The sequence below is a fragment of the Cognatiyoonia sp. IB215446 genome, from assembly GCF_033963825.1.
Classification (GTDB): domain Bacteria; phylum Pseudomonadota; class Alphaproteobacteria; order Rhodobacterales; family Rhodobacteraceae; genus Yoonia.
In genome coordinates this window covers 674,259-785,448 of sequence record NZ_JAXBMD010000002.1, presented here as the reverse complement: position 1 = coordinate 785,448, position 111,190 = coordinate 674,259, and the positions used below count along the sequence as shown (strand labels likewise).

Sequence of the window (111,190 nt, the reverse complement as noted above, 5' to 3'; positions counted from 1 at the left end):
TGACCTCAAATCCTTCACAGCGATGGGAGTCTACGGAGCATCAGTGGTCACCGCGATTACAGCGCAGAATACTCAAGCTGTGACTGCCATCCATTCGATCCCTGATGACATCGTGACCGCGCAGATAGATGCGGTTCTCGATGACATCGAAATTCACGCAATCAAGATAGGTGTGCTGGGGACGCCAAGTCTTATCGAAGCCGTGGCCAAAGCCTTGCATCGCTTTGAGGGGCCGGTGGTTTTGGATCCTGTGATGGTCGCCAAATCCGGAGATGCTTTGCTGGCGGACAACGCAATTGAAGCACTAAGGTCGCAGCTATTTGGCCGCGCAACGCTGGTGACCCCCAATTTGCCCGAGGCTGAAAAACTGGTTGGCAAAGGAACGACAAGTCAGCAGGCGTCGCGCTTGATGGATCTGGGTGCTGGAGCGGTTTTGATGAAGGGCGGGCACGCTGAAGGCGCCACTTGCATCGATGAACTGGTGGCACGCGATGGCACGCAGACATTTTCTGCCCCTCGCGTGGAAACGCGCAACACCCATGGGACTGGTTGCTCATTGTCATCTGCTATTGCGGCCTGCATGGCGCAAGGGCTTGCCTTGGATCAGTCGGTTGGTCGCGCGCATGCATGGTTGCAGGGGGCAATTCTGGCAGCCGACGCATTGGAGGTCGGACAAGGCCATGGCCCGGTCCACCACTTTCATGCGCTTTGGAGATGAGCGGCATATTCACCATATTGGGCGGTGGCGTCTGTGGCTTGGCTATCGCGGCAGAATTGACAAGGCGGGGCGCACGCGTGACCGTTATGGATTCACACGGCGCTCCGGGGGAGCATGCGTGTTCGTGGTGGGCTGGGGGCATGCTGGCACCTGATTGTGAGGGTGTCAGTGCAGGGCAAGTGGTCGTTCGCAAGGGCCGCATCGCCGCGGATTGGTGGGAAACGAACGGCGTAAATGTGATCCGGCAAGGCACCCTTGTTGTAGCCCTCGGGCGCGACCAAAGTGAGTTGGCCACCTTTGCAAAGCGTGTGTCAAAAGCCCAAATGCTCGATCGTAAATCGCTGAGCGCCCTTGAGCCGCATTTGGCCGAGCATTTTTCAAAAGCACTATTCATCGAAGATGAAGCGCATCTTGATCCTCGCATCGCATTGATGACCCTTCACGCTCAACTGTCTCAACATGTCGCGCGCTTCAACGGCGAGGGACAGGGACAGGGACAGGGACAGGGACAGGTGATTGATTGCCGTGGTCTTGCCGCAAGTGACAAATTGCCTGACCTTCGTGGTGTGAAAGGCGAGATGTTGATGGTCCGATCCAGGGATGTAACCTTGGCCCGCCCTGTGCGCCTGCTCCATCCTCGATTTCCTCTATATATCGTCCCACGTGGGGACGGTGTTTTCATGCTGGGAGCCACCCAGATCGAAAGCACTGATCGGCACCACGCCAAACTGCGTTCTGTCATGGAATTGATGAGTGCAGCATATGCGCTGCACCCCGCTTTTGGCGACGCCGAACTTTTGCAGATCGGCGTAGATGCGCGCCCTGCCTTCCCAGACAATCAACCGCGTATAAGGAAGTTTGAGGGACGCATCTATGCAAATGGGCTGTTTCGGCATGGTTTTCTGCTGGCGCCCGCACTGGCGCAGATGACAGCAGATTTAGTGCTGACAGGCAAAATACCGGAGGTTTGGTATGAAGATCATCGTGAACGGTGAAGCGATGGAGATCGCATCATCGACATTGGCCGGTTTGTTAATGGAGCTGGGCAAAGGCGATGCCAAGGTTGCCACATCTCTCAACGAAGCTTTTGTGCCCAAGGCGCTGCGCCAAACCCAGCCTTTAAAGAACGGCGATCGGGTGGAAATTGTTGCACCGAGACAAGGGGGTTGAGATGCCGGAATTCTACGGCAAAGTCATTGCATCCCGTTTGATGCTTGGAAGCGCGCAATACCCCTCGCCCGCCATTCTTGCCGAGGCCTTTCGCAGATCAGAGGCAGGGACAGTGACCGTGTCTGTACGGCGCGAGGCCGATAGCGAACAGGCGGGCCAAGACTTCTGGGCGCTCATTCAAGAGCTCGGCGTTGCGGTATTGCCCAATACGGCTGGCTGCCACTCCGTCCGCGAGGCAGTGACCACCGCACAAATGGCGCGCGAGTTGTTTGACACGAATTGGATCAAGCTTGAGGTCATCGGCAACGCTGATACGCTACAACCGGACCCCTTTGGATTGGTTGAAGCTGCAGCAACGCTGGCAGAAGACGGCTTTGAGGTATTTCCCTATTGCACCGAAGATCTAGTCCTATGTGAACGACTGGTCGAGGTCGGCTGCAAGGTTCTGATGCCCTGGGGTTCGCCCATCGGGACCGGACTGGGGCTGAACAATATCTACGGTCTGCGCAGCTTGCGCGCGAATTTCCCGGATATCTCATTGGTGGTGGATGCGGGCCTTGGTCTTCCGTCACAGGCGGCCCATGCGATTGAGCTTGGATATGACGCGGTTCTGTTGAACACAGCCGTGGCGAAGGCGGGCGACCCGGCTACAATGGCCGAGGGCTTTGCGCGCGCGGTCGAAGCTGGCGCGCTGGCCGCACAGGCAGACCCAATGGAGCCCAGAGACATGGCGGCACCGTCTACTCCGGTGCTGGGAAAAGCATTCCTATGACCTTGGCTCGCTTCTACCCCATCTTTGATGATGTGGCTTGGTTACGTCGCATGCTGCCGTTGGGTGTGAGACTTGTTCAGCTCAGGATCAAAGACCAGCCCCAAGAGGTACTGCGAGCACAACTGACCGAAGCGCGCGACCTTTGCCGCCATCATGATGCTGTGCTGGTTGTAAACGACTATTGGCAACTGGCCATCGAATTGTCCTGCGACTGGGTACATTTGGGTCAGGAAGATTTGGATTCCGCAGATCTCAGTGCCATCCGTCGGAAAGGTTTGAAACTGGGAGTATCAACGCATGATGACGACGAACTTTCCCGTGCCCTGACCCTCGCGCCTGACTACGTGGCACTTGGTCCGGTCTATCCAACCATTCTCAAGAAGATGAAATGGCACCAACAAGGGATCGAAAAACTGACAATCTGGAAAGAACGGATCGGAGAGACCCCTCTTGTTGCCATTGGCGGAATGAGCGTGGAACGGGCTGCGGGCGCCTTTGATGCCGGTGCCAATATCGTGTCGGCCGTCACCGATATCACGCTGCACACCGATCCAGAAGCGCGGGTACGAACTTGGCTGGATGTTTGCAAATGAAGCGCTATGCCCGCCAAACTGCGATCTTAGGAAACCAAACGCAGTCCCGACTGGCAAACAGCATCGTTCTGGTGATTGGTGCGGGTGGTTTGGCCGTACCCGTCTTGCAATACCTCGTCGGCGCTGGCGTCGGGTACATCCGTCTTGTCGATGAGGATGTTGTCGACATCACCAATCTACACCGTCAAACACTGTTTCGTGAGACACATATCGGCCAACCCAAAGCGGAAGTGGCCGCCTGCAGCCTAGCTGCATTGAATTGCGAAACACGTGTAGACCCAGTCACGGTGCGTCTCGACCCGTCGAACATTGAGGGTCTTTGCGACGGCGTGACTCTGCTTCTCGATTGCGCTGACAGTTTTGCAGTCAGCTACATGGCTTCGGACTATTGCATTCGGACAGGCCAGCCCCTGATCAGCGCCAGCGTGGTTGGGACGCAAGGATATGTGGGCGGCTTTTGTGGCGGCAAGCCCGGCTTACGAGCCGTTTTCCCTGATCTGCCAGATCAGCTTGGATCCTGTGACACCGACGGCGTTCTGGGTCCAAGTGTCGGGGTGGTCGGCAGTCTGCAGGCACAAATGGCGATGATGCTTCTTAGCGGGAATATCGCGCCACTGGGGCAACTCATAACTTGTGATGCGCATACGCTACGCTTTGGCGGGTTTCGTTTTGACAACGCGCCCGATCCAGAGTGCAAACATTCCTTTATCGCTCCATCCCAGATCCGCACGGACGATTTCCTGATCGATCTGCGCGGCAAAGAAGAACAAGGCCCAACACTTTCAAATGCGACGCGTTACAGCGTTGCAGATTTTGGGCCGGACGGCCCCGTCCCCCTGCGCCACCAACGCGCCGTTTTCGCCTGCCGAAGCGGCCTTCGGGCGTGGCAAGCAGCTGAACGACTTTCGCAACACTGGCACGGAGAGATCAAACTCCTTGCCTTGGGAGACTGAGGAGACACCGATGAAACTACTCTTGACCAGCGCCGCAGCCATACTGATCGCGGCCCCGGCCTATGCGCAGGACAAGATGACCCTACTTTTGGATTGGTTCATCAACCCCGATCATGGTCCGATCATCGTCGCGGAAGAGCTTGGCTATTTCGCTGATCAGGGTCTTGAGGTGGAAATCATCCCGCCGGCGGATCCTTCGGCGCCACCCAAACTGGTCGCCGCCGGCCAAGGCGACATTGCCGTCAGCTACCAGCCCAGCCTGCACTTGCAGATAGCCGAAGGTTTGCCTCTGATCCGTGTAGGTACACTTATCGCCACACCGCTGAATTGCCTTCTCGTCCTCAAGGACGGCCCTATCCAGCACATTAGCCAGTTAAAAGGCGGCAAGATCGGGTTCTCCGTCGCAGGCGTTGAAGAAGCCGTATTGACTGCGATGTTGAGCAAGCACGGTGTCGGTTTGGATGAGGTTGAGATGGTGAACGTCAACTTCTCGCTCAGCCCATCATTGATGTCGCAACAGGTCGACGCGGTGATCGGGGCTTACCGGAATTTTGAGTTGAACCAGATGGAAATCGAAGGCGTCGAGGGCAAATGCTTCTACGTCGAGGAAGAGGGCGTTCCCACCTATGATGAACTGATCTATGTCACTAACCCAGAACTGATGGACCAAGATCAAGTGCGTCGCTTTTTGCGCGCAACGGAATTGGCGACGCAATACATCGTGAATAACCCAGAGGAATCCTGGAACCTGTTCAAAGGCTATGCACCGGAACTGGACGACCAGTTGAATGCCAAAGCCTGGATCGATACGCTGCCGCGCTTTGCTCTGCGCCCAGAGGCCCTGGATGAAGGGCGGTATACCCGGTTCGAACAATTTCTTGCCGATAGTGGCCTAGTCGAAGGTACAAGGCCAGTTTCGGCGTTAGCTGTCGATTTGGGTGCAGAATGAACTATGGTAGCGTTTTCCAGACTTGGCGGGATGCAACCCCCATCTGGTCTGCTTACACAAACCACGCCTTTGTCAAAGGGCTAGGAGATGGCACTCTACCGACCGCAATGTTTTTGCACTACCTCAAGCAGGATTACGTCTTTCTTATTCATTTTGCGCGGGCATGGGCGCTGGCAATCACCAAGGCTGACACGGTCGCGGAAATGCGGCTAGCCGCCAGCACAGTGAATGGGTTGATCAACGAGGAAATTGCCCTGCACATTAAAACCTGCGCAGACGCAGGGATCGATGAAGTCGCACTTTTCGCGACCCAAGAGCGCGCCGCGAACCTGGCTTATACGCGCTATGTACTGGATGCAGGCCATTCAGGTGACCTTCTGGATCTGCTTGCCGCACTTGCGCCATGCGTGATGGGATATGGAGAGATCGGCACGTCGTTGGAAACGTCCAAGACGTCCGAAAAATACACCGATTGGATCAAGGTCTATGCGGGAGACGACTATCAACAAGTGTGTCGTGATGTGGGCGCGTTAGTCGATGCGGCAGTGACGCGCAGGTTGGGCAATCATCCGCAATCAAGCCCGCGTTGGGCCACGCTTTTAGCGCGCTTCGAAATGGCAACCAAGCTTGAGATTGGGTTTTGGGACATGGGACTGACCCCATGAACGGGTCTTTGCGCATAAGCGGGGCGGCCGCCATCGGCGAGGTACCTGTTTTTTCACATCTTGATTTGGTTCTAGAACCAGAAAAATGGACCTGTTTGTTGGGTGCAAGCGGTGTAGGCAAATCAACGGTTCTAAAGCTACTTGCCGGTATAGCCCAGGAAATAGATTTTGCAGGCCAGATCAGTAATCCCAGTCGCGTCGCCCTGATGGCCCAGCAAGATCTTCTGCTGCCTTGGTTAAGTGCGATGGATAACGTGATGATCGGAGCACGCCTGCGCGGCGACAAACCTGATGCCAGCAGAGCGATGGATATGCTGCAACAGGTTGGGCTAGCTCACCATGCCAAAAAGAAGCCGGGCGGTTTGTCAGGTGGTCAACGGCAAAGGGTGGCGTTGGCCAGAACGTTGATGGAGGATTGCCCCACTGTTTTGTTGGACGAACCCTTCTCAGCCCTTGACGCGCTGACCCGCATGCAGATGCAAGATCTGACTGCAAAGCTTTTGACGGGCCGTACCGTCCTACTGGTTACCCACGATCCCGCAGAAGCTGCTCGGTTGGGCCAGTATATCAAGATAATGACACCGACCGGCCTGATCGACTTAACCGAACCAAGCGGCACAATCCCGCGACCGGTCGACTCGGCGGATGTTCTCGAAACTCAAGCTAGGCTGTTTCGCCAGCTCAGGAGCCACCAGTGAGCGCCACCCAAGACCTTCAACTAAGTGTAGCCGAGGATTGGCGGGCCGCCACAAGGCATCCCTTTACCAATGCGCTTGCTGAAGGAACGCTGAGCCCCGACAAGATGGCGGGTTACCTGCAGCAGGATTATCTGTTTGTCGAAAGGTTTGTGCGCCTTCTCGCGTCTGCCGTAGCTCTTGCACCGAGTCTGGCAGACGCGGCGCCAGGCGCGCAGTTTCTGGGACTGATCTGTGGACAAGAGAACACCTACTTCCTGCGCGCAATGGATGCTCTGGGCGTGCCCGAAGCCAATCAGATCGCACCCGAAACACGAGCCTTTCAGAACCACATGGACGATGCGCGCCATTCAGGCCGGTACGAGATCATACTGTCGGTGCTGGTCGTGGCGGAGTGGGTTTATCTTGATTGGGCGACACCTTTCGAAGACCGAGCGGCGGACCTGCCGTTTTGGTTTGGAGAGTGGATCACACTGCATTCAGGAACGGGATTCTCTGACGTTGTCGCTTACCTGCGCGAACAACTCGATGCAGTCTGGCTGGAGCTCGATGAGACTGCGCGCGCCGATGTAACGGAAGTATTTACGCAGACCCTGGCATTGGAGCGCGCGTTTTTTGACGCGTCATGGGCAGGGTTCACTGTGGCCAGATGAGTAGCTTGCGCAATGGGATCCTGGCGGCCGTGTTATTGATCATGCTTTGGCAGGGTATCGCCTGGAGCAGCGGCGTTCCGCGTTTTATTCTTCCGCCACCCATGCTTGTTGCTGAAACGATTTGGAACAGTCGGGCATTGCTGGCGGAGCATGCGATGATCACCATGGCCGAAGTTTTGATTGGGCTCGTTCTGGGCGCAGTATTCGGCTTCGTGACGGCCATTTCGCTGGTTGCTTCACCGGCAGCGCGCGCCGTCATGCAGCCTATGCTTGTATTCAGTCAAACAGTACCTGTCTTTGCACTCGCTCCGATTTTGACGCTATGGCTGGGTTTTGGGCTTTGGTCCAAAATTATGATTGCACTTATTATCATCTACTTTCCTGTGACATCATCTTTCTTTGACGCTTTGATGCGCACAAACCGTGATTGGCTGGGTATGGCACGGGTGATGGGTGCAAGCTCCGCGCGCACCATGTTATTTATCCGAATTCCAGCCGCTTTGCCGGGGTTTGCATCTGGTCTAAGGCTTGCCGCTGTCTATGCCCCAATCGGGGCAATTGTCGGTGAATGGGTCGGTGCCTCACAAGGGCTAGGCTACCTGATGCTACTGGCCAATGGCCGTGCCAAGACAGATCTGATGTTCGCAGCACTTATTGTATTTGCCGTGCTCACAATCCTCTTACATGCAGCAGTCAACAGATTGTGCGAGAAAAAGCTCGACCATCCAGAGAGCATGTGAAGCATATCGGCGTGAGGCGATACGCCTCAATGTAACCCAAGAACATGAGCTTAAGACCCCGATACTCGATACAATGGATAAGAGCTTATGATGAATGGACGACCCATTTCAGCAACGTTGCCAATCCTCCCATCAAAGCAGCCCTTCGAGACAACTTGATGATCGCAAAGTATTGGGCATCGCATACGCCATATGGTTCACTGGAGTGTTCTTCCTATGCCTTTGGGTTGCACGAAACATCAACATCTGCGGCCCCGTGCTCACGATACTAGCCACTCTAATGGCTTTGGCAGGGGCTTCGAGATTCTACACGATGATCGAAGTCGGCGAATTTCCGACCTCAACCTTGATTGCGGGGATCGTTAAGATTGCAGTCTTTCTATTCATCCCATGGCACCGATATTTGCTAAAGCATGTTTAAATCTTCAGCATTCGACGCGTGTCCAGCAAGCGCGGGATGTCATCTGCTGTAGCCCATGAGCGCTTCGTCAACGCCCGCTAAATCCTCCGGCCGGGTCAAGGTTTTCCCGTTCCAAACATCCTTCCAGTTTCCGACGCCATACTTGCCCTTGAGATCACCACCAAAGAAAGGTGCCAGCAGTTCTTGGCTTGCCAAGACGTTTGACCCCGCACGCGCACCGGGCGATGCGGCGAGAATGACCATTGGTTTGTCCTGCCAGACTTTGGCATCTATCCGGCTCATCCAATCAAAGATATTCTTCCAGGCCGCCGTCACAAAACCGTTGTATTCCGCAAACGATACCAATAGCGCATCCGCAGCCCCGATCTTGTCATAGAAGACTTGCGCCAAGGGATGGACGCCGTCGGCCTTTTCCCGTTCCGGGGAATAGATTGGCATTTCGTATTCGTTCAGGTCCAAAAATTCGATCTCTACGATTGGAACTAGAGACGTCAGTCGGCGCTCCGCATACTCTAAAAGCTGACGATTGATTGAGGTAGTGCTGTTTGTGGCGGCAAAGGCAAGAATTCTCACAGCGTTCCTTTCCCACGTTCAACTGACCCATTGAACTCTCGCATTGCAAGCTTCTCGTTGAACGCTCTGGCCGCAACTGCCCTATATTGCCCATTAAGCTTCGGATTCCAAAATGTGCACAAGGCCCCCCAGCGCGCATTCAGTGCGCGCCAATGCGTCATATGGTACCACCAGTTTTCATGGATTTTTGACGGCATTCCATGGAATCGTTCACCTTATATGAAGACTTGGACCGAAATACACTCAGCCTATTGTGTGGCCAAGGAAGGCACCGTCAGCAAGGCCGCAGAAGTTTTGGGTGTTCACCGCGCAACGGTTAATCGCCATATCGAAACTCTCGAAAAGCAGTTGGGGGTCCGTCTCTTTATTCGGCATCGACGCGGATATCATTTGACCGAAGCCGGTCAGGAGTTCTTCAGCGTTGCGGGTCGCGCGCATGACATTCTGGACGATTTTGCCGGTCGGGTCAGGGTACAGAGTTCCGAGCTGTCGGGCGAAGTGATTGTGACCACCTTGTTCCCCATCTCCAACGTTCTTATGCCGGCATTCCGCTCGTTTCGACATGCGCATCCGAAAACAAGAGTGTCCCTGCTCGCAGATGTCGCGCTTCTGAAACTTGAACATGCCGAAGCTCACATTGCGCTTCGGGCTGGCCGCAAGCCAGAGAATGAAGACTACGTGGTGCAACCTTACTGCCAACTGAGGTTTGGGCTCTTCGCTCATACTTCGTATCTGGAGAAGCAAGGAACGCCTCGCGACCTGGATGATCTCGCGCATCATGATTTTGTAGGGAATCCACGTAAAAGATCGTCTGCCCCATTCGAGGCCTGGCTAGCGGACAATGTTCAAAGCGACCGGGTGGTCTTTCGAACCGCTGATGCACTTGTACTAGAACAAGCGATCAAAGGTGGGCTGGGACTCGGCTTTCTACCTGTAGCGGGATCAGAAGCGCAAACCGATCTTTATCAGATCGGTCCTTCCTTGGATGAATGGACCGTGCATGTCTGGCTCGTCACCCATGTTGACCTACATCGCACTGAGAAGGTGCAAGCGATGTTGTCTTGCCTAAAAGCACTCGAATTCTAACCGTCGTCCTTGGTTGGTAAAAATGATAAATGGCTCTGCCACTCGGTTGGCTCAGCCGAAACCGGTCGGTCAAACAGGACACCTGGTCGGTTACCTGCAAGGTCTTCCAGTCTTTCATCCACTACTAAATTATACGTCACTTCGGCCCAGGGTTCGCGCGGTACAAAGTGCCAGCTTTTCTCTTCTGGACCCAGCTCGATAGCCCCGGGCACGATTTCAGACTTATCATCCACTACGCGCAAACGATATGCCATTGAAAGATGATCATGCGTGCTTCCTAAATCAACTTTGACCGGCTCCGAGCTGTTGACGCGAGGTGAACCAATGGACCAAGCTACGGGGTTAGGTGTATCGTAATCCGGTCCCACAACTGAAAAGTTGTGCACTACGTCCGCTCCGAGCGGGCAACCCCGCGCATCGATTGCTGCTCCTGAGATGACCAGAGTATAGCTTTGGCCGGGAACGAGCGCGCGGCCCAAGACCTCATGGGCCGCAAGACCGGACTTTACGCGTCCGGGGTCAAGAAGCAGTGTTAGTCGGTCCCTGTCTGGAGACCAAAGCTCCTGATTTGTCGCCAGAAATGCACCATTGACGCGGGCGCCTTTGTCATCCAGCAAGGCAACGTGCCGCGACCCTTCCTCCGCAGTCATCGCGCGGGGGAAGTAGATATATAGCCGAAGCAGGTTCGCCGGCAGCTCTTTTGCAGTCGGATAGATGTCCACGCGGTTTTCCGCGACGGTCGGACAGGCAGCAGCTATCGTACTCGCGACTACAAGAACAGAGAGCGACAGCGGCAAGGCAAGCGTGATCATTGCACAATCTGGTCGGGAAAGCCTTCATCAGCCTTCAGCATGTTCTGGAACATACGAACGCCCTGGGCTTCTTCCGAATACGCGTAATCGGGGAAGTTATACTCGCTGATAAAGTCGCTGAGCCGAAAGAACGCACCCTTGCGGAAAGACACAAGTTCCATGGCACCGGTATCGAGATCACGACGCATTGTCAGAATGAACTGGTTATCCTGATCAGCGGCATGCACCACACCAGACAATGGCAAGGGCGTTGTCTGCACGCCGACGGTTGCGCCCAGATAAGGTATTGGCTCGGACAAACCCGGTGAAGCAACCGCATCCCTAAGCGCATCCATTGAAATCAGATCGGCATCCATTTCACGATTGACCACCAACACATAGCTTTCAATATCACCTTCCATATTGGCGGTTGAGAACGGGATCACATCGAGCGGTCGGTTACCGTATCCCAGCTCCGCGATAGTCTTGCCAATAACATGAGCGCCGTCCTGCAAATCTTCTACTGGAATCGTGACAAGTGGGGTGCAGGTATAGGCGGCCACGACGGTGGGCACTCCGTCAACGTCGATTACAGACATCGCGCGGATCGGCGCACGTGTTTCGTTCTGGCCGTGGGCTGCGTGGAACATTTCGATGCTGCTCGAAACCTGCGGCCCATCAAACGGAAAAGCGATACGACGAAGGGTCGATGCGAATTCACCTGTCGAAATGCCCGAAACAAACAGCTCGCCGTTGACGAAATCGAGGTCAGTAATGGTCAAACTGGGTGCCGGTATGTCACGCCAGAAAGTCACATCCTCATCGGCTGTATTCTCAAGTACGAAACTTGCAGACGGGATCGCAGCCAAATCTACAACGCTGACACTACCATCCTGCGTGATAGCGACAACAGCACTTTTGGGGTGATCGTCAATAGTCGCGTTAAGCGAAACATAAGCTGCCCTGGTCACCGGGTGCACCGCAAGGTCATTGTAGATGATACGCCCTTCTGCCCCAACGGCTGCCGTAACCAGCGCATCAACGTCAAGCAGATTGAAAGCCCTATCTTCCGCTGGCGGAGTGCCTTCGTTCGGCAAGTCATACGCAGTGATCGTGCCAGCTGATGAATCCGATACAAACAATGTGTCTTCGAGCCCGAATTCAAGAACACCAAAACTCGGCTGTGTGTCGGCATGGGCTAGTCCTGCCGACAATGCAAAGGCGCAAACTGTGGACGTCAGTCTAGGAAGGGTCATCAAGGGCTCCTGTTGAGGTCAGCGAACGCTGTGTTTTTGTATCTTGGGGTCTCCAACATAGTGCTGGCCCACAGCCAGCCGAACAACAGATTGAAACGCGCAGTTGATGCGCATTTTCGTGTCTTCCCAGCCTAGTTGGATTGCCGCAATTTGATAGTGACCCTACGTAAACCGATCGTCCCGTTTGCTGCTCATGCGGTCTTCACTGGCAGCAAAACAACACTCAGCTCGGAGAAACCGATGCCCAAACTCATCGCCAAACTGCTCGCCAGTGCTTGTCTTTCAATCTCAACCGCAAACGCTCAAGACATCCCCGCAGCCGACGAAGCTATGCCTTACTATGATCGGCATCTGATCGACATCAGCAACCTCCGTTACTTTACCGAAGGTTCGATGATTGGCGACATGATGATACATGCGAACGCTATGTTCGACGCCGAATCCAAATGGAAAATGACACTCTATCAGATGATTCAAGCGGGCAGCGGGCATCATCAGGCACGCAGCGCGTTTCAACTCTCGCATCTCGGTGTGCCGATGGAGGACATTCTTGCGGTCTGGCAACCCAACTACATTGAAACGATTGAAGATCAGCGTCTGAAAGCGGCTTTCACTTTTGTCGACCAGCTATCACAGCTGCCAGGAGATGTGACGGCCAACTCACACGCCATGCTACGTCGACATTTTGTAGACCGCCAGATCGCCGAACTCATCGAAATGATCGCGTTCAATGCGGCAAATGCAGCGCATGACAACATCCTTCCCATCCCGACAGATCAAGCGACTGTGAGCTGGGCCAACGCAAACCTTTACAGCGTTGGCTGGACGGTGGGAAAGAACGTCAGCGCCAGTGCGGAAGAACAGCGAGCCGCCCTCTTTGCTGGGGAGTTGATGGAGAACGCTCGGCAGGAAATCTTGAAGAACTGGAAGCGCGAAGATCTGTCCGCGCCGCCCGCCGAGTTTGACAGCGACTGGCTCAATGCCGTCACTGGATATAACGTGTCTCGCGTCACAATGGACAGTGACCAGGATGGTGTTGAGGACCCTTTCGACTACTATCCCATAGATCATGATCGATGGGCACAACCGGGCATCGCTGACCTCAATTTACCCGATGAGAAAACGCCGGCCTTCGACGTGTCTGCGTACGACTTCACATACTATCGCCCGCCAATGTCGACCGATACAGAGGTGGCTTTCAGCGACCGGATCAACTTTGACACGCAGTGGATGCGCCAGTCCGGGATGGGCACATCGCGGATAGAAGATTACTTTGCTGCCGGAGATCGCGCGCTGCCGATGAAGTTCCTTTGGCAGGTCTTCGTGACTTTTCAGTTGTCCTCTGGCTGCACGCATTGCCAGGTGCACGGCACGCGTTGGCTCTATGAGTTTCTGCAAGACGAAGCCCCAGACGGCATCGTCGATGAAGCAGCCCTGAGTTCGATTTATGACCTCTTCGACATTGAAAGATCACAGCAGTTCTCGCCAGCAGAAATGGCCGCCTTGCGTTTCGCCCGTGATGCTGGACCATTGCCGGCGCGCACCACTGCGGCGCATATCGAAGAGTTGCGGCGCCACTACTCGAACCGAGAAATCCAGGAATTGATGATGGTGATCATTTCCGGTGCCCGTCTTTCGGCAGGTCAGCAGGGCAATGTCACGGTAACCGATCGCACCAGTATGGCCTGGGCCTTGCGTGCATTGCCCAAAGTGGGGTGGCGCCCTGGCGATCATTTGGGCTTACCGCAAGAGCAACGCCGGCTTTTCATGTCGGAGATTGAGCCGACAGTGATGGCCATATTGATGTCCGGTGACTCATTGGATTTTGCCTCAGAATGGATTGGTAAACCTGTGCCGATCGCAGTGGATGCCGACGGTGATGGGGTTAAGGACGCCTTTGACGGTTTCCCGAACGATCCAACCCGTTGGGAAGATACAGACCGTGACGGGATTGAGGACATTGCGGATGCCGACATCGATGGAGATGGCCTGTCGAATGAGTTCGAAGCGCAAACCATGACGTTTCCTTACAAAGCCGATTCCGACGGCGACGGAGTTATTGATCCAGAAGAGCTAAGAGTTGGCACGGACCCGCTGGACCCAAGTAGCTTGCAATTAGGGCGCCACTTCCAGATGATTTGCAAAGACCTAAACCTCCAAATGGCGTCGGCGGAAACCGTTCCCACGATATCGATACCCCTAGATCAGATCGGCGCAATCACTGTTGACGCCGCTGACAACAAAGGGATGGGCGTGCTGTTACACCACCTCCATGAACAGACCGTCCGACGGCGGCATTCTTACTAAGGCCGGATTTTCAAGCAAAGTGGACAACACCTAGCGAAGAAACACCGCAATCGAAACCGGGTGCCGCGCATGGACGGTTCCAGCAAAGCACGAGTTTTCTTATCCTGCTATGGTCCGCACGTAAGGCTATGTTCACACGTTGCTCGGCGGGCAATGTTTAGGGAAAACACCATCAACTTAGACCGCATAACAATCATATTTATGATCGGGCATTAGGGCAGAAGCGCAGTGCCTTTATGGGACATCGTGGGCCAAATCGAGGCCGCCGCCTTTGAGTCATTGGGAAATTATCATCTTGCAGACAACGACAGCAGCACTTTGGGGGGTCGGCGCAAGTCGAGGGGACACCATTCGACTAATCCTTAATGAGCTCAAACGACGAAAACTTGTCGTAATCGGTCGCGCAGCACACTGTGCAGAGCCTTACGGATACAGTCGGGAAGACCCTTGCAAGGGCCAGACGCGACGCTCATATTGCAAATTCACGATGACTTCGGTCGGTCGTGCTTCAAAATCTAGAATAGGATAACATTGCTCATTCGGCCTTTGTTGTCTGGCTTTTCGGTTGGGTTCTGCGGAGCAATTTCAACTTGCGACCGTGTCTGAATCACTCGCGCCTGACCAGTCACGGGGTGAAAATTAACTCGCCTAGCTGAAGTCCCGCCGGTGTCCTGTGCGAGGAGTGTCAGGTTTTCGTCGTTCAAATAGTCAATTGCGAATTGGGCATTGCGCGGTCCGATGTAGTCAAACCGACCACTCATCAAACTACCGCCAAAAACCTTAGCTTTCAGGTTGGCACGCGATGCGCCAAACTTCAACAAGCCGTTCACTAACAGCTCCATTGCGTGGGCGCCGTATTTTAGGTTATTCGATTCCTCGTTGCCACCATCAGCAAGTAAATAGTGGTTCATCCCGCCGATGCCGGTCACACGATCAAAAAGACACACCGAGATACAAGATCCTAGGACCGTTGAAAGAACGACCTCTGCATCAGATGACACCTTGTACTCGCCTTGAATGACAGAAACAGTTCGCGTCGCATAACCGGACGGCCAGTTTTGCATCACCGTCATTGACGAATTTCCATATGGGATGATTTCAAAATGGCGGGCCCAATCGCCGACAGCGGCAAAATCTGCTGAAGCGCACTCAGTTCAGCTGCAGCTCCTGGCATTCCGTAGACCAGTGACGTCGCTTTGTCTTGTCCAATTGTCGCAGCTCCTGCAAGTTTTAGTGCACGCATCCCCTGTGCGCCGTCTTTGCCCATTCCCGTCAGGATAACCGCGGTCGTTCGACCCGCAATGGATAACGCCGATTGAAAGAGGGCATCGACCGATGGCCGGTGGCCGCTCACTTTTTCGCCGTTAGTCAAACGGCATCGCAAGGCGCGTTGACCGTCCAATACCAAATGACGATCCGCACCAGGCGCAATCATCACAACACCTGGCTCCAATGGTTCACCATCACGTGCTTCAACAACTTTGGGTTCGACGCGCGCATCAAGCAAACGCGCGAGGCCGGCACTAAACGCTGCGCCGGTGTGTTGAACGATGAGGGTAGGCGGACAATCGGCAGGAAAACTGCCTAGAACTTCAAGCAAGGCATCGATGCCGCCAGTTGAGGAACCAATGAGGATGATGCGATTTGATTGTACTTGAGAGGTTGACAAAAACAGACCGGCTTTCGCACCACCTTGAGGGGACACCCTGCCCCTCATCAAGGCCCTCAACGCAGACTGCACCGTGCTTGGGTCGGCCGACAGGTCGACATCGTCATGCCGCCGATCAAGAGACGAGGTTCCAAACGTAAAAGTCATCCAGCGAACTGATAAGCAACGGCACAGAGTCTCCATCGCCTCAAACTCTCGCATCTTAGTAAATTCAGTGGCATAAAGAACGAGGTGGGGTGGTCGATGCTCTATGGTGTCAAAGGCATTGGATAAATCCGCGCAAGCCGCCATCAAATTCACGCCTGGCACCGCTTTGAGCCGCTCGGCGGCCCGTGACCGCCTCGCATCATCTGGCTCTGCAATCAAAACACGCATTTTAGCACCCTTCCAAAACGTGCAAACTGATCACTACTAGAAGTCCTTCCAACTACCGCCAAGGGCAACTGTCTCGAGTTCTGGCAGCAAAGCTTCATTTGTGGTTTCGACTGTTCTCTGAGCAATCGACTTTGGGCTCGTCGAACGGAACTGGATCACTTCATTATCGCGCCGAGCCTCTTCCTGGTTATCTTCCAGTTTGAAGCGTGCAACTGTTTGGCTTAGCGCTGCGGCTTCGTTTTTCAGCGTCGTTGCAGCAGCAGTTGCTTCTTCAACCATAGCCGCGTTTTGCTGCGTGACCTGGTCGAGTTGCGATATACCTACATTAATCTCGCCAAGTCCAATAGACTGCTCTCTTGATCCAGTCGCGATGCCAGTTACCAAGCTATCGATATCGCCGACACGAGCAATGATAGAGCTCAACGCATCACCTGTTCGGCCTACAAGGCCGACTCCAGTTTCGACTTGCTCAGAACTGCTGGTAATCAACTCTTTGATCTTCTTTGCGGCTTCGGATGATCTTTGGGCTAGTGCGCGCACTTCTGATGCGACGACTGCGAATCCTCGCCCTGCGTCACCTGCCCTCGCAGCTTCAACGCCAGCATTTAAAGAGAGCAAGTTGGTCTGAAATGCGATGTCATCAATTACGCCAATGATCTGCGAAATCTCGTTGGATGACTTCCTGATCATAGACATTGCCTCCACCGCCTCTGACACAATTTGGCCGCTTTCTTCCGCGTCTTTACGGGCACCGGTTACGACCTCTTCAACTTCCGAGGCGCTGTCAGCCGCTTCGCGAACACTGGACGTTAATTCGTCAAGGGCGGCAGCTGTCTGTTCCAAAGTGGCCGCCTGGCTCTCCGTCCGTTGCGAAAGATCATCCGACGATGTGCTGATTTCTTCGGCACGCGCATGTATCTCCGTCGCGTTCTCGACGATCATCGTCGTAAGATCATTCATGGTATTGATCGTCGCGTTGAAATCGCCGCGTAGCCGGTCATACTCTTCCGGGAACTCAACCTCTAACTGCACTGACAAATCTCCGCTTGCGAGGCCTCTCAGACCCTGGCCAAGAGCGTCAACAACTTCAGCTTGCTCCTTACGTTTTTTTGCGACCATGTCTGACGCATCACGCGACACGATGAGCTTATCTTTAAAGCCTTGTAACGATCGCGACAGTGCGCCAATCTCGTCTGCGCGGTCCAGCCCCGATATTGGGGTCGCGTAGTCATCATCGCTCAACCTCCGCATTTCATCTGCGAAGACACTTAGAGGCCGCGTAATCGAAACCGCAACAAAATAGCCTGCGACAGTGGATGCCACCGCGCCAATAGTTATCACGCCAAGCATGCGCCAGAGAAATTCTTTCAATCCAGAATAAGCATTCTCTCTGTTTAGCTCCACAATGATCGACCAGTTTAGACCAAGCATGTCAAAAGGTTTGATTTGAGCGCTAACAGCTGCACCTCTAATACCTTGCACATCGTCCAAAAAAGTATCCACACCAAGACGCACTGCCTCGAGTTGTTTGGGCACTGCGACAGGCTCTAGCACTGAGAGGACCTCCGGTGAACGCGCAACACTGCGAGCACGTCCATCGGTGCCAATCAGGTAAACTTCATCATCAGCACCAAGTTTTGAGGACTGCCCAAGATGCCGCTGCGTGATTTGAGCAGATAACTGGATAGCAACCACGCCAATCGTCGTCCCGTCCAAATCGACCACTTTTTGGGCCATGAATGACACCGGATCTTGTCCGCTGGGTACATATCTCTCAAAATCAACAAACACCTTGGTGTCCGGATCTGCCTGCATCGCAAGTCGAAACGCCCGGCCCAAACCAGATGACGCGTAGGGGCCATTCTCGACGTTTGTCGCAAAATCTTCACTCTTTTTCACGGAATATGCGACAAGCCCGTTAGGCAAGATCAACATAAGATCATCATAGTCAGCTCGATTGACGATGTTACGAAATTGGAAATGCAGTTGTTCGTGCGCCTGATCATATGGGCGCCTCCTATCAGCAACATCCAACTCCTGCCGTCGATCCGCTGGAAAAGGGTTTTCACTTACATAAGAGCGTCGGATATCGGCGAGCACCAAAGTCGCTTGTTCAGCCCGGAGTGCATCAGCCAAGCGGATAAGTGTTTGGCCAGTCGTACGATCTTTTGCATAGCTGTCCATACTGCGCGCAGCATTGGCCAGCCAAATCTCGAGGCGATCAGCCGCGTTCTCCGCGATGGTTGCACTGAGGTCTTCGGCTCTTTGGGTCTGAATTCTTTTGAATTCGATGAAATAAACGTAACTTGATAAGGCGATACTCGTAAGTAGCGCGCCGACCACAAGTAGCGGAAGCCGAAGGCGAATGGGAACTTGTGCCAGACGATTGATCATTAAGTAGTCCTCGAAAGCCAGCTAGGGGTGCACTATTTAGAAAAGATCGACAGATACATTCTGCGCCGACGATTGATTTGTGCTGTCAGACCCGGCAGACATATCTAGTCGATGTCGACTTCTCTCCAGCGTAAGACCGGATGCATCTAGTGGGCTGGTTGTAACGGCATCTGCAGGCAAATGGGCGGCCAGAACTCTTGACAAGTATTCGAGGTCATTGAGCATCTGCAGTGCTAGATCGAACCCCTGCACTTCTCGATGAGCGACGTTCGATTGCGATACCAAAGGCGTTACTGCACGCTCGTAGCTGAGGAGCATGGCGCCGGCACAAGCCAACTCATCAGCCAGAGCTTCCAGCACCGGTTGGATACGGCTGGTTTCGACTTTGCTCATAGACGTCCCACAACCGTCTCAACAGCTGATTTGAGCGTAGCTGTTGTGAAGGGTTTCTTGACGATATTGTTTAGACCCAACTTTCGTCCGCGAGCAATTATCTCCGGCGTAGGAGAACCCGTAACCAAGATAAACCCAATACCCTTGGTCGTTTGATTCACGCGTAGGTTTTCGAGGAGGTCAAGGCCATTCATGCCGGGCATATTGAAATCGCTGATAACCAAGTGCACCGGGTTTGCGGCAAGCAACGGCATCGCGGCGTCACCGGATTTATGGTGATCTACATGAACCAGCCCCATATCTTCCAACGACTGAACAAGTAGTCCGCGGCTGACCGTCATGTCGTCAACCACCATTACCCTAAGTTTATTTTTTAGCGACATACGTCGTCTCTCCTCAAATACCCGATGATGATTTCGTCATTGGACGCAGACGGTAGGTGGTGGTACCCGCGACACAAAAACCGATTTCTTCGGGATCGGCGATCCGCTCAGAATGGCCTATGAAGAGGTATGCATCTGGTTGTAAACACTGGCTAAAGCGTGACCAAAGCCGAGCTTGCGTCGGTTTGTCAAAGTAAATGGCGACGTTGCGGCACATAATGACGTCGAATTTTCCAGAAATTGGCCAGTGATCGACAAGGTTGAGATGACGAAACGAAATGAGGCTCTGTAAAGCCTCACAGACTTGGCGGTGACTGTCGCCTGCGGGGCGTTTCAGTACGCGGGATTCATGGGAGGGCGATGGGAAGGTGCAATCATCTTGTCCGTAGACCCCTCTCTTTGCTTTATCAAGAACCAAAGCATCAATGTCAGTCGCGAGAATCTTAAGGTCATAGCTGCACGCCTCTTTGTCAAAATTCAAAAGAGAACCAGCCAACGAATATGGTTCTTGCCCCGATGAACACCCAGCTGACCAGAGGCGGACACGTTCGCCGCGCTTTGCGCGCGCCATCAAATCTGGGATAACGGCGTTTTCGAGGTACTCAAAATGGTGGACTTCACGGTAAAAGCTTGTGACGTTTGTTGTTAACGCGGTAATGAAATGACCGATCTCATGTTTGTCATTTGCCTCAATCAATGCACAATATGTTGTAAAGTCAGGCAGCGCCAATGCGCGCAACCTCTTATTGAGCCGCGATTTGATCAGTGGTCTCTTTGATTTATCAAGATTGAGGCCCCAGCCAGATTTTGCAACCTGTGCAATGCGTTCAAAGTCGGCTTGCGAAAGGTCAGATTCGCCAGTCATGCCGTTCGATGGTGCATGCAAGTTCATGCTACTTCCTCCGCATCACGATCAACGATCGTATCAAGCGCCAAAATCTTGAGCATTTCTTCTTCAACGGACACCAGCCCCACAACTTGACCGTCATTGCCATCATGACCCTGAGTGGGGTTTGGTTGGATTTCGTCTGCGACGATCGATAAGATCTCAGATACTGCTTCGACGAGCAGACCGATCACCCGGTTCCCAACAGCAACGACCACGACAACGCTGCGTGGACCAACTTCTGTGATTTGCAATCCGAGGCGGGCAGCAAGATCGATGATGGGGATGACAGCGCCACGTAGGTTCATGACCCCTAGGATGGATTTGTCGGAGTTCGGCAAGGACGTCACGGTACGCCAGCGTCTGATTTCTCGGATGGACGTAATCTCGACACAATAGCCTTGGCCGCCTGCACGCAGAGAGACGAACTCGGTGATCTTTGCTTTTTCCGTCGTTTCGATATCGGTCAAAACTGCAGCTCCAAATGTTCATGGGATTGAGAGAAGCGTCGAGATGCAGCAAGGCCACTAAGAGCCTCCGTATCAACAATTAGGGCAATATTTCCGTCGCCAAGAATTGTCGCGGCAGCGATGCCGGTGATGGCGCCATAATTGCCCTTTAAGCTCTTGATAACGACTTGCCGTTGATCTTGAATCGCATCAACCGATACGGCAATTGTCGCATCATTTGCATCTATCAAAACAAAGACACGGTTGCTGTCGGTATCATTCGGTTGATCAAGGCCCATCAGTGCATTCAGGTTGACTACTGGCACAAATGTACCTCTCACCGACAAAACCCATTCACCGGGTGTAACCTCCTGGATGTCGCTGGCGGCCGGTCGTATGGTTTCGACAATACTGGATAGCGGCAGAACCATGGTTTCGGCACCGACCTCGACAATCATTCCGTCGAGAACGGCAAGGGTTAAGGGCAACGAAATGGTGAAGGTCGAGCCATTTCCCGGACTGCTGGTTATTGCGACCTTACCACCCAAGGAAGTGATTGCAGTCTTAACCACATCCATTCCGACACCGCGGCCCGAGAGGTTCGTCACGCTTTCGGCAGTTGAGAAACCTGGAGCGAAGAGCAGATTGTATATCTCCGGCTCCGAAAGCTTTGCATCGGCTGTGACGATCCCTTTTTCCACTGCCTTGTCAAAAAGCTTCTCGCGATTGAGACCGGCTCCGTCATCAGTGATCTCGATCACAACATGCCCGGAACGATGTGCTGCTGATAGCCGGACAATGCCCTCGACCGCCTTGCCGGCATCCTCGCGTCTCGCAGGGTCTTCGATCCCGTGATCAACGGCATTGCGCAACATATGGGTCAAGGGGTCTGCCAGACGCTCTAGCATTGTCTTGTCGATTTCGGTCGTTTCACCTTCTGTGATGAAAGATACGCTTTTGCCAGTCGCTTCGCCGGCCTCTCGCACCACGCGACCCATCCGTTGGAATAGGGATTTGACGGGTTGAGCGCGAATTGCCATCACACCTTCTTGGATCTCGCGCGCGAGCGTACCGTAGTCGTCAAGCGCCGTAGTGATTTCGGAGTTTGAAACCAGGCCGCTTTCCTTCAGATTTCGATCAATTACAGCATGATTGATGATCAGTTCGCCAACGCTGTTAATAAGACGGTCAACGCGCTCTGGATCCACGCGGAGCGTCGACTGCACGGCTTGTGTCGCTCCGGAGGGCTTTGGTGGCCTCTGCGCTGGCTGAGAAACCGCAACGGGCTTATCATCCGGTATCGACGGTTCAGGCTCGGCCAAGTCCGCTGCAGGGATCTCCGCATGCATTTCAGCCGGTTTGTCTGCAAAAATCGGATCGATCTGAATATCACAATGACCTTCAACAAACTGGAAGATTTCACGCACGGCATCTTCATCGTTGGTCCCCTCTAGCGTCAGTCGCCATGACAGATGACTTTCGTCAAAATTGAAGGTATCAAGATCGGGAACGTCTTCGGTGACGCATTCCACATGAATTTTGCCCAGTTTTTCCAGCCCAGAGATTAGACGCAGCGGATCATTACCGCTTAGGTACAGTGACGCATGCGGCATCAACGCGATTTCGAACCGTTCAATCGGGTCTGCGTCGATATCAATCGACAAGGCCGCCACCGGCGTAAAAACAAACTCTTCTTCGACCGCTCCCTCGTCCGGAGTAGCACCAGACAGCTGGACTAGTTCATCAATCAGCCCATGCGTTGCTTCTGGTACTGGTGTGCCCTCAATGCGTGATCCGTCTACCAGTTCGGCGAGGTTATCCGCCGAGCGAACGATGACACGTAGAACATCACCACTAATGTCGAGCTTGTCCGAGCGGATCAGATCAAGCGTTGTCTCATAATGATGCGCAAAATCAACAAGATCGTTGAAGCCAAATGCCCCGGCTGCGCCTTTGATGGAATGGACGGCCCGAAAGATTGCATTGATGGTTTCCGTGTCCCATTCGTGACTGGCCACAAGCTCCAGATTCTCGGTCAACGATTCAATCAAGTCTTCGCACTCGGCAAAGAACGTCTCTCGGAGGCTGTCCATACTCATGCGGCGTTGGCCCCGGTCACCAAGTTCAGGATCTCGATCAGCTGCTTGTCGTCGAAAGGTTTGACGATCCAGCCAGTGGCCCCAAGCCCGCGCGCCTTGTCCTTGAACTCTTGCGAGCTTTCGGTCGTCAGCACGAGGATCGGCACCTTGCGATTGGACGGACCTGTGCGGATCGCCTCCAAAACACCAAAACCGTCAAGATTTGGCATGTTGATATCTGTGATGACGGCATCAAAACGCTCTTTCTGGAAAGCCTCGACACCCAAGGCGCCATCTTCGGCCGTGACCGACGCAAAACCACCATCAGTAAGCGTTTGCGAAACAAGCCTGCGAATTGTGCGTGAGTCGTCGATGACAAGAACAGTCTTTTCGCTCATGCGTCTTCATCCTGCAAAAGATCAGACAGACCGAGCGTTGCCAGGCTCCGCTTTGCTGCCTCTGAAGGGTTCTGGATTTCAAATGCGCCATCATGCATCAGCGCCGTTTGCTGGGCTGCAATCAGCAATTGGGCCACCTGCGCCGGAATGGCAGGTGCATCGGAGGCGTCGATGATGATCTTGTCGGCCTTTCGCGCCTGCAACACCTCGATGATCGGCTGGGGGGCATCCAACCAACTCTCGACATCAAGCGCGATGCTTTCTGAAATATGTTCAGCCAAAGTGATCCCCTTGCTTTCCCATTTCGTTACAGCCCGGTTTGTCTACCGCGCGAACAATTAAAAACGGGTTAGCAGTTGACTGATCCGCCAAGCAAAGGCGACGTCAAAGCCCAGTGTGGTCATGCGTGCAAGCACAACCCGCTTCGTTCTGCGCCAGAATCATTTGCCGCAAGGTCATCGGCAGTTCCTCGCGCACAGGTCAACAAACGACGCGTAATTCCCGCGCCAATGCGCAAAAATCTTGCAGCACTGGCTGAGTCCGACTAACACGGTGGGCGATGCCGGTGGGGGGCAGGTAGACGACATCAAACGGGACGGAACCACATTGTGAGATCACGGTTTTCTCAGAGAATCCACGCCTTTCTTGAAAGGCGTTTCCCGGAAAGACGCCTATTTCTTCGCTCAGATAATGAGACACGGTTTATTCGGCTGAAGCCTGAAACGCAGCTTGTCGCGTGGACTGGCTGCATTGCCGTTGTCGCGTGGACGATCGTGGCCACTGCCATTTTGCTCATGGATAGCATTGGCGCCGGAAACTTTCGCGCCCAGGCGCAGCGTGATCAATTGACCTATGAACAACGGCTGAATGCACTGTCATCCGAACGCGACGCACGCGCGCTGGAAGCGCTGGCCGCGCAAGAGCGCTTTAACTCCGCGTTGCAGCAAATCTCGATCATGCAATCCGAGCTTCTGGCGACCGAAGAAAAACGCCGAGAACTGGAAACCGGGATGGAAGCGGTGCAGGCCACATTGCGCGACGCGATGCGTGCCCGCGAAGAAGCCCGTGCCCAAGTGGCCGCAATGACCGCGGAAAACGACGATCCCGAGGGTGCAACAATCACGGATGAAGCCGCAGGCACCGTGAATTTGCTTGCCGATGCCCTTGCCGAAACTGCTGCAGAGCGGGATCAGATTGCGGCAGACGCCGAGTTCGCCATCGAACACGCGCAAGAAATGGAACTGGAACTCAGACTCCTCCAAGAGCGCAATGACCAGATCTTTCGTCAGTTGGAAGAGGCGATGCTGGTCTCGGTCGAGCCACTTGATGAGATGTTCCGTGCAGCTGGCATGAACCCTGAAAACCTGATCAATCAGGTACGCCGGGGCTACTCGGGCACTGGAGGGCCGTTGACGCCTCTACAGTTCTCAACTCGCGGCGGCGAACCGGATCCGGACGCATTGCGTGCCAATGCGATCCTCAGTGCGATGGATCGTATCAACCTTTACCGGATCGCTGCCGAGAAGGCGCCGTTCTCAATCCCCGTGAAGTCGAACTTCCGCTACACATCCGGTTTTGGCCCACGCTGGGGGCGGATGCATAATGGCACCGACTTTGCCGCGCCGATCGGCACGCCTACCTATGCCACTGCCGATGGTGTTGTTACCCATGCAGGCTGGTCATCCGGCTATGGACGGCTGATCAAGATCCGCCATGACTTTGGCATTGAGACAAGATACGCACACTTGAACTCTATGGATGTCCAAGTTGGCCAAAGGGTCTCGCGCGGTGAGAAAATTGGTGCTATTGGGAATTCCGGTCGCTCGACGGGCCCCCATCTGCACTATGAAGTCCGCATCAACGGCAATCCTGTAAACCCCATGATCTACATAAGAGCTGGACAGAATGTTTTCTAAATCAAAAATCAACGAACCAGGCCCGAAATCGGGCGATACTGAAAACGCCAAGGGCGCAGATGCTGCAAAAGCCGGTGGCGACTACAAATCCAGCGCCCCAAAGGCAAAACCCGCGGCCTCGGCGCTGTCTTCGGACCTGCTGATCACCGGCAACATCAAGACTTCCGGTGACATACAGGTCGAAGGCCAGGTCGAAGGCGACATCCGCGCCCATCTGCTGACTGTTGGCGAAGGCGCCACGGTGAAGGGTGAAGTCATGGCCGACGACGTTGTGGTCAATGGCCGCATCATTGGTCGCGTGCGCGGCCTAAAGGTCCGCCTGACCTCAACCGCACGTGTCGAGGGTGACATTATCCACAAGACTATCGCTATCGAAAGCGGTGCGCATTTCGAAGGCAGCGTGCAGCGTCAGGACGATCCGCTGGCGACAGGCGCCAAGAAAATGCCGACAACTGCACCTGCAGCGGCTCCGGCAGAGAAAGCCAAGACCTGACACTCGGTTCAGACGATTTTGAGGGCGCCCACGGGCGCCCTTTCTTATGTCCGGCTGACCAATAGCCGCAGACCCAAAGCACCCAACACAGCCGCTGCAGCCCTGTCGATATAGACCTTTGCCCGCAGATACCGTCGGCTGACCGCCGCACTGCTCATCGCAAAGGCAAGGCAGGTGTAAAACAGAACCTCGACCATAAGATGGTTCAACACGACAAGCGCGCTTTGCGCCACTGTCATCTCTGCCGGGAAGATGACGATCAGGACGGCTGCCGCAAAAAGGACGGCCTTGGGGTTGAGGATGTTAATCATCGCCCCTTGCCGGAAGGCATGGCGTCCGGACGTCTCTGCCGCACCAATCGGGGCGCGGGCATGCACCCACATGTTGTAAGCCACATAGATCAGATAAAGCGCACCAATCGTCTTGACCAAGGCGTAGGCCCAAGGAAAGAGGCTGAACACCGCTTCCAGCCCCAACAGCGCCGCCAGTGTCCATAGGCTCGCCACGAGTCCCAGTCCCAGACCAACTGCGATGCCGGCCCTGCGACCGGCACTGAGCGTGGTGCGTATCGCGACCACCAGCGCCGGACCCGGGCTGGCGATGGCCGCGAAAAGGGCAAGGTTGAATGCAATCAGATGCGTGATTTCCATGAAAGGCTCCGTCCTTTTTGGTCAGCATGACCGGACCTCGGACGGTGTCAACCAGCCTATGCCAGCGCTTTGCGATAGAGATGCCAAGTGGCATGGCCCAGGACGGGAAGAACAATCATCAGACCCAAAAACCATGGCAGGAGCGCGAGAAGGGTCAGCACCGCGATGATCCCGGCCCAAACCAGCATGACCGTCAGGTTCTCGCGCACCGTTTGCAGACTTACGAGCATGGCCGTGACGAAATCAATCTCGCGATCCAGGACAAGCGGCAGGCTGACAACGGTCAACGCAAAAAGCAGAAACGCTAGGATTGCGCCGACGACCAGTTCCGCCGCGATCATCATCAGGCCATTGGGGGTCAGAAAGACGTCATAACTCTCGGTGACATTTGTCATGGTCGAAAGCCCCATGAAAAGCGCAAAGATCATATGGGCCAGAAAGGTCCAGAACAGAAAGTAGATGACGATGATCGCGCCAAGCCACGGGAGCTGGCGCGACCGTTCTTGCCAGACGATGCCAAGGATACCACCCCATTCAAGCGCCTGGTCCTTCTCCATCCGGCGGCTCACTTCGTAGAGTCCAGCGGCGGCAAAGGGGGCGATCAGGGGAAAGCCGAGTGATGTTGCAAGCGTCCAGGTCACATGCCCTGCCCCGACCCACAGCATCAGGAAGCCCCCGAACACATAGACGGCGCTGAAGAACAGGCCGAATTGCGGGGCGCGGCGAAAGTCTGTGAAGCCTGCGCGCATGACCTCTCCCAAATCGCCGAGCGACAGGCGCTGCACTGTGGGGCGTGCGGCGCCCCCACTGAGTGTGTCAGTCGCTGCCATGCCATGCCTCCCCCAACTGCAACACACCGATATCATCGCGCGCGGATGCGGCGGTTTGCAACCCTGTAGAGAGGCTGCAACGATCTACTCGACAATCAAAAGCAACAGTTATGACTGATGCCGCTGCAAGAACCCGATGCAGGTCGCACAACCAAAACGGTTGACGAAAATACTTAAATCGCGCGAGGATAGACTAGTAATTGTCGATAAGAGGATGAGCCAATGCCCTCGATCACGATCTACGAACTTGATGAAGACCCGTTTGACACCGAAGACGTCACCGTCATCGCCGAATTCTCTGTGGACATTGTTGATAACGATACATCAATTGAAAATCCTGACTCGGATCTTACGCAGCAGCTAGATGTCAGTAGCATTCCCGGATTCATCGGGAACTCGACCGCTTTTCAAACCTTCGAGACCTATACCGGCACAGTGAACGGCGAAAGCGTCACCTTCACACTCGTGCAGTTTGTGGGCCAGCAGTATATGTTCCTGACCGAGGGTTCGGTAGACGTGAATGACGTCATTGAAGACACAAATAACGGCGCTACAGCGGCGGCGCCGAGTGAATATGATGAGTTACCCGACTTTGTATGCTTCACCAGCGGCTCTTGTGTCGAAACGCCCACGGGCCCACGACCTGTTGAGACGCTGAAAGTCGGTGACATGGTCTTTGTGGCCGAGGGCGTCTCCAAGCCTGTCAGGTGGATTGGGTGTCGGCATTTGAATGCACGCGTTCTGCAACAGTGCCCGCATCTGCGTCCGGTCTTGATCAGGAAAGACGCGATCGCACCGAATGTGCCATCTTGCGACGTGAGGGTCTCGCAGCAACATCGCATTGCACTGACTTCGCCGTTGGGCGAACTTTTGTTCGACGCCAACGACGTGCTGATCCCCGCGCGGTTTCTGGTCAATGATGAGAGTATCGTGATTGATGATGCATGCACTGATGTCGAGTTCATCCATGTGCTTTTTGATCAGCATGAATTGGTGAATGTCGCGGGGCTCTGGTCAGAATCCTTCTTTCTCGGCGATACGGCTACCAATGAAATGGCAGACGATACCCTTTCAGAAATCCTCGAATTGTTCCCTGCGCTTGACGGACGCGTCGGTGCATATGGGCCGACGCGGTTGGGTGTCCTCAAACTCTATGAGGTGAACGCCATCCGGGATGAGCTCTGCGCGTATGGACCAGCATATGAGGTGTATAGTGACAGCAGCACTGCGATCCGCGCATGACGAAGCCACAAGCTGACGGCACGCAAAAACCCCTCTCACATCAGGCAAACTCTGCCACCGAAGCGGATGTCGCCAATCCGACGAACCCGAACAGGCAATATCATTTCCGTATCCGCGAAAACGGGGCGTTGGTGTTTCGCATCAATCCAGCAAACCGACAACGTCGGATTGAGATGCAGCAAATCGCCGTTGCAAACACCAAGCGTGGCGATTTCAAGGCTGTGCAGGATCACGCGCTGACAGATGATGACAGGACGGCCATTCAGAACTGGCTGACTGATCGTCAGGAACACCTGCAAGAGCGGAAGTATCGGGACGCTGAAGACCTCATCGATCGTCTTTCAATGACGGCGCAGTGGGTGCAATCCGAAGCTGTTGCGACACAGCTTGATGCTTTGAGCGACAGGTTGATCTTTGCGATGCATGATCTGCGCACCGTTCTCGTCCGCAAGATGGGGCAAAGAAACAGTCAGGGCGGTGCGTCCAAAGACTGATCGCTGTTACTCGGTATTCGCCGCGTCGCGTCCCTTGCCCGACATATCCAGCGCCAGTGTCGCCGCCATCAGCCCATCCAGATCACCATCCAGCACGCCCTTTGTATCCGAGGTCGTATAGCTCGTGCGCAGATCCTTGACCTGCTGATAAGGCTGCAAAACGTAAGACCGGATCTGGTTGCCCCACCCCGCATCACCGGCGTTTTCATGGACTTCATTGACCATGGCGGAGCGCTTATCCAGCTCAATCTGATAGAGCTGCGATTTCAGCGCCTTCATCGCGATGTCGCGGTTCTGGTGCTGGGACTTTTCCGAACTTGTGACGACAATCCCAGTCGGATGGTGGGTGATCCGCACGGCGGAGTCGGTGGTGTTGACGTGCTGTCCGCCAGCACCGGATGACCGGTAAGTATCGATGCGGATATCGGCGGGGTTCACCTCAATCTCGATATTGTCGTCGACAACCGGATAGACCTTCACAGAGGTAAACGAGGTATGGCGCTTGGCCGCACTATCGAAGGGCGAAATGCGCACCAGCCGGTGCACACCGCTTTCAGATTTCAGCCAGCCATAAGCATTGTGACCGCTGATTTTGTAGGAGGCCGATTTGATCCCCGCTTCATCCCCCGGCTGCTCAGATTGCAGTTCAACCTTGTAACCCTTCTTCTCGGCCCAGCGAACGTACATCCTGGCGAGCATATTGGCCCAGTCGCATGACTCGGTGCCACCGGCGCCCGCATTGATGTCAAGGAAGGTGTCATTGGCATCCGCCTCACCATCGAGGAGCGCCTCAAGCTCTTTCTGCGCGGCCTTCTTTTCCAATGCGGCGATGGCCTCTTCCGCCTCTGCCACCACATCGGCATCGTCTTCCATCTCGCCCAGGGCGATCAGTTCGACATTGTCCGAAAGTTCCTGTCGGATGCTGTCATAGTTCGTCATCGCATCAACAAGCATCTGCCGGTCGCGCATCAGCTTTTGCGCGGCCTCCGGATCATCCCACAGCGTGGGATCCTCGACCCGCGCGTTGAATTCTTCCAACCTATGCGGGGCCGTTTCATGATCCATCCGCTGCGCGAGCAGGTTAAGCGACTTCTCAATCGCGTCCACGATGTTCTGGGTCTCTGCTCGCATGGGGCGGGTACTCTGATCGAAGCTCTGGTGTTGATCGGTCTTAGCGCGGGGCACGCGGGGCGACAAGCGGTGTCAGTAAAGACCGCCTGTCGAAAGCGTCCCGAACGTGGCCTTGGGCCCGACCGTGGCAGTATCGCCCGTCGATGTCGTCACCTCACGCGCGGCGCGCGGTACCTCGTCAAAAAGCGGCAAATCCTGCGCCATCGCAAAGCCACCATCAAACATGATGCCAAAGATCGGCTCCTCCCCCGGGCGGAAGCATTCGCCAATCACATTCTCACCGCTGGCACCATCAGGCAGGCGTGCGCCGCTATAACGGTCGATATTGATGAACTGGCAATCCGCAGGCACTTCAAACGCGCCGGCACCATACTTCTCGATGGCCTCAGACATGAACCGATTGAAGACCGGACCGCAAGTGCCACCACCGGACGCGCCACGCCCCAGCGTGCGCGGTGTATCGTAGCCGATGTAGCAGCCCGCAACGATGTTCGATGAAAAGCCAACGAACCAAACATCCTTGGCGTCGTTGGTCGTGCCGGTCTTGCCCGCAATTGGCACGGGCAAGTTCACGGTACTTGCGGCTGTCCCCCGGTCAACCACGCCCTTCATCATGGACGTCAACTGATAGGCCGTAATCTCGTTCATTACCCGGACACGATTGGACACGACGCGCGGCGCCTCGCCCTCGGCCAGCACATAGCCCTCGCAATTCACGCAATTGCGCTGGTCGTGGCGATAGACCGTGTTGCCGAACCGATCCTGCACGCGGTCGACGAGCGTCGGCTCCACACGCTCACCCCCATTGGCAAACATCGCATAGGCCGCCACCATCTTGAATAGCGTCGTCTCGTCCGAGCCAAGCGAGGCCGCCAAGACGCGGTTCATGTCCTGGTAAACGCCGAACCGCTCGGCATAGAGACCAACGGTGTCAATCGTAATTTCCTGCGCGAGGCGAATGGTCATCAGGTTGCGCGAACGCTCAATCCCGGTGCGCAGCGGCGTAGGTCCATAGAACCGGTTGGAAGAATTGCGCGGACGCCACGTGCCTTGCGGCGTATTGATGGTGATCGGCGCGTCTACGACGATGGTCGCAGGCGAATAGCCACTGTCGAGCGCGGCTGCATAAACAAACGGCTTGAAGGAAGAGCCCGGCTGACGCTGCGCCTGCGTGGCGCGGTTAAAGACCGAATGCTGGTAGCTGAACCCACCCTGCATCGCGATCACGCGGCCCGTATTGACGTCCATCGCCATGAAACCGCCCTGGACCTCAGGTACCTGCCGCAAAGACCAGCGCACGAAGTTGCCGTCATTGTCCAGAAAACGCCTGACGTGAACCACATCGCCGGGCGTGTAATTGTCAAAGAAATTGCCCGCCATCCAGCGGATATCTTCGCGCGGCACGATGGAAGGCTCGGCGTCCGTCGCCACGAAATCTTCTATACCGATCGTCAGCGTGTTTTCAGCAACATCGAGAATAACGGCGGGATACCAGCGCCCATCAAGATCGATATCGCGGGCCACATCGATGGCCGCGAGCGCGGCGCGCCACGCCTCTTCGCTTTGCAGGGCTTCTTCGGGAATGGTCTCGCCGGTGCCACGCCACTCCTGCAATTCGCGATCATAGTCCTCAAGCGCGCGTTGCAGGGAATGCCGTGCGACAACCTGCAATTCGGGATCAACCGTCGCGCGGATCGAGAGGCCGCCTGAAAAGAACTCCTCCTCACCGAAATTCTGGCTGAGCTGACGGCGAATCTCGTCTGTGAAGTAGTCGCGATCCGGCAGGCTGGTGCGGAAGCTTTCATAATCACCGCCCTGCACGGTCAGCAAGTCTGCCTCGCGCTCGGCATTATAGGTGGCGAGATCAAGGTACCCGTTCTCGTACATCTCGCGCAGCGTGTTATTGCGCCAGAAAATCGCCGCCTCGCGGTCACGCACCGGATGCCTGTCGCTCGGCGCTTTCGGCAGCGATGCAAGATAGGCAGCCTCGCCCGGTGACAATGCGGTCAGCGGTTTGTTGAAATAGGTGAGTGCCGCCGCCGTCACGCCATAGCTGTTCTGACCCAGAAAAATTTCGTTGAGGTAAAGCTCAAGGATACGTTCCTTGGGCATCGCGCCTTCAATCCGCGCGGCCAGAATGATCTCTTTGATTTTCCGCTCAGCGGTGCGCGAGCCATCAAGCAGGAAGTTCTTCATCACCTGCTGGGTGATCGTCGAGGCACCGCGCAAATTCTCGCCGCGGGACTCAACCGCATCGATAAACGCAGCAACCATCCCCATCGGATCATAGCCCGCATGTTCGTAGAAGTTCTTGTCTTCGGCCGAGATAAAGGCCTGTTTGACGATATCGGGGATCTCTTCAGCAGGTGTGAAAAGGCGCCGTTCCAGCGCAAATTCATCGATGATCTCACCTTCGTTCGAATAGATTCGGCTGATCGTTTTAGGGGTGTATTGCGACAGCGTCTCGTAACTCGGCAGGTCGCGCCCATACATATAAAGCACGCCGCCAGCCACGAAGGCGCCCATGACCAAGCCAAGGGTCACCAGCGTGAACAAACCGCCAAGGAATGAGAAAAATAAGCGCAACACGAGCCGGTATCCAGTTCTAATCGTTAGCCCGCTTATACGCCTGACCGCGCGAATGGTCAAAAGGCCAAACGTCGCGTTCGGCGGTGCGATGCCGCCGCGTTCTTGCGACCATTTCCGACCGTTGCCACGCATCCGCAAACAGGGCATGCGGGTCAGATGAAGCCCGAAGATGTCATCACGATATACGAAAAACACGGCACCGCCTGGGCACGTGACCGGGCCCGGAGCCTTTTTGAGAAACCGTGGCTCGACCGGATGCTGCACGCGGCACCGCGCGCCAAAGGTGCTGTCAGTGTGCTTGATCTGGGCTGCGGCGCAGGCGAGCCCATCGCAACGTATCTGGCTGATCGCGGCGCGCAGATAACGGGAGTTGATGCGAGCGAACCGCTGACCGCGCTTTTCACGCAGAACCTGCCTGATGCAACGGTCGTGCGGGCGGATATGCGGCAACTGGCTTTGGATCGGGCATTCGATGCGATCCTCGCTTGGGACAGTTTTTTCCATCTGTCAGCGAATGACCAACGTGCCATGTTTGCGGTGTTCAAGGCGCACGCTGCGCCCCGAGCAGCGCTGATGTTTACATCTGGTCACGTCGCGGGTGAAGCGATTGGACAGGTGGCAGGCGCGCCCATATATCACGCGTCGCTTTCAGCCGACGAATATCGCGATCTGCTGCATAACCACGGTTTTCGTGTCCTCCACCATATGGCCGAAGACCCAGACTGCGGCGGACATACAATCTGGCTTGCCCAGTATCAGTCGGCTTGATCCCGAAACGCATCCACAGCAGTAGCAACAGCGCGTGCAATTCGGGCGCGGCCCTCGGCGCTTTGCAACACAGCCCGGTCTTCGGCATTTGACAAAAAGCCAGCCTCAAGCAGCACACCCGGAAAGTCGGCAGCCGAGAGAACCGCAAACCGCCCTTCGCGACGTGGCCGGGAATTGAGATAAACCCCCTCAGCGCGCATCGCGCTCACCAGCGTTTCGGCAAAGCGTGCACCTTCCGGCCCGGTCTCTGCTCGCGCCAAATCCATCAGCGCCGCGGCAACCTGATCCCCCTGTGCCTGCAGGTCGAGGCCTTCCAGCAAGTCATCACGCTCATGACGTTCGACCACCTGCTGCCCGGCGCGTTCTTCGCCAGTCTGGGACAGCGTGTATACGGACGCGCCTCGCGCTTCGTCTTCAACAAGCGCGTCGGCGTGCAGGGAAATGAACAGGTCCGCCCCGGCGGCCCGCGCAATGCTCATCCGGGTAAAGAGTGGCACGAACGTGTTGGCGTCGCGCGTCATCACGACAGAGATGCCGGGGAGTGCGTTAAGCTCAGCCGCAACTTCCTCGGCAAAGGTCAGCATCAATTCCGCTTCGTTCAAACCGCCGCGTTCCGCCCCGGGATCGATGCCGCCATGCCCAGGATCGAGCACCACGACGAAATCATCCGTATCTGTCACAGGCGGGAAGGGCATCCGATCAATTACCGCAAGCGCGACCCGCCCCAGATCAGGAGGTGCCCCCGCCGCCGCAGCGAATTCCTCGCCGGATACCTGCTCAAGGACCACCGTCAAGTCCGCCCCAGCCCCCGTTCCGCGCATGCCTGCTTCAACAATGTTCAGCGGCTCGGCCAGATCGACAACCATCCGCGACCAACCCGAATGCAGCGGATCGATCCGCAGTGCCATTGCCCGGTCACCGCTGCGCAGCTTCTGGCTGTCGACGCCGTCCCAAACCACATCTTCAAAATCAATGAAGAGCCGCCGGGGGTTGTCGAGGGTGAAAACCCGGTATGGGGTCACATCGCTTAGCGCGAGCTCCACACGCAAGCTCCACCATCCGTCGCGGACAACGCTGCGATCCGGGTCGATGGTCACTTGCGCCGTTGCACCGGTTGCAAGGCAAATCCAAAGGACAAGCCACCTGATCACGCGCGACGCTCTTGCATGAAGCACGCGAGACGGTCCAGCCCTTCGCGGATATCATCGGTGCTGCGCGCGTAGGAAAACCGCAGCCAATGCTGCCCGCGTGCCGCGTCGAAATCGACGCCGGGTGTCACGGCCACACCAGCCACATCCAGAATTTCGGCGGCAAAGGCTACCGCGTCATCGGTGTATTCGGACACATCCACATAGACATAGAACGCGCCATCCGGCGGCGCGAAACGGTCGAAACCCGCGGCTTTGAGACCGTCAATCATCAGCGCGCGGTTGGCGGCGTAGACAGCTTTGTTCGCCAACAGCTCTTCGGTGCAATCCATCGCATGCAGCGCGAGCACTTGGGCTGCATGGGGTGCGCAGATGAACATGTTCTGGGCCAGCCGCTCAACCCTGCGCACATGGGTCTCCGGGACGACCATCCAACCGACCCGCCAACCTGTCATCGAGAAGTACTTCGAGAACGAATTGACGACATAGACGTCATCGGTAACCTGCAGGGCGGTCACCGGCGATGTTTCATAATCGATGCCGTGATAAATCTCATCCGAAATCAGTGCCGCATTCTGCGTAGCGCAAGCCTGGGCCAAGGCACGCAACGCTGCTTCGTCGAGCATCGTGCCCGTCGGATTCGCCGGCGAAGCAACGATAAGGCCTGCCAGATCATGGGCTGCGACACCCTCTGGTCGCAGCTGAAACCGCTGCGCCAAGGTCGTGGGAATATCGACGGGCTGCAAACCAACGGCTTTCAGGATTTGGCGATAAGATGGATAGCACGGCGTGCCCAGACCCACCCGCTCGTCGTTGTCGAAAAGCGCCGAAAAGGCGAGCAGGAACGCTCCCGATGCGCCGCTCGTGATCACAACGCGGCCCGGGTCAAGGTCGACGCCATACCATTCTGCATAATGCCGCGCGATACTTGCGCGCAGGTCAGGCAAGCCCAGCCCAACCGTGTAGCCAAGTGGCGTGTCCATCGCCTCAACAAGCGCTGCAAGCGCGGTAGCTGGCGCGCCGGTGCTCGGCTGTCCCACCTCCATATGGATGATATGACGCCCCGTCGCCTCGGCCTTTCGAGCCGCTTCCATGACATCCATCACGATAAACGGATCAACCTCACCTCTGTGGGACTGTCGCATCTGCCTTGCCTCTTTGCTTTTGCGGCCTGTTTGCCTTTCACTGGCATGTAACGTCAATGCACCTTGGCAAATGAGGGCGGATATGGTCTGACACCTGCATCGGTTCTAACCCCGGAGTTGTTCGATGATCTGGCGCCTCGCTCTTCCCCTATCCCTTGGATTGGCCAGCGGCGCGTCCGCGCTGGAGCTCGATGCGATGAGCAGCGCGGAACGTGACGCATTCCGCGCCGAAGTACGCGCCTATATCCTTGAAAACCCGGAAATTATCCGCGAGGCCATCGGCGTCTTGCAGGCCCGCGAGGCTGAGGCGGAGCGGCTGAATGATATCGAACTTGCCCGTGCGAACGCCGATGCATTGTTCAATGACGGGCATTCCTTTGTCGGCGGCAACCCGGATGGCGACATCACGATTGTCGAATTCATGGATTACCGCTGCGGCTTCTGCAAACGCGCCTTTCCAGAGGTGCAGAACGTGCTGAGCGCCGATGGCAATATCCGCTACATCATCAAGGAATTCCCGATCCTGGGCGAGCCATCAGTCCTTGCCGCACGCTATGCCATCGCGACGCAGCTTGTCGCGGGCGATGACACCTACAAAGTCGTGCATGACACCCTGATGGAGTTTCAGGGCGAGATCAGCAACCAGGCGCTCGCCCGGCTGAGTGAGAGCTTCGACCTCGACCATGATGCGATTGCAGCGATGATGGATGATGACAAGGTCGGCGATATTATTACGGAAAACCGTGCGCTCGCACAGCAGCTCCAGATCAGCGGAACACCGACTTTCGTGGTCGAGGACCAGATGCTCCGTGGTTTCTTACCCGCGGATGAGATGCTGGCCGTGGTGGCGGAACTCAGGGCGGAATAGCGTTATTCGGCAGCTTGCACCGCCTGCTCCGCCTCGATCTCAGCAGCCTTCTTTTCCACCTGTTCGACGATATGGTCAATCATGTCGTAGTTCGATTGCTTATGGCTCTGTTTGCCCGCCAGATAGACCATGCCTGACCCGGCACCCCCGCCAGTAAAGCCCACATCGGTCATCAGCGCCTCGCCCGGGCCGTTCACGACACAGCCGATAATCGACAAGGACATTGGTGTCTTGATGTGTTCCAGCCGCTTTTCGAGTTCCTCGACGGTTTTGATCACATCAAAGCCCTGACGCGCGCAGGAGGGACACGAGATGATGTTCACCCCGCGATGGCGCAGGCCCAGCGATTTAAGGATTTCATAGCCGACCTTGACCTCCTCCACCGGATCGGCAGAGAGGCTCACGCGGATCGTATCGCCGATCCCCATCCACAGAAGGTTGCCCAGACCGATGGCCGATTTGATCGTGCCAGAAACCAGCCCACCCGCCTCGGTAATGCCCAGATGGATCGGTGCATCAGTCGCTTCGGCCAATTGCTGATAGGCTGCAGCGGCCATGAAAACGTCTGAGGCTTTGCACGAGATCTTGAATTCGTGGAAATCGTTATCCTGCAGGATCTTGATGTGATCGAGCCCGCTTTCGATCATCGCGTCCGGGCATGGCTCTCCGTATTTGTCGAGGAGGTGTTTTTCGAGTGAGCCGGCATTCACCCCAATCCGGATTGAACAATTGTGGTCACGCGCGGCCTTGATGACCTCGCGCACGCGCGTTTCATCGCCGATATTGCCCGGATTGATCCGCAGACAGGCCGCCCCCGCCTCCGCCGCCTCAATCCCGCGCTTATAGTGGAAATGAATGTCCGCCACGATTGGCACGGACACTTCAGGAATGATCTTCTTCAGCGCCGCACTCGACGCCTCATCCGGCACCGAAATCCTTACGATGTCTGCTCCCGCATCAGCGGCGGCATTAACCTGTTCAATCGTCGCTTTCACATCTGTGGTGAGCGTATTCGTCATGGTCTGCACGCTGATCGGGGCATCGCCCCCGACAGGCACTGACCCCACCATGATCTGACGACATTTCCGGCGATAGATATTGCGCCAGGGGCGAACGTGGTTCAGCGACATGTCAGCAGCTTTCCGAATGGTGCCAGTTTTGCGCATAACCTAAGCACCAACACCACCCGCGGCAAGCAATCAGCGCTGCGATTATTCGTCCGCCTGCACCTCGGCAAAATTGACGATCTCAGCCAGATCATCATCCTGCGTCAGATCAGCAACTGTATAAGTCGATGTCAGGCTGTCAGGCGTGAGTTCGACATTCGATGTCACAACGCCACGCGGCCCAACAGGCCCGTAATGCGTGCCATTCACGGCAAAATACATCGCACCGCTTTCACCCACGCGCAGCGTTGCTGGCTCTTCCGTTGCCGGGACAACAAAGTTCTCACCCGGTTCCATCACACCTTCGAAGATCACTGTGCCATCGGCGGACTGGATGCGCACCCAAGCGGGGCGCACAGCGACCAGTTGCACTTCAGGCACCGGTGTTTCGACCACCTGGATCGGTGGAGGGGACGGCAAATCCGCCGCAACATCCGCCTCTGCCACCGCGACGGGCGGTTCAAAGGATTGATCAGGCAGAAGTGCACCAATGGTATCAGGGCGCAGGGTCGAGATCGGTGCATCACGGGCAACTAGCACCGGCACATCTAACGCTTGCGGACGATACAGCCGGTCGAGCGCATCACTTGTCGGGCCATTAACGATTGCGAGTGGATCGCTGGTGCGCAACGCATTTGACGCACCCGCCAGCGGATCAATGTCTGCAACAACAATAGGAGCCTGTTCCACTGGGGCAAACTGGACCTTCTGCACCTCCTGCAGCACCGTCCAACCGCCATAACCCAGACCACCAATCAAGGCGATCAGCACAGCAATTGATCCGATCGCGCGCGGCTCAACAGCCGACAAAACGGCGTCGCCAACGGGGATAAAAGGCGTTTCGGAAGCTGTGAAAATGTCCTTGCCCAGCGGGCTCAGGACCGGCTCACCAACTTTTGGCTTGATCGAGGAGGCCGCCGCCGACATGCCGTGCGCGGTCTCAAATCCACTTTCTGTGCAGAAGGCGTCAAACGCCTCATCGGGGTCCATATTCAGGTAACGCGCATAGGACCGCACATAGCCTGCAATAAATCCCGGTGTGTCGAAGGCGGACGGGTCAGCATTTTCGATTGCAGCAATATAGGCTGCCTTGATCTTCAACTCGCGCTGAACGTCCAACAGACTTTTGCCCATCGTCGCACGTTCACCGCGCATCAAATCGCCCAAACGCAATTCAAAGTCGTCAAAGCCTTTTGCCTCAACGTCCTCCGATGCGTCGTCACGCTTGAAGGTCTTCCCGATCATCGACTGTCCCGTCGCTTACTGCCCCTAAGCGCCCGCGTCTTTTCGAATCAAAAAGTCGTGTACGCCTTTGAAACGGATAACATATCCACAGGGCACATGCACTTATTGAAAAAGTGTTAACCGGCGAGTTCGGCGCGATTTAGCGCACAATGTGACCAAAGACTGTCCAAAGCGCTGACAAGTGCATCCATTTCGCGCGGGCCGTGAACCGGCGATGGGGTAAAGCGCAACCGCTCGGTCCCGCGCGGGACGGTCGGGAAATTGATCGGTTGCACGTAGATTCCGAAATCCGCCAGCAGCATGTCAGAGAGCTGTTTTGTATGCACCGGATCTCCCACGATCAGCGGCACGATATGGCTTCCGTGATCAATGATGGGCAGGCCCATGCCCTTCAGGCGCAGCTTCAAAATCTTCGACTGGGTCTGGTGTTGGTCGCGCAGAGACTGGTCGGTCTTCAGATGCGCCACTGATGCCGCAGCACCTGCTGCCACGGCGGGCGGCAAGGACGTTGTGAATATGAAGCCCGGCGCATAAGATCTTATCGCGTCACACATTTTCTCTGATGCCGCGATGTAACCACCCATCACGCCATAGGCCTTGGCCAAGGTGCCATTGATGATGTCGATGCGGCCCATCAGGCCGTCACGCTCTGCCACGCCGGCACCGCGAGGGCCGTACATGCCGACCGCATGGACCTCGTCAATATAGGTCAGCGCACCGAATTCATCAGCCAGATCGCAGATCGCTTCAATCGGTCCAAAGTCGCCATCCATCGAATAAATGGACTCAAAGGCGATAACTTTTGGCGCGGCGGGGTCGTCCGCTGCCACCAATTCGCGCAGGTGATCAAGGTCATTGTGGCGGAAAATCCGCTTCGCGCCGCCATTGCGTCGCACGCCTTCAATCATCGAAGCATGGTTCAACGCGTCCGAATAAATGATCAGCCCGGGGAAGAGTTTAGGCAGCGTACTTAACGTTGCGTCATTCGCGATATAGGCGCTGGTGAACAAGAGCGCCGCTTCTTTGCAGTGCAAATCCGCAAGCTCAGCCTCAAGCCGTTTGTGATAGACGGTCGTGCCAGAAATGTTGCGCGTGCCACCGGATCCCGCACCGGTTGCATCTATCGCCTCGTGCATAGCGGCCAGAACGACAGGATGCTGGCCCATACCCAGATAGTCGTTGCCGCACCATACCGTCACCGGTTGTTCGGACCCGTCAGGCTTGCGCCATGTTGCGTGGGGAAACTGGCCGCGCTTGCGCTCAATGTCGATAAATGTGCGATAGCGACCTTCATCGTGCAGCCGGTTAATTGCGCTATCCAGTTGGGCGTCGTAATCCACTGATACGTCCTTATCCTCGTCACAAAGCCCACTTTTCAGGCGGTCTTTGAATCGTTCTAAGCGTCATATAGGGCGGTGCCCGGGTCGGCAACACGCTACATTCTGTCACCCCGTCATGACGGTTTCAGACTAAAGCTTCGTTGATGCAGATCAAAGTCAGGCTTGCCCTACCCCAAATCGCTTTGCGTATGAATTGAGCGGCTTAGCGAAATCCGATTGACGCGCAGGCTGAGCATGGCACCTTGCCCCGGAAGACAGCACAAAGGATTGACCATGTCGCTCGACCCCGTCCTCACCCGTATTGACGCCGACCTGCCGCAAGCCACCGACCGACTTTTGGAGCTTCTGCGGATCCCGTCCATCTCAACCGATCCGGCCTATAAGAAAGAGTGTGACACTGCCGCCGACTGGCTCGTGGCAGACCTGCAATCAATAGGATTTGAGGCATCCAAGCGCCCAACGCCCGGCCACCCGATGGTTGTGGCGCATAGTGGCGGCGATGGTCCACATGTTCTGTTTTATGGACATTATGACGTGCAGCCGGTTGACCCATTGGAGCTTTGGGATCGCGACCCGTTTGATCCCCAGGTGGAAGACACACCAAACGGCAAGGTCATCCGAGGACGCGGGTCATCCGACGACAAGGGGCAGTTGATGACCTTTGTCGAAGCCTGCCGCGCATGGAAGGCGGAGCATGGAACGCTACCGGCAAACATCAGCATTTTCTTCGAAGGGGAAGAGGAATCAGGCTCCCCCTCTCTCACACCCTTCATGGAAGAAAACGCCGAAGAGCTGACCGCCGATATCGCCCTGATCTGCGACACCGGGCTTTACGGCGACAGTACGCCCGCGATCATCACGCAGTTGCGCGGACTGTTGGGCGAAGAGCTGACGATCACAGGCCCCAATAAAGACCTACACTCGGGCATGTATGGCGGGATCGCGATGAACCCTGCCCGCGTGCTGGCCCGTATCGTCGCGGGCCTGCACGACGAAAACGGGCGTATCACGATCCCGGATTTCTACGACGGCGTGCCGGAGCTTTCCAATGAACTCGCCGCCGCGTGGGATGATCTGAAATTCGACGACAAACACTTTCTGGGTGAGGTAGGCCTGTCGGAACCCGCCGGTGAAAAGGGCCGCCGTCCGCTCGAAATGATCTGGTCGCGCCCCACTTGCGAGGTTAACGGAATGTGGTCGGGCTATACCGGCGAAGGCTTCAAGACTGTGCTGCCCAGCAAGGCGAGTGCAAAGATCAGCTTCCGTCTTGTTGGCACGCAAGACCCAATGAAAATCCGCGAAAACTTCCGCAAGATGGTGCAGGACATGCTGCCCCCCGATTGCAGTGTGGAATTTGCGGATCACGGCGCCGGTCCCGCCGGGCAGATGACCACAACGCACCCCGCCTTTGATCAGGCGCGCAAGGCGCTGTCTGACGAATGGCCAAATGCGGCGGCCTATGTGGGCTGTGGCGGATCGATCCCCATTGCCGGGTATTTCAAGGAAATCCTGAACATGGACGCGATGCTGATCGGCTTCGGCAAAGATGACGATCAGATCCATTCGCCCAATGAAAAGTACGACCTCTCGTCCTTCCACAAGGGCATCCGGTCATGGGCACGGATCTTACATGAAATGACGAAGTAGTGGCCCGCGCCCGATATCTGAGCCATCCACAAGTGGTGCAGGACCCCGATGTGCCCGTGCCCGAATGGAAGCTGAGCGCGACCGGTGCGGCCCGTATCGAAGCCTTGGCAGGATCCGGTGCTTTGGCTGACACCGACGTCATCTATTCGAGCTCCGAAGTGAAAGCCGTCGAGACTGCCGCGATTTTAGCGGCAACGCTCGGCTGCCCACATCACGCCGTCCCGGAAATGGGCGAGAATGATCGTAGCAGCACGGGCTACCTGCCCGGCCCCGCCTTCGAAGCCGCCGCAGATGCTTTCTTTGCAAAGCCAGATGAAAGCTATCAGGGCTGGGAGACTGCGCGCGCGGCGCAGGCGCGTATCGTCGATGCTGTGGACAATGCACTACGAAGGCACGCCGCGCAAAACATCCTGTTTGTCGGACATGGTGCCGTTGGCACGCTGCTTTACTGCGCGCTTATCGGCCTGCCTATCGACAGACAGCACGATCAGCCCGGAGGCGGCGGCAACTTCTACGCATTCGACACGATCAGCCGCAAACCAACCGGCCCTTGGCGGCCACTTGAGACCTTACTGGTCTAAGCGTCTATTGCGCCGATTTCTCAGCTTGAGGGAGTTCGACCACGAGCGGTTCGGTAGGCGACTGATAGACGGTGTCGACGAAATAGAGCGGCCGGTTCTTTGTTTCATTGAAGATGCGGCCCAGATATTCGCCGATCACGCCCAGACCAATCAACTGAATGCCACCAAGGAAAGCGATTGATACAAAAAGGGTCGGAAAGCCTGCAACGGGATCATCAAAGAAGAGCGCCTTGGTCATGATGAACATGCCGTAGGCGAAGGATAGCAGCGCCACGACAAATCCGACATAACCAAAAAGGCGCAGCGGCAAGGTGGTGAACGACGTGATGCCTTCAAGCGAGAAATTCCACAGCTTCCAGTAATTGAAGCTCGAACTGCCACCAAAGCGGGGGTCACGGTCATAGTCAACGAAAGTCTGTTTGAAACCGACCAGATGAAAGATGCCCTTCATGAACCGGTGGCGTTCGCGCATGCTGGTGATTGCCTCCAGCGCCTTGCGGTCGACCAGACGATAATCACCTACGTTTTCGGGGATCGCCGCGTGACGATCAAACTTTTGCATCAGCTTGTAAAAGGCGGACGCGGTGGCCTTCTTCAGATAGGTTTCGCCCTGCCTACTGCGCCTGCGGGCATTGACGACAACGTAGCCCTCACGCCAGGCCGCTATCAGATCGGGAATCAACTCTGGCGGATCTTGCAAATCCACGTCAATCGGGATCGCGGCCTGACCACGCACGTGATCAAGCCCTGCCGTCAGCGCTATCTCTTTCCCGAAGTTTCGGCTGAGGTCGATGACAACCACCCGGCTATCACGCGCATGCAATGCGATGAGCGCATCCAGGGTCCCATCGGTGCTGCCATCGTTGACAAAGATAATCTCACCCCGGATGCCGTGGTCGTCGAAGACCGCAGCGACCCTGTCATAAAACGCGTTGACAGATGCCTCTTCATTATAGGCAGGTGCGACAACCGAGATTTCTGGATCCGTCATGGTGATTTTGTCGTTCCGATGTCAAACGTGATGGTCTTATGCGCAAAGTAGTTGGCGACAAAGACCAACCCGGTGCTGATCAACTGCGAAACCGGCACGGGCAAGCCGAAAATCTCAAAGAATGCAAAGAACAGCGCTGTATTGAGCAGGATCGAGAAGATCGTGATCAGTGCGTAACGCAAGAATGTATCGCGATGCGGCTGGGTGCTTTGAAATGTGTAGACGTAGTTCAGGATGTATCCGACAACAGCCCCAACCACGGCGCCGGCAAATGACCAGAAGACGGGCATCTGCAGCAACAAGAGCCCCAGAAACATCACGCAATAATGCGACAGCGTCGCGATCAGTCCGACAAGCCCGAAACTGAAAAACTGCGCAGCCGACGATCTGCCTGCCATGAACTCTGCCCTTCGCTTGCACCAATCACGTAATCTAGGCCTATTTCGAGCGGCTTCAAAGCACAACTCGGTACGCCAGACCTCTCACGCGCAAACACTGACATATTTTAAAGAGGAAGTGGCGCGGTTGACGGGGCTCGAACCCGCGACCCCCGGCGTGACAGGCCGGTACTCTAACCAACTGAGCTACAACCGCGCGTGAAGGGCGGGATAAAGCGGGACATCGGGGGCGTCAACGGTAAATCAGGCCTGCGGTGCAGATTTTGCGCGAATTTCTCGTTGACGCCTGCGCTGACGGTGCGTCGACCATTGCGTTGAGGTCGGCACCGTCAGCTTGCTTGAATTGACGCAAAGCGATGAGCCCCACGCCAATGCGAATCGTTGGGTTCAGACCATCCTCTTAGCGGTCAGGCAAAGGGATGAACTCAGCATCGTCACCCGGTGGCAGTTGAAAACGACCATTCTGCCAATCTCCGGCACGCCAGGCCTCCTTCGCCTCTTCGATACGCTCTTTGCTGGAGGCTACAAAATTCCACCAGATGTAACGATTGCCTTCCAGCGTCGCACCACCCAGAAGCATCACCCGCGCCCCTTGCGCACCTGCGGTCATGCTCACCTGATCGCCTGGGCGGAACACCATCATCTGCCCGGCCGCGTAAGTCTGACCAGCGACGTCGACCGCACCCTCAAGCACATAGGCACCGCGATCTTCGTGGTTATCGGGCATTGGCAGCTTTGCCCCCGGTTCCAGCACAGCGTCGAGGTAGAACATCTCTGACGGCGTCTCGACCGGGGCGCGTTCACCATAGGCGTCGCCCATGATCAGACGCACCTGCTTGCCCTCGCCTTCCATGAGCGGCAGATCCGCTTTCGGCGCATGAATGAAAGCCGCGTCGCGGTCTTCCGCGCCTTTGGGCAGCGCAATCCATGTCTGAATACCGAACAGGCTTTGTGGCTCCTTTCGTGCCTCACCATCCATCCGTTCTGAATGGGTTATCCCGTGACCGGCGATCATCAAGTTCATCGCGCCGGGTTCGATCCACTGGTCAGTGCCCAGACTGTCGCGGTGATGGATCGCGCCCCGATGCAGGTAGGTCACCGTCGCCAAACCGATATGCGGATGCGGGCGTACGTCGATCCCCTGCCCCGTGACAAACTCGGCAGGGCCCATCTGATCAAAGAAAATGAATGGCCCAACCATCTGACGGCGCGGCGCAGGTAAGGCACGTCGCACCTCAAACCCACCAAGGTCACGGGCACGTGGGACGATGACGGTTTCAATTGCATCAACGGCATCGCCGGTGGGGCAATCTGGATCAAGTGCAGGATTCCAGCTCATTTGAGTCACTCCTATGTTGTAGCTGCCTCAAATGTATGATGTGCGGAGATCAAAGATAGGCCGAGAAAATCATAGGTCATGTTCGTAAGTGCACAGATCATTGCGATCGTGCGGGATGCGAAAGATTTTCGAACGTGAGCGGGATGTTGGTGGGTGATGAGAGACTCGAACTCCCGACATCTTCGGTGTAAACGAAGCGCTCTACCAACTGAGCTAATCACCCAACGCCAGCTCGTTTAGACCAGCGTTGCGGGTAGCGCAAGCCTCATTCCAAAAGGTCTTGCTGACCGTCATGCAGGTGAAAGACATTGCCCTGCCCGCCGGGCAAAGTGCCGATGGCATTAGGACCACCCGTCAGTATCAGGCTACGGATCATTCGTGACGTAATCCCATGGGTCACCAGGACGGATGGCCCCTCCAGATCAGCGAGAAATGACCGGCAGCGCTGCTCTAGGGCCGCAAAACCCTCACCACCCGGCGCATGTTCGTAAAGGGCCAATGGACCGTCGGGGCCATCTTGCAGTGGCACGGAAACCTTCAATTCTCTGCGTAATAACCCAGACCAGTCACCGACACCGATTTCACGCAGACGATCATCGGTGCGGATGTGAAAGGCAATCCTCGCCAGCGCAATACCTGCGGTCTGAAATGCGCGACCCTGCGGGCTGGCAAGGAAGGCGAAGCCATCCAGATCTCTGGTGCGCAGTATTTCCCCTTGCCGTGCGGCATCCATCTCACCCTTGGGCGTCAAGGGAGAGTTCAGGGCACCCTGCATCCTGCCCTCGGCGTTCCATTCCGTCTCGCCGTGACGCAGGATGTAAAGCTCGGGAAATGACATGAAACAACAACCTTCTCAGACTTCCCGCACGACCTAAGGAAAAATGCCGTGCGGGAAAAGGCCGTTTATTCAATTGGCGTCGCCTGCAAAGCCCCCCACTAAAACACCGTCTTGATCGTGCCCGGCAAAGGCACCAACAATGCGGTCTTGGCCAATCGCACCATCCAACTCTGCTGTCACGCCATCAAAAGTGACAGAGCCGTCCAAATCAGTACCGTCAAAGGTGCCATCGATAACAAGTCCACCATCCGCCCCTGCAACAGTTCCACTGCCGGTCGTGAAATCCGCGGTCAGTGTCACGTTTCCCGCACGCTCGATTTCTGTGTTGCCACGGGTCCGCGTAAAGTCATAGGCCGCATTGTAGCTGACTGACCCAGTGGTAACGGCGTCACCAACGCCTGCACCTGTGCGGAAGCCTGCAACACCCAAGAAATCATCAGTGCCCCGGACACTTCCGTAGGCATAGCCAAAACCAAAACCATTGCTGAAGGTTGTATATGTTTTATTGATACCAGCCCCGCTGTAATTCTGATCGGGGATGGTGCCATTGGCATTCAGAGCAATGACAGTAGAAGCTGGGTCCGGATTTGTATCGTTTTCGGATACATCAGTTGAGGTACATGCTGCGGTCAAAACGACCAAACCTGACAAAGAAACAGATCGAACGTATGACATTTTACGTCCTTTCTAATCAGTGTTCCAATCAGATTTATCTAATATGGCATCACCGCGCTTAAAACCCGGAAACCACTTCTTTTTTGGGTCACTGAGAAATTTGTTATGGGTTCAAACTCAACAACTTGTAGCAAGCTAACGGATCGCATTGGCGTACGATTCCAATTATACTTGAAATGGTGGGTGATAAGAGATTTGAACTCCTGACATCTTCGATGTGAACGAAGCGGTTGCCACGTAAACTACTGTCATCCTTGATCGTAAGCACTTCTTAAAGGGCCTTAGAACAGTGTTTTCGCAATGTGAACCGGTTCACGCCAGTTCATTGAACCGCCAAGCACTTCGCACGCCATCCCTCGAAAACATCGATTACGATCGCTAGTGTAGCCACTACTCGGTGGGCAGACGACCGGTTACAGCCCAAAGTGGACGCACCTGGTTGCCACGGACGACCACGGGCATTCTGCAGGCGGGCTAGGGAGCCATCGTTCCACGCGATTGGGAGAATGCTGCAAGAATACTGCGGAACAGGATGTTCAAACCGTACTGAAGGAAAGAATCTGGATTTCCGACACGAAAGTCCGGTCGAGTGCACGCGCATCATGAAGGAGCAATCCAAATGAGAAAGCATCAGCAAACAGTCAGTGTATCGACGCAGTGAGAACCTGCTCATCGTAAAGGGTGAGGATGCAGTGTTTAATGCGCTTGCCTGTCGATGACACTTGCCACTCGTCAAAATTTTCAGTTGATTTGGCGTTAACGAAAACGCAGGTGTCAATCGCATGGATAAACTGATCGAGGTTATAAGCAGCTTAGGCGTTTGGGGTACGTTATTTGCAGTTGTGTTAGGGATTTCCCTGTGGCTGCTGAATGATATTTGGTCCAATACAATGAGCTGTAATAAGGTCATTGATACGCTCGAAAAAGACACCCCAGCACTGATATACATTGCGCTAGTCCGGTACTTACTAGACAAAGTAACACAAGGAACTCGAAGGCGAGTTGAACTCATATTGGGTGTTTCTGGTCGAAATTTGGTACCCAGTTATCCTTGGGATATGCGCAATAAGATCGCAATAAGACGAGGACTACTTAAACCAAATGAACAGTGGAATAGGATTTTCTTTAGCGATGACGACGTTAGTTGGTCGAGTCGGCGCGACTTCGAAAACCGTTTCCAACGTGCGGCTGGAAAGTCCGCATCGATGCATTACTTGAGCATGTCTCGACAGTCTTGGAGCATCGGAGTTCTAGACCTTTCTCTCTTGATCTCGTTGGGATACTCAGTCCTCGTATTTGTTGCCCAATGGGCCGTTACGGGTGAGGAAATTTCGTTATCTGGGAAGACTATTCTTTCAGTCGAGCAAAGTGTTTTCGTGAGGGCGGCAAGTCTCTTAAGCTTACTTGCATCTTTTGTACTCGCTTATTGGGCAACGACTGATGAACGTCAACGTGGCACTAGCGTGAAAGGAGGCTTCGCTAGACTAACTCTACTTGCACTTTCGTTCTCAGCGATTTCAATTTTCACTTTGTTGTCTAGCGGTACGTCTGCATTTTCATTCACATTGGTTGCAATTTTTGCGGTTGGATTTGTCGTTAACGCCCTTGCCGGTTGTATCATAGCCGTTTCTACGGTGTTCGTAGGTGTTTTCGCAAGCGCCGTTGCAGGATACGCTGAATTTGGCGGGCCAATAGCCGTCTTAGCAGCTTACATCGTCGTAGGCACGGTTGTTGTTCTAGTTTTAATGGGCTTACTTTCCAATGTATTCCGCCACACTCCCTTACAGGTCCTGACTATCCCGCTGAGTCTGATATTTCTTCTAGTGGTGTTCCTTGTTGAACCTGCGGGTGCACTTCTGTCGTTACAGGATTATGACCTACTCATACTATTTCTTTTGCTGTTGCCGATTGTGAATGGTTTTGCAGACTTTGCGTCGACCGGGTGCACTAGGTATTGTCTAGGTAAAGCTGTTAAGGGCGATGTATTCCGTCCGTGGTGGGTGTTTGTTGACGTTGCTGCTGGTTTCATATGCTTTATTCTGCTTACTTGTGTTTTCATTCTAATCGTGCACGCCTCGGATACTTACACAAACCACCAATTGGTTGAGCTGGACAAGCTCCTTGGTGACGCAACAGTACAAGGATCGATTCTGAACTCACCCAATGATTATTGGTGGCTCTATATTGCATTTGGATCTACACTTGTTCCAACCTTTCTTCACTTGATCTTGTGGGTATGTTCCATTCCGATTATTACACCTAAACTATTGCGGACGTATCAAGTAAAGCTTTTGAAGAGCGGATTATCCGGGAATTCGGTTTCTGGCAAAGGTGCGATATTGCTTTTGTCGTTGCAGGCGGCGGCGGCCGTAACTTTGACCTGTTACGTTTCCTACAAGGCCGTTTCCCTTATTTCTGTGTATCATCCGGAATTTTTGGTCGGCTTGGTGGATGTATTTCGGATGTTTTACCTAGCGTTGCAGTGATCCAGTGCCCGTCTGTTGAAGCCGAACCTTTGCTCGCATTTCATTGACGCCCCACTCAAGCACTTGCCGGGAACTGCGGCCCAACCGCGCGCATGATGTGCCAGAAGAAATCATCCTCTTGGCCACACCGACGGCATTTGAAGTCTCGCTCGATGTCCATCAGCTTCTGATACTCGTGATACCGGGCGAAGAGATGGTGTGGGGCAACGTTGAACTTGGCATGGCAGACCGGGCACGTCACGACCAGCACGTCACGCGAGGTCAGGTCGCGCACCCTGTTCTGGAACTTCAAACCCATGGTCACTGGTTCATACGGCATGAACAGAACATATAGTGAACAAATGGCTTGTGAATAGTCATTCCATCGCGTCAGGATAGGTTGGTGTTTTTGTTTCGAGGGATACGATGATGCCTGCTCTCCGCTTAGCATTTGATAACAGCCTTGCGCCCTGTGGACCCGCCGTTTTCTTGCTGTATCCGGCTCGGATGGCCGCTTGGGTTGCATTGAAATCAATGATGTATTCACGCGCAAACTGCGCTTGCTTGGCATTCAGTGCCATGGCCGCCCCTCCTTTGGGTGAGGTCGAGACGCGAAGTGTTTTGGAACTGCGTCGCAGTCAGCGATACCTAACCATTCGGTTCGCTGCTACGAGTATCAGTCCTGACCATTGACCGCACTTATGTCGGGTGGCGGGGTGCTGACAAAGGTACACTTATCTATCAACTTCGAACCAGGCAAGACTTTTCGCTGCGCCTTCCACACCAATCGAATTCAGGCCTCCCGAAGCCATACTTTCAATTTCCCGGCAATGCCCGCCCCTTATTGCTGAACAATTAGCGATAATACGGCTCCGTGCAGGTCCAAGAACTGATCTGCCTTACACCTTTCGATGACTGCCGCGAAAAGTGTCTCGGGACTCGCACGCTGTACGCGAGAACCCACTATCGCTGGAGCGAGACCCGATGAAGCAGTGAAGTAACCCGATACCCAGGCGCGCATAGAATATCGCTGTGGGTTCCAGTCCTGCTGTGAAACCTCAATGACATCTTGGCAACTCATATTCCCTTCACCAAAGTTCGTACTCTGGCCAAACGCAGGATTGCCAATTAGTACCATAACTGACAACGTAAACGCTTTTTGAAAATCGAACATTCGCCTCCTTCGCGCCAGTGAGTTGAGAGTTGCCAAGCCACGCATCACTTTGGGACGCAAAAAGCCTCTACGTTGTCTTGACGGTCTCGCACTTCATTGGCTGCCGATTTACAAGAGTTCTCCGAACTGAATTCGGCCGTCTCCACACTTGAAAGCAATCCTTCCAACTGAGTACCTTCTGGTGTCACGTAAGTTATCAGGACTATCAATATCCACACTTGCTTTTCTCCTTCTGAGCCTATCCATCACCTGAATGTATGGGGCCACCTGTCGACCATTTCTGTTTCACGTAATGACCCAGCAACTTGGCCGCCTCACTCCTCATCCTTTTTCCTGCTAATCATGTACGCTTCAACGATGTCCTTGACGTGCTGTGCCGGTGTCTTAGGCTGTTTCCCGAAATCGACGTCATGTGGAGTGAAGGTGTCAGGCCACGCCCCCAAGTCTCGCACTCTATCGTTGCCCGCGATTAGTGCATCAGCCCTTGAGGCATAGAAGGCTGATAGCCGAGCCGAATAACGATAGACCCCGACGAGAATCTGGACCAAGAAGATAACAACTAGCAACAAGCCAAAACGGGTTAGCCCGGATGCCATCAACAGCGACAATTCAACTGGTTCTGCCTTCTGTGACACAAGGTATTCGTTAATGTTCGATGTCAAAGTCGTCTCGAGAATTCTAACGCTTTCAATCACAGATATTCGACGTCGCAAGAGCTGGTCACGAACTATCAACGCCTCCTCGTGCCTGGATACCACAGAATTGATCATTTGGATTTCGGTGGAATTTGGACCGCTGTTTCCAACAAGAGGATCGGCGGTCGGTAAGTCTGGTGTCACTGACAAGTTGTGCTCTATGACCGCCAAGAGCGGAGGAACATCAACTCCGTATTGGACATGCAGTTGCAGTCGCAGCTCAACGGCCCGCCAAGCATTCTGTACAAGTATCTTTTGATTTTCGACTATGTCATTTTCCAAAACCGTGAGCTCGAGTTGGTATGTATCTATGAGTGCGTACATCTGATCCAACCGACGCTCCTTCTGAGCGTCGTTTGACACGAGATCGCCTGCTACTGAAACTGAATAGAGACCACCCAAAATTAAACAGCCAATGGCGACAAGGACTATGGCAGAGCTTATGCGCGAACGCCGCGACCTTGAATAAAGATCCATGGCGAGCCAACGGCGTTCACTCGATACAGCACTCAAACTGGAGACGCTCCCATCCTCTTTGGAATGAAGCTGGTCGCTCTTCTTTGACGGAATATCGCGACCGCGTATAGGATGCTGCCAATTATGAACAAGATCTATGAGCTGGTTTGAATAAATCCTGTTTATCACAAGAGAAGGGAAGGCAAACAAAGCCCAATCATAATTTTCAAATATGGTCCGAAATGCAAAGAAGTCAGGATCAATGATTACACCAAAAACACTCAATAATAGAAACAACTGAGTCAAAAGAAACGCAGACAAGACCAAGACCTTGGCCGTTACCGATTTTTCCGCTTGATCCTTAGCAAGTTGGTCAACTGATAATGAAAAGAGGCCAACAAAGGACAAGCATAGGCTGTGCAAGAAGGGGAAGAAGAGAACTGCAGGAAAAAGCGTTCGTAGGCTATAGCTTTCCACAAATAGTAGTCCCACAAAGAATACAACCGGGACCCAAGTATTCAATGGCACAACTAAACGATAAACGATTTTCGTGAAACGCTTCAACTCTACACCATGAAATTGCAAGACCAATCAATGGCAGCAACCATAACCAGAGCCCATCTGATTTTCTACCTAGAAATTTGTTGAACGCCCAATCCAACAACATCTTCTAAAGTCAACGCTTTATCGTTCAGGTCGGCGACCAACGAAGCCACATCAGCCTTCCCCTTCCCACCGGTCACAAAGTCAAACCAGGCAATCCCGTTCTTCACCTCAGTGACATCAACAGCAAAGCCTTCAAGCGGACCAGCCGCGATCTTTGCGCGCTGTCCGGGCTTGATGCGGCAAATCTCGGCACGGGCCTCGTGCAGTGCCTTGGCATCGACGGTGAGCCCCTGCAGATGCCGGATAACGTTTCGGGGTATTGCCGCAGCCGTCGATCGGTCGGGCATTGGACATCTTCGCATTCATGACTGCCGCCATACAGCCGCGGTGCTAATGCTTGGCGCAGGGGTGCCGATGGAAAAAGTCAGCCAGGTGCTCGGGCACAGCAACACGGCGACAACGGAACGCGTCTATGCCCGATTCCTCCCACAGCACATGCAGGATGCTGTCAACGTTCTCGATTTTGCGCGAGCTCGCGGAGTGTCAAACCAATAGAAGGACGAGGCGATATGGCTTGTAACATAATGGGACGAACCATATCGGCTGGCGCGCGGAGATGCTGAGTCGCTATGCCTTAATACGATAATACTCTCCTTTAGACGTTTTAACTGTCTCTATCGTTGGAAATCGTTCAAGGATGGGCGCGCCAGTCTTAATCAGGCGACCAAGATCATCAATAAGGGTGCGATCTTCCGCGTAGTCTGAATGGTTTAAGCCGAAAAGATCAGTGGATACCGCTGACACATCGATCGTATCAACCTCGCTTGCGACCACGGGCCCCTCTGGGGGCACAGATCCAGCACGTTCATTCTTATCGCGCAACCGTTTTGAGGCATTGAGCGCTTTGTCGTTGGCGGACGCGTACAGAGTGACCTTCGACGCTGCCTTCACCATGTGTTCAGCGACGGTGCTAAAGACATCACGATCAATGTCAGGTGCCGCCAGGATCAATTGGTCCAAGACTTTGGGTTTGCGTTGGCTCAATAGTGTTTCGGCCCTCAAAAACAGGTGCGTCAGTAGCACATTGCCCATTGAGTGGCTGACAAGATGAATCCGCTTTACTCCCTTAGTGCGCGCAATCATGTCTAGAAAAGCATCCAAATGCGGCACTGCCAAAAGCGCACTGTCTAAATCAGTCACATAGCTTTTGACGCGACCAACGGCCGGCCAGGAATATGCGTAAGTAGGGCCGTCAAAATTGAGATCGCAAGCCATTTGCGCTGCACGATAAATCGCGTTTTGCATGGTGACGCGAAACCCATGAATGAATACAAATGCCGTGTTTTGGTAGCTCTCCGCTTCCTGTGCGAGCGCCGCCGTTTCAGACATAAAGTCAGCCTCATCCAGCTTTATCGTACGATATTCTGTAAAGTGCTTGTCGCGACGTTCGCGTTGGATCTGAACCGTTCCAAATAATGCTGTTCGTGGTCGTTCCACCTCGCCGTACTTATGTACAGTTTTTGGAATTGTTACTTCTGACTTCCCTATGATCAGCGAGTCGCCGCGTTTGGCAGAATAATGCCTCAATGCAAGAGGTTCTTCAGGCTTATCTCGAACCCGATTGGTACCGAAATAAACCGTCTGAATTTTGTAGTCTACATCCTCCTTTTCTTCGTTCTCGTCGATCCGTACATTCTGTTCTTCCAACTCGTCCGAGTTGACACTGTCAATCTCATCATCATCTTCGCTGGCGTCATCATCCACACGTTCCGAAAAATCAGGTGTCATCATACAGGCAGGGCTTGCCATGCATGCACCGGAAGGCATTTGGTTTGATGGGGGCGATGAGGTGGAAAGATCCCTCCGCAGTTTCATCTCCAAATCCCGCACTCTCATCTCCAAACTTGTTTCTGGTTCTGTTCTCTTAGAAGACGGTTTTCGTGCGAAACTCGCGATGTGGGAGAATTCCAAGCCTCCTGTCTTGTGTGCATGAAGACGCGTATGTATATCTGAAGCCCTTTGTATTCTTCGGTGACGCCGGATTGCCCAGATCGCGAAGGTTATTGCTGCGATCGCAATCGCAATACATAGCCATATCAACCAAGGATTCGCAGAAAACTGCATTTCCACCCATTCAAAAACCTGCATCATAAAATCCACTTCCCTAATAAAACTGATGGAATTCTAGGGCTAATCGATTGTACCAATCAAACTAAAATAACCTGATGGATAACTGCGATTAAGCTGCAAAGTTGGTACAGATATACAGGCTTCAAAGAGGGTAAGAATAAACCTGGTCTTTGCCTTGAGTGGAAGGCATCTAGTGCCACACTCAAACGGGTCGCTTTCGTCATTGATGAGCCGTCACGGCCAAGACCAGATTTCTAAAAGGCGAGAAAGCCTGCGACAGGCCTTACTCGCTTTGGTCTTACAGTTCAAGGAACTGCAGAGAACTTCGCAGAAAGCAGATAAAGTTGTTAAAAATCAACGGTATAGTTGGTGGGTGATAAGAGATTTGAACTCCTGACATCTTCGATGTGAACGAAGCGCTCTACCACTGAGCTAATCACCCGACGCACGGGGACTTAACCGTCCTCACCGTCCTCTGCAAGGTCTGTTGTAGCGTGACGTGACGCATCTTTGGGCATGCGTAGTTTCAGGGTCAGAACGCGCGCCCCCTCGGGCAATTCCTTGGCCTTGACGATGCGCAGCTTGCCCAAAGGCGGCAAAGCGACCTCATCGCCCCGCGCCAATGCGTCGGCGATGACGGACAACGCCGCCTCAACAGCCGGTTTGACGTCCCGTTTTTTGAGATTGGTGCGGGCCACGACCTGATCGAGCAGGTCTGGTTTTTTCAGCGGCGACGTTTGGTCGGTCATGAAGCATCCTTTTCTGCCCTTGTCGTCCGCGAGCACGGTGCAGGTCAAGGTGATTGCCTCAAGTCGAACACGTCACCACAACAGGCTATCACCATAAGCAAAGGCGGCGACCGATCGACAAACATGCGAAAACTCATGAGATCACTCAAGTTTTGTCGTCCAACGCGAATGAAAACATCACCTGATCCGTCCTATCTACAATCCCGCCAGAAGCGCGATAGAGTCGCATCGCAGCAAGGTTACCCCTGTCTGTAAGAACCCAGGCTTCTTTGCATCCACTCTGCGCGCCGCGCTCAAGTAGCGCTGACATCATGGCTTTTGCGATACCCCGCTTTTGATGGGACGGTGCCACCCCGACCTCGTTAATCCACAGCTCCGGACGAGGTTTATCGGGATGAACGTGGTGGACGGCAGATGTGAACCCAACCACCAGCCCCTCGTCCATAGCAATCACCAAATGATGCCTATCGTCCGACAACAACTCCGTCGTGGCGTCCCGATCAAGTGGATCATCGAAAACACCGACGGCAAGATTGTCGAGTAAGCCCGCATCCGCAGCAGTCAAAATCCTGATCTCAACAGGTATTCTTCAAACTCCCAAGCGTGACCGAGTGTTGCTTCACCCACAAATCTGGTTCTGGCAAAAAGCAACTTCTGACCGTCGCCTTAATGCCCGCGCCACAACAAAACACAGTTTCGTGCAATGCGGTCACAAAAAACGCGCCCCAAAAGGACGCGCTTTCTATTCTCAATAGTGCGGCTTAGTGCGCTCGCGCACCCTCACCATCGCCAGATGATTTGAGCGCGGCGGCAGCGGCGGCTTCCTCGGCCGCCTCGTCCCACTCAATCGCGTCGGGCTTGCGGATCAGCGCTTGCTCAAGCACTTCGGACACATGCTTGACCGGGATGATGGTCAGCCCGTCCTTTACGTTGTCCGGAATCTCCGGCAGATCCTTGGCGTTGTCTTGCGGGATCAGCACAGTTGTGATCCCACCACGCAAGGCCGCCAGCAGTTTCTCTTTCAAACCGCCGATTGGCATCGCATTACCGCGCAATGACACCTCACCCGTCATGGCAATATCCTTGCGCACAGGAATACCCGTCAGAACGGAGACAATCGACGTCACCATCGCCAGACCGGCCGATGGACCATCTTTCGGCGTCGCCCCGTCCGGCACGTGAACGTGGATATCGAGCGTGTCGAACTTCGTCGGCTTCACCCCGATCTCTGGCGCAATGGACCGGACATAGGAGGAGGCCGCATCAATCGACTCCTTCATCACGTCGCCGAGCTTACCGGTCGTCTTCATCCGACCCTTACCGGGCAGGCGCAAAGCCTCGATGTTCAGAAGATCACCGCCCACGCTGGTCCAGGCGAGGCCAGTGACCACACCGATCTGATCCTCTTCCTCGGCGAGGCCAAAGCGGTGTTTTTCGACACCAAGGAAATCAGACAAGTTGTCGGCTGTGACCTCGATGCTCTCGGCCTGTTTGCGGACGATCTGCGTGACCGCCTTGCGCGCAACCTTCGCCAGTTCCCGCTCCATATTCCGCACACCGGCTTCGCGGGTATAGACCCGGATCATCGCCGTCAGAGCGTCATCAGAGACCGAGAATTCCTTCTCTTTCAGCCCGTGGTTCTTCATGACCTTGGGCAGAAGATGCTGCCGCGCGATCTCGCGCTTTTCATCCTCGGTGTAACCAGCCAGAGAAATGATCTCCATCCGGTCCAGAAGCGGCCCGGGCATGTTGTAAGAGTTCGCCGTCGTCAGGAACATCACGTTTGAGAGGTCATATTCGACCTCCAGATAGTGATCTACAAAGGTGGAGTTCTGCTCTGGATCCAAAACCTCAAGCATGGCAGACGCCGGATCGCCCCGGAAATCCTGACCCATCTTGTCGATCTCATCGAGCAGGATCAGTGGGTTGGTCGTTTTCGCCTTTTTCAGCGCCTGGATGATCTTGCCGGGCATCGAGCCGATATAGGTCCGCCGGTGACCGCGAATTTCGCTTTCATCACGCACACCGCCAAGCGAGATGCGGATGAACTCGCGCCCAGTGGCCTTCGCGACAGATTTCCCAAGCGAGGTCTTACCAACACCCGGAGGGCCGACAAGGCACATGATCGGGCCTTTCAGCTTTTTCGAGCGTTGCTGCACCGCAAGATACTCAACGATCCGTTCCTTGACCTTCTCAAGACCGAAATGATCGGCATCCAGGATGTCCTGCGCACGGTTCAGGTCTTTCTTGACGCGGGATTTCGTGCCCCATGGCACACCCAAAATCCAGTCAAGATAGTTCCGCACAACAGTGGCTTCAGCCGACATAGGCGACATGTTCTTGAGCTTTTTCAGCTCGGCATCGACCTTTTCCTTGGCCTCTTTCGACAGCTTGGTTTCGGCGATCTTTGCCTCAAGCTCGTCAACCTCGTTCTGGCCTTCCTCGCCGTCGCCGAGTTCCTTCTGAATGGCCTTCATCTGCTCATTCAGATAATACTCGCGCTGGGTCCGCTCCATCTGGGATTTGACGCGCGTCTTGATCTTCTTCTCGACCTGCAGCACGGACATCTCGCCCTGCATAAGGCCAAAGACCTTTTCCAGCCGCTCGGTCACGGACAGCGTCTCCAAGAGGCCCTGTTTCTGGTCAACCTCGATGCCCAGATGCCCCGCCACAAGGTCGGCGAGCTTTGCAGGCTCCGTAGCGTCGCCGACAGCAGCCATCGCCTCTTCGGGAATGTTCTTCTTGATCTTTGCGTAACGCTCAAACTCGGCCGAGACATTGCGCACAAGCGCTTCAAGCTCGGTCGGTTCACCGGGAATTTCTTCCAGATATTCGCAGCTCGCCTCGAAGAAATTCTCGTTCGGTACAAAATCTTTAATGCGCACGCGGCTGCGGCCTTCGACCAACACCTTCACGGTGCCGTCGGGCAGCTTCAATAGTTGCAGCACATTGGCCAGCACACCAGCCTTGTAAATTCCGTCCTGATCGGGGTCGTCCTGACCGGGGTCAACCTGACTGGACAACAGGATCTGCTTGTCGTCCTGCATGACCTCTTCCAGGGCGCGCACGGATTTGTCCCGGCCCACAAAAAGCGGAACGATCATATGCGGGAACACCACAATGTCGCGCAAAGGGAGAACGGGGTAAGATGAACTCAGTGGTTCTTGCATGCTCTTTATCCTTTTTTGGCAAGACGCGCCTGCCCCGCTTGGCGGCGACCTTGGGCGTCTCCTGGCATCAACATGTGGGGTTGGCGTGAATGGGTGTCAACCAGACATGAGCGCAATGATCGTCAGACTGCCTCTATCACGTTTCCGCTGCAAGCATACAACGCCAAAATGATTAATGTTTGCCGATAAAATGGCCAGTGAACGAAGAATGACTTTGCGCAAGGTGTGCATCGTTTGCATCCACGGATGGCGCAAACACAATGCAGCAGGCCAATCTACACTCTCAACAGGCGCGGTGTTGAAATACGGGTCGTCTTGTAGCGCCGTAGGGTCACGTCACGTCAGGGCCTGGCACTCGCGCATTCATTGGCGCCGCAACCAGTCGAGAACCGTTTCCGCAACACGCGGATCATTGGGTATTTTCAACTGACGTGGGTAATCGGCGAGACTGTCATTGTCAGTCGGCCGAAGAATGTGGGAAAGGCCGGAAATCTGCCGGAGCTCCGCTTGGGCATTCAATGCAGCAATGCGTGCACCATCTTCGGGCGGGCATTGGGCGTCATGTGCGGCAACGATCAACAAGGTGGGACGCTGGTTGCTGCGATGAATTGCATCAAGGTCAGCCGCCACGAAATCACGCAACCAATGCGCGGGGACTTTGCGCAGACCGACCCTGATATACGCACTGTCGGTCTGTGCCAGCTTGCGCACAATACGGGCCTGCACCTGACTCGGTCGCCCGATGATGCGGGTTGTGATCCGTGCAAGCCATCCGCCAAGGCCGGTCAATTGATCAACCGCAACGTCCGCCTTTGCCGCCTGACGGACCAGAATCTCGCCCCCCGGTGTGATATAGGGACAGATCAGGATCAGCCCGGCGACATCCTGCCCCTGCGCGGCCTCGGTCGCAATTGCTGTCCCTTCGGAATGCCCCAGAAGATAGATTGGCCCCAGGTTCTGTGCCGCCCCGATCCAGGCTCTGACATCTGCGACAAGTTGCGCCTGCCGCAGGGCCTGATAATCGCCGCCAGACGCACCGATCCCGCGCTTGTCCCAACGGATACTGGCATAGCCCGCATCTGCGAAAGCGGTCGCAAGGTAAGAAAAGGTTTCCAGCTTCGCGGCCTTGCTGTTCTGGTCGCGGTCGAGGGGCCCCGACCCGTGAACCAAGAGCACGACGGCCTTGGCATGTTCAGGCACGACTTTAGTGCCAACCAGCGTCACACCCTCGCTTTGAACACTGACCTCGCTCGCGATCATATGGGTGCAATATCGCCGAGCGCGCGCTGTGCATGAAAATCCGCCTCCCAGGCGGCAAAGCGACCCTCGGCGATCGCTGTGCGCATCCCGGCCATGATCTCTTGGAAATAGTGCAGGTTGTGCCAGGTCAGCAGCATGCCGGAAATCATTTCTTGCGCGCGAAAGACGTGATGCAGATAGGCGCGTGAGTAATGTCGACAGGCGGGGCATGTGCAGTCTTCGTCTAGGGCGCGCGGATCATCTGCATGGCGCGCGTTCTTGATATTGATGACGCCGCGCCGGGTGAAAACCTGACCGGTGCGGCCAGAACGTGAGGGCAGCACGCAATCCATCATGTCGATCCCGCGTTTCACCGCACCCACGATATCATCGGGCTTGCCGACGCCCATCAGATAACGGGGCTTCTCCACCGGCAATTGATCAGGCGCGAAATCCAGAACGCCGAACATCGCCTCCTGCCCTTCGCCCACGGCAAGACCGCCGACGGCGTAGCCGTCAAATTCGGTCGCGCGCAAAGCCTCTGCCGATTGGGCGCGCAAGTCTTCTTCAAGCCCGCCCTGTTGAATGCCGAATAGGGCATGTCCCGGGCGGTCACCAAAGGCGTCACGTGATCGTTGCGCCCAACGCATCGACAATTCCATGCTGCTTTTGATCCGGTCGCGATCTGCGGGCAGCGCTGGGCATTCGTCAAAACACATCACGATGTCCGAACCCAGCAGCTTTTGAATCTCCATCGATCGTTCCGGCGTGAGGTGATGTTTGGAGCCGTCGATATGAGATTTGAACGTCACCCCTTCCTCGGTCAGCTTGCGCAAACCAGACAGGCTCATCACCTGAAAGCCGCCGCTATCGGTCAGGATCGGCTTCGACCAATTCATGAACTTATGCAGGCCACCCAACCGATCAATTCGCTCCGCTGTGGGGCGCAACATCAGGTGATAGGTATTGCCAAGCAAGATATCCGCGCCGGTGGCGGCCACGCTTTCGGGCATCATCGCCTTCACGGTCGCTGCCGTGCCCACGGGCATAAAGGCTGGCGTGCGGATGTCACCGCGGGGTGTCGAGATCACACCCGTCCGGGCTTTGCCATCGGTTGCCTGGAGCGAAAAAGAGAAGCGTTGGGTCATCCGCGCCTCATGTCCGATCCGCGCGCAAATGCCAAGAGGGCATAGCCTTTGCGACCCTGTTGCGATTTCAGCGTGCAGGTGCAGGATGCGTGAGGCCTTCAAAATCAACGATCACAAGAGACTCGGATGACCTATACCAGCCAGAAAGAGCGCATGATTACCGGTGAATTGTACCGGGCAGGCGATGCTGAGCTTGTTGCGGCGCGCAAGCGCGCACAGGGGCTGATGCGCGACTACAATCAGACGGTCTATGGCGATGATACGGAGCGGACACGGTTGCTCGGCGCGTTACTGGGCACCCATCACGGTGCAGTCATTCGCCCGCCTTTCTATGTCGATTACGGCTTCAATATTCACTGCGCCCCGGGTGTCTTTCTGAATTATGGCTGTGTTCTGCTGGATGTCTGTCCGATCCATATCGGGGCCGACACGCAGATTGGTCCGGGCACGCAAATTCTGACCGCCGACCACCCTCGCGATCCTTCCGAGCGCGCCGAAGGATGGGAAATGGGCAAACCTATCACCATTGGCCGCAATGTCTGGATCGGTGGCGGGGCGCTGCTGCTGCCGGGCGTGACCATCGGCGATGACGCGGTCATCGGCGCCGGTACGGTGGTCACACGTGATGTGGCTGCGGGCCAAACTGCCGTGGGAAACCCTGCCCGGCCACGATAATCTCACCCTTCGTCAAGTTGCTGCCGCCCCTTTACGCCAACCGGGCCAATCCCTATATCTTCGCTCAGGATTAGGGATAAACCGCCATGACCGACAGCAATGCTCAGCTTGAAGGCGCGCCGATGATTGCGCCCTCCACCACCGATCATCCGCTTTACGAGGACATCGTGCAGGCCTGCAGATCGGTTTACGACCCCGAAATCCCCGTCAACATCTACGACCTCGGCCTGATCTACACCATTGATATTAAAGACGATAACGCCGTGAATGTTATCATGACGCTCACAGCCCCCGGCTGCCCCGTCGCGGGCGAAATGCCGGGATGGGTGGCTGACGCGATTGAACCCTTACCCGGCGTTAAGCAGGTTGATGTTGAAATGACGTTTGAGCCACAATGGGGCATGGACATGATGTCGGACGAGGCGCGCCTTGAGCTTGGGTTCATGTAAGATTTCGACAAACAGTCACTAAAATGTAGCGTAAGTTTCACAAAGGCACCGCATGCCCGGCTTCATCAACAATTGTGGAGCCTGCAATGAAACGTTTTTCTCTCTCACTTTTTGCCATTCTGGCTGGATCCGCTGCGGTCGCTGAAACGGCGCTGACATATGGTCCACGCCCGGCATTTCTTATCGCGCAAATGGATGACAGCCCATTGAAAACACAGCTGGAATCGTGCGCGATGCAGACTCCGCAAAAGTCAGACTTCTCCATCGGCCACAGGGGCGCACCGCTGCTCTTCCCTGAGCACACGGTCGAATCAAACGTGGCGGCTGCACAGATGGGCGCTGGTATCCTGGAATGTGACGTAACTTTTACATCCGATCTGGAACTGGTCTGCCGTCACGCACAAAACGACCTGCACACGACAACCAACATCCTGGTCACCGATCTGGCCGATCAATGCACCGTCCCTTTCAGCCCCGCATCCGGTGACACAGCGGCCACGGCGGAATGCCGCACCAGCGATATCACACTGGCCGAGTTCCAAACGCTTGAACCCAAGATGGATGCCTCTGACAGCAGCGCCACAACGCCTGAGGAATATCTCGGCGGCACTGCGAACTGGCGCACCGATCTTTATGTCGACAACACCACGCTGATGACCCATGCGGACTCCATCGAAATCTTCCGCGATCTGGGCGCCAAGTTCACGCCAGAGCTGAAAACACCATCAGTCGACATGCCCTTCAACGGCTTTAGCCAGGAAGACTACGCGCAGAAGCTGGTGGACGAATACAAGGCCGCCGGGGTGCCGGCCTCCGATGTCTGGCTGCAATCCTTCAACCTTGAAGACGTGCTCTACTGGATTGAAAACGAACCGGAATTCGGTGCGCAGGCCGTCTATCTGATGGATGAATACAATATCGAAGGCTATTCGCCCATGGACCCCAGCACATGGCCCAACACGATGGAAGAGTTGAAGGCGATGGGCATCCAATATATCGCGCCACCGACCTGGATGCTGCTGACGGTAGAAGATGGCGAGATCGTCCCCTCTGCCCTTGCGAATGCGGCGAATGCGGCGGATTTGAACATTATCACCTGGACGCTGGAACGCTCTGGCCCCTTGGGCGGCGGTGGCGGCTGGTATTTCCAGTCCGTGGCAGAAGTGACTGACAATGACGGTGTCTATTTCGAGGTCCTTGATGCCTTGGCCCAGGATGTGGGCGTTGTTGGCGTCTTCTCTGACTGGCCAGCGACAACGACCTATTACGCAAACTGCATGGGGCTTTAAGCCACACTCATCCGGGGGTGCCCAGCGCCCCCGGATCTTTGCTTTAGTATGAAGCAAATAAATTTCCTTGCTTTATAGAAGAGCAAATATTACCTTTTGCTCATGCAAAAGTATCCCATCTGCGCTGTTCTGACTGGCGATCTGATCAAATCGCGCAAGGCCGACACCGCCACTGTCGACGCGACGCTGAAAATCCTGCGCGACGCGGCGGCGCGCTTTGGTGCGGCATGGGACATTGATCTGCGGTTCACCCGCTATCGCGGCGATGGCTGGCAGGTCGTGCTGACGAACCCAACCCTGCTGCTCGACGCCGCGCTTTACATCATTGCCCGGCTAAAAGCCGATCACTCCGAAATCGACACGCGCATCTCAATCGGCGTCGGCGCCGTCGAAACCCTTGGCACGCGCGATCTGGCGGATGCAACAGGCACGGCGTTTTTCATCTCTGGCGACCACCTTGAACATATGGGCGGCAACAGGCTGATCGCGCTTGCGGGTCAAGGGATCGACACCGCTGAAGTTGCGATCATCGATCTGGCCGAATGCGTCGCCAGCGGCTGGACGGCCACACAGGCGCAAGCGATCGCGCTCTGGCTGGAGGGCGAATTCAAACGCCACGAAGACATCGCCGCTCAACTGGGTGTGACGCGACAGGCAGTGCAAAGCCGATTATCCGGCGCAGGCCTCCACTACTTTGACAATGCGCTTTACGCTATCCGTCATCACGACTTTTCAGAACACACGGCACAATCATAATGCTGACCACCGCACTTGCCCTCTTTCTGGCCCATCTTCTGGCCGATTACCCGCTCCAGAACAGCTGGATCCTCGCCAACAAGAAAAAGCCAGAGGCGATGGCCGCCCATATCGGCATTGTGTTCGTGCTCTCGTTCATCGCCCTGAAGGGAGAGCTTCTGCCCACGCTCACTATCGCGGGCACACATCTGGTCATCGACCTGATCAAGACGCATTACGCCCCCGACAAGCTCTGGCCCTATATCACCGACCAACTGGCCCACTACGCGGTTATCGCAGGCGTCTTATGGTTCTGGCCAGACCTCGCGCTGCTTTGGCCAGATGCCACGCCCCTTGCGCAATACATTCTCGCCCTTAGCGCTGGGCTAATCCTTTGCGTCTTTGCGGGCGGCCCGGCTGTTGGCCTTCTGATGGCGGATTATGAGAACCTGCAGCACGAAAGCCTCCCCGAAGCGGGCCGGATGATCGGCATCCTGGAACGCGGGCTGATCTACCTGATGGTGCTTGTGGGCCAACCCGCAGGCATCGGCTTCCTGATTGCTGCGAAATCCATCCTGCGGTTCGACACAGCCTCAAAGGATCAGCGCGCCAGTGAATACGTGATCATCGGCACGCTCGCCTCATTCGGCTGGGCGCTTTTGGTCAGCTATGCGACATTGTCGCTCATCACAATCACCGGGATCGACCCGACACCATCTTGAGCGGGCCGTCCCCCTGCCCTACATATACCGGCAAAGGAGCACAGACATGTTCGGCATTCCAGGCAAACAGGCGGTCACGATCACAGACAAGGCCGCCGCACAAATCGCCAAGCTGATGGACAAGGATGGCCATCAGGGCCTGCGCATTGGCGTCAAGAAAGGCGGCTGTGCGGGCATGGAATATACGATGGATTACGTGACCGAAGTGGATCCGCTTGATGAAGTGGTCGAGCAGGACGGCGCCCGCGTCATGATCGCGCCCATGGCACAGATGTTCCTTTTCGGGACAGAGATCGACTACGAAGTCTCGCTCCTCGAAGCCGGGTTCAAATTCCGCAATCCCAATGTGACCGATGCCTGCGGCTGCGGCGAGTCGATCAAATTCGACGAAAGCCTGACCGCCAAGTAATGTCTGTCAGCGACGCAGATATCGCGTTCGCAACCGACCTTTTCTCTGATCTGGGCCAAGTTACATCGCGCAAGATGTTCGGCGGGCTTGGCCTTTACCTAGACGCTGCAATCTTTGCCCTGGTCAGCAGCGAGGGGCGCATCTACGTCAAGGCAACATCTGAAACGGCCGCAATGCTCGCCGATGAAGGGGCCGAACAGTTCCACAACATGCCCTATTGGTCGCTTCCCGAAAGTGCATTGGATGATCCAGAGACGGCCTGCGATTGGGCTCGGCGCTTTCTGACGTCCTGACATCGCCACCGCGATAGCCACCATCCCTTCCGCTTCCGGCGCGGACTTGCTAGCAAGTCACCGGACCAGACGAAAGGACCCGGACCCATGCCTCGCAAACTCGCCGCCGGAAACTGGAAGATGAACGGGCTGCGCGCCAATCTGGTGGAGCTGGCCAAGCTGGAGGAAAAGCACGGCGATGCGGATGTGGACATCCTGATCTGCCCGCCCACAACGCTGATCAGCGCCTGCGAGGACACGCCTTTCGACATCGGCGGGCAGGATTGTTATGCGGCAGATAGCGGTGCGCATACCGGCGATGTCAGTGCCGAAATGCTGGCCGATGCCGGGGCGAGCTATGTGATCACGGGGCATTCCGAACGTCGGACAGATCATGGCGAAACCAGCGCCGATGTCGCAGCCAAGTCTCGCGCGGCCTATGATGCCGGGCTGATCGCGGTCATCTGCATCGGCGAGACACTGGAAGAGCGCGAAGGCGGCACCACACTGGCCGTCATCGACGCCCAACTCAAAGGCTCCGTACCGGATAGCGCCGATGCGGAAAACACGGTGATCGCCTATGAGCCTGTCTGGGCCATCGGGACCGGCAAAGTGCCGACCCTCACCCAAATCGGCGAGGTCCATGCCCATATCCGCAAACGGCTGACCGATCGGTTCAGCGACGGCACAGAGATGCGCATCCTCTATGGCGGCTCTGTCAAAGGCAGCAACGCAAGCGACATCTTCAGCGTGGCAGATGTCGACGGCGCCCTTGTGGGCGGGGCGAGCCTGAAGGCCGATGACTTTTCGCCGATCATTACCGCGCTAGAGAATAGTTGACTGCTCTAAAGCGGCTCATCCATGACCGAGCGTAGCTTTGTAATTGCCGTCTGAATATCCTTGATGACCGCATCAGCGCCCACCATGTGAATGATGTCCGGGTGATGATCGAGGATGTTTCCGGCCACAACGATATGCGCCAGCGGCTGCGTGATCCGCAAAGCGAGGATGAGCCGGATCAGCGGCTGCATCATCCCGTCGCTGTTTGCCACAAGAACAATGGCCTGATAGCTGCGATGTTCGGCCTGATCGACGAGAACTTCGTGATCAAGCCCGACCATCATATCCACGTCCCACCCTTCGCGGCGAAACAGGTCGGTAGCCATCTCAATGCCAAGCGTATGGGTCTCTCCAGGAACCAGCGCAAAGAGCGCCGGTTTTTCATCACGCCCAAACACGATCCCAGGGGCCACGATATGGCGTAGGCCGCGAATAATCCGATAAAGCTTTGCGCACCCCAATGTGACATCAATGAACGACACTTCATCAGCATCCCACATCTCGCCAAGTCGCCGCGCGGCACCAGCGACGTAACCCAGATAGATCGCATCGACATCCACGCCATCACGGCGCGCGGCCATGATCAGTTGATCGGCGGCATCTTCGTTGGGTGATAGCAATGCGGAACAAAGCAAATCTATCTCTGCGACACCTGGCAGATCCTCTTTGCGCATTGTCCTGGGCATACGAAACCTCAAACGCCTCACAACTTCACGCGCGAGGTCATTGACTGCCTCGCGCGGTAGCTTTTGTTTGGCCAATCGAAATTGTTGATCGGCCCGGTCGTATTCGGAGCGGTCGAACGCACCTTCGTCCATTGGCACTCTGGCCATGAACGCTCCCTCCCTTGCTGGCAAATTGAGTGCCACACGTTCCCTGTTCCCGATAGGACGGCATTCAATTGCATGCAGGCTAGCACAAAAAAGAGGCAGGCTTGGCGCGTCAGAATGTCGCGCGAAACCACCCAGAGAGGTTGTGATAGCCTCCGCGCACCCCCTGATTGAAACGCTCGTAGTGGCGGGACATCCCTATTCATCATCAGTCCTTGACATGCAGGCAGGTCGTATGACGGCCACTTGCAATGGGCAAGATGCTCGGCCAAAGCTGCGCCCATGGAATGCTTTGCCCAATCGCCGACCGAGCCGATTTTTGTCCAGAACCCCTATCCATTTTATGATCAGGCCCGTGTCGCTGGCGATTTTTTTTGGTGGAACGAATACGGGATGGCATGCGCTGTCAGCCACGCCGCTGTTCATGCGGTTCTACGCGACAAAAGGATGGGCCGTGAGGCACCACCCGAGAAGGCGCCAGACATCCCGGCCAGATTGCGCCCCTTCTACGATGTTGAGGCGCATTCGATGCTGGAACTTGAACCGCCGCGCCATACCCGACTGCGTGCTCTGGTCCTGCGCGCGTTTACCAGCCGCACAATTGCGGCCCTCGCGCCCGAAATCACGCAGCTTTGCCATGATCTGGTCGATCAGTTCCCCGATGAACCCTTTGACCTGCTGACACATTATGCCCAGCCGGTCCCGGTTCAGATCATCGCCCGTTTACTGGGCGTCCCCGGCGTGCATGCGGATGACTTGCTGCGCTGGTCGAACGCCATAGTCGCCATGTATCAGGCACGCCGCACGTGCGAGATCGAGGATGCCGCTATCGCCGCCACAAACGCCTTTACGGAGTTCATGCGCGAGACTATCGCCACGCGGCGTACATCTCCGGGGCCCGACCTGATCTCAAACCTCATTGCGGCACGTGACGAAGGGGAGAAGCTCAGCGAAGACGAACTGATCACAACCTGCATTCTGCTTTTGAATGCAGGGCATGAGGCGACCGTACACACGTTGGGGAATGGCACGAAGACGCTGCTGGAACACGATCATCGCGAGATCACTGAAACCTGTGTGGAAGAGATCATCCGCTATGATCCGCCGCTGCATATGTTCACGCGCTGGGTTTATGAGGAGCTCGAGATGGCGGGGCATCACTTCAGGCGCGGCGACCAGATCGCCTGCCTTCTTGGTGCGGCCAATCGCGACCCCAAAGCCTACGACACCCCCAACAGTTTCACCCCCAACCGCATGGGGCCTAAGAATACGAGCTTTGGCGGCGGTATCCATTTCTGCGTCGGTGCGCCGCTCGCAAGGCTCGAGTTACAAATCGCGCTCCAGGTGCTCTTTCAGCGCTGCCCCGATCTGCACATCGTTTCAACGCCGCGCTATGGCGATGTCTACCATTTCCATGGGTTGGAAAAACTCATGGTCCACACAGACGCAAGGAAAGGTTGAATTGCGACACATCCGCAAAAAATGATGGGCCACGCACCGCCTTCTGTTGCGTCTTGTCGGACGAAGTGATTAGCACCGCCCCAACAACAAGGGGATGTCCTGTGACCAGTCAGAAATACCTTACGATCATTGTCGTGCTAACATTGGCTGCCTGCGAGACTGTGCAAGGGCCCGACGGGCAGCGTTACCTGCGCAACGTGCCGGAAGGTGTTCTATCCATCGCGGCGCCATTTCAGAATCTTGAAAAGGTCGTGCTGCTGGAAGAGGACAATTGCTACTGGTACAGCCATGCTGGCCCGGTTGAAACGACGCTCTTGCCGCTGCGCACGAAAGAGGGCCGGCCAATCTGTGCGGCCAGCCCCGCAGAAGTTCCGGCGAGTTAACTGCGCGCTGTCACGCCGTCTTCTGTCGCATAGAGCACTGCCGTCGATCCCGTCGCGACCTGATCGTAAAGCCCGATGATATGGGCCATGACCATCCGCACGCAGCCAGAGCTGGCGCGACCACCGATGGAGCGCGGTGATGGTGTGCCATGAATACGCAGATATGTGTCGCGCCGGCCGACGTAGAGATAGAATGCACGCGACCCAAGCGGATTGGTCGGGCCACCATCGACGCCATCTTTGAAACGCTCGAACGAGCGTGGGTCGCGTTCGATCATGTCATCCGTCGGGCGCCATGTGGGCCACTTGGCCTTGCGCCGGATCGTGTAAGTGCCGGGCTCATAAAGGCTGCCCCGCGCGATCGCCACGCCATAGCGCATTGCCGTCCCATCGGGCCGAATGTGGTAGAGATACCGCGCAATCGCGTCGACGTGGATGTCGCCGGGCGTCAGGTTGGGATTGGCCTCCACAACAGTCGGCAAAAAGCGCGAATGCAGGCCCCAGGGGTTCGATGTAAACGGGTCGTAATTGCGCGGCGTGACCCGCGCATCCCATCCAGCCCAACGTGACGGGGGCGAGACCGGAGGCCGTGGCGGCTCTTCTTCGATGAGAGCTGCCGGATCGACAGGTTCCGCCTCGGGGTCGACCTCCTGTCCAAAGACCGGCTGGGCGATCGGGGCAGAAAACAGCGCCGTTGATGTCATAATGAAATGACGTCGATTGAACATGGCTCACCTATCTCGTTTGGCTACAGATATGACCCAAAGATGGTTACGCAGGAATCGGCGTGGAAACAACGGCTTCCGTGTCACTTTCGGGTCATTTGCCCCAAACCGTGTCCCAAACGCATTGGGTTTAATCGGTTTGAGGCGATGTACCGCTAGTAACGCACCAGCCGGTCCGGCGTGATCCTGTAGGTCAAGTCCGCAAGGTCGTGAGCGTCCATAAAGCGGGCGATGGATCCGAATGTGGCCGTACGAACGACCGAACCATGGTCAGCCGTTGTCAGGGCGCGCGACGCCGCGGGCGCGAAAAGCCGCTGCAGGCCGTTTAGTCTGACCTCTTGCCCCTGAAAATGCGCTACGATGTTGGCCTTGATCTGACGCGGATCGGATGTGTCATAAAGGGCCGCCATCAGCACATCGAGCGTATGTTCGGTACAATTCTGAAACTGCGCCGAACCGGGATTGGCAAGAACCGAATAGGTCGGATTGTGCAAAGCGGCATAGGTCGGGCTGGTGATTACATCCAGCAATTGCTGCTGCAGACGCGGATCGGGAATGATCACACCCGCATCAAGCCGCTGTGCCGCCGCAAAAAAGTCAACCGGGCGATCCTGGATCAAATCGCTGCGTGTCAGATCACCGTTGCGCTGGTACAGGTTGTATACGCGATACCCCCGCCCTCTTTGGCCATTTGGCTGCTGAATGTCTGAATACACCCAGAAGGCGACATGGGTATAGCGGATCCCTTCGGGCAGGAGTGACGGATCGCGGCCAACACGCGCCACAATCGCAACATTTGCCCCGCGTGCGGCCAGATCCTGCTGCACGCGGTTAGAGAATGCGGCGACCTTGGCGGCAGGCAAAACCGGGTTTGCCGCGTTGCTACTGCCCGCATGAGAAGAGGCGGGCAAGATGCAGGCCGCGACGATACTTAGCAGAGCCAAGAGCTTTTTCATGATCTTCACTCCCCTAGCGCAATTGCGGTGGACCATCAGGCGCAACACATGCGTGCTGCGCTGCAACGGTGCCCGTCGGGCAAGTATGCGCTGGGGCGTGGCCCAGAGCTGCATCCAGCACCTCTAACCCAGCCTCGGCAGCGCCTTCGCCAACCTCTTCCAAGGCGGCACCGCTCACGCTCAGAACAGACCCTGCGGCGACAACGGGCACCGCCGTGACGGTTGCGGCGCTAGTAGCCGCTGCGCTCACGCCATGGCCGGTCGCCTGGGCGCTGTGATCTGCGGATTGTGCCGCGTGTTGTGCGCTCGGCGTGGTACACGCCATCGCAAGACCAAGGATGACAGGGATGATTATGACTTTCAGGACTTTCATTGCTTTGCTCCAATGTGAACGATGTTCATGAATTATCGAACAGCATCGCGCAAATCAACACTAAATTGAACACCGTTCACACTGGTATGGAATACCTGACCCTACCGGCGAGGGTTGTTGTCACCTCCGACATCGGCCATCCCTTGTCTTGAGATCGGTCAGGGAGAGATTGTGATGAATGTTGCTGTTTTTGGCTTGGGCGCGATGGGATTTGGCATCGCAGAATCGATCCTGCGCGCTGGACATAAGGTTTGGGGTGTCGATCTTGATGAGGGGACTATGCGCCGCTTTCAGGATATTGGGGGTGCAACCTCTGATCTGGACCCCGGAGGACTTGACGCGGCCGTCATTGTTGTACTGAACGCCGATCAGACGGCAGAGGTGCTATTTGGCTCTGACGGCATCGTTCCGCAAATGAAAAAAGGGGCGGTCGTGTTGGGCTGTGCGACCGTACCCCCCGCATTCGCATCTGATATGGCCGAAAGATGCGATGGCTATCAGGTTCATTATCTGGATGCGCCCATCTCGGGCGGGTCGGCAAAGGCTGCGACCGGGCAACTCTCCATCATGGCCTCTGGCACAAAGCAAGCTCTTGACGCTGCCGGTCCGGTCCTTGATGCCATGGCAGACACCGTCTTTGAACTGGGCGCAGCCGCCGGGGCGGGCTCTGCGATGAAAGCGGTCAATCAAATGCTTGCTGGTGTCCATATCGCTGCGATGGCCGAAGCGATGACCTTCGGCATGACCCAAGGGATCGCACCCAGCGACTTTCTAAAGGTCATCAGCAAATGTGCCGGGACATCATGGATGCTCGAAAACCGCGCGCCGCATGTTGTGGATGGCGACTATGCTGCTCGGTCCGCCGTCAATATCTGGCCGAAGGATCTCGGCATTGTCCGCGACATTGCGCAATCAGCGAGGTTTGAGGCCCCCATCACAGAGACTGCGCTTGCGCAATACCAGAAAGCCGTGGCGATGGGTCTGGGTCGCGAGGACGATGCAGCCGTCGCCAAGGTCTACGCTGCACAAGCGGGCCTTAACCTTCCCTCCGCCGACAGCTAGAAATCACCCGCAAACAAGACTTCAAAGCGGGAGGGCGACCGTCGATTTGATCTCTTCCATCGAGAGCAGCGCCGTCACGTTATGCACTTTTACTTCTGAAATCAGCGCTTGATAGAATGTGTCATAGGCGCGGGCGTTCTGGACCCGTACTTTCAAGATATAATCGATATCCCCCGCGAGCCGATGCGCCTCTTGCACTTCTGGCCGTGATTTCAACGCCTTGAGGAACCGGCCCTGCCACTCTGCATCATGCTCTGACGTGCGGATCAAGACGAAGAAACAGGCCTCAAAACCCAGCGCCTCCGCATCCAACAGTACCGTCTGCTGCCCGATGATCCCAGCCTCGCGCATCTTGCGAATCCGGTTCCAGACCGGGGTCTTGGACGACCCGATATTCCTTGCAATTTCGTCAAGCGATTGCGCGGCATCCGCCTGCAATGCCGCCAGAATTTTCCGGTCTGTCGCATCAATCCGCACGGACATTCTCAATTCTCCCAATTCAGAGGACGGGTGGTCTGAATTCGTCTCAAACCGGAACGAACGTCCTTAGCTGACGCCTGGGGGAGGTAAATAGCAGAACGTTGTTCTATATTGAACCCAAGAAATTTGAGGGGCCCATGCAGCACTTTCCCATCTTCCTTGCCGTCGCAGGCCGCCGCATCGTCGTTTCTGGTGGCGGTGATGCTGCGATGGCCAAGCTGCGTTTGCTGATGAAGACTGGAGCGCATCTGACGGTGATTGCCGCAGAGATCGCGCCGGATATCCGCAAATGGGCAGCACAGGGCAAACTGCAGACCTTAGAACGTGCTATGGAACCGGGTGATGCGCTTTGCGCAGCATTGTTCTATGCCGCCAACGAAGATGACGCTGAAGATGCCCGCGTCTCGACCATCGCTCATGCCGAAGGCGCCTTGGTCAACATCGTCGACAACCTCGCCGACAGCCAGTTCATCACCCCGGCCATCGTCGACCGCGACCCGGTCACCGTCGCCATCGGCACCGAAGGTGCCGCCCCCGTCCTCGCCCGCGCAATCAAGGCGGATCTGGAAGAGCGCCTGCCCTCTTCCCTGGGTGTCCTCGCGCGCATCGGCAAGACCTTCCGTCATGCCGTCGACGTACTGCCCATGGGCCGCAAGCGGCGCGATTTCTGGTCAGCTTTCTACTTCACTAAGGGTCCAAAGGCGATTGAAGAGGCGGGAGAAAACGGCGTCATCCCTGCTCTCGAAACCCTGCTTGACGACCATGTGATGGCTAACGACAAGGAAGGTCACGTTGATTTGGTCGGTGCGGGCCCCGGAGACCCCGAACTCCTCACGCTCAAGGCGCGTAACGCGCTCGACAAGGCCGACGTCGTGATCCACGACCGGCTTGTCACCAGCGAAATCCTCGAACTTGCCCGGCGCGAGGCAATCATCATCGATGCGGGCAAAACCGGATTTGGCCCGTCGATGAAACAGGAAGATATTGACGCGCTTATTGTCCAGCACGCGCAGGACGGGCATCAGGTGGTGCGCCTGAAAGCGGGTGATCCGACCGTCTTTGGACGGTTGGACGAGGAAATCGAGGCTCTCGAGGCCGCAGATATCTCCTACCGCATTGTCCCAGGCATCACCGCAGCCTCCGCCGCCGTTGCGAATATCGGGCAAAGCCTCACCAGGCGCGACCGCAACTCAGCGATCCGGCTCATAACCGGCCACGACACCAAAGGCTATGCCGATCACGACTGGCACGCGCTGGCGCGTCCGGGTGAAGTCGCCGCGATCTACATGGGTAAGAAATCCGCCCGCTTCATCCAGGGACGTTTGCTGATGCATGGAGCCGATCCGGCCACGCCAGTGACAATTATCGAAAATGTCAGCCGCGCCAACCAACGCATCATCGCGACGACCCTGGCCGAGATGGAGCCTACCATGACCAGTGCCAATCTAACTGGCCCCGCCATCACATTCTACGGTCTCGCTCCGCGCGATGCCGCCGCACAATCACTGAAACTGAAGGAGTTTGCATAATGGCCCGTGTGTTTACCCCAAAAGTTGTGACCGCCAACGCGCTGCTGGAAGGCGATGCCGTCTGGCTGACCGAAGACGACACCTGGACCCGCAACATGCGCGAGGCTGAATTGCTTACAGATGAGGCGCATGCCGACCTGCGTCTGTTGGAAGCGCAAGCCCGTGCCGATGAAATCGCAGGAGCATATCTTGCGGATGCAAAGGCTGGCGAGAATGGCCCCGAACCCACCCATTTCCGTGAGGAATTCCGCACACGCGGCCCCTCGAACTATGCCCATGGCAAGCAAGTGGAACTTTCCTGATGTACGTTTACAACGATTTTGATGAGGCTTTTGTCCGCTCCCGCGTGGCGCAATTCCGTGGACAGGTGGACCGCCGCATCGACGGCTCTCTGACCGAGGATGAGTTCAAACCGCTCCGCCTGATGAATGGTCTCTACCTGCAACTCCACGCATACATGCTACGCGTGGCCGTCCCTTATGGCACGCTGAACCCGGCACAGATGCGCCAGCTGGCCTATATCGCCGACCGCTGGGACAAGGGCTATGGCCATTTCACTACGCGCCAGAACATCCAGTATAACTGGCCCAAGCTGCAGGATGTCCCAGATATGCTGGAGGCACTTGCCGATGTCGGCATGCACGCCTTACAGACCTCCGGCAACACGATCCGCAACGTGACCGCCGACCATTTCGCAGGGGCTGCGGCGGATGAGATCGAAGATCCCCGCCCCATCGCGGAACTCCTGCGCCAATGGTCCACCGACCATCCCGAATTCCAGTTCCTGCCGCGCAAGTTCAAGATCGCCGTGACCGGAGCCGCGCATGACCGTGCGGTCACCAAAGCGCATGATATCGGCCTGCGCATGGTCCGAAATGATGCAGGCGAATCCGGCTTTGAGGTCATCGTTGGCGGTGGCCTTGGCCGCACCCCGATGGTCGGCAAGGTCCTGCGGGACTTCCTGCCCAAGGCGGACCTGTTGCCCTACGTCGAGGCCATCGTAAGCGTCTACAACCTGCTGGGTCGCCGTGACAACAAGTACAAGGCGCGGATCAAAATCACCGTGCATGAGAACGGCTTGGAAAAGATCCAGGAGCTTGTCGAAGAGCGGTTCACCGCGATCCGGACGGGTTTCTCCGGCCATGATCAGTCCTTGCTGGCAGAGATCGAGGCCGCCTTCGCCCCACCCGCCTTCGTGACCAAACCCACAGAGGGTTACGAGGCCGCCCGCCTCGCCAACCCAGCTTTCCGGTCTTGGACCGATACGAACTTGGCCGAACACAAGGCCGACGGCTACGCCATCGTCTCGATCAGCATCAAGAAGCACGGGAATACACCCGGCGATGCCACCTCGGACCAGATGCGCGTCATGGCGGACCTCGCGGAGCGTTACGGCCACGGCGAACTCCGCATCAGCCACGAACAAAACGTAATCCTGCCGCATGTGCACAAATCCGACCTGCCCGCCGTCTATCAGGCGCTGCGTGCCGCGGATCTGGCCACGGCGAATATCGGGCTCGCCTCGGACATCATCGCCTGCCCCGGCATGGATTACTGCGCGTTGGCCACAGCGCGTTCCATCCCCATCGCGCAGGAGATTGCGACGCGTTTTGACGAGCTGAAAATCGAGCACGAGATCGGCGAACTGAAAATCAAGATCTCCGGCTGCATCAACGCCTGCGGCCACCACCATGTCGGCCATATCGGAATCCTTGGCCTCGACCGCGCGGGCGTCGAAAACTACCAGATCACGCTGGGCGGTGACGGGACGGAGACCACGACGATTGGCGAACGCGCGGGCCCCGGTTTCAGCGCGGACGACATCGTGCCCGCTATCGAACGGCTTGTCACCGGCTACATGGACCTGCGTGAAAACGAAGACGAAACCTTCCTCCAGGCCTATCGCCGTCTGGGCATGGAGCCGTTCAAAGCCATCCTTTACCCCGCCGAGGACAAAGCCAATGCCGCTTAAGGAGCTCGCCGAACGCCGCAATATCCTGCATCGGAAATCGGATGCGCAAACCGTGCTGCGGCACGCGCTGGAGGATGTGCAGATCGGACCGGTGGCCCTCGTCTCCTCTTTCGGGGCGGAAAGCGTGATACTCTTGCACATGATCGCTGAGATCGACAAAGCCACGCCGATCATCTTCCTTGACACCGAAATGCTCTTCCCCGAAACCCTTGCTTATCAACAGGATGTCGCGGAGCATCTGGGGCTCACAGACGTGCGCATCGTCGGCCCCGACCGGAACGAAGTACTGGTTGAAGACGTTGACGGTATCCTGCATCAGGCCGACACAGATGCCTGCTGCGACCTGCGCAAGACGCGGCCCTTGAACCGGGCGCTGAAGGATTTCGGCGGTTGGATCACCGGGCGCAAGCGCTATCAGGGCGGGCGGCGCAGCACGCTCCCGCTCTTTGAAAAGGATGGAGCGAAGATCAAGATCAACCCGCTCGCCAATTGGACCACGCAGGACGTGCAGGACTACATGACCGCACACGCCCTGCCCCGTCATCCACTGGTCGGACAAGGCTATCCATCCATCGGCTGCATGCCTTGCACCACGCGAGTCAGCGCTCATGAAGACCCGCGCGCAGGCCGCTGGCGCGACAGCGACAAGACCGAATGCGGAATTCATTTTGAGAACGGCAAGGCCGTCAGACGAGGAAAAGCAGCATGAGTGTGATCGTCACCGATAACGGGTTCAGCACCGACGACTGGACCGGCAGCTTCATCGCGCAGAGCGAGGCCGCGGCCAATGATTGCGACTACGGGATAGACCTGCCATCGGACACGGCACCCGAGACGCTAGCGAGCCTGACGAATGCCCCCATGATCCGCATAGACTTTCCGTCTTCCGCTGACGGGCGCGGTTTCACGCTGGCCACCATGTTGCGGCGGGCAGGCTATCAGGGGCGGCTTCGGGCCAAGGGCCACGTCTTAGCCGACCAATACGCAATGGCGCGGCGGTCCGGCTTTGACGAGGTCGAAATCGACGACGATCTCGCGGCCCGTCAGCCCGAAGACCAATGGCTGTTCCGCGCCGATTGGCAGAACCACAACTATCAGGCGCGCCTGCGCGGCTAAGCCCCCTTTCCCTGATCCAGATCAACGACTAAGACGGAGGGCGGCCCGATAAGGGCTGCGATGACACATATGACCGAGCAGACACCCGTGACCCTAGACACCGCCAAGGCCGTCCCCACCCTGCCCGATGCGCAGACCATTACGGATGTGCAACACTATACTGATCGGCTGTTCAGCTTCCGCTGCACTCGGCCTGCAAGCTTGCGCTTCCGGTCGGGCGAGTTTGTCATGATCGGGCTGATGGGCGATCCGGACGCCAAGACGGGCAAGCAGAAACCCTTGCTGCGCGCCTATTCCATTGCGTCGCCCAGCTGGGACGAGGAACTGGAGTTCTACTCGATCAAGGTGCAGGACGGCCCGCTGACATCCAAACTGCAACATATCAAACCGGGGGACGAGATCATCCTTCGGCCCAAGCCCGTCGGCACGCTGGTCCATGACGCACTGCTGCCCGGCAAGCGGATATGGTTCTTTGCGACCGGAACCGGTTTTGCGCCCTTCGCGTCATTGCTGCGCGAGCCGCAAACCTATGAAGACTATGACGAAATCATCATCACACATACCTGCCGCGAAGTGGGCGAGCTGACCTATGGGCGTGATCTGATTGAGGCCCTGAAAGAAGACGAGCTGCTTAACGAAGTCATCGGCGACGGTTTCTGGAAAAAGATCAAGTATTACCCAACCACAACCCGCGAAGAGAGCCCCAAGATGGGCAGGATCACCGACCTGATGCGGTCTGGCGAGGCGTTTACCGACCTTGGTGTGCCGCCTCTTTCACCCGAAACCGACCGGGCGATGATTTGCGGCAATCTGGCCTTCAATCTCGAACTGAAGGACATGCTGGAAGAATACGGGTTAGTCGAAGGCGCAAACTCCAACCCGCAACACTATGTCGTGGAAAAGGCTTTTCTGGACTAGCTCCAGAGCCCACAGATCGTATGGCCGCGCGAAATGCCGCGCGGCCACCAATCGCCGTTACTCTAGTCCCAGTGCGGCCCGGATGCTGGTTAGGACAGGCTCCAGGAGCTCAGGATTGTCCTGAGCGGCGGTCAACGCATTGCCCAACGTCGTTTTCTGCAAAGCAGAGATATCGGCGCCATCAAGCAGCGTCATGACCTGTTCAAGGTCAAAGCCGTCCACCGTCAGGAGCTCGCTCGCATTCGCAACGAGATCAGCACCCGCACCTTCGACAAGTGCGCCCGCGCCTTCAACGACACCGTCTGCAGCTTCGGCGGCGTTATCCACCGCCGTTTGCGCGGCCTCCCCTGCGGCTGCGGCAGCCTCATCAAGGGCGGCTTGCGCGGCAGCTTCGGCCTCGGCAGCCGCCTGCTCCAACGCTTCCTGTGCTGCGGCTTCCGCTTCGGCGGCAGCCTGTGCGGCGGCTTCAGCCTCTGCAGCAGCGGCAGCTTCGGCAGCGGCGGCGGCCTCTTCTGCTGCAGCGGCCTCAGCAGCGGCGGCGGCTTCTGCAGCGGCGGCAGCTTCAGCGGCAGCCTCGGCAGCAGCGGCGGCTTCCGCCTCGGCCGCAGCCGTGGCGCCGGTCAGAACGCCAATCGCCTCATTCGGGCCGCGCCCTTCAACGGCGTATTGATACCCAAAGAACCCCAAGACAGCGACAATGATCAAGATCGCGATAGCTCTCATTGCTTTCATCCTTCCATGGATTGCAATCAGACCCCCACCCGGGGCCTCGCGGCGGATATGTCAGATCAGCCCGCAAAGGAAAAGGGTTCAGCACAGGGAAAAATCGGCGGAAAACCACCCCTTTGCGGGTTGAAGCCCACCCGCCCCCTGTTTACTTTATGCAGCACTTAAACGGAATAATCCAAGGATAAAGACCATAGGACGCAGACCCCACAACGCGCCACCACAGCGCGATACCGGCCCACGGATCAACGACCGTATCCGGGCCCCTGAAATCCGCCTGATCGGGGCGGATGGCGAAAATGTCGGTGTTGTTTCACCGGATCGCGCATTGGCCATGGCAGATGATGCCGGGCTGGACCTGGTCGAAATCTCGCCCAATGCGAAACCGCCCGTCTGCAAGATCATGGACTATGGCAAGTTCAAGTACGAGACGCAAAAGAAAGAGGCCGAAGCCCGCAAGAAGCAAAAGACCATCGAAATCAAAGAGGTCAAGTTCCGCCCGAACACGGACAACCATGATTATGATGTGAAAATGCGCAACGTTTTCAAGTTCTTGGACAACGGAGATAAAGTGAAAATCACGCTCCGCTTCCGCGGCCGTGAAATGGCCCACCAGGAACTCGGTCGTCAGCTTTTGGAGCGTGTGGCGGAAGATACCAAAGACGCTGGACGGGTCGAGAACTTCCCCAAGATGGAAGGTCGGCAAATGGTCATGCTGATCGGGCCGCTCCCCAAATAATCTGATCTCGTTCAGGCCGCATTGCCAGCGGAGTGCTCAGTTCAGAACGCTTTGAGAAAGCGGCCCTCACGTATGCGAGGGCCGTTTCATCTTAGCAGGCTGCAACAGCCCGGCCTGTCATGACTTTCACCAAGTGGGCGCGATATTCGGCAGACCCGTGCAAATCCGCGATCATACCGTCAGCAGGAACGGATAGGCCCTCCAGCGCCGAGGAAGAGAAATCTGCCGACAAGGCCGCTTCGGCAGCACTCCAACGGTGCACACCTTCTTCTGATGCGCCAGTGATCGCCACGCGTACGCCATCGGCGTATTTGGCGACGAAAACGCCGACCAAAGCGAACCGTGATGCTGGTTGCACGAATTTCTGGTAGTTGGCTTTTTCCGGCACCGGGAAGCGAACCTCGGTAACGACCTCACCTTCATCAAGCGCGGTGGTGAACAGGCCCTCAAAGAAGTCATCCGCCGCGATCTCGCGCGCATTGGTGATGATGGTCGCCCCAGACCCCAGCACCCCTGCAGGATAACAGGCCGATGGGTCGTTGTTCGCAAGCGACCCGCCAATCGTGCCACGGTTGCGCACAGCCGGGTCACCAATATGGCTCGCCATATCAGCCAGTGCCGGATAATGCGCTGCTGCTTCTTTTGCGACCGTCGCGTGAGTTGTGGCGCCGCCAATGCAGACGGCCCCATCATCGCCAATGCACACGCCCTGCATCTCACCAATGCCGGACAGGCTGACCAGCGTTGACGGCATTGCAAGCCGCTGTTTCAGCGTCGGGATCAGTGTTTGACCACCGCCCAGCGCCTGTGCATCTTCACCTTTCAGCGCATTGACCGCATCCGCAATCGTGGAAGGCCGTTCAATTTCAAAAGCATACATGAGCGTTCTCCCTTAAGCGTTGTTCATGGCGTCCCAGACACGCGCAGGCGTCAGGGGCATATCGATATGGATGACGTTTTTACCGCCCGATTGTAGCGCATCAATGACGGCGTTCACGACAGAAGGTGGCGATCCAATGGCCCCCGCCTCTCCGCAGCCTTTCACGCCCAGCGGGTTATGCGTACAGGGCGTCTGGCAGGAATGATCAACCGCGTAGAACGGCAGATCGTCCGCGCGCGGCATGGCGTAATCCATGTAGGAAGCACTGATCAACTGCCCGTCCTCATCATAGGCGCAGTTTTCCAGGAGTGCCTGACCGATCCCTTGCGCGATCCCGCCATGGACCTGCCCCGAAACGATCATCGGGTTGATCACGTTGCCGAAATCATCCGCCGCGCTGAACCGTTCAATCGTAACCTTGCCTGTGTCAGGATCAACTTCGACTTCGCAGGCGTAAGCACCCGCCGGATAGGTGAAGTTCGCCGGGTCGTAAAACGCCGTCTCTTCCAGCCCCGGCTCGATATCCTCCAGCGGGTAGTTATGCGGTACGTAAGCCGCCAAGGTCACATCGCCCCAGGCAACCGACTTGTCGGTACCAGCGACGGTGAACTGGCCGTCTTTCAGTTCGATATCGGCATCGGATGCCTCAAGCAGATGTGCCGCGATCTTCTTGGCCTTGTTGATCACCTTCTCGGCGGCACGCACCATGGCCGAGCCGCAGACGGCGAGAGACCGAGACCCGTAGGTGCCCATCCCAAACGGGATCTTGGATGTATCGCCATGCACGATGTCGATCTGGTCTTCGGGTATACCAATCATCTCGGAAATCACCTGCGGGAAGGATGTTTCATGCCCCTGCCCGTGACTATGGGCACCGACCATGACGCTGATCGAGCCAGTCGCATTCACCCGTACGGTGGCCGCATCATAAAGCCCCGCGCGCGCGCCAAGCTGGCCCACAAGGTTCGAGGGCGCGATGCCGCAAGCCTCAATATAGCAGTTAACGCCAAGGCCACGCAGCTTGCCCTTGGCCTCGCTTTCGGCTCGGCGCGCCGCAAAACCACCGATATCAGCGATCTCTTCGAGCTTATCCATCGTGGCAACATAATCGCCCGTGTCATATTCCACCGCCACCGGAGTGGCATAGGGGAACTGTGTGACAAAGTTCTGGCGACGCAGGGCAATCGGATCGACCCCCAGTTCACGCGCAGCCTTGTCGATAACCCGCTCCAACTGGAAGGTGGCTTCGGGTCGCCCAGCGCCACGATAGGCGTCCACGGGCACCGTGTTGGTGAATACGGCCTTCACATTCACATAGATCAGTGGGGTCTTGTAGTTGCCCGCCATCAGCGTGCCGTGCAGCCATGTGGGGACCGAAGGCGCGAAGGTCGAGAGATAGGCCCCCATATTCGCGAAGGTCTCGGTCCGGATGGCGGTAAAATTGTTGTCGCCGTCCAAAGCCAGTTCGATCTTGGTCACATGGTCGCGGCCATGGGCGTCGGACATGAAGGCCTCGGACCGCGAAGAAGTCCATTTCACAGGGCGACGCAACTGTTTGGCCGCGAAGGTGCAGAACGCCTCTTCGGCATAGTGGAAGATCTTCGTGCCAAAGCCGCCGCCTACATCGGGGGCGACAACGCGCAGCTTGTGCTCAGGAATGCCCAGTACGAAAGCGCCCATCAAGAGACGGATCACATGCGGATTCTGGCTGGTCGTGTGCAGCGTGTGCATGTCGTCGGAAGGGCTGTAATCGCCCACCGCCACACGCGGCTCCATCGGGTTGGCGACAAGACGGTTATTGACCAACTCCAGCGTCGTCACATGGGCGGCATTGGAAAATGCTTCATCCGTGGCCGCCTTGTTCTCTTCCACAAAGCCCCAGTCATAGCAAAGGTTGCTGGTCAGATCGTCATGCACCTTGGCAGCGCCGTCCTGTAGCGCCGCCTTCATGTCCATCACGGCGGGCAGCTCGGTCAGGTCGAGCACGATCGCCTCTGCCGCGTCGCGCGCCTGGGCGTAGGTTTCGGCGACGACCGCGCAAACAGGCTCACCCACATGCCGGATCTTGCCATGGGCCAGCACCGGATGCTTGGGTTCCTGCATCGGTTGACCGTGTTTGTCGGTCACCTGCCAACCGCAAGGCAGACCGCCAATGGCCTCAAAATCGGCCCCGGTGAAAACGTGAAGCACTCCGGGCATTGCCGCAGCGGCGCTTGCATCAACACTATTGATGGTTGCATGGGCCACGTCTGCGCGCAGGAAATGCACGTAAGCCTGGCCGTGAATGTTGATATCATCGGTGTAGTTGCCCGCACCGGTCAAAAACCGCACATCTTCGCGGCGCTTCGTGCTGGCGCCAATTCCGCTATCTTTGGGCATGTTTGCTCCTCCCTGTCAGCGCCGCGTACCTCCCTGCACGGACGCTACATTGTTACTGATTATTCCGCTGCGATAGCTGTGACATCCTGACCGGATGCCGCCAAGATCGCCTTGACGATGTTGTGGTAGCCCGTGCAGCGGCAGATATTGCCTTCGAGATATTCGCGAATTTCCGTCTCAGTCGGCTTGGGGTTCTCCTTGAGAAGTGCTGCCGCCGACATCACCATGCCGGGCGTGCAAAAGCCGCATTGCAGCCCGTGATGATCCTGAAACGCCTGCTGGATCACATTCAGCGATCCGTCGGCATTGGCCTGCCCCTCAATCGTGGCGACTTCTGATCCATCAGCCTCAACCGCGAAAATCGCGCAGGCTTTTACCGCTTTGCCGTCCACGTGCACGACACAGGCCCCACATTGCGACGTATCACACCCCACGTGAGTCCCCGTCAAACGCAAATCATTGCGCAGGAAATCGACCAGCAAGGTGCGGCCCTCAACCTCACCCGACACGGATTTCCCGTTTACGGTCATTGCTACCGATGCCATCACATCCTCCCGATTTCATCTTTGCTTTGCATGAAGTTAAGCACGGCTTCCCCCTCATGAGAACACCCATCTTCCGCTGCAGCTGCAGCGTCATTCACCTTTTTGGTTGACTGAAGCCGTGGCTGGCTTTAATTCACCCATATGGTTGAACGAAACGAGACAACAGCACTCGATGCCATTCTCAAGGCCGCGAGTGACCCCACGCGCCGGACCATCCTAACGCTGCTCGCACAGGAAGGTCCGCTGCGCGTGACGGATATCCACGCGCGGTTCGACATGAGCCTGAACTCCGTCTCCAAGCATATCAAAGTGCTGGAAGCGGCAGGACTGGTGAAACGGCGGACGGAATGGCGCGAGCACCTGATCGAGGTGCAGATGACCCCGCTGAGTGCCGTTGATGAATGGTTTGCCTCGCTCCGTTCAATCTGGGCGCTGCGTCTGGAGGCGCTCGACCACATTATGACCAAAGGAGCTGCCAAAGATGACTGACCTGACAATGACTGTCGAACACACAATCAACGCATCACAAAAGGATGTATTTGACGCCTGGCTCGACCCCGAAATGCTAAAGCGTTTCATGACACCGGGGCCGGATATGACCGTGCCCCATGCTCAGACCGATGCGAAAGTGGGTGGCGGCTTCGCGATCACTATGAAGGCGGGCGACACCGAAATCCCCCATCATGGCGCTTACAAGGAGATCAGCCCGCATGACCGTCTGGTCTTTACCTGGTACGGCCCCTCACCGGCAGAGGACAGCACTGTAACGCTCACCTTCAAGACGGTCGCGGGCGGCACGCTGGTCACCTTGCGCCATGACCGCTTTGTCAACGAAGAAAGCCGCGACAACCACAAGATCGGGTGGACCGGCATCCTTGCGGCGCTCGCCGCCGCCACGGCGGGATGACGGGTATGGAATTTGCTCTTGTAAATTGGCTCGCTGTTGGGGTGGGCACAATTGGTGCCTTTGTCTTGGGGATGGTCTGGTTCAGCCCGGTGATGGTCGGCAAAGGCTGGGCCACCGGCAGTCACAACATTCAATTCAACCGCCCGACGCGCCGCCGCTGGCGGCGATGGTGATTCAGTTTCTGGGAACCCTCGTGTTGGCCATTGTGGTCGGCGTGACGGCGACCGCCGATGCACTTTTCACTGCGATCCTGGCAATTGTTACGGTGGCGCTGTTCGTGGCGGGCATGGACCTTTTCAGCCAGAAAACCGGTAAGGCCACCTTGATCGATGCGGGCTACATCTTGGCCTGCGGCGCGATCATGATCGTCGCGCAAGGCGTCCTTTAGCCCTCGATATCTCCGCGCGGCTTGGGCCGTGTGGGGATTTCCTTCAGCAACCCGCCAACCCCCATCCGCGCGAAATCGGCAGGCGTGAGATCAACACCGCAAAGCACCCGCTCCATCACCCAATCGGCACCGTTGAGCGCAGGTGAGCGGGCGCATCCCGGCAGGCCGATTACCGGTTTCGCGCCCAGAGCGCCAAGGAAAAGCAGGTTGCCCGGATCGACCGGCATCCCGAATTGCACAAGCTGCCCCTCCGCCGCGACCAGCCCGGCAGGACCCACATCGGCCACATCCGACGTGGCAGAGGCGGTCAGGATGAACACCGCCTCGCCTGGGGCTCGGGCAATCGCACTCGCCACGCTTTCGATATCGTGCGCCACAACAACTGGGTCCGTTAGCGCAACATCGAGCCACGCCAGCCGGGTTTCGAGCGCCGCCCGCCCTTTGAGCGGGGTTGCCCCGTTCTGAACCGTCTCGATCAGCGTCGCCGTCCGCAGAACGGGTGCGCGCTGCGCAATCGCACCGGGCGCCAACCCAGCAGCCTGATCCACATCCGCGCCGGGCACTGCATAGGCGATGATCTTGATGGTCGCGACCATTGTGCCCGGATCAACCCGCATATGTTGGGGCAACGTGGCCACGGTGATCATCGGGTTCACGGCGTTGAAGGCCTGCAACGCGGCCTCATCCAGCGCGACGATCCCCGGCCGCGTCGCATAGATATTGACCCGCCCCGTCGCCGCTGCCGTCTTGCGCAGGCCCAGTGCATCGCCGATCAGCGCTGTCGCCAGTTGCTCCGCCGCCTCGTCCTCGGCCATATCACCCGGCTCAAGCTGCGCAACCGTCACCAGCTGATGCCCTTCGGCGCTGAGCGTCGCGATATCAGCAGCGCTGAGCTGCAGCCCCTTGCGCAGCCGTCCCTTGGTCAGCGCAATGGAGTGGGCGAGGATCCCGCCCTCCGCCTCTGCTACGGGAACCGGTCCGAACTTCATGGCGCTTTGCGCAAGGCCTGCGTCACTTCAGCCATGATGCTGACCGCGATCTCGGCCGGTTGCCGCCCCCCGATATCAAGGCCAATAGGCGCATGAATGCGCGCCAGTTCCGCATCGGTAAACCCGACTTCCTGCAGTCGCGCGACCCGTTTTGCATGGGTCCGTTTCGACCCAAGACAGCCCAGATAGAATACATCCGATTCCAGTGCTGTCACAATCGCCGGATCGTCCAGCTTTGGGTCATGGGTCAGCGTGACGATTGCCGTCCGTGCATCCAGCTTGAGCGCTCGCAATGCCTCGTCCGGCCAATCATCCATGATCCGTTCGCCGGGAAACCGCTCGGCAGAACCAAACGCACCACGCGGATCAATCAGCACCGGATCATAGCCGCAGGCGCGCGCCATCGGGACCAGCGCCTGCGCGATATGGACCGCACCCACGATGACCATGCGCAGGGGCGGGTTGTGGATGGCGACAAAGGTTCTGCCGTCATCCTCAACCCCAGACTGGTCCATCCGAAACCGGTCTGCAAATGACGATGGGCCGCTCAGCCGCGGACCGCCCTTTTCCAGATCGGTGACATAGGCCACAGGCTCTGACTGATCGCGCGCATCAACCAGCCGTTCAAGCACATCAACGGGCAAGGCCTGCCCTACAGGCTCAACCAGCACCTTGATATGACCGCCGCAAGCCAAGCCTACAGCAAAGGCCTCATCATCGCTGACGCCATATTCCAAAAGGCGCGGTTTGCCGTCCTCAAACGCCTCCAGTGCCTCGGTGATGACGGCCCCTTCGACACACCCACCCGAAACCGAACCTTCCATGGCGCCATCGGCATCAATCACCAACTGGCTGCCCACCGGACGCGGTGCCGACCCCCAGGTCTGCACCACCGTTGCCATTACGACGCCCCGGCCCGCGCGGTACCAGTCCAGGGCCAGTTTCGGAAGGTCGGTCACGGTCTTTGTCATTTCTGCTGCACAATCCTTGTCAGAAAACAATTGTTACGGGCCGAACGCACATCAACATAAGCCACCGTATCGGTCTCGAAAAGCTCTGCGGCATAGGTGGCGATCTCGGCCTTTGGTTTGATCTGGCCAGTTCCATAGATGATCCGGTCCGACCGGTCATAGGCCTTCACCAGATAATCAGGCGAAGTTTCAAGGATCGCAGGCACCGCATCGCCCGCATAAGGTATGCATTCGTCAGCGCAAAAGAAAACCGGCCCGGTCTCGGCATAAGGCTGTAGATCCGAAAACGGGCGCGCCGCGCAGACCAGCATCTCCGCCCCTTTGGGCACATTGCGCAGGCAGGACCGGCAGGGCGTGCCGGTGCCCGATGAAATCGCCCTTTCGGCCGGGTTTCCATAGGCATCCGGGCCACCGGCGCGCAGGCGCGCCACTTCATCCTCATCATAGGGCAAATAGGTCAGTGTCATCGTCAAACTCCTTTTCTGATGACCCGACCTAACCAACCCGGCCGCCATGAAACGACCCGAACCATGCGCATCCGTCATGCGTTCATCATCCGCATCAGACGCGCCTTCTGCCCCACGTCATCGGGACGCGAGAGGGCTTGCGCCAATCCTTCGAGAGAGGCGATATTATGCCCGGCGCGAAAGCTCGAACAATGGGGCAGCATCTGCATGATGCCGCGCGCCTTGGGCGCAAACCCCTCCCACCGCAAAAGCGGGTTCAGCCAAATGAGTTGCCGTGCGGTCAGGCTCAGCCGCTCCATCTCCCGCGCCAGATCAGCCTCCTTGTCGCGGTCCAGCCCATCGGTGATCAAGAGCACCACCGCGCCCTGCCCCATCACCCGCCGCGACCAGTCGCGGTTGAAGGCATGCAGACAGGCAGCAATGCGTGTGCCCCCTTCCCAATCCTGCGCTTCCGCCCCGGCAGCGGCGAGGGCAGCGTCCACATCGCGGGTCCGCAGATGCCGGGTGATATTCGTGAGCCGCGTGCCAAAGGTGAAGGCATGAACCCGCGCCCAGCCCTGCCCTTCGCGGTTCGCCACGCTATGCAGAAAATGCAAAACAGCACGGGAATACTGCGACATGGACCCCGAAATGTCGCAAAGCACCACAAGATTGGGGTAACGAATGCGCCGCCGTTTCGTGGCGAAATCCGTGACTTCGCCGCCCCGGCGCATCGCCTGCCGCATGGTGCCACGCCAATCGGGCAAAGGTCCAAGCAGCCCTTGCGTCCGGCGGCTTTGGATCGGCGGCACCGGCAGGCGCAGCTTTGCCAGCATGCGCTTGGCCGCCGCCATCTCGGCCCCGCTCATCTGTTCGAAATCGAGCGTCCGCAGACGCTCCTCAGTCGAGATCGTGCGCGAGGCGTCAATCGCAATCTCGACCTCCTCGCCCGCATCTTTGGGCGCTGGCAGATCACGATCATGCCCGTCCAGCAAAGCCTCCGCCGCCCGCTTCTCTGCCGCCTGAGCCGCGCGCTCCTCCTGCACCCCGCGCACCATTGGGGTCAGAACGGACATCATCTGTTCCATGTACCGCGGATCGCGCCAGTAGAGGCGGAAAAGCTGTGCGAAGATCTGGCGCTCTTCGGGTTTGGAGACGAAACAGGCGTGTAACGTCCAGTAAAAATCTATCCGCTCAGTAAACCCCGCAGCCTGCACCGCCCGGATCGCATCAATCACCCGGCCCGGCCCCACCGCCAGCCCCGCTTTGCGCAAGGCACGCGCGAAATGGGTGATATTCTGCGCCAGCTTCGGGTTTTCAGGAAGTTCCAGATCTGCCAATTCACCCATGGCCGCGCCGTCGGAACGGGGATTTCAAATCCCCGGACCCCTGTGGATTATTTTTGGCCAAAAGAAGCATCAAGCGGTCACTAGGTCCGCCTTCGCTTCGTCCAGAATGCGCTTGGCCTCAGACCCTTCCAGTTTCTGGATGTCGTCCTGGTACTTCAGGATTGCGCCCAAGGTGTCCGCAATGACTTCGGGTGACAGGTTGATCACATCGAGCGCCAGCAGGCATTTGGCCCAGTCAATCGTTTCGGCCACGCCCGGTTTCTTGAACAAATCCTCACCGCGCAACTTCTGAACGAAAGCGACGATCTCGCGCGATAGGGCCGCCGCTGCTTCCGGCGCGCGGGCTTGCAATATCTCAATCTCGCGGGCGAAATTGGGATAATCCACCCAGTGGTAAAGGCAGCGACGTTTCAAGGCGTCATGCACCTCGCGCGTGCGGTTCGAGGTGATGATGACAATCGGCGGCTCCGACGCCTTGACGGTGCCGAGTTCGGGGATCGTCACCTGAAAATCACTGAGCGCCTCCAACAGAAACGCCTCAAACGGCGCATCTGTCCTATCCAACTCGTCGATCAGCAGGACCGGCGCACCGCCTGCTTGCGGGCGCATAGCTTGGAGCAGAGGGCGTTCGATCAGGTAGTCTTCCGTGAAAAGCTCGGTCTTCAGCGCATCGCGATCCGCTCCACCCGCCGCCTCTGCCGCGCGGATGGCGATCATCTGTTCGGCGAAGTTCCATTCGTAAACGGCAGACCCGGCATCGAGCCCTTCATAACATTGCAACCGGATCAACCGGCGGCCCAATGCTGCGGCAATCGCCTTGGCAATCTCGGTCTTGCCGGTTCCCGCCTCACCTTCCAGAAAGAGCGGCCTGCCCAAACGCAATGACAAAAACACCACCGTCGCCAGTGCTCGCCCGCACACATAGTTCTGTTCGGCCAATGCCGCTTGCACCGCATCGATTGATTTCATCGCGTTGCCTCCCGTCGGCTATAGCTGCATCCCATCTACCCCGCGTCAACCCATCCATTGCCCCCGCGGGACCAAAGTCATACCCTTGGCCCAACAGCAGAGGATCCGCGCCATGAACGAAGCAACCCCCATCACAGCAACCGGTTTCGGGCCTGATCTTGGCCCCTTCGACTGGGCCGATCCTTTGCGGCTGGAGGATCAGTTGACCGAAGACGAGCGGATGCTGCGCGACGCGGCACAGACCTTCGCGCAAGCCACGTTGCAGCCGAAAGTGACACGGAGCTATCGCGACGAAACCGTGGACCCCGACATCTTTAAGGAAATGGGCGATGCGGGCCTTTTGGGCGTTACGATCCCGGAGGAGTATGGTGGGCTTGGCGCGGGGTACGTCACCTACGGGCTGGTCGCGCGCGAAATTGAGCGGGTCGATAGCGGCTATCGTTCGATGATGTCGGTGCAGTCGAGCCTTGTGATGTATCCGATCCACGCATATGGCAGCGATGCGCAACGGGCCAAATATCTGCCCGGGCTGGCGGCGGGCGATCTGATCGGCTGTTTCGGGCTGACAGAGCCCGACGCAGGCAGCGACCCGGCAGGCATGAAGACGACGGCGAAAAAGACCGATGGCGGCTATGTGCTGAACGGATCGAAGATGTGGATCAGCAATGCGCCCATCGCGGATGTCTTCGTGGTTTGGGCCAAGTCGGAGGCGCATGAGGGCAAAATCAGGGGCTTCGTGCTGGACAAGGATACGCCGGGCCTCTTCGCGCCAAAGATCGGCGGCAAGCTGTCCTTACGAGCTTCGGTCACCGGCGAAATTGTGATGGACAATGTGGAGGTCGGCGAGGATGCCCTGCTGCCGGGCGTTCAGGGGTTGAAGGGGCCGTTCGGATGTCTCAACCGTGCCCGCTACGGCATCGCCTGGGGCGTGATGGGAGCGGCAGAGGCCTGCTGGCACTCCGCGCGGCAATACGGGCTCGACCGCAAGCAGTTTGGCAAACCGCTCGCCCAGACCCAACTTTTCCAGAAGAAACTGGCCGACATGCAAACCGAGATCGCCATCGGCACGCAATCCGCGTTGCAACTCGGTCGGCTCATGGAGGCAGGTAAGGCCGCACCGGAAATGATCAGTCTGATGAAGCGCAACAATTGCGGGAAAGCCCTTGATATCGCACGCCTTTCGCGGGACATGCATGGCGGCAACGGAATCAGTGATGACTTCCAGATCATGCGGCATATGGTGAATCTGGAAACCGTGAACACCTATGAAGGCACTCACGACATCCACGCATTAATTCTGGGACGCGCACAAACCGGGTTGCAGGCCTTCTTTTAAGCCCAAAGGCGCAACAGTAACGTGGCGTCCCCCTCTCAGTTCTGCCGTATTGGCCTGCTAATTTTCGCACCATCGCGAACAGTGTCGCGCTGGATGATGACCCGATGGACGACAGACAACTTTCCTTTGAAACCGACATGGTCGGACTGGACGCGAATGCGTGGCTGGCCGAGCTGGACGGGTTGTGTGACGATCTGGGTTTCTTTGAGCAATTGGGTAGCGGCCATTTCGCAGGCTTTCTTGAGGCCGGTAACAATCTGCTCGTGACATTCGAAACCGTTGATCAGGCGCGCCTGCATAACGTCGATTCCGAGCCGCGCGGTTTTGCCTATGCGCGCCATGACGGCTGGTCCCATCTCTGTCTTTTGTCGATGGGCGAAAGCTGGTTTCGTGACAAGGCCGTTTGCGACTTCTTCGATCGTCTGGTTGATGACGGGTTTTTCGAGGATTTTGAGCGGATTATCTTTTATGGTGCCAATGGCGCAGGCTATGCAGCGGCGGCCTTTTCCGTCGCCGCTCCTGGTGCCACTGTCATCGCGTTGCGTCCCCAAGCAACGCTAGACGCCCGCCTTGCGGGGTGGGACCCTCGGTACAAGGTAGCGCGCAAGCAAAGCTTTACGGGACGCTACGGATATGCGCCTGAGATGATTGACGGCGCGCAAAACGTCTTCATCGTCTACGACCCCGTGCAGCGGCTTGACGCGGCCCATGCGGCGTTGTTCCACAAGCCCCATGTCACGCCCCTGCCCTGCCCGCTTCTGGGGAAGGAAATCGACCGCGCCTTTGACCGGATGGGCATTCATGACGTGGTTCTAAAACTCGCCATGGAAGGCGCGCTTGACGGCAAGCGCTTCACGCAGCTTATGCGCGCGCGGCGCTATGACCAAACTTATGTCCGCACCCTGGTCAACTGGCTGATGATGAACGAACACCGCAAACTGGCGGTGATTTTGTGCGACTATATGCTGCAACGCGGGCGGGATAAGTTCTTTGCCGAAACCCGCGCCGCCTTGCTCACCAGTGATGAGGCCTACAGGCGGCCGGAAAATCCTTAAAGATAGTAGATGTCACGGTAGACGTGCCGCACGATGTCTTCGCGGGCAATACCGATGTCAGCAAGCTCACGGTCCGAGCGTTTCTGCAGTTCGTAAACGGCTGCGCTGCGGTTCTGCGCTTCAGAAAGCCGCGCGAAAAACGCGAGGACAGCTGCAGAGAACGCAGCAAAGAAGGCGGGGCGGTCCTGTGCCGCAGGTGTGTCAGAGAAGAAGGCCATGATACTGCTCCATTGGGGGAGTGATTGTTTTCACCCCTTAAAATAAGCAGGAATGAAAGCGCTAACACGCACAATGCTGCATTGCCGCATTGCGCGGTTTGCATGGCCTGATCGGCAGCCTATTCTGCGGCGTTCCGTTCGGCCATCACTTTCTTGACGGCCTCAACGATCCGGCTGCCGAAATAGCCCAGAATGCCGCCGGTGATAATCCAGAACGGCGTGCCGCTCACCAAAATGGCGGAGGCGACGCCAGCCGCCAGCAAGGCAATCATGAATGCGACAAGCGGGCGTTCATCAGCTTCGATTGTGATGTGATTGCCAAGCGCTTTGACAATCGGGTCCACCAAGGGACCGCCGATCAAAGGGGTAAAGAACCCGGCAGCAATTGCGATGAGAAAGCCCAACATCTGATCTCTCCGGTCGTGGCGTGGCGATGCCTCTAAATATCGGTGGAGTGCAGGCCATCTGCAAGGGCCTTCACAACGGCTATGGCGTCTGCCCGCTCAAGCGTGTAATCGGGCCACATGCCCGATCGCACTATAACCGAACTCACGATCCGCCGCCCGGATGATTGGCATTTGCACTTACGCGACGGCGCGATGTTGCGCGCGGTTCTGCCGGAAACGACCCGCCACTTTGCCCGCGCCATCGTCATGCCCAACCTTGTGCCGCCCGTTGTCACAAGCACCGATGCGATGGAGTATCGCGCGCGGATCCTTGCAGCCCTGCCTGAAGGTGCCAAGTTCACCCCGCTCATGACGCTATACCTGACGGAGGATACTGAGCCTGCAGATGTACGCACTGCTTTTGAGGCGGGGATTGCGACGGCCGTTAAGCTCTATCCCGCCGGGGCCACCACCAATTCCGCCTCTGGCGTGCGGGATTTCGAAAAGGTGCGTCCGGTGCTTGAGACCATGGCCGAGATCGGCATGCCACTTTGTGTCCATGGCGAGGTGACGGATTCGGATATCGATATCTTTGACCGCGAGGCGGTGTTTATCGACAAAGTCTTGAAACCCTTGCGCAAAAAGGTGCCCGACCTGCGCGTTGTGATGGAGCATGTGACCACGTCAGACGCCGTTGATTACGTGCGCGACAGCCACAAAAACATGGCGGCGACCATCACAACCCATCACCTGATCATCAACCGCAATCATATACTTGCGGGCGGCATCAAGCCACATTTCTACTGCTTGCCCGTGGCCAAGCGCGAGGCGCATCGGGTTGCTTTGGTGCAGGCCGCGATCTCTGGCGACAAGCGCTTCTTCCTGGGCACCGACAGCGCGCCGCACACCGACCCGAACAAACTACAGGCCTGCGGCTGCGCTGGCATCTTTACCGCCCCCAACACCATGTCCTGCTTGGCGGAGGTGTTTGACGTAGCCGGAAAACTGAAGAAGCTCGAAGCCTTCACGTCCCTGAACGGCCCGAATTTCTACAGGCTGCCACCCAATGAAGATACAATCACGCTGATCAAGGGTGATCCTGTTCGCTACCCCGACCAGATCCCGACAGAAGACGGGCCCGTAACCGTTTTTGATCCTGGCTTTGACCTGCATTGGCGTGTCGAAGGATAAGAAAGGCCCGATATGATCCCGACCTCCTTTTCCACCAAAGAGGAAATTGCCCGACTGACGGCCAGCATGCTGCTGGAAATCGGCGCAGTCGACTTCAACGCCAATGAACCGTTCACGCTGGCCTCGGGCAAGCAGGCGCCCACTTACGTTGATTGCCGCAAAATCATCAGCTACCCTCGCGTCCGCGCGACCCTGATGGATTTCATGGCCGTTACGATCATGCGCGAAGCGGGGTTTGAGGCCTTTGACAACGTCGCTGGAGGAGAGACGGCGGGTATCCCCTTTGCGGCAATGGTCGCCGAAAGGCTTGCCCTGCCCATGACATATGTGCGCAAAAAGCCGAAAGGGTATGGGCGCAATGCACGGATCGAAGGTGTGATGCGCGAGGGGGAGCATGTGATCTTGGTGGAGGATCTGACGACCGATGGGGGCTCAAAACTCTCCTTCGTCGATGCAATCCGCGAGACGGGGGCGACCTGCAGCGCGACCGCGGTGATCTTCTATTACGGCATTTTCGAGGGCGTTGAGAAAACGCTGTCAGATCACGGCGTTCAACTGATTTCGCTTTGCACCTGGTGGGACGTGATCGCCGCGGCTAAGGCCCGCAATGCCTATGATGCAAAGACGCTGTCGGCGGTTGAGGCCTACCTGAACAATCCCGCCGATTGGCAACCAGCTTAACCAATCGGTCAAAAAACTTTTCCACTGCCCTGTGAACAATCCTTCCCCAGAATCAGGATGGGAAGGCTGATCTTGTGATTTTCTCCCAATCCGTCACAAATTGTGGTAGGCATTGGCTCAGAGCAGAAAAATCCACAGACTTATCCCGCAGGCCATCCCCAATCATATCCTGATGGTGCGGCAGGCAAACGACCTGTTAACAGGACCGCCAGGATGGGTGAGACAAAATGAACGAAGTAACAGCATTCAACGCAACTGGCGTGGAAGAGGCCGCGGCGGACCTAATGCCGCATTCCATCGAAGCCGAGCAACAATTGCTTGGCGCGATTCTGACGAACAATGATGTGTTCGACCGCGTCGCCTCCATCGTCGGGCCGCAGCACTTTTACGATCCCGTCCATGCCCGGATTTTTGAGACCGCCGCGAGCCGGATTGCCAAGAATGCACTCGCCAGTCCGGTGACGCTCAAGACCTTTCTTGAGGATGATGCCGGTCTCGCTGAACTTGGTGGCCCGCCTTACCTTGCGCGGCTGGCCGGTGCGGCCATCTCGGCATTCGCTGCCCGCGATTATGCGCAGATGATTTACGATCTTTCGATCCGTCGCGAGCTTATCCAGGTCGGGCGCAACATCGCCGACAAGGCCGCGAAAGTGGATGTCGAAAGCGAGCCCAAGGAACAGATCGTCGAGGCAGAGCAGGCGCTTTACGCCTTGGCGGAGGAAGGCACCTCTGATCAGGGTTTCCAATCCTTTCTGCGCGCCGTCACTGATGCGGTGAATGTCGCAAATGCCGCCTATCAGCGTGACGGCGGGCTGGCCGGTGTCTCCACCGGGCTGGTGGACATGGACAAGAAGCTGGGCGGCTTGCACAAATCCGACCTTCTGATCCTTGCCGGACGTCCATCGATGGGCAAGACCTCTCTGGCCACCAACATCGCGTTCAACATCGCCAAAGCCTATCAGAAAGGCATCCTGCCCGATGGAACCGAAGGTGCCGTCAATGGCGGCGTCGTGGGCTTTTATTCGCTTGAGATGAGCGCCGAACAACTCGCCGCGCGGATACTGTCAGAGGCTTCCGAAGTGCCTTCAGAACAAATCCGCCGTGGCGATATGACCGAGGCCGAGTTCCGGCGCTTTGTCGAAGCGGCAAAAAGTCTGGAGGCCTGCCCGCTTTTCATCGACGACACCCCCGCCCTGCCCATCGCGCAGCTTGCCGCCCGCGCACGTCGTTTGAAACGCACCCATGGGCTAGACGTGCTGATGGTCGATTATCTGCAGCTTGTGCGCGGCACGGGTCGCTCCGAAAACCGCGTGAACGAGATCAGCGAAATCACCATGGGCCTCAAGGCCATCGCCAAAGAGCTCGACATTCCCGTCATCGCGCTGTCTCAGCTGTCGCGACAGGTCGAAGCGCGCGACGATAAGCGCCCGCAACTCTCCGACCTGCGCGAATCCGGTTCGATTGAGCAGGATGCCGATGTGGTCATGTTCGTGTTCCGCGAGGAATACTACAAAGAACGCGAAAAGCCGGGCGATCACGAGATGGAAAAGATGGCCCAGTGGCAAGAAGAGATGGAGCGGCTGCATGGCAAGGCCGAGGTCATCATCGGCAAACAGCGCCACGGCCCCATCGGCACGGTTGAACTGAGCTTCGAAGGCCGCTTCACACGATTCGGCAATCTCGTGAAGCCCTGGCAGCAAAGCGACGATCAGCAGTTCTGATCGCTTTTGTCGCACGCCCAAGGACAATGACCCTGCGCAACGCGCTAAATTGACAAATTGCGACACAATTCCGTCTTTTTCGGGGCGTTTTCGCCACTTTTCTTTCACATTCCGTTCATCTTCATCTAAGCTCGCATTAAGGTTTATGGGCTATTGACGATGCTATGTTGAGTTACGAGTTTGATATTTACTGCGCCGGCGGCGCGCATATTCCCAACAGTTCCGGCAGCGGCAGGGGGCTCACTCTTGATGGTCAGCGCCGGACAGATGCGATCATCGCGCTTTTCAAAGATCAGGAAACAGCCGATGCCGTGACAGCGTCACCACCCGTCGTGCGCCTCTTTTTGGAGGAAACCGGATTTGGCTTCGGGACGGCCGATAATGTCGCGCAATCAGGCTATGTGCCCGTCACTGACGACGCGCGCCGTCAGGATTTGGTTTCCCAACTGACCCAGACCCTGTCGAACCGCGCCCTGAAAAAGGCGCTCAGCCGCGTCGCGCGGCACAGCGCATTTGACGTGGTCGCCTTTATCGCCTCTGTCATGGCACCGGGCGACGATAACCAGGTTGGTGACGACCACATCATCCCAACCGCCAAAGTCACGCCGCGCCGCCCCGGCGAGTTGCGCTGCAAAGGGATCAAAAGCCGCATGCGTCCACACTGACGCTGAGCGCCTCTTGGCAAGAGTGCGCAATCCGTTGGACAAGCGCCCCGTAAGCATTGCCCCGCCCCCTCACCTCTCTCATCGCCCCCAACCAAATCCGCACCAGGCCATAAAGGCTTGACCTAGAGTGACTCCAATAGGCTACGCAGGATGCCGTTGGAGGAAAGCTCATGCGAATCAATGAAGCATCGGCCCGGTCCGGGCTGACACAGGACACCATCCGCTTCTATGAAAAGTCCGGCATGCTGGCGCCAATCCGGCGCGATGCGCGTGGCTGGCGCGTGTTCAACGCCGATGACATCAATTGGTTGACGACCTTGGAACGACTGCGCACCACGGGCATGCCGCTTGATGATGTCAAACGCTTTGCGATGTCCGCCCATGCCCCCAACCGTGACGCCGCTGAAGAACGCGCCAAACGCCTCGCACTCCTTGAAAAACACGCCGTCACGCTCGCGCACAGGCAGGCAGAGCTTGAAGCCTGCAAGCATTTTCTGGACCACAAGATCGGCATCTACCGCACATCATTGGAGGTGACACATGGCTGATTTCAAAAGCATTTTTGCCAAACCGACCCTCGGTCTTGGCTGCTGGGCCATTGGGGGCCCATTCTATTCCAACGGCCTTGCCGTCGGTTGGGGCGACGTTGACGACGCTGTCTCGAAAGCGGCCATCGCCACTGCACTCGAACACGGCATCCGGCACTTCGACACTGCGCAGGCCTATGGCTGCGGCCATTCGGAAACCGTTCTGGGGGAAGCGCTGAAGAACCACCCCGATGTCGCAATCGCGACCAAGATCGGATTGGAGATCAACACCGAAACCAAGGAACTGATCGGTCCGATCACGGACCCCGACATCATCCGGCAAAGCATTGATGCGTCGCGCAAGCGCCTGGGACGGGACCGGATTGATCTGGTGCTCCATCACAACAATGAACTACCCGTCGACGACGCCAAACCAACCTTTGACATGCTCGAGACACTTTATGATCAAGGGCTCATCGGCGCATATGGCTGGTCCACGGACGTTGCCGATAGCGCCCGCGCTTTCGCCGACCACCCGGGATTTACCGCTGTGGAGCACGCCATGAACGTCTTCCGCTCTGCCGATCAGATCGTCCCTGTCATCGAAGATCTGAACCTGCTTTCCCTGATCCGCTCGCCGCTCGCAATGGGCGTCCTCGGCGGCAAATACGACGCCAAAACGGAGTTCAGCAAGGATGAAATCCGCGGCAGCAATCCCGGCTGGCAAGACTACTTCAAGGACGGCAAAATCACCGACCATTATCTGGCGCAACTCAATGCAGCGCGTGAAATCCTGACCAAGAACGGGCGTAGCCTCGCCCAAGGCGCACTTACTTGGCTTTGGGCCCGGACGCCAAATGCCATGCCAATCCCCGGTTTTAGGACCCCTGAACAGGTCACAGATCTTTGCGGTGCGCTTGAACACGGGCCCCTTGAAGCCACTGACATGGCGGAAATCGCGGCGGTTTTGAATAGAGGCAGCTAACGCGCAAATAAATCACGAAACAGCGCGAATAAATCCGCAACCTGATGCGTAAGGGGGATAGAAGCAGTGCCCCAAAGAGACATCAGGAGCAGAAATATGAGACTTATTCCCGCGCCTAGCACCGAGACGCCCGGTCGCCTGGGCGTGTGTTATTGCTTCGAAATGGCAAGCCTCGCCCGCGCTAAGCGCAGGCCGTCTCAAGAACAGTTGGGCTAGCGATCATGGCACTTGCGACGGTCACAGGTATTCAAAGCGCAACACGATACAGCGCAGGGCGAAATCAACCCATTGAAAGGCGCGGCAAAATCGCCGATGGTGGGTGGAATTTGACATCCACCCCTGCCCTCCAGCTCTGCGATCTGATGACCCCCGACCAGTTCAAGACAGAAATGATCGGTCTTCTCCCTCGGCTGCGCCGTTTCGCCATGTCGCTGACGCGATCCGGGCCGGATGCGGACGACCTCTTGCAGGAGGCGTGCACAACAGCACTTCAGAAATGGCAGCAATACGACCCATCGCAACCCTTTGATCGTTGGATGTTCCGAGTCGTGCGCAATCTGTGGATTAGCGAAGTACGTAAACGCAAGGTCCGTCAGGGCGAAGGCCAAGTCGACGCGGAAGAGGCACATGAACTACAAGCCGCCGGTTCCGCAGAAGAAACGCTGACCGCGCAGCAGGTCCGCAAGAAGGTGGCTGACCTTGATGAGGACCTCGCACAACCGCTGATGCTCGTCTGTGCAGAAGGATACAGCTACAAAGAAGTCTCAGAGCTCCTAAATATACCGATAGGCACGGTGATGAGCCGTATTCACCGCGCGCGTAAGTTACTGGTGTCAAGTTTATCAGTTGAGGAGAGTTTGCAGCGATGACAGACTTTTCGATCAAATTGAGTGCCTATCTGGATGGCGAGTTGGACGCAGTTGAATCTGCTGAAGTTGAGGCACGTCTGGAATCTGATCCGCAAGCGCGGATCGAACTGGATGATCTGATCCAGGCCGATGCGTTTGCGCAGGATGAGTTTGAAAAGATGCTGGACGAACCGGTGCCCTTTGCACTGGCCCAGCAGATCAAGAACACACCACTTGAGCCCAAAGTGGCCCCCGCCCGCCCAATCTGGGGTACATTGGCGGCGAGCCTTGTGGTGTTCGTTCTTGGTGGGGCCAGCGGATTTTTGGTGCGCGGCGCGCCTGAGCCTGTGCAAACTGCCGGGTGGCTCGCCGATATCGCCGATTATCACGAGGTCTATGCCAGCCAGGGCCGCCATCTGGTAGAGGTCGGTGCAGAGGAATCCGATCACATCGAAACGTGGCTTGGCAATACGATTGGCACGCCCTTCAGCATCCCGGATCTCAGCGCCTATGGGCTGACCTTCGAAGGCGGCCGCCTGCTGGTCGCGAATGCGAAGCCTGTCGCGCAACTGATGTACCGGTTGGAAGACGGCACCGTTGTCGCACTTTGCCTGCAGCAAAGCAGCCGGCCAAACCCGGAAACGCTCGAATTCCGCGAACAGACGATCAATGGCTTTGACTTCGTGTCGTGGACGGCAAATGGCGCGGATTACGTGGTCATCGGCCCCGGTGGCCAGCCGGGCCTGACCGATATGGCCGCCAGCGCAGCGCTGGAAATCTAGCCTATTCCGCCGGTTCCTTGGCCTCAGACTTCAGGAACGGATGCACAAATTGCCGCCAATACCCCCTAGGCACCGTGTCCCCGATCACCCCGTAATCCTCGGGCCATTTGTCTTCGGGCAGGTGATGCGTGCCAAAGAGCCAGTCATAAATCGGAAAATGGCTGGCATAGTTGATATCAATCGCCTCGCGGTCCGACCCGTGATGCCAATGGTGAAAGCGGGGGGTCACGAGAAACCGTTCGATAAAGCCGAACTTCCATCCGATATTGGCGTGGATAAAGCTCGAATAGAAATAAACGATCAACAGGTATGCCTGGATCGCGGCAGGATCAAAGCCAAGTGTGAACATCGGTACCGCCGTCAGCGCGCGCAAGACCCCGATTTCCACAAAATGCATCCGCGCGCCCGCCAGCCAGTCCATCTTTTTCGTCGAATGATGAATGGAATGGAAACGCCAGAGCACCGGGAACGTATGGAAGGCACGATGCACCCAATATTGCACGAAATCCGTCGCCATCATGATAATCACGACCTGCACCCAGAAGGGCAGATTGACGATATAGATGCGGATATCGTCCAGCGGGATCTGCGCATTCACATAATGCGAGGGCGCCAGCGTGATAAAGCCCAGCACCTGCACCAGCATCGAACTGACGAGGTAATAGAACATGTCTTCCTGCCACTCGGCGCGGAACACGATCTGCTCGGACCGGGCAGGAAAGAACCGCTCCAGCGGGACAAAAAGGAAGCCCACGACAAGCACGTTGATGATGAAGTAATCCAGCCCGAAATAGAATGCCTGCGGCGCCTCTGACCCGATCTGCGGCTGGGTCGTCGCCATCAGCGACGCGATCACCGAAATCGCCAAGGCCGTCCAGCCCAGCGATTTTCGCGCGCTCAGGATCAGGCTGAGCAGCGCCAGCGCATAGCCTGCCAGCAAGGTGAAACGCAGGAATGCGGTAACATAGCCGCTGTCCTGAATGAACGCGATTTCGGGATATGACAGCGTTTCCGGGAACCACCGCAGCAAGACAATCAGAAAACCTGCAATCGAGGCAAGCAGTCCGAGCGAGCCTGACAGCCACCCGCTTCCCAGCGGGCGCTCATCGCGCGGCGTTTCCAACTGCGTGATGACTTTCTTCAGAATACGCAAAGCACACCTCGTCCAATCGTTCCGCGCAGATTAGTCAGAGAAATGGGTCCAGAAAATGGCGGATTTCCACCATGCGGCGTTGACCTGTGTACGTACAACATCTGTACAGGTTCTGTACGCAATCTGTACGCTAAGAACCTTAACGCCGGTTAAGAATTTCAGATATGGCTTAACGAACACGCAACCGTTGCCGCCGTTCTGTTAACCTCTTGCCGCTCCTGCGGCTCCCTGCCACAAGGTGCGTATGAGCACCGGACGCCTCACCATTGATCTTGACGCCGTCGTCGCCAATTGGCGCGCTTTGGACGATATGACGGGCTGCAAAACCGCCTCTGTGGTCAAGGCCGATGGCTATGGCCTGGGGGCAGCGAATGTCGCGAAGGCGCTGTTCAAGGCGGGTGTACGCCAGTTCTTTGTTGCCGTCGTGGAAGAGGCGATTGCCATCCGCGAAGAGCTGGGACCGAAGCCCGATATCAGCGTCTTTTCGGGGCATATGAAAGGCGATACCGACCTGATCCGCGATCTGCGCCTGACACCGATGCTCAACTCGGTCGAACAGCTGACGCACCATTTCGAAACCCTGCCCGGCCACCCTTTTGGCATCCAGCTTGATACTGGAATGAACCGCCTCGGCATGGAAGCACAGGAATGGGCTGCCGTGGCCGAACTTGCCCTGTCCCAAAACCCCACGCTGGTCATGTCGCATTTGGCCTGCGCGGATGAGCCCGACCACCCGATGAACCCACATCAGCTTGAAAACTTTCGACAAATGACCGATGGCATCCATGCGCCCCGGTCATTGGCGGCAACCGGTGGCATCCTGCTAGGTCCAGATTATCATTTCGACCTGACCCGCCCCGGCATTGGCCTTTACGGCGGTCTGCCGTTCGAAAAAGCTGCCCCCACAGTGGAACTCGATCTGCCCGTCATCCAGATCCGCGACCTGACCGAAGGCGAGGTTGTGGGCTACGGCAATAGCTGGCAAGCGGAACGTCCCAGCCGCGTGGCCACCGTCTCGGGCGGTTACGCCGACGGCATCTTCCGCATCCTGTCGGACAAGGCGACGCTTTATCACGGCGACCAGCCTTGCAAAGTGATCGGTCGCGTCTCGATGGACCTTCTGACCGTCGATGTCACCGACCTGACCGAGGCCCCCGCAAAGCTGACCATGATCGGGCGTCAGCAAACGGTCGACGATCTGGCCGGTCAGGCCCAAACCATCGGCTACGAAGTCCTCACACAACTTGGTGGGCGCTACAATCGCAAGACCTTTGGCAAGTGAGACTTGCAATGGCAGTTAAGAATTGCCACGTAACACTCAGACTTGGTTAAGGTTTCTTATGTTAAACGTCCTGCGCATCGCGAACCTCTCTCTGTTAATACTTTTCCCCATCGCCTGGTTCGCCCCACTCATGCGCGCGGGGCTTTTGCCGCTTTTCGGGCTGAATGAGATCAGCGTCATCACGGGGATGCAGGCGCTATGGGAAAGCGATGTCGCGCTCGCTCTCCTGGTCACCGCATTTGCGCTTTTTGCGCCCTATCTCAAGACGATAGGTATCGCGCTTGTGCATTTTAACCTTCTGAAAGACAACACAATTCCGGTCCTTTCCTGGATCGGAAAGCTGGCCATGGCTGATGTCTTTCTGATCGCGCTCTACATCGTCACATTTAAGGGCGTGGGCATCGGCAAGGTCGAGACCGGTTGGGGGCTTTACATGTTCACGGGCTGCATCCTCGCGTCAATCGTGATCTCCGCCCTGACCCCCAAGGCCAAAGCAACCGTCTGAGCTATTGCCCTGCACGGCGAACCGGGCCAAAAGGTGAACATGGCCAAAGAGCTTTCCTATTCCTGCAGCGCATGTGGCGCCAGTTTCAGCAAGTGGTCCGGGCGGTGTGATAGCTGCGGGGCCTGGAACACGATCAGCGAGGACAAGGCGTTCGCCTCTGGTCCCAAGGGCAAGACCTTGGGTGCAACACGCGGCAAGACCATCGCGCTGACCGACCTGGAAACACAGGAACAAGAGCCGCCACGGACAGAAGCGGGTGTCGGCGAGCTGGACCGTGTTCTAGGCGGTGGGCTGGTCAAAGCGTCCGCGCTGTTGGTGGGCGGTGATCCAGGGATTGGCAAATCCACCCTACTCTTGCAGGCGGCGGCAAGATTTGCCCGTAACGGTCTGAAAGTCATATATATTTCTGGCGAGGAATCGAACGCCCAGGTGCAAATGCGCGCCCACCGTTTGGGCCTTGAGAAAAGCCCGGTGATGCTTGCCGCGGCGACCAACCTACGCGATATCCTGACAACGCTAGAGGCCGAAAAGCCTGACTTGGCCATCATCGACTCGATCCAGACCATGTGGGCCGACAATGTCGACAGCGCGCCGGGCAGCGTCAGCCAGGTGCGGTCTTCAGCCCATGAATTGACCACCTTTGCCAAGCGCAACGGCATGGCCGTCGTGATGGTCGGGCATGTCACCAAGGAAGGCGCCATCGCCGGTCCGCGCGTTGTCGAACACATGGTCGATACCGTGCTCTATTTCGAAGGTGAGCGTGGGCATCAGTTTCGTATCCTTCGTTCTGTCAAAAACCGTTTCGGTCCTGCGGATGAGATCGGCGTGTTCGAAATGACCGGCAAAGGATTGGCCGAAGTCAAAAACCCCTCCGCCCTGTTCCTTTCCGAACGCGGCACCCCGGCCCCAGGTTCGGTCGTGTTCGCAGGGCTTGAAGGCACCCGCCCGATGCTTTGTGAGATCCAGGCACTTGTGGCACCTTCGCCACACAGCCAACCGCGCCGATCCGTGGTCGGATGGGATGGCGGGCGGCTTGCGATGATCCTTGCCGTGCTCGAATCCCGCTGCGGTGTCCCCTTTGTCGGATTGGACGTATATCTCAACGTAGCAGGGGGTTTGCGCATCTCTGAACCGGCGGCAGACCTTGCTGTGGCAGCCGCACTCGTCTCCGCCCGCGAGGACGCGGCACTGCCCGCCGAAGCCGTTGTTTTCGGGGAAATCAGCCTTTCCGGTGCGTTGCGTCCTGTTGTTCAGGCCGAAAATAGATTGAAAGAAGCCCAGAAACTTGGTTTTACCAATGCGATCATGCCGCAACAGGCCAAACAGCCGGCGGTGACTGGCTTGGGACTGCGTGTTGCGGTTGACCTGGCCGGTTTTGTCGAAGAGGTATTCGGCGCGAGGTAAGCGCCCGAGGGCAGGAGACGCACTATGGAAGGCTTCACACTTGTCGACGCAGGCGTCGCCATCATCATATTGCTGTCGGGAGTGCTGGCCTACAGCCGCGGTTTCGTGCGCGAGGCGATGGCGATTGTTGGCTGGATTGGTGCCACCATCGTGGCCTTCATCTTTGCAGATCAAGTGGAACCGCTGGTGCGGCAGATCCCGGTGGTGGGTGATTTCATCGGCGACAGTTGTGAACTTGCGATCATTGCGGCTTTCGCGGCGGTCTTTGCCATTGCCCTTGTTGTCGTGTCGATCTTCACGCCGCTCTTTTCCAGCGTCGTGCAACGCTCGGCCCTTGGCGGCGTCGATCAGGCCCTTGGGTTCTTCTTTGGTGTCCTGCGGGGTATCCTGCTGATTGCCGTGGCGTTCTTCGTCTATGAAACGGTTTTTGCGACGCAAGCCTTTGCCGAGATTGATGACAGCCGCTCGGCCCAGGTTTTCGCCCAGATCACCGGCCAGATCGAAGAACAGGACCCCGAACAGGCGCTGGGTTGGATCACCGAGCAGTACCAGCAGCTTGTCGGCAATTGCGGCGCACCTGCACAATAAAGCGGTTTCAGGCGGCAAGATTGCACCCAAACCCGCATCCATTGGTTTGGCCTTCCAAATGGCATCATCAAGTATGATCGTTTCGTGACAGATGCCATCTGAAAGACTAAGAGGGTGCCACGTGTTCTGTACGGATTCGGGAGCTGCCCTCTTGCCCACCCAACTGCCCCCCGCCCATCCCTTTGACGATGACAAATTGCGGGAGGAATGCGGTGTCTTCGGTGTTGTCGGGGTCGCGGATGCCGCCAATTTCGTGGCTCTTGGCCTGCACGCCCTGCAACATCGCGGTCAGGAGGCGGGTGGCATCGTCACGCATGACGCGAAGACCGGTTTCAACCAGGCCCGCCGCATGGGACTAGTCCGGGACAACTTCACAAGCGCTGATACGATGCAGATCCTGCCGGGGTCCATTGGCATTGGCCATGTCCGCTACTCCACCGCCGGTGTGAAGGGTCAGACGGCGATCCGCGACGTGCAGCCGTTCTTTGGCGAGTTTTCAATGGGCGGTGCGGCGATTGCCCATAACGGCAATATCACCAATGCGATGCAGTTGCGACGCGAGTTGATCGAGCGCGGCTCAATCTTTCAAAGCTCGTCCGATAGTGAATGCATTATTCACCTGATGGCCCGCTCTATGGGCCGCAATATCCCCGACCGGATGGAAGAGGCGTTGCGCAAGGTCGAAGGCGCGTTTTCAATTGTGGCGATGACCCGGACGAAGCTCTTGGGCTGCCGCGACCCGCTGGGTGTGCGGCCCCTGGTGCTGGGCAAGGTCGGTGATGGCTGGGCGCTCGCCTCGGAAACCTGTGCGTTTGACATTATCGGTGCGGATTTTGTGCGTGAGATTGAGCCGGGTGAAATGGTGGTGATTACCGCCGAAAACGGCGTTGAAAGCCACTTCCCGTTTCGTCCGAACCGGGCGCGGTTCTGCATCTTTGAACATGTCTATTTCAGCCGCCCGGATTCGATCCTCGGCGGACGTTCGGTCTACGAAACACGTGAGAATATCGGGCGGGAACTGGCGAAAGAGGCGCCTGTGGATGCGGACCTCGTCTGCCCTGTCCCAGATAGCGGGACGCCTGCGGCCATCGGTTATTCCCTTGAGTCAGGCATCCCCTACGCGATGGGCATCATCCGCAACCAATATATGGGCCGCACCTTTATCGAGCCCACAGAGCAGATCCGGAATATGGGGGTCCGGCTCAAACTGAACGTCAACCGCGCGCTCATCAAGGGCAAACGGGTGATCCTGGTCGATGATAGCGTGGTGCGCGGGACAACGAGCCAGAAGATCAAGGAAATGATTTTGGACGCGGGCGCAAAAGAGGTGCATTTCCGCATCGCCTCCCCCCCGACCGCCTGGCCGTGCTTCTACGGCGTGGACACGCCGCAGCGAGAGAAACTGCTGGCCGCGACGATGTCTGAGGATGAGATGCGCGGCCATCTCGGCGTCGACAGCCTGAAATTCATTACGCTCGACGGCCTCTACCGCGCCGTGGGCGAGGCAGGTGGCCGCGACAGTAATGCCCCAGCCTATTGCGATGCCTGTTTTTCGGGCGAGTATCCCGTGGCGCCGTCGGACATGATTGAACAGGGCTTTCAGGCGAAAACGGCAGCGGAATGACCACCGTTATCCATCACAACCCAGATTGCGGCACGTCGCGGAACGTTTTGGCAGTGATCCGGGCATCCGGCACTGAGCCAATCGTGATCGAATACCTCAAGACCGGCTGGACCCGACCACAGCTGCAAGCGCTTTTCGCGGCGGCTGATATGACACCGCGCGCGGCCCTTCGCACATCGAAGTCTCCCGCCGAGGAACTGGGCCTGACCGACCCGTCTGTCAGTGATGAAGCGTTGCTCGATGCGATGATCGAACACCCGATCCTCGTGAATCGCCCCATTGTCTGCACACCCAAGGGCGTCGCCCTTTGCCGCCCGTCAGAAGCGGTGCTGCCGCTGCTTGAAAGGCCGCTGACTGCGCCGGTCTACAAGGAAGACGGCACGCTCGTCTGCGCTCCCTGACACCTCACGCCAATTGTCGCGTGAATGTGACCGTGAACCTCACGTCAAGGCCACGGATTGGCCTGTTCGTTGCCACAGTGATCTGACAAATACCCGCGACAATAAAAGCAAATTCGAAGCGGTGTTTCCAATGACAGAACAAACCCCGGCCTATGTGGCCGCCAATGCCACGCGCCCTGATGCGATCGATCTGCGGGACCTGACGGTGATCGGGATCATGCGCGCCTTTGACGGTCCGGCGGCCTTGCTACGCTCCGGTCGCGGTCGGATTGCGCGCGTGCAGGTCGGCACCCAAGTTTTTGGCGTGACGGTCACGGCAATAGCCAATGATCAGGTGGTGCTGACAAATCGGTCGGGTCAGGCACAGGCCGTGACGGTCGCCGGCGGCTAAGGCTTGACGGCGCGGCGCGTTCGGCACATGACGCGCAACATGACAAAAACTGCACTGATCACGGGCGCCTCACGCGGGTTGGGCGCGGCCCTCGCCAAGGCGCTGGCCCCCACCCACCACATTATCGCTGTCGCAAAAACCGTCGGCGCGCTCGAAGAGCTTGACGATGCCATTCAAACCGCGGGCGGACAGGCCACTTTGGCGCCCATGGACATCACCATTGATGAAGCGATGCAGCAGCTTTGCCGCGGCATTTTTGACCGGTGGGGCAGTCTTGATCTGTGGGTGCATACGGCAATCCACGCGGCTCCCCTCGCCCCAGCGGGCCATCTGGCGCCCAAGGACATGGAAAAGTCGATTGCCGTCAATATCGCTGCAACCTCACGTCTGATCGCCTATGTCAGCCCGCTTTTAGGCACCGAAGGACGCGCAGTGTTCTTCGATGACCCACGTGGCGGGCAGCAGTTTTTTGGCGCCTATGGTGCGACGAAAGCGGCACAAGTTGCACTCGCACGGTCCTGGCAAGCAGAGACGGTCAAAACCGGACCAAAGGTGACGATCCTCGATCCCGCCCCCATGCCGACAGCGACCCGCGCCCGGTTTTATCCCGGCGAAAACCGCGATGCGCTCACCGATCCATCTGCGGAAGCGGCACGGCTGCTGCCGGAGATCCTCGGCTGACTTCACAAACAGCCATACCGTTGCCCATAGTCGACGCTTCGTCACAACGTATCTTGGCCCGGAGACAGGTGCTTGCCGCGCCCCAAGTGCTCGCATAGGTAATAAACCAAGGGGCGAAGGGGCAGCAAATGCGTATTCTGATTACCAATGATGACGGGATTAACGCACCGGGTCTGCAGGTGCTGACCGACATTGCCCGGGAGGTCGCGGGACCTGGTGGGGAGGTCTGGACGGTTGCGCCCGCGTTTGAACAATCGGGTGTCGGTCATTGCATCAGCTATACGCACCCGACCATGATCGCCGAACTGGAGCCACGGCGCTTTGCTGCCGAAGGTTCGCCCGCTGACTGCGTGATCGCTGGCCTCTATCACGTGCTAAAGGATACGCCGCCCGATCTGATCCTGTCAGGTGTGAACCGGGGCAATAATGCAGCGGAAAACACGCTTTATTCGGGCACCGTTGGCGCCTGTATCGAAGGGGCGCTGCAGGGCGTACGATCGATCGCTTTGTCGCAGTTTTATGGGCCCGATAACGCCAATCTCGACAATCCGTTTGAGGCGGCAGCCCAGCATGGGGCAGACACGGTACGCGCGCTGTTGCATGAAAGCCTCTGGGACGATGCGGATTACAAGTTGTTCTACAACGTGAATTTTCCGCCCGTGCCTGGTGCGGACGTCAAGGGCCTCGCCCCCACGACCCAAGGGTTCCGTCTGAACACGAGGTTCCGGGCCGAGGCGCAGACATCGCCTACGGGCCGTAAATTCCTGTGGGTGCGCGGTGGACCGCAGCATGAACCCACCGCGCCCGGCACCGATGCGGCGGCCAATCTGGACGGCTATATCTCCATCACGCCGATGCGGGCCGATCTGACTGATTATGACATGATTGCGCAACTGGACGCGGCACTAAAGTGACGTTCGACGCCGCTACCAAAATGCAATTCCTCTACCAGCTGCGCAGCAAAGGCGTCACCGACGCGCGCGTGCTAACCGCGATGGAGCAGGTCGACCGCGCCGATTACGTCAAAGGCACCTTTGCGGATCGCGCCTATGAGGACATGCCGCTGCCCATCGCCTGCGGGCAGACGATCAGCCAGCCCTCTGTCGTAGGGCTTATGACGCAAGCGCTGAAAGTAGAGCCGCGGGATAAGGTCCTCGAAATCGGGACCGGTTCCGGCTATCAGGCTGCGATCCTCAGCAAGCTTGCGCGCCGGGTTTACACGGTTGATCGCTATCGTCGGCTCGTCCATGCGGCGCGCGCGGTGTTTGAGGCGCATGACATCACCAACATCACCACCTTCACCGCCGATGGCAGCCATGGGTTTACGGAACAGGCCCCGTTCGACAAAATCCTCGTCACCGCCGCAGCGGAGGACCCGCCGGGGCCGCTTTTAGCCCAATTGCGGGTTGGCGGGATCATGGTGCTACCCGTCGGTCAATCCGATGCGGTGCAAAGCCTGATCCGCGTCACGCGGCTTGAAAACGGCTATGATTATGACGAATTGCGCTCTGTACGCTTTGTCCCCTTGCTAGAAGGGCTCGGACAAGAGTAAACTAACACAAAATGTAGTACGACCCCGGCGAACAAGGGGCGGCTTGGCACAAGGAGCGGTAGGTATGACCAGAGGGCAGTTCTCGGGCAGACGGATATTGATGGCAGGTGTCGCACTGAGCGTGCTGGCGGCCTGTGAAGACTTCGATTTTGACTTGCGGGATCGCGGGGGCGGCTTTGACACTACCCGCGCGGTGCAGGAATTGCCGAACCGGCCCCGCCCGGATGATCGGGGTGTGATCTCTTATCCAAACTATCAGGTTGTTGTGGCAAGGCGCGACGACACGATCCGGGGGATCGCAATCCGGCTGGGCCTCGATGCAAACGAACTGGCCGAGTATAACGGGATTGAACCAGACGTGATCTTGCGCCGGGATGAGATCATCGCACTGCCGACCCGTGTGGCTGAGCCGTCTCTGGCGACGGGCGCTGACAGCAATGGCCCGATCCAGACACTGGATGTGGCGGCAGTTGCGACATCGGCACTCGACCGCGCGGATGCGGCTGGCACGGTGACCACGGCTCCGCTTGCCCCGACCCCGGCTGCAGCACCGGCACCCGTGCAAGCCGCGGCCGAGCCCATCCGCCATCAGGTTGTGCGGGGCGAGACGGCCTTTTCCATCTCGCGCCTTTATAACGTCTCCGTCTCCCGCATTGCAGAGTGGAACGGGCTCGACAGCCAGTTCACCATCCGCGAGGGGCAGTTCCTGTTGATCCCACAGGACGGCGCGGCACCAGCCACGGCGCCAACGGCGGTGAGCGCCCCGGTCACAGCACCCGGCGAAGGGACTGAGACGCCTGTGCCACCCAGCGCGGCAGAGCCGCTGCCCGTTGCAGCGGCCCCTGTTGCCGCACCAGAGGCGCCCCCTGCCCCCGATCTTGGCACACCGACGTCAGCATCCGCCGCGCGCTTCGTGGCACCCGTTCAGGGCAGTATCATTCGGGGCTATGCGCCGGGCAGCAATGAGGGGATCGATTTCGGCGTACCTGCAGGGACTTCCGTGCAAGCTGCAGGCAGCGGCACTGTGGCTGCCGTGACCACGGATACGACCGGTGGTTCCATTGTCGTTATCAAACACGATGATGGTCTGCTGACGGTTTACACGCAGATGAACGCATTGACGGTGTCAAAGAACGACACGGTCAGCAGCGGCCAGAAAATCGGCGAGGTGCGGGCGGCAGACACACCGTTCCTGCATTTCGAGGTGCGGCGCGGACTGCAAAGCGTGGATCCGACCGAGTATCTGCCTTAAGTGATCAGGCGTCAGGCGGGCTGCGGCCGGTCTGATGCAATGCTGATGCCTTTGCGGCCTGCAAGATCAGTGAAGTATTGCCAAGCCACGCGCCCTGACCGGCTGCCGCGTGTGGCTTGCCATTCGATGGCCTCCGCCCGCAGAGTGGCCTCATCCATGCTAATCCCGTAGGCATCGCAATAGCCCCGGATCATCGCGAGATATTCGTCCTGATCGCACGGATGAAAACCCAGCCACAGCCCGAAACGGTCGGAAAGTGAGACCTTTTCTTCAACCGCCTCTGACGGGGAAATCGCCGTAGAGCGTTCGTTTTCAATCATATCCCGCGGCATCAGGTGGCGCCGGTTTGATGTGGCGTAGAGCACCACATTGTCGGGCCGGCCCTCAATCCCGCCATCCAGTACAGCCTTGAGCGATTTGTAATGCGCATCATCATGGCCAAAGGACAGATCATCGCAAAACAGGATAAAGCGCTCTGACGCGCCGCGCAGCAGGTTCAAACAGCGGCCAATATTGGGCAGGTCCTCGCGCTGCACTTCGACGATTTTCAGCTGCGGATAGTCCGGTTGTAAAGCGCCGTGGATCGCTTTGACAAGACTTGATTTTCCCATACCACGCGCGCCCCAAAGCAACGCGTTGTTGGCAGGCAAACCCGCAGCAAACTGGGTGGTATTGGCTAACAGCGTATCGCGTGATCGGTCGATCCCGACGAGCAGATCAATGGCGACGCGGTTCACCTGCGCCACTGGCAGCAGGCGGTCCGGGTCTGGATGCCAGACAAAAGC

At 57.0% G+C, this 111,190-nt stretch carries 122 protein-coding genes and 3 tRNA genes (2 of these 125 only partly in view); 67 read left to right on the top strand and 58 right to left on the bottom strand.

What is annotated here, in order from left to right; all coding sequences use genetic code 11:
• From thiD to SLH49_RS22355, 12 genes are all read left to right on the top strand, one after another.
• Positions 1-718, top strand: the 3' portion of a protein-coding gene (gene thiD / locus SLH49_RS11485; RefSeq protein WP_320269286.1) for a bifunctional hydroxymethylpyrimidine kinase/phosphomethylpyrimidine kinase. The gene continues 62 nt to the left of window position 1, outside the view; the window shows 718 of its 780 coding nt (coding positions 63-780); its start codon lies beyond the left edge, outside the window; the stop codon is at positions 716-718.
• Complete coding sequence (locus SLH49_RS11480) at positions 715-1,713, top strand: FAD-dependent oxidoreductase (RefSeq protein WP_320269285.1); 999 nt, start codon at positions 715-717, stop codon at positions 1,711-1,713. Before thiD ends, SLH49_RS11480 begins: the two co-directional genes overlap by 4 nt.
• Complete coding sequence (gene thiS / locus SLH49_RS11475) at positions 1,691-1,888, top strand: sulfur carrier protein ThiS (protein ID WP_320269284.1); 198 nt, start codon at positions 1,691-1,693, stop codon at positions 1,886-1,888. Before SLH49_RS11480 ends, thiS begins: the two co-directional genes overlap by 23 nt.
• Position 1,889: 1 nt before the next feature.
• Positions 1,890-2,660: a thiazole synthase gene (locus SLH49_RS11470; RefSeq protein ID WP_320269283.1), complete on the top strand. Its 771-nt coding sequence runs from the start codon at positions 1,890-1,892 to the stop codon at positions 2,658-2,660.
• Positions 2,657-3,253, top strand: a complete 597-nt coding sequence (locus tag SLH49_RS11465; RefSeq protein WP_320269282.1) for a thiamine phosphate synthase — start codon at positions 2,657-2,659, stop codon at positions 3,251-3,253. The genes SLH49_RS11470 and SLH49_RS11465 overlap by 4 nt, the downstream gene beginning before the upstream one ends.
• Positions 3,250-4,206 (top strand): HesA/MoeB/ThiF family protein, encoded by a 957-nt coding sequence (locus SLH49_RS11460; protein ID WP_320269281.1) that lies wholly within the window; start codon positions 3,250-3,252, stop codon positions 4,204-4,206. The genes SLH49_RS11465 and SLH49_RS11460 overlap by 4 nt, the downstream gene beginning before the upstream one ends.
• A 10-nt stretch (positions 4,207-4,216) precedes the next feature.
• A complete protein-coding gene (locus SLH49_RS11455) occupies positions 4,217-5,155 on the top strand; it encodes an ABC transporter substrate-binding protein (protein ID WP_320269280.1) in 939 nt (312 codons plus the stop codon).
• Entirely contained in the window at positions 5,152-5,820 is a 669-nt protein-coding gene (tenA, locus tag SLH49_RS11450) for a thiaminase II (protein ID WP_320269279.1), read from the top strand. Before SLH49_RS11455 ends, tenA begins: the two co-directional genes overlap by 4 nt.
• Positions 5,817-6,518, top strand: a complete 702-nt coding sequence (locus SLH49_RS11445; RefSeq protein ID WP_320269278.1) for an ABC transporter ATP-binding protein — start codon at positions 5,817-5,819, stop codon at positions 6,516-6,518. Before tenA ends, SLH49_RS11445 begins: the two co-directional genes overlap by 4 nt.
• The gene (locus SLH49_RS11440; RefSeq protein WP_320269277.1) at positions 6,515-7,168 is read left to right on the top strand and encodes a TenA family protein; all 654 of its coding nucleotides are present in this window, start codon (positions 6,515-6,517) and stop codon (positions 7,166-7,168) included. The genes SLH49_RS11445 and SLH49_RS11440 overlap by 4 nt, the downstream gene beginning before the upstream one ends.
• Complete coding sequence (locus SLH49_RS11435; RefSeq protein ID WP_320269276.1) at positions 7,165-7,908, top strand: ABC transporter permease; 744 nt, start codon at positions 7,165-7,167, stop codon at positions 7,906-7,908. Before SLH49_RS11440 ends, SLH49_RS11435 begins: the two co-directional genes overlap by 4 nt.
• Before the next feature lie 94 nt (positions 7,909-8,002).
• On the top strand, positions 8,003-8,329 hold the full coding sequence (locus SLH49_RS22355; protein ID WP_413785282.1) for a DUF4345 family protein: 327 nt from the start codon (positions 8,003-8,005) through the stop codon (positions 8,327-8,329).
• Between the two features lie 39 nt (positions 8,330-8,368).
• Here SLH49_RS22355 and SLH49_RS11430 read toward each other — a convergent pair whose 3' ends face one another.
• Positions 8,369-8,902 (bottom strand): NAD(P)H-dependent oxidoreductase, encoded by a 534-nt coding sequence (locus tag SLH49_RS11430; RefSeq protein WP_320269275.1) that lies wholly within the window; start codon positions 8,900-8,902, stop codon positions 8,369-8,371.
• Positions 8,903-9,121: 219 nt separating this feature from the next.
• Between SLH49_RS11430 and SLH49_RS11425 the strand changes: the two genes are divergently transcribed.
• Positions 9,122-9,988, top strand: a complete 867-nt coding sequence (locus SLH49_RS11425) for a LysR family transcriptional regulator (RefSeq protein ID WP_320269274.1) — start codon at positions 9,122-9,124, stop codon at positions 9,986-9,988.
• Here SLH49_RS11425 and SLH49_RS11420 read toward each other — a convergent pair.
• Positions 9,985-10,800, bottom strand: coding sequence for a hypothetical protein (locus SLH49_RS11420; RefSeq protein ID WP_320269273.1), 816 nt, complete (start codon positions 10,798-10,800; stop codon positions 9,985-9,987). The genes SLH49_RS11425 and SLH49_RS11420 overlap by 4 nt on opposite strands.
• Positions 10,797-12,035 (bottom strand): hypothetical protein, encoded by a 1,239-nt coding sequence (locus tag SLH49_RS11415; protein ID WP_320269272.1) that lies wholly within the window; start codon positions 12,033-12,035, stop codon positions 10,797-10,799. Before SLH49_RS11415 ends, SLH49_RS11420 begins: the two co-directional genes overlap by 4 nt.
• Before the next feature lie 240 nt (positions 12,036-12,275).
• Between SLH49_RS11415 and SLH49_RS11410 the strand changes: the two genes are divergently transcribed.
• Positions 12,276-14,342, top strand: a complete 2,067-nt coding sequence (locus SLH49_RS11410) for a hypothetical protein (RefSeq protein WP_320269271.1) — start codon at positions 12,276-12,278, stop codon at positions 14,340-14,342.
• Positions 14,343-14,857: 515 nt separating this feature from the next.
• Here the strand turns inward: SLH49_RS11410 and SLH49_RS11405 are convergent.
• From SLH49_RS11405 to SLH49_RS11360, 10 genes are read right to left on the bottom strand one after another with little or no spacing between them, the layout of a single operon-like run.
• The gene (locus SLH49_RS11405; RefSeq protein ID WP_320269270.1) at positions 14,858-15,415 is read right to left on the bottom strand and encodes a chemotaxis protein CheD; all 558 of its coding nucleotides are present in this window, start codon (positions 15,413-15,415) and stop codon (positions 14,858-14,860) included.
• A complete protein-coding gene (locus tag SLH49_RS11400) occupies positions 15,412-16,386 on the bottom strand; it encodes a CheB methylesterase domain-containing protein (protein ID WP_320269269.1) in 975 nt (324 codons plus the stop codon). The genes SLH49_RS11405 and SLH49_RS11400 overlap by 4 nt, the downstream gene beginning before the upstream one ends.
• Positions 16,387-16,422: 36 nt before the next feature.
• The gene (locus SLH49_RS11395) at positions 16,423-18,780 is read right to left on the bottom strand and encodes a methyl-accepting chemotaxis protein (RefSeq protein ID WP_320269268.1); all 2,358 of its coding nucleotides are present in this window, start codon (positions 18,778-18,780) and stop codon (positions 16,423-16,425) included.
• Positions 18,781-18,816: 36 nt separating this feature from the next.
• Positions 18,817-19,173 (bottom strand): hypothetical protein, encoded by a 357-nt coding sequence (locus tag SLH49_RS11390; protein ID WP_320269267.1) that lies wholly within the window; start codon positions 19,171-19,173, stop codon positions 18,817-18,819.
• Entirely contained in the window at positions 19,170-19,556 is a 387-nt protein-coding gene (locus SLH49_RS11385) for a response regulator (RefSeq protein WP_320269266.1), read from the bottom strand. The genes SLH49_RS11390 and SLH49_RS11385 overlap by 4 nt, the downstream gene beginning before the upstream one ends.
• 13 nt (positions 19,557-19,569) lie before the next feature.
• A complete protein-coding gene (locus SLH49_RS11380) occupies positions 19,570-20,448 on the bottom strand; it encodes a protein-glutamate O-methyltransferase (RefSeq protein WP_320269265.1) in 879 nt (292 codons plus the stop codon).
• A complete protein-coding gene (locus tag SLH49_RS11375) occupies positions 20,445-20,912 on the bottom strand; it encodes a chemotaxis protein CheW (protein WP_320269264.1) in 468 nt (155 codons plus the stop codon). The genes SLH49_RS11380 and SLH49_RS11375 overlap by 4 nt, the downstream gene beginning before the upstream one ends.
• Positions 20,909-22,990, bottom strand: coding sequence for a chemotaxis protein CheA (locus tag SLH49_RS11370; protein WP_320269263.1), 2,082 nt, complete (start codon positions 22,988-22,990; stop codon positions 20,909-20,911). Before SLH49_RS11370 ends, SLH49_RS11375 begins: the two co-directional genes overlap by 4 nt.
• Complete coding sequence (locus SLH49_RS11365; protein ID WP_320269262.1) at positions 22,987-23,367, bottom strand: response regulator; 381 nt, start codon at positions 23,365-23,367, stop codon at positions 22,987-22,989. The genes SLH49_RS11370 and SLH49_RS11365 overlap by 4 nt, the downstream gene beginning before the upstream one ends.
• Positions 23,364-23,648: a hypothetical protein gene (locus tag SLH49_RS11360; protein WP_320269261.1), complete on the bottom strand. Its 285-nt coding sequence runs from the start codon at positions 23,646-23,648 to the stop codon at positions 23,364-23,366. Before SLH49_RS11360 ends, SLH49_RS11365 begins: the two co-directional genes overlap by 4 nt.
• Positions 23,649-23,975: 327 nt before the next feature.
• Between SLH49_RS11360 and SLH49_RS11355 the strand changes: the two genes are divergently transcribed.
• On the top strand, positions 23,976-25,283 hold the full coding sequence (locus SLH49_RS11355; protein ID WP_320269260.1) for a M23 family metallopeptidase: 1,308 nt from the start codon (positions 23,976-23,978) through the stop codon (positions 25,281-25,283).
• Positions 25,273-25,776, top strand: coding sequence for a polymer-forming cytoskeletal protein (locus tag SLH49_RS11350; protein WP_320240036.1), 504 nt, complete (start codon positions 25,273-25,275; stop codon positions 25,774-25,776). Before SLH49_RS11355 ends, SLH49_RS11350 begins: the two co-directional genes overlap by 11 nt.
• Before the next feature lie 44 nt (positions 25,777-25,820).
• Here SLH49_RS11350 and SLH49_RS11345 read toward each other — a convergent pair whose 3' ends face one another.
• A complete protein-coding gene (locus SLH49_RS11345; protein WP_320269259.1) occupies positions 25,821-26,426 on the bottom strand; it encodes a LysE family translocator in 606 nt (201 codons plus the stop codon).
• Between the two features lie 56 nt (positions 26,427-26,482).
• Complete coding sequence (locus tag SLH49_RS11340) at positions 26,483-27,256, bottom strand: DUF2189 domain-containing protein (protein WP_320269258.1); 774 nt, start codon at positions 27,254-27,256, stop codon at positions 26,483-26,485.
• 222 nt (positions 27,257-27,478) lie between these two features.
• On the opposite strand from SLH49_RS11340, the gene SLH49_RS11335 reads away from it, so the two are divergent.
• Both SLH49_RS11335 and SLH49_RS11330 read left to right on the top strand, forming a co-directional pair.
• Positions 27,479-28,498: a Hint domain-containing protein gene (locus SLH49_RS11335; RefSeq protein ID WP_320269257.1), complete on the top strand. Its 1,020-nt coding sequence runs from the start codon at positions 27,479-27,481 to the stop codon at positions 28,496-28,498.
• Positions 28,495-28,992 carry a hypothetical protein gene (locus tag SLH49_RS11330; RefSeq protein ID WP_320269256.1) on the top strand — a complete coding sequence of 166 codons (498 nt, stop codon included), beginning with the start codon at positions 28,495-28,497 and terminating at the stop codon, positions 28,990-28,992. Before SLH49_RS11335 ends, SLH49_RS11330 begins: the two co-directional genes overlap by 4 nt.
• Positions 28,993-28,998: 6 nt before the next feature.
• On the opposite strand, the gene prfB is transcribed toward SLH49_RS11330, so the two are convergent.
• Entirely contained in the window at positions 28,999-30,123 is a 1,125-nt protein-coding gene (gene prfB / locus SLH49_RS11325) for a peptide chain release factor 2 (protein WP_320269255.1), read from the bottom strand.
• A 72-nt stretch (positions 30,124-30,195) separates the two neighbouring features.
• A complete protein-coding gene (locus tag SLH49_RS11320; RefSeq protein ID WP_320269254.1) occupies positions 30,196-32,712 on the bottom strand; it encodes a PBP1A family penicillin-binding protein in 2,517 nt (838 codons plus the stop codon).
• A 156-nt stretch (positions 32,713-32,868) separates the two neighbouring features.
• Between SLH49_RS11320 and SLH49_RS11315 the strand changes: the two genes are divergently transcribed.
• Positions 32,869-33,480 (top strand): class I SAM-dependent methyltransferase, encoded by a 612-nt coding sequence (locus tag SLH49_RS11315; RefSeq protein ID WP_320269253.1) that lies wholly within the window; start codon positions 32,869-32,871, stop codon positions 33,478-33,480.
• On the opposite strand, the gene SLH49_RS11310 is transcribed toward SLH49_RS11315, so the two are convergent.
• Complete coding sequence (locus SLH49_RS11310) at positions 33,468-34,631, bottom strand: N-acetylmuramoyl-L-alanine amidase (RefSeq protein ID WP_320269252.1); 1,164 nt, start codon at positions 34,629-34,631, stop codon at positions 33,468-33,470. The genes SLH49_RS11315 and SLH49_RS11310 overlap by 13 nt on opposite strands.
• Positions 34,628-35,773, bottom strand: a complete 1,146-nt coding sequence (locus SLH49_RS11305; protein WP_320269251.1) for a pyridoxal phosphate-dependent aminotransferase — start codon at positions 35,771-35,773, stop codon at positions 34,628-34,630. The genes SLH49_RS11310 and SLH49_RS11305 overlap by 4 nt, the downstream gene beginning before the upstream one ends.
• A 124-nt stretch (positions 35,774-35,897) precedes the next feature.
• On the opposite strand from SLH49_RS11305, the gene SLH49_RS11300 reads away from it, so the two are divergent.
• The gene (locus tag SLH49_RS11300; protein WP_320269250.1) at positions 35,898-36,641 is read left to right on the top strand and encodes a DsbA family protein; all 744 of its coding nucleotides are present in this window, start codon (positions 35,898-35,900) and stop codon (positions 36,639-36,641) included.
• Positions 36,642-36,643: 2 nt separating this feature from the next.
• On the opposite strand, the gene ispG is transcribed toward SLH49_RS11300, so the two are convergent.
• The 3 genes from ispG to hemA form a co-directional block, all read right to left on the bottom strand.
• Entirely contained in the window at positions 36,644-37,771 is a 1,128-nt protein-coding gene (gene ispG / locus SLH49_RS11295; RefSeq protein ID WP_320269794.1) for a flavodoxin-dependent (E)-4-hydroxy-3-methylbut-2-enyl-diphosphate synthase, read from the bottom strand.
• 81 nt (positions 37,772-37,852) lie between these two features.
• On the bottom strand, positions 37,853-39,052 hold the full coding sequence (locus SLH49_RS11290) for a helix-turn-helix domain-containing protein (protein WP_320269249.1): 1,200 nt from the start codon (positions 39,050-39,052) through the stop codon (positions 37,853-37,855).
• Positions 39,053-39,168: 116 nt separating this feature from the next.
• Entirely contained in the window at positions 39,169-40,392 is a 1,224-nt protein-coding gene (gene hemA / locus SLH49_RS11285; protein WP_320269248.1) for a 5-aminolevulinate synthase, read from the bottom strand.
• Positions 40,393-40,665: 273 nt separating this feature from the next.
• On the opposite strand from hemA, the gene SLH49_RS11280 reads away from it, so the two are divergent.
• Together SLH49_RS11280 and SLH49_RS11275 are read left to right on the top strand one after the other, a co-directional pair.
• Positions 40,666-42,039 carry a M20/M25/M40 family metallo-hydrolase gene (locus SLH49_RS11280; RefSeq protein WP_320269247.1) on the top strand — a complete coding sequence of 458 codons (1,374 nt, stop codon included), beginning with the start codon at positions 40,666-40,668 and terminating at the stop codon, positions 42,037-42,039.
• Positions 42,039-42,620, top strand: coding sequence for a histidine phosphatase family protein (locus tag SLH49_RS11275; RefSeq protein ID WP_320269246.1), 582 nt, complete (start codon positions 42,039-42,041; stop codon positions 42,618-42,620). The genes SLH49_RS11280 and SLH49_RS11275 overlap by 1 nt, the downstream gene beginning before the upstream one ends.
• A gap of 4 nt (positions 42,621-42,624) precedes the next feature.
• On the opposite strand, the gene SLH49_RS11270 is transcribed toward SLH49_RS11275, so the two are convergent.
• The 7 genes from SLH49_RS11270 to SLH49_RS11240 form a co-directional block, all read right to left on the bottom strand.
• Entirely contained in the window at positions 42,625-43,611 is a 987-nt protein-coding gene (locus SLH49_RS11270; RefSeq protein ID WP_320269245.1) for a glycosyltransferase family 2 protein, read from the bottom strand.
• Positions 43,608-44,009, bottom strand: a complete 402-nt coding sequence (locus SLH49_RS11265) for a GtrA family protein (RefSeq protein WP_320269244.1) — start codon at positions 44,007-44,009, stop codon at positions 43,608-43,610. The genes SLH49_RS11270 and SLH49_RS11265 overlap by 4 nt, the downstream gene beginning before the upstream one ends.
• Before the next feature lie 119 nt (positions 44,010-44,128).
• Positions 44,129-44,205 (bottom strand) — tRNA-Asp (locus tag SLH49_RS11260).
• 204 nt (positions 44,206-44,409) lie between these two features.
• Positions 44,410-45,348, bottom strand: coding sequence for a pirin family protein (locus tag SLH49_RS11255; RefSeq protein WP_320269243.1), 939 nt, complete (start codon positions 45,346-45,348; stop codon positions 44,410-44,412).
• 147 nt (positions 45,349-45,495) lie between these two features.
• A tRNA-Val gene (locus SLH49_RS11250) sits at positions 45,496-45,571 on the bottom strand.
• A gap of 42 nt (positions 45,572-45,613) precedes the next feature.
• Positions 45,614-46,186, bottom strand: coding sequence for a histidine phosphatase family protein (locus SLH49_RS11245; protein WP_320269242.1), 573 nt, complete (start codon positions 46,184-46,186; stop codon positions 45,614-45,616).
• A 69-nt stretch (positions 46,187-46,255) separates the two neighbouring features.
• Positions 46,256-46,861: a hypothetical protein gene (locus tag SLH49_RS11240; protein WP_320269241.1), complete on the bottom strand. Its 606-nt coding sequence runs from the start codon at positions 46,859-46,861 to the stop codon at positions 46,256-46,258.
• Between the two features lie 782 nt (positions 46,862-47,643).
• Between SLH49_RS11240 and SLH49_RS11235 the strand changes: the two genes are divergently transcribed.
• Positions 47,644-49,347 (top strand): hypothetical protein, encoded by a 1,704-nt coding sequence (locus tag SLH49_RS11235; RefSeq protein ID WP_320269240.1) that lies wholly within the window; start codon positions 47,644-47,646, stop codon positions 49,345-49,347.
• A 55-nt stretch (positions 49,348-49,402) separates the two neighbouring features.
• Here the strand turns inward: SLH49_RS11235 and SLH49_RS11230 are convergent, their stop codons facing one another.
• The 4 genes from SLH49_RS11230 to SLH49_RS11215 form a co-directional block, all read right to left on the bottom strand.
• Positions 49,403-49,666: a hypothetical protein gene (locus SLH49_RS11230; RefSeq protein WP_320269239.1), complete on the bottom strand. Its 264-nt coding sequence runs from the start codon at positions 49,664-49,666 to the stop codon at positions 49,403-49,405.
• A 37-nt stretch (positions 49,667-49,703) separates the two neighbouring features.
• Complete coding sequence (locus SLH49_RS11225; protein ID WP_320269238.1) at positions 49,704-49,907, bottom strand: terminase small subunit; 204 nt, start codon at positions 49,905-49,907, stop codon at positions 49,704-49,706.
• Positions 49,908-50,814: 907 nt separating this feature from the next.
• The gene (locus SLH49_RS11220; protein ID WP_320269237.1) at positions 50,815-52,215 is read right to left on the bottom strand and encodes a hypothetical protein; all 1,401 of its coding nucleotides are present in this window, start codon (positions 52,213-52,215) and stop codon (positions 50,815-50,817) included.
• Between the two features lie 65 nt (positions 52,216-52,280).
• Positions 52,281-52,604 (bottom strand): hypothetical protein, encoded by a 324-nt coding sequence (locus SLH49_RS11215; protein ID WP_320269808.1) that lies wholly within the window; start codon positions 52,602-52,604, stop codon positions 52,281-52,283.
• Between SLH49_RS11215 and SLH49_RS11210 the strand changes: the two genes are divergently transcribed.
• Positions 52,492-52,812 (top strand): tyrosine-type recombinase/integrase, encoded by a 321-nt coding sequence (locus tag SLH49_RS11210; RefSeq protein ID WP_320269236.1) that lies wholly within the window; start codon positions 52,492-52,494, stop codon positions 52,810-52,812. The genes SLH49_RS11215 and SLH49_RS11210 overlap by 113 nt on opposite strands.
• Before the next feature lie 72 nt (positions 52,813-52,884).
• On the opposite strand, the gene SLH49_RS11205 is transcribed toward SLH49_RS11210, so the two are convergent.
• The 7 genes from SLH49_RS11205 to tgt form a co-directional block, all read right to left on the bottom strand.
• Positions 52,885-54,408: an alpha/beta hydrolase gene (locus SLH49_RS11205; RefSeq protein ID WP_320269235.1), complete on the bottom strand. Its 1,524-nt coding sequence runs from the start codon at positions 54,406-54,408 to the stop codon at positions 52,885-52,887.
• 346 nt (positions 54,409-54,754) lie between these two features.
• Positions 54,755-54,829 (bottom strand) — tRNA-Val (locus tag SLH49_RS11200).
• Positions 54,830-54,842: 13 nt separating this feature from the next.
• Positions 54,843-55,136, bottom strand: coding sequence for an HU family DNA-binding protein (locus SLH49_RS11195; RefSeq protein ID WP_320269234.1), 294 nt, complete (start codon positions 55,134-55,136; stop codon positions 54,843-54,845).
• Between the two features lie 145 nt (positions 55,137-55,281).
• Complete coding sequence (locus tag SLH49_RS11190; RefSeq protein ID WP_320269233.1) at positions 55,282-55,701, bottom strand: GNAT family N-acetyltransferase; 420 nt, start codon at positions 55,699-55,701, stop codon at positions 55,282-55,284.
• Positions 55,702-55,897: 196 nt separating this feature from the next.
• Entirely contained in the window at positions 55,898-58,306 is a 2,409-nt protein-coding gene (gene lon, locus SLH49_RS11185) for an endopeptidase La (protein ID WP_320269232.1), read from the bottom strand.
• Between the two features lie 363 nt (positions 58,307-58,669).
• Positions 58,670-59,566 carry an alpha/beta hydrolase gene (locus SLH49_RS11180; protein ID WP_320269231.1) on the bottom strand — a complete coding sequence of 299 codons (897 nt, stop codon included), beginning with the start codon at positions 59,564-59,566 and terminating at the stop codon, positions 58,670-58,672.
• Positions 59,563-60,693, bottom strand: a complete 1,131-nt coding sequence (gene tgt / locus SLH49_RS11175) for a tRNA guanosine(34) transglycosylase Tgt (protein WP_320269230.1) — start codon at positions 60,691-60,693, stop codon at positions 59,563-59,565. Before tgt ends, SLH49_RS11180 begins: the two co-directional genes overlap by 4 nt.
• Before the next feature lie 126 nt (positions 60,694-60,819).
• Here tgt and SLH49_RS11170 point away from each other — a divergent pair, with 126 nt between their 5' ends.
• The 8 genes from SLH49_RS11170 to tpiA all read left to right on the top strand — a co-directional run bounded on the left by SLH49_RS11170 (position 60,820) and on the right by tpiA (position 66,084).
• Positions 60,820-61,368 (top strand): sugar O-acetyltransferase, encoded by a 549-nt coding sequence (locus SLH49_RS11170; protein WP_320269229.1) that lies wholly within the window; start codon positions 60,820-60,822, stop codon positions 61,366-61,368.
• Positions 61,369-61,454: 86 nt separating this feature from the next.
• Entirely contained in the window at positions 61,455-61,817 is a 363-nt protein-coding gene (locus SLH49_RS11165) for an SUF system Fe-S cluster assembly protein (RefSeq protein WP_320269228.1), read from the top strand.
• A gap of 86 nt (positions 61,818-61,903) precedes the next feature.
• Positions 61,904-63,106, top strand: a complete 1,203-nt coding sequence (locus SLH49_RS11160; protein ID WP_320269227.1) for a glycerophosphodiester phosphodiesterase family protein — start codon at positions 61,904-61,906, stop codon at positions 63,104-63,106.
• A 102-nt stretch (positions 63,107-63,208) separates the two neighbouring features.
• On the top strand, positions 63,209-63,862 hold the full coding sequence (locus SLH49_RS11155) for a hypothetical protein (protein WP_320269226.1): 654 nt from the start codon (positions 63,209-63,211) through the stop codon (positions 63,860-63,862).
• Positions 63,862-64,563, top strand: a complete 702-nt coding sequence (locus tag SLH49_RS11150) for a DUF3307 domain-containing protein (protein ID WP_320269225.1) — start codon at positions 63,862-63,864, stop codon at positions 64,561-64,563. The genes SLH49_RS11155 and SLH49_RS11150 overlap by 1 nt, the downstream gene beginning before the upstream one ends.
• A gap of 46 nt (positions 64,564-64,609) precedes the next feature.
• On the top strand, positions 64,610-64,972 hold the full coding sequence (locus tag SLH49_RS11145) for an iron-sulfur cluster assembly accessory protein (RefSeq protein ID WP_320269224.1): 363 nt from the start codon (positions 64,610-64,612) through the stop codon (positions 64,970-64,972).
• A complete protein-coding gene (locus tag SLH49_RS11140) occupies positions 64,972-65,265 on the top strand; it encodes a TfoX/Sxy family protein (RefSeq protein WP_320269223.1) in 294 nt (97 codons plus the stop codon). The genes SLH49_RS11145 and SLH49_RS11140 overlap by 1 nt, the downstream gene beginning before the upstream one ends.
• Positions 65,266-65,352: 87 nt before the next feature.
• Positions 65,353-66,084, top strand: coding sequence for a triose-phosphate isomerase (gene tpiA, locus SLH49_RS11135; protein ID WP_320269222.1), 732 nt, complete (start codon positions 65,353-65,355; stop codon positions 66,082-66,084).
• Between the two features lie 5 nt (positions 66,085-66,089).
• On the opposite strand, the gene SLH49_RS11130 is transcribed toward tpiA, so the two are convergent.
• Positions 66,090-66,917, bottom strand: a complete 828-nt coding sequence (locus SLH49_RS11130; RefSeq protein ID WP_320269221.1) for a cobalamin-binding protein — start codon at positions 66,915-66,917, stop codon at positions 66,090-66,092.
• Between the two features lie 279 nt (positions 66,918-67,196).
• On the opposite strand from SLH49_RS11130, the gene SLH49_RS11125 reads away from it, so the two are divergent.
• Positions 67,197-68,375, top strand: coding sequence for a cytochrome P450 (locus SLH49_RS11125; RefSeq protein ID WP_320269220.1), 1,179 nt, complete (start codon positions 67,197-67,199; stop codon positions 68,373-68,375).
• Positions 68,376-68,476: 101 nt separating this feature from the next.
• Positions 68,477-68,758 carry a hypothetical protein gene (locus SLH49_RS11120; RefSeq protein ID WP_320269219.1) on the top strand — a complete coding sequence of 94 codons (282 nt, stop codon included), beginning with the start codon at positions 68,477-68,479 and terminating at the stop codon, positions 68,756-68,758.
• Here SLH49_RS11120 and SLH49_RS11115 read toward each other — a convergent pair.
• The 3 genes from SLH49_RS11115 to SLH49_RS11105 all read right to left on the bottom strand — a co-directional run bounded on the left by SLH49_RS11115 (position 68,755) and on the right by SLH49_RS11105 (position 70,812).
• Positions 68,755-69,486, bottom strand: a complete 732-nt coding sequence (locus SLH49_RS11115) for a L,D-transpeptidase (protein WP_320269218.1) — start codon at positions 69,484-69,486, stop codon at positions 68,755-68,757. The two genes, SLH49_RS11120 and SLH49_RS11115, sit on opposite strands and share 4 nt — an antisense overlap.
• 152 nt (positions 69,487-69,638) lie before the next feature.
• Positions 69,639-70,439, bottom strand: coding sequence for a DUF2145 domain-containing protein (locus tag SLH49_RS11110; protein WP_320269217.1), 801 nt, complete (start codon positions 70,437-70,439; stop codon positions 69,639-69,641).
• Between the two features lie 13 nt (positions 70,440-70,452).
• Positions 70,453-70,812, bottom strand: a complete 360-nt coding sequence (locus SLH49_RS11105; RefSeq protein WP_320269216.1) for a hypothetical protein — start codon at positions 70,810-70,812, stop codon at positions 70,453-70,455.
• A 174-nt stretch (positions 70,813-70,986) separates the two neighbouring features.
• Here SLH49_RS11105 and ltnD point away from each other — a divergent pair, with 174 nt between their 5' ends.
• Positions 70,987-71,874, top strand: coding sequence for an L-threonate dehydrogenase (gene ltnD, locus SLH49_RS11100; RefSeq protein WP_320269215.1), 888 nt, complete (start codon positions 70,987-70,989; stop codon positions 71,872-71,874).
• Positions 71,875-71,895: 21 nt separating this feature from the next.
• On the opposite strand, the gene SLH49_RS11095 is transcribed toward ltnD, so the two are convergent.
• Positions 71,896-72,357 carry an Lrp/AsnC family transcriptional regulator gene (locus SLH49_RS11095; RefSeq protein WP_320269214.1) on the bottom strand — a complete coding sequence of 154 codons (462 nt, stop codon included), beginning with the start codon at positions 72,355-72,357 and terminating at the stop codon, positions 71,896-71,898.
• Positions 72,358-72,491: 134 nt separating this feature from the next.
• Here SLH49_RS11095 and cysG point away from each other — a divergent pair, with 134 nt between their 5' ends.
• The 6 genes from cysG to SLH49_RS11065 are packed head-to-tail and all read left to right on the top strand — an operon-like array spanning position 72,492 to position 77,889.
• Positions 72,492-73,883 carry a siroheme synthase CysG gene (cysG, locus tag SLH49_RS11090; RefSeq protein ID WP_320269213.1) on the top strand — a complete coding sequence of 464 codons (1,392 nt, stop codon included), beginning with the start codon at positions 72,492-72,494 and terminating at the stop codon, positions 73,881-73,883.
• Positions 73,883-74,185, top strand: coding sequence for a DUF2849 domain-containing protein (locus SLH49_RS11085; protein ID WP_320269212.1), 303 nt, complete (start codon positions 73,883-73,885; stop codon positions 74,183-74,185). Before cysG ends, SLH49_RS11085 begins: the two co-directional genes overlap by 1 nt.
• Positions 74,185-75,855, top strand: coding sequence for a nitrite/sulfite reductase (locus SLH49_RS11080; RefSeq protein ID WP_320269211.1), 1,671 nt, complete (start codon positions 74,185-74,187; stop codon positions 75,853-75,855). The genes SLH49_RS11085 and SLH49_RS11080 overlap by 1 nt, the downstream gene beginning before the upstream one ends.
• Positions 75,845-76,564 (top strand): phosphoadenylyl-sulfate reductase, encoded by a 720-nt coding sequence (locus SLH49_RS11075; RefSeq protein ID WP_320269210.1) that lies wholly within the window; start codon positions 75,845-75,847, stop codon positions 76,562-76,564. The genes SLH49_RS11080 and SLH49_RS11075 overlap by 11 nt, the downstream gene beginning before the upstream one ends.
• On the top strand, positions 76,561-76,971 hold the full coding sequence (locus SLH49_RS11070; RefSeq protein ID WP_320269209.1) for a DUF934 domain-containing protein: 411 nt from the start codon (positions 76,561-76,563) through the stop codon (positions 76,969-76,971). The genes SLH49_RS11075 and SLH49_RS11070 overlap by 4 nt, the downstream gene beginning before the upstream one ends.
• 60 nt (positions 76,972-77,031) lie before the next feature.
• On the top strand, positions 77,032-77,889 hold the full coding sequence (locus SLH49_RS11065) for a ferredoxin--NADP reductase (RefSeq protein WP_320269208.1): 858 nt from the start codon (positions 77,032-77,034) through the stop codon (positions 77,887-77,889).
• 57 nt (positions 77,890-77,946) lie between these two features.
• Here SLH49_RS11065 and SLH49_RS11060 read toward each other — a convergent pair whose 3' ends face one another.
• On the bottom strand, positions 77,947-78,612 hold the full coding sequence (locus tag SLH49_RS11060; protein ID WP_320269207.1) for a hypothetical protein: 666 nt from the start codon (positions 78,610-78,612) through the stop codon (positions 77,947-77,949).
• A gap of 196 nt (positions 78,613-78,808) precedes the next feature.
• Here SLH49_RS11060 and infC point away from each other — a divergent pair, with 196 nt between their 5' ends.
• Positions 78,809-79,354 carry a translation initiation factor IF-3 gene (gene infC / locus SLH49_RS11055; protein WP_413785294.1) on the top strand — a complete coding sequence of 182 codons (546 nt, stop codon included), beginning with the start codon at positions 78,809-78,811 and terminating at the stop codon, positions 79,352-79,354.
• A 91-nt stretch (positions 79,355-79,445) separates the two neighbouring features.
• Here the strand turns inward: infC and SLH49_RS11050 are convergent, their stop codons facing one another.
• The 3 genes from SLH49_RS11050 to SLH49_RS11040 are packed head-to-tail and all read right to left on the bottom strand — an operon-like array spanning position 79,446 to position 83,158.
• Positions 79,446-80,234, bottom strand: coding sequence for a xanthine dehydrogenase family protein subunit M (locus SLH49_RS11050; RefSeq protein WP_320269206.1), 789 nt, complete (start codon positions 80,232-80,234; stop codon positions 79,446-79,448).
• Between the two features lie 12 nt (positions 80,235-80,246).
• Positions 80,247-82,613: a xanthine dehydrogenase family protein molybdopterin-binding subunit gene (locus tag SLH49_RS11045; protein ID WP_320269205.1), complete on the bottom strand. Its 2,367-nt coding sequence runs from the start codon at positions 82,611-82,613 to the stop codon at positions 80,247-80,249.
• A 59-nt stretch (positions 82,614-82,672) separates the two neighbouring features.
• Positions 82,673-83,158, bottom strand: coding sequence for a (2Fe-2S)-binding protein (locus SLH49_RS11040; protein WP_320269204.1), 486 nt, complete (start codon positions 83,156-83,158; stop codon positions 82,673-82,675).
• Between the two features lie 141 nt (positions 83,159-83,299).
• Here SLH49_RS11040 and SLH49_RS11035 point away from each other — a divergent pair, with 141 nt between their 5' ends.
• Genes SLH49_RS11035 through SLH49_RS11020 form a run of 4 tightly spaced genes read left to right on the top strand, consistent with a single transcriptional unit; the run spans position 83,300 to position 84,453 of the window.
• Positions 83,300-83,647: a metalloregulator ArsR/SmtB family transcription factor gene (locus SLH49_RS11035; protein WP_320269203.1), complete on the top strand. Its 348-nt coding sequence runs from the start codon at positions 83,300-83,302 to the stop codon at positions 83,645-83,647.
• Positions 83,640-84,065, top strand: a complete 426-nt coding sequence (locus SLH49_RS11030; protein WP_320269202.1) for an SRPBCC domain-containing protein — start codon at positions 83,640-83,642, stop codon at positions 84,063-84,065. The genes SLH49_RS11035 and SLH49_RS11030 overlap by 8 nt, the downstream gene beginning before the upstream one ends.
• Positions 84,066-84,070: 5 nt before the next feature.
• Complete coding sequence (locus SLH49_RS11025) at positions 84,071-84,238, top strand: hypothetical protein (RefSeq protein WP_320269201.1); 168 nt, start codon at positions 84,071-84,073, stop codon at positions 84,236-84,238.
• On the top strand, positions 84,232-84,453 hold the full coding sequence (locus SLH49_RS11020; RefSeq protein WP_320269200.1) for a hypothetical protein: 222 nt from the start codon (positions 84,232-84,234) through the stop codon (positions 84,451-84,453). Before SLH49_RS11025 ends, SLH49_RS11020 begins: the two co-directional genes overlap by 7 nt.
• Here the strand turns inward: SLH49_RS11020 and SLH49_RS11015 are convergent.
• From SLH49_RS11015 to SLH49_RS10995, 5 genes are all read right to left on the bottom strand, one after another.
• The gene (locus tag SLH49_RS11015) at positions 84,450-85,442 is read right to left on the bottom strand and encodes a molybdopterin-binding protein (RefSeq protein WP_320269199.1); all 993 of its coding nucleotides are present in this window, start codon (positions 85,440-85,442) and stop codon (positions 84,450-84,452) included. The two genes, SLH49_RS11020 and SLH49_RS11015, sit on opposite strands and share 4 nt — an antisense overlap.
• The gene (locus SLH49_RS11010; RefSeq protein ID WP_320269198.1) at positions 85,439-86,413 is read right to left on the bottom strand and encodes an XdhC family protein; all 975 of its coding nucleotides are present in this window, start codon (positions 86,411-86,413) and stop codon (positions 85,439-85,441) included. Before SLH49_RS11010 ends, SLH49_RS11015 begins: the two co-directional genes overlap by 4 nt.
• On the bottom strand, positions 86,410-86,880 hold the full coding sequence (locus SLH49_RS11005; protein ID WP_320269197.1) for a DUF1203 domain-containing protein: 471 nt from the start codon (positions 86,878-86,880) through the stop codon (positions 86,410-86,412). The genes SLH49_RS11010 and SLH49_RS11005 overlap by 4 nt, the downstream gene beginning before the upstream one ends.
• A 74-nt stretch (positions 86,881-86,954) precedes the next feature.
• Entirely contained in the window at positions 86,955-88,208 is a 1,254-nt protein-coding gene (locus tag SLH49_RS11000) for a VWA domain-containing protein (RefSeq protein ID WP_320269196.1), read from the bottom strand.
• A gap of 69 nt (positions 88,209-88,277) precedes the next feature.
• Positions 88,278-89,177, bottom strand: coding sequence for a MoxR family ATPase (locus SLH49_RS10995; protein WP_320269195.1), 900 nt, complete (start codon positions 89,175-89,177; stop codon positions 88,278-88,280).
• A gap of 112 nt (positions 89,178-89,289) precedes the next feature.
• Here SLH49_RS10995 and SLH49_RS10990 point away from each other — a divergent pair, with 112 nt between their 5' ends.
• Together SLH49_RS10990 and SLH49_RS10985 are read left to right on the top strand one after the other, a co-directional pair.
• Positions 89,290-90,513: an acyl-CoA dehydrogenase gene (locus tag SLH49_RS10990; RefSeq protein WP_320269194.1), complete on the top strand. Its 1,224-nt coding sequence runs from the start codon at positions 89,290-89,292 to the stop codon at positions 90,511-90,513.
• Positions 90,514-90,617: 104 nt separating this feature from the next.
• A complete protein-coding gene (locus SLH49_RS10985; protein ID WP_320269193.1) occupies positions 90,618-91,568 on the top strand; it encodes a phosphoadenosine phosphosulfate reductase in 951 nt (316 codons plus the stop codon).
• Here SLH49_RS10985 and SLH49_RS10980 read toward each other — a convergent pair.
• A complete protein-coding gene (locus tag SLH49_RS10980) occupies positions 91,565-91,786 on the bottom strand; it encodes a DUF1127 domain-containing protein (protein ID WP_320239975.1) in 222 nt (73 codons plus the stop codon). The two genes, SLH49_RS10985 and SLH49_RS10980, sit on opposite strands and share 4 nt — an antisense overlap.
• A 119-nt stretch (positions 91,787-91,905) precedes the next feature.
• Complete coding sequence (locus SLH49_RS10975) at positions 91,906-92,193, bottom strand: hypothetical protein (RefSeq protein ID WP_320269192.1); 288 nt, start codon at positions 92,191-92,193, stop codon at positions 91,906-91,908.
• Between the two features lie 117 nt (positions 92,194-92,310).
• Here SLH49_RS10975 and pyrC point away from each other — a divergent pair, with 117 nt between their 5' ends.
• The 8 genes from pyrC to SLH49_RS10935 all read left to right on the top strand — a co-directional run bounded on the left by pyrC (position 92,311) and on the right by SLH49_RS10935 (position 99,572).
• The gene (gene pyrC, locus SLH49_RS10970) at positions 92,311-93,363 is read left to right on the top strand and encodes a dihydroorotase (RefSeq protein ID WP_320269191.1); all 1,053 of its coding nucleotides are present in this window, start codon (positions 92,311-92,313) and stop codon (positions 93,361-93,363) included.
• Positions 93,364-93,375: 12 nt separating this feature from the next.
• Entirely contained in the window at positions 93,376-94,044 is a 669-nt protein-coding gene (locus SLH49_RS10965) for an orotate phosphoribosyltransferase (RefSeq protein WP_320269190.1), read from the top strand.
• 227 nt (positions 94,045-94,271) lie between these two features.
• Positions 94,272-95,765, top strand: coding sequence for a replicative DNA helicase (locus tag SLH49_RS10960; RefSeq protein WP_320269189.1), 1,494 nt, complete (start codon positions 94,272-94,274; stop codon positions 95,763-95,765).
• Between the two features lie 164 nt (positions 95,766-95,929).
• Complete coding sequence (locus SLH49_RS10955) at positions 95,930-96,430, top strand: hypothetical protein (protein ID WP_320269188.1); 501 nt, start codon at positions 95,930-95,932, stop codon at positions 96,428-96,430.
• A 170-nt stretch (positions 96,431-96,600) separates the two neighbouring features.
• Complete coding sequence (locus tag SLH49_RS10950) at positions 96,601-96,978, top strand: MerR family transcriptional regulator (RefSeq protein ID WP_320269187.1); 378 nt, start codon at positions 96,601-96,603, stop codon at positions 96,976-96,978.
• Entirely contained in the window at positions 96,971-97,942 is a 972-nt protein-coding gene (locus SLH49_RS10945; RefSeq protein WP_320269186.1) for an aldo/keto reductase, read from the top strand. Before SLH49_RS10950 ends, SLH49_RS10945 begins: the two co-directional genes overlap by 8 nt.
• Positions 97,943-98,163: 221 nt before the next feature.
• Entirely contained in the window at positions 98,164-98,811 is a 648-nt protein-coding gene (locus SLH49_RS10940) for an RNA polymerase sigma factor (protein ID WP_320269185.1), read from the top strand.
• Positions 98,808-99,572 (top strand): anti-sigma factor, encoded by a 765-nt coding sequence (locus SLH49_RS10935; RefSeq protein ID WP_320269184.1) that lies wholly within the window; start codon positions 98,808-98,810, stop codon positions 99,570-99,572. Before SLH49_RS10940 ends, SLH49_RS10935 begins: the two co-directional genes overlap by 4 nt.
• Position 99,573: 1 nt before the next feature.
• On the opposite strand, the gene SLH49_RS10930 is transcribed toward SLH49_RS10935, so the two are convergent.
• Complete coding sequence (locus SLH49_RS10930; RefSeq protein ID WP_320269183.1) at positions 99,574-100,725, bottom strand: sterol desaturase family protein; 1,152 nt, start codon at positions 100,723-100,725, stop codon at positions 99,574-99,576.
• Between the two features lie 244 nt (positions 100,726-100,969).
• Between SLH49_RS10930 and alr the strand changes: the two genes are divergently transcribed.
• The 11 genes from alr (at position 100,970) to SLH49_RS10875 (ending at position 110,405) form a co-directional block, all read left to right on the top strand.
• Positions 100,970-102,007, top strand: a complete 1,038-nt coding sequence (alr, locus tag SLH49_RS10925) for an alanine racemase (protein ID WP_320269182.1) — start codon at positions 100,970-100,972, stop codon at positions 102,005-102,007.
• A gap of 58 nt (positions 102,008-102,065) precedes the next feature.
• Complete coding sequence (locus SLH49_RS10920) at positions 102,066-102,512, top strand: paraquat-inducible protein A (protein WP_320269181.1); 447 nt, start codon at positions 102,066-102,068, stop codon at positions 102,510-102,512.
• Between the two features lie 39 nt (positions 102,513-102,551).
• Entirely contained in the window at positions 102,552-103,916 is a 1,365-nt protein-coding gene (gene radA, locus SLH49_RS10915) for a DNA repair protein RadA (protein WP_320269180.1), read from the top strand.
• A gap of 24 nt (positions 103,917-103,940) precedes the next feature.
• Complete coding sequence (locus tag SLH49_RS10910; RefSeq protein WP_320269179.1) at positions 103,941-104,504, top strand: CvpA family protein; 564 nt, start codon at positions 103,941-103,943, stop codon at positions 104,502-104,504.
• Positions 104,505-104,655: 151 nt separating this feature from the next.
• Positions 104,656-106,128 (top strand): amidophosphoribosyltransferase, encoded by a 1,473-nt coding sequence (gene purF / locus SLH49_RS10905; protein WP_320269178.1) that lies wholly within the window; start codon positions 104,656-104,658, stop codon positions 106,126-106,128.
• A complete protein-coding gene (arsC, locus tag SLH49_RS10900) occupies positions 106,125-106,529 on the top strand; it encodes an arsenate reductase (glutaredoxin) (RefSeq protein WP_320269177.1) in 405 nt (134 codons plus the stop codon). Before purF ends, arsC begins: the two co-directional genes overlap by 4 nt.
• Positions 106,530-106,659: 130 nt before the next feature.
• Positions 106,660-106,920, top strand: coding sequence for a pilus assembly protein PilZ (locus tag SLH49_RS10895; protein ID WP_320269176.1), 261 nt, complete (start codon positions 106,660-106,662; stop codon positions 106,918-106,920).
• Positions 106,921-106,959: 39 nt separating this feature from the next.
• A complete protein-coding gene (locus SLH49_RS10890; RefSeq protein WP_320269175.1) occupies positions 106,960-107,601 on the top strand; it encodes an SDR family NAD(P)-dependent oxidoreductase in 642 nt (213 codons plus the stop codon).
• Positions 107,602-107,729: 128 nt separating this feature from the next.
• Complete coding sequence (gene surE, locus SLH49_RS10885; RefSeq protein WP_320269174.1) at positions 107,730-108,515, top strand: 5'/3'-nucleotidase SurE; 786 nt, start codon at positions 107,730-107,732, stop codon at positions 108,513-108,515.
• A complete protein-coding gene (locus SLH49_RS10880) occupies positions 108,512-109,153 on the top strand; it encodes a protein-L-isoaspartate(D-aspartate) O-methyltransferase (RefSeq protein WP_320269173.1) in 642 nt (213 codons plus the stop codon). The genes surE and SLH49_RS10880 overlap by 4 nt, the downstream gene beginning before the upstream one ends.
• Before the next feature lie 64 nt (positions 109,154-109,217).
• On the top strand, positions 109,218-110,405 hold the full coding sequence (locus SLH49_RS10875; protein ID WP_320269172.1) for a LysM peptidoglycan-binding domain-containing M23 family metallopeptidase: 1,188 nt from the start codon (positions 109,218-109,220) through the stop codon (positions 110,403-110,405).
• A gap of 11 nt (positions 110,406-110,416) precedes the next feature.
• Here the strand turns inward: SLH49_RS10875 and SLH49_RS10870 are convergent, their stop codons facing one another.
• A protein-coding gene (locus tag SLH49_RS10870) for an ATP-binding protein (protein WP_320269171.1) crosses the window boundary here: on the bottom strand, positions 110,417-111,190 show its 3' portion. The gene runs 90 nt beyond the window's last position; the window shows 774 of its 864 coding nt (coding positions 91-864); its start codon lies off the right edge, out of view; the stop codon is at positions 110,417-110,419.

Excerpts from the sequence above, each read along its gene's own strand:
- SLH49_RS11480 (WP_320269285.1), top strand. The coding sequence starts at position 715 with ATGAGCGGCATATTCACCATATTGGGCGGTGGCGTCTGTGGCTTGGCT.
- thiS (WP_320269284.1), top strand. The coding sequence starts at position 1,691 with ATGAAGATCATCGTGAACGGTGAAGCGATGGAGATCGCATCATCGACA.
- SLH49_RS11470 (WP_320269283.1), top strand. The coding sequence starts at position 1,890 with ATGCCGGAATTCTACGGCAAAGTCATTGCATCCCGTTTGATGCTTGGA.
- SLH49_RS11465 (WP_320269282.1), top strand. The coding sequence starts at position 2,657 with ATGACCTTGGCTCGCTTCTACCCCATCTTTGATGATGTGGCTTGGTTA.
- SLH49_RS11460 (WP_320269281.1), top strand. The coding sequence starts at position 3,250 with ATGAAGCGCTATGCCCGCCAAACTGCGATCTTAGGAAACCAAACGCAG.
- SLH49_RS11455 (WP_320269280.1), top strand. The coding sequence starts at position 4,217 with ATGAAACTACTCTTGACCAGCGCCGCAGCCATACTGATCGCGGCCCCG.
- tenA (WP_320269279.1), top strand. The coding sequence starts at position 5,152 with ATGAACTATGGTAGCGTTTTCCAGACTTGGCGGGATGCAACCCCCATC.
- SLH49_RS11445 (WP_320269278.1), top strand. The coding sequence starts at position 5,817 with ATGAACGGGTCTTTGCGCATAAGCGGGGCGGCCGCCATCGGCGAGGTA.
- SLH49_RS11435 (WP_320269276.1), top strand. The coding sequence starts at position 7,165 with ATGAGTAGCTTGCGCAATGGGATCCTGGCGGCCGTGTTATTGATCATG.
- SLH49_RS22355 (WP_413785282.1), top strand. The coding sequence starts at position 8,003 with ATGGACGACCCATTTCAGCAACGTTGCCAATCCTCCCATCAAAGCAGC.
- SLH49_RS11425 (WP_320269274.1), top strand. The coding sequence starts at position 9,122 with ATGAAGACTTGGACCGAAATACACTCAGCCTATTGTGTGGCCAAGGAA.
- SLH49_RS11420 (WP_320269273.1), bottom strand. The coding sequence starts at position 10,800 with ATGATCACGCTTGCCTTGCCGCTGTCGCTCTCTGTTCTTGTAGTCGCG.
- SLH49_RS11415 (WP_320269272.1), bottom strand. The coding sequence starts at position 12,035 with ATGACCCTTCCTAGACTGACGTCCACAGTTTGCGCCTTTGCATTGTCG.
- SLH49_RS11410 (WP_320269271.1), top strand. The coding sequence starts at position 12,276 with ATGCCCAAACTCATCGCCAAACTGCTCGCCAGTGCTTGTCTTTCAATC.
- SLH49_RS11405 (WP_320269270.1), bottom strand. The coding sequence starts at position 15,415 with ATGACGGTGATGCAAAACTGGCCGTCCGGTTATGCGACGCGAACTGTT.
- SLH49_RS11400 (WP_320269269.1), bottom strand. The coding sequence starts at position 16,386 with ATGCGTGTTTTGATTGCAGAGCCAGATGATGCGAGGCGGTCACGGGCC.
- SLH49_RS11395 (WP_320269268.1), bottom strand. The coding sequence starts at position 18,780 with ATGATCAATCGTCTGGCACAAGTTCCCATTCGCCTTCGGCTTCCGCTA.
- SLH49_RS11390 (WP_320269267.1), bottom strand. The coding sequence starts at position 19,173 with ATGAGCAAAGTCGAAACCAGCCGTATCCAACCGGTGCTGGAAGCTCTG.
- SLH49_RS11385 (WP_320269266.1), bottom strand. The coding sequence starts at position 19,556 with ATGTCGCTAAAAAATAAACTTAGGGTAATGGTGGTTGACGACATGACG.
- SLH49_RS11380 (WP_320269265.1), bottom strand. The coding sequence starts at position 20,448 with ATGAACTTGCATGCACCATCGAACGGCATGACTGGCGAATCTGACCTT.
- SLH49_RS11370 (WP_320269263.1), bottom strand. The coding sequence starts at position 22,990 with ATGAGTATGGACAGCCTCCGAGAGACGTTCTTTGCCGAGTGCGAAGAC.
- SLH49_RS11365 (WP_320269262.1), bottom strand. The coding sequence starts at position 23,367 with ATGAGCGAAAAGACTGTTCTTGTCATCGACGACTCACGCACAATTCGC.
- SLH49_RS11350 (WP_320240036.1), top strand. The coding sequence starts at position 25,273 with ATGTTTTCTAAATCAAAAATCAACGAACCAGGCCCGAAATCGGGCGAT.
- SLH49_RS11345 (WP_320269259.1), bottom strand. The coding sequence starts at position 26,426 with ATGGAAATCACGCATCTGATTGCATTCAACCTTGCCCTTTTCGCGGCC.
- SLH49_RS11340 (WP_320269258.1), bottom strand. The coding sequence starts at position 27,256 with ATGGCAGCGACTGACACACTCAGTGGGGGCGCCGCACGCCCCACAGTG.
- SLH49_RS11335 (WP_320269257.1), top strand. The coding sequence starts at position 27,479 with ATGCCCTCGATCACGATCTACGAACTTGATGAAGACCCGTTTGACACC.
- SLH49_RS11330 (WP_320269256.1), top strand. The coding sequence starts at position 28,495 with ATGACGAAGCCACAAGCTGACGGCACGCAAAAACCCCTCTCACATCAG.
- prfB (WP_320269255.1), bottom strand. The coding sequence starts at position 30,123 with ATGCGAGCAGAGACCCAGAACATCGTGGACGCGATTGAGAAGTCGCTT.
- SLH49_RS11315 (WP_320269253.1), top strand. The coding sequence starts at position 32,869 with ATGAAGCCCGAAGATGTCATCACGATATACGAAAAACACGGCACCGCC.
- SLH49_RS11305 (WP_320269251.1), bottom strand. The coding sequence starts at position 35,773 with ATGCGACAGTCCCACAGAGGTGAGGTTGATCCGTTTATCGTGATGGAT.
- SLH49_RS11300 (WP_320269250.1), top strand. The coding sequence starts at position 35,898 with ATGATCTGGCGCCTCGCTCTTCCCCTATCCCTTGGATTGGCCAGCGGC.
- ispG (WP_320269794.1), bottom strand. The coding sequence starts at position 37,771 with ATGTCGCTGAACCACGTTCGCCCCTGGCGCAATATCTATCGCCGGAAA.
- SLH49_RS11290 (WP_320269249.1), bottom strand. The coding sequence starts at position 39,052 with ATGATCGGGAAGACCTTCAAGCGTGACGACGCATCGGAGGACGTTGAG.
- SLH49_RS11280 (WP_320269247.1), top strand. The coding sequence starts at position 40,666 with ATGTCGCTCGACCCCGTCCTCACCCGTATTGACGCCGACCTGCCGCAA.
- SLH49_RS11270 (WP_320269245.1), bottom strand. The coding sequence starts at position 43,611 with ATGACGGATCCAGAAATCTCGGTTGTCGCACCTGCCTATAATGAAGAG.
- SLH49_RS11265 (WP_320269244.1), bottom strand. The coding sequence starts at position 44,009 with ATGGCAGGCAGATCGTCGGCTGCGCAGTTTTTCAGTTTCGGGCTTGTC.
- SLH49_RS11255 (WP_320269243.1), bottom strand. The coding sequence starts at position 45,348 with ATGAGCTGGAATCCTGCACTTGATCCAGATTGCCCCACCGGCGATGCC.
- SLH49_RS11245 (WP_320269242.1), bottom strand. The coding sequence starts at position 46,186 with ATGTCATTTCCCGAGCTTTACATCCTGCGTCACGGCGAGACGGAATGG.
- SLH49_RS11240 (WP_320269241.1), bottom strand. The coding sequence starts at position 46,861 with ATGTCATACGTTCGATCTGTTTCTTTGTCAGGTTTGGTCGTTTTGACC.
- SLH49_RS11235 (WP_320269240.1), top strand. The coding sequence starts at position 47,644 with ATGGATAAACTGATCGAGGTTATAAGCAGCTTAGGCGTTTGGGGTACG.
- SLH49_RS11230 (WP_320269239.1), bottom strand. The coding sequence starts at position 49,666 with ATGCCGTATGAACCAGTGACCATGGGTTTGAAGTTCCAGAACAGGGTG.
- SLH49_RS11225 (WP_320269238.1), bottom strand. The coding sequence starts at position 49,907 with ATGGCACTGAATGCCAAGCAAGCGCAGTTTGCGCGTGAATACATCATT.
- SLH49_RS11210 (WP_320269236.1), top strand. The coding sequence starts at position 52,492 with ATGCGGCAAATCTCGGCACGGGCCTCGTGCAGTGCCTTGGCATCGACG.
- SLH49_RS11215 (WP_320269808.1), bottom strand. The coding sequence starts at position 52,604 with ATGCCCGACCGATCGACGGCTGCGGCAATACCCCGAAACGTTATCCGG.
- SLH49_RS11205 (WP_320269235.1), bottom strand. The coding sequence starts at position 54,408 with ATGATGCAGGTTTTTGAATGGGTGGAAATGCAGTTTTCTGCGAATCCT.
- SLH49_RS11195 (WP_320269234.1), bottom strand. The coding sequence starts at position 55,136 with ATGACCGACCAAACGTCGCCGCTGAAAAAACCAGACCTGCTCGATCAG.
- lon (WP_320269232.1), bottom strand. The coding sequence starts at position 58,306 with ATGCAAGAACCACTGAGTTCATCTTACCCCGTTCTCCCTTTGCGCGAC.
- SLH49_RS11180 (WP_320269231.1), bottom strand. The coding sequence starts at position 59,566 with ATGATCGCGAGCGAGGTCAGTGTTCAAAGCGAGGGTGTGACGCTGGTT.
- tgt (WP_320269230.1), bottom strand. The coding sequence starts at position 60,693 with ATGACCCAACGCTTCTCTTTTTCGCTCCAGGCAACCGATGGCAAAGCC.
- SLH49_RS11170 (WP_320269229.1), top strand. The coding sequence starts at position 60,820 with ATGACCTATACCAGCCAGAAAGAGCGCATGATTACCGGTGAATTGTAC.
- SLH49_RS11165 (WP_320269228.1), top strand. The coding sequence starts at position 61,455 with ATGACCGACAGCAATGCTCAGCTTGAAGGCGCGCCGATGATTGCGCCC.
- SLH49_RS11160 (WP_320269227.1), top strand. The coding sequence starts at position 61,904 with ATGAAACGTTTTTCTCTCTCACTTTTTGCCATTCTGGCTGGATCCGCT.
- SLH49_RS11155 (WP_320269226.1), top strand. The coding sequence starts at position 63,209 with ATGCAAAAGTATCCCATCTGCGCTGTTCTGACTGGCGATCTGATCAAA.
- SLH49_RS11150 (WP_320269225.1), top strand. The coding sequence starts at position 63,862 with ATGCTGACCACCGCACTTGCCCTCTTTCTGGCCCATCTTCTGGCCGAT.
- SLH49_RS11145 (WP_320269224.1), top strand. The coding sequence starts at position 64,610 with ATGTTCGGCATTCCAGGCAAACAGGCGGTCACGATCACAGACAAGGCC.
- SLH49_RS11140 (WP_320269223.1), top strand. The coding sequence starts at position 64,972 with ATGTCTGTCAGCGACGCAGATATCGCGTTCGCAACCGACCTTTTCTCT.
- tpiA (WP_320269222.1), top strand. The coding sequence starts at position 65,353 with ATGCCTCGCAAACTCGCCGCCGGAAACTGGAAGATGAACGGGCTGCGC.
- SLH49_RS11130 (WP_320269221.1), bottom strand. The coding sequence starts at position 66,917 with ATGGCCAGAGTGCCAATGGACGAAGGTGCGTTCGACCGCTCCGAATAC.
- SLH49_RS11125 (WP_320269220.1), top strand. The coding sequence starts at position 67,197 with ATGGAATGCTTTGCCCAATCGCCGACCGAGCCGATTTTTGTCCAGAAC.
- SLH49_RS11115 (WP_320269218.1), bottom strand. The coding sequence starts at position 69,486 with ATGTTCAATCGACGTCATTTCATTATGACATCAACGGCGCTGTTTTCT.
- SLH49_RS11110 (WP_320269217.1), bottom strand. The coding sequence starts at position 70,439 with ATGAAAAAGCTCTTGGCTCTGCTAAGTATCGTCGCGGCCTGCATCTTG.
- SLH49_RS11105 (WP_320269216.1), bottom strand. The coding sequence starts at position 70,812 with ATGAAAGTCCTGAAAGTCATAATCATCCCTGTCATCCTTGGTCTTGCG.
- ltnD (WP_320269215.1), top strand. The coding sequence starts at position 70,987 with ATGAATGTTGCTGTTTTTGGCTTGGGCGCGATGGGATTTGGCATCGCA.
- SLH49_RS11095 (WP_320269214.1), bottom strand. The coding sequence starts at position 72,357 with ATGTCCGTGCGGATTGATGCGACAGACCGGAAAATTCTGGCGGCATTG.
- cysG (WP_320269213.1), top strand. The coding sequence starts at position 72,492 with ATGCAGCACTTTCCCATCTTCCTTGCCGTCGCAGGCCGCCGCATCGTC.
- SLH49_RS11085 (WP_320269212.1), top strand. The coding sequence starts at position 73,883 with ATGGCCCGTGTGTTTACCCCAAAAGTTGTGACCGCCAACGCGCTGCTG.
- SLH49_RS11080 (WP_320269211.1), top strand. The coding sequence starts at position 74,185 with ATGTACGTTTACAACGATTTTGATGAGGCTTTTGTCCGCTCCCGCGTG.
- SLH49_RS11075 (WP_320269210.1), top strand. The coding sequence starts at position 75,845 with ATGCCGCTTAAGGAGCTCGCCGAACGCCGCAATATCCTGCATCGGAAA.
- SLH49_RS11070 (WP_320269209.1), top strand. The coding sequence starts at position 76,561 with ATGAGTGTGATCGTCACCGATAACGGGTTCAGCACCGACGACTGGACC.
- SLH49_RS11065 (WP_320269208.1), top strand. The coding sequence starts at position 77,032 with ATGACACATATGACCGAGCAGACACCCGTGACCCTAGACACCGCCAAG.
- SLH49_RS11060 (WP_320269207.1), bottom strand. The coding sequence starts at position 78,612 with ATGAGAGCTATCGCGATCTTGATCATTGTCGCTGTCTTGGGGTTCTTT.
- SLH49_RS11050 (WP_320269206.1), bottom strand. The coding sequence starts at position 80,234 with ATGTATGCTTTTGAAATTGAACGGCCTTCCACGATTGCGGATGCGGTC.
- SLH49_RS11045 (WP_320269205.1), bottom strand. The coding sequence starts at position 82,613 with ATGCCCAAAGATAGCGGAATTGGCGCCAGCACGAAGCGCCGCGAAGAT.
- SLH49_RS11040 (WP_320269204.1), bottom strand. The coding sequence starts at position 83,158 with ATGGCATCGGTAGCAATGACCGTAAACGGGAAATCCGTGTCGGGTGAG.
- SLH49_RS11035 (WP_320269203.1), top strand. The coding sequence starts at position 83,300 with ATGGTTGAACGAAACGAGACAACAGCACTCGATGCCATTCTCAAGGCC.
- SLH49_RS11030 (WP_320269202.1), top strand. The coding sequence starts at position 83,640 with ATGACTGACCTGACAATGACTGTCGAACACACAATCAACGCATCACAA.
- SLH49_RS11025 (WP_320269201.1), top strand. The coding sequence starts at position 84,071 with ATGGAATTTGCTCTTGTAAATTGGCTCGCTGTTGGGGTGGGCACAATT.
- SLH49_RS11020 (WP_320269200.1), top strand. The coding sequence starts at position 84,232 with ATGGTGATTCAGTTTCTGGGAACCCTCGTGTTGGCCATTGTGGTCGGC.
- SLH49_RS11015 (WP_320269199.1), bottom strand. The coding sequence starts at position 85,442 with ATGAAGTTCGGACCGGTTCCCGTAGCAGAGGCGGAGGGCGGGATCCTC.
- SLH49_RS11010 (WP_320269198.1), bottom strand. The coding sequence starts at position 86,413 with ATGACAAAGACCGTGACCGACCTTCCGAAACTGGCCCTGGACTGGTAC.
- SLH49_RS11005 (WP_320269197.1), bottom strand. The coding sequence starts at position 86,880 with ATGACACTGACCTATTTGCCCTATGATGAGGATGAAGTGGCGCGCCTG.
- SLH49_RS11000 (WP_320269196.1), bottom strand. The coding sequence starts at position 88,208 with ATGGGTGAATTGGCAGATCTGGAACTTCCTGAAAACCCGAAGCTGGCG.
- SLH49_RS10995 (WP_320269195.1), bottom strand. The coding sequence starts at position 89,177 with ATGAAATCAATCGATGCGGTGCAAGCGGCATTGGCCGAACAGAACTAT.
- SLH49_RS10990 (WP_320269194.1), top strand. The coding sequence starts at position 89,290 with ATGAACGAAGCAACCCCCATCACAGCAACCGGTTTCGGGCCTGATCTT.
- SLH49_RS10985 (WP_320269193.1), top strand. The coding sequence starts at position 90,618 with ATGGACGACAGACAACTTTCCTTTGAAACCGACATGGTCGGACTGGAC.
- SLH49_RS10980 (WP_320239975.1), bottom strand. The coding sequence starts at position 91,786 with ATGGCCTTCTTCTCTGACACACCTGCGGCACAGGACCGCCCCGCCTTC.
- SLH49_RS10975 (WP_320269192.1), bottom strand. The coding sequence starts at position 92,193 with ATGTTGGGCTTTCTCATCGCAATTGCTGCCGGGTTCTTTACCCCTTTG.
- pyrC (WP_320269191.1), top strand. The coding sequence starts at position 92,311 with ATGCCCGATCGCACTATAACCGAACTCACGATCCGCCGCCCGGATGAT.
- SLH49_RS10965 (WP_320269190.1), top strand. The coding sequence starts at position 93,376 with ATGATCCCGACCTCCTTTTCCACCAAAGAGGAAATTGCCCGACTGACG.
- SLH49_RS10960 (WP_320269189.1), top strand. The coding sequence starts at position 94,272 with ATGAACGAAGTAACAGCATTCAACGCAACTGGCGTGGAAGAGGCCGCG.
- SLH49_RS10955 (WP_320269188.1), top strand. The coding sequence starts at position 95,930 with ATGTTGAGTTACGAGTTTGATATTTACTGCGCCGGCGGCGCGCATATT.
- SLH49_RS10950 (WP_320269187.1), top strand. The coding sequence starts at position 96,601 with ATGCGAATCAATGAAGCATCGGCCCGGTCCGGGCTGACACAGGACACC.
- SLH49_RS10945 (WP_320269186.1), top strand. The coding sequence starts at position 96,971 with ATGGCTGATTTCAAAAGCATTTTTGCCAAACCGACCCTCGGTCTTGGC.
- SLH49_RS10940 (WP_320269185.1), top strand. The coding sequence starts at position 98,164 with ATGGCACTTGCGACGGTCACAGGTATTCAAAGCGCAACACGATACAGC.
- SLH49_RS10935 (WP_320269184.1), top strand. The coding sequence starts at position 98,808 with ATGACAGACTTTTCGATCAAATTGAGTGCCTATCTGGATGGCGAGTTG.
- alr (WP_320269182.1), top strand. The coding sequence starts at position 100,970 with ATGAGCACCGGACGCCTCACCATTGATCTTGACGCCGTCGTCGCCAAT.
- SLH49_RS10920 (WP_320269181.1), top strand. The coding sequence starts at position 102,066 with ATGTTAAACGTCCTGCGCATCGCGAACCTCTCTCTGTTAATACTTTTC.
- radA (WP_320269180.1), top strand. The coding sequence starts at position 102,552 with ATGGCCAAAGAGCTTTCCTATTCCTGCAGCGCATGTGGCGCCAGTTTC.
- SLH49_RS10910 (WP_320269179.1), top strand. The coding sequence starts at position 103,941 with ATGGAAGGCTTCACACTTGTCGACGCAGGCGTCGCCATCATCATATTG.
- arsC (WP_320269177.1), top strand. The coding sequence starts at position 106,125 with ATGACCACCGTTATCCATCACAACCCAGATTGCGGCACGTCGCGGAAC.
- SLH49_RS10895 (WP_320269176.1), top strand. The coding sequence starts at position 106,660 with ATGACAGAACAAACCCCGGCCTATGTGGCCGCCAATGCCACGCGCCCT.
- SLH49_RS10890 (WP_320269175.1), top strand. The coding sequence starts at position 106,960 with ATGACAAAAACTGCACTGATCACGGGCGCCTCACGCGGGTTGGGCGCG.
- surE (WP_320269174.1), top strand. The coding sequence starts at position 107,730 with ATGCGTATTCTGATTACCAATGATGACGGGATTAACGCACCGGGTCTG.
- SLH49_RS10875 (WP_320269172.1), top strand. The coding sequence starts at position 109,218 with ATGACCAGAGGGCAGTTCTCGGGCAGACGGATATTGATGGCAGGTGTC.